The sequence below is a fragment of the Bradyrhizobium sp. NBAIM03 genome, assembly GCF_020194055.1.
Classification (GTDB): domain Bacteria; phylum Pseudomonadota; class Alphaproteobacteria; order Rhizobiales; family Xanthobacteraceae; genus Bradyrhizobium; species Bradyrhizobium yuanmingense.
Genome location: NZ_JADYVS010000019.1, coordinates 1 through 112,472 on the forward strand (window position 1 = coordinate 1; position 112,472 = coordinate 112,472).

General features: G+C 65.1%; 108 protein-coding genes, 1 tRNA gene and 1 pseudogene (1 of these 110 running past the window's edge). 53 read left to right on the top strand and 57 right to left on the bottom strand.

Features of this window, described 5'->3' with window-relative positions; translation table 11 throughout:
* Positions 1-190: 190 nt before the first annotated feature.
* The 3 genes from I6F21_RS25360 to I6F21_RS25370 form a co-directional block, all read right to left on the bottom strand.
* A complete protein-coding gene (locus I6F21_RS25360) occupies positions 191-1,543 on the bottom strand; it encodes a hemolysin family protein (protein ID WP_036014704.1) in 1,353 nt (450 codons plus the stop codon).
* Between the two features lie 67 nt (positions 1,544-1,610).
* The gene (aroB, locus tag I6F21_RS25365) at positions 1,611-2,753 is read right to left on the bottom strand and encodes a 3-dehydroquinate synthase (protein WP_036014703.1); all 1,143 of its coding nucleotides are present in this window, start codon (positions 2,751-2,753) and stop codon (positions 1,611-1,613) included.
* Positions 2,750-3,376 (bottom strand): shikimate kinase, encoded by a 627-nt coding sequence (locus tag I6F21_RS25370; protein WP_036042618.1) that lies wholly within the window; start codon positions 3,374-3,376, stop codon positions 2,750-2,752. The genes aroB and I6F21_RS25370 overlap by 4 nt, the downstream gene beginning before the upstream one ends.
* Positions 3,377-3,550: 174 nt before the next feature.
* Between I6F21_RS25370 and I6F21_RS25375 the strand changes: the two genes are divergently transcribed.
* From I6F21_RS25375 to I6F21_RS25390, 4 genes are all read left to right on the top strand, one after another.
* Entirely contained in the window at positions 3,551-3,697 is a 147-nt protein-coding gene (locus I6F21_RS25375; RefSeq protein WP_036014698.1) for a hypothetical protein, read from the top strand.
* 17 nt (positions 3,698-3,714) lie between these two features.
* Complete coding sequence (gene xerD / locus I6F21_RS25380; protein WP_225113633.1) at positions 3,715-4,671, top strand: site-specific tyrosine recombinase XerD; 957 nt, start codon at positions 3,715-3,717, stop codon at positions 4,669-4,671.
* 271 nt (positions 4,672-4,942) lie between these two features.
* Entirely contained in the window at positions 4,943-5,905 is a 963-nt protein-coding gene (locus I6F21_RS25385; RefSeq protein ID WP_036014693.1) for an acetyl-CoA carboxylase carboxyltransferase subunit alpha, read from the top strand.
* 490 nt (positions 5,906-6,395) lie between these two features.
* Entirely contained in the window at positions 6,396-7,931 is a 1,536-nt protein-coding gene (locus I6F21_RS25390) for a murein L,D-transpeptidase family protein (RefSeq protein ID WP_051057179.1), read from the top strand.
* A gap of 20 nt (positions 7,932-7,951) precedes the next feature.
* On the opposite strand, the gene ligD is transcribed toward I6F21_RS25390, so the two are convergent.
* From ligD to I6F21_RS25435, 9 genes are all read right to left on the bottom strand, one after another.
* A complete protein-coding gene (gene ligD / locus I6F21_RS25395) occupies positions 7,952-9,769 on the bottom strand; it encodes a DNA ligase D (protein ID WP_225183585.1) in 1,818 nt (605 codons plus the stop codon).
* A gap of 110 nt (positions 9,770-9,879) precedes the next feature.
* Positions 9,880-10,575: an ABC transporter ATP-binding protein gene (locus tag I6F21_RS25400; protein WP_036014686.1), complete on the bottom strand. Its 696-nt coding sequence runs from the start codon at positions 10,573-10,575 to the stop codon at positions 9,880-9,882.
* The gene (locus I6F21_RS25405; protein ID WP_036014683.1) at positions 10,568-11,299 is read right to left on the bottom strand and encodes an ABC transporter ATP-binding protein; all 732 of its coding nucleotides are present in this window, start codon (positions 11,297-11,299) and stop codon (positions 10,568-10,570) included. The genes I6F21_RS25400 and I6F21_RS25405 overlap by 8 nt, the downstream gene beginning before the upstream one ends.
* Complete coding sequence (locus I6F21_RS25410) at positions 11,289-12,392, bottom strand: branched-chain amino acid ABC transporter permease (RefSeq protein ID WP_225137549.1); 1,104 nt, start codon at positions 12,390-12,392, stop codon at positions 11,289-11,291. Before I6F21_RS25410 ends, I6F21_RS25405 begins: the two co-directional genes overlap by 11 nt.
* Positions 12,393-12,471: 79 nt before the next feature.
* Positions 12,472-13,689 carry a substrate-binding protein gene (locus I6F21_RS25415; RefSeq protein WP_036014678.1) on the bottom strand — a complete coding sequence of 406 codons (1,218 nt, stop codon included), beginning with the start codon at positions 13,687-13,689 and terminating at the stop codon, positions 12,472-12,474.
* Positions 13,690-13,693: 4 nt separating this feature from the next.
* Positions 13,694-14,551 carry a branched-chain amino acid ABC transporter permease gene (locus I6F21_RS25420; protein WP_225113637.1) on the bottom strand — a complete coding sequence of 286 codons (858 nt, stop codon included), beginning with the start codon at positions 14,549-14,551 and terminating at the stop codon, positions 13,694-13,696.
* A gap of 36 nt (positions 14,552-14,587) precedes the next feature.
* Positions 14,588-16,102, bottom strand: coding sequence for an amidase (locus tag I6F21_RS25425; RefSeq protein WP_225183586.1), 1,515 nt, complete (start codon positions 16,100-16,102; stop codon positions 14,588-14,590).
* A 151-nt stretch (positions 16,103-16,253) separates the two neighbouring features.
* Positions 16,254-17,438: a substrate-binding domain-containing protein gene (locus I6F21_RS25430; RefSeq protein WP_036026234.1), complete on the bottom strand. Its 1,185-nt coding sequence runs from the start codon at positions 17,436-17,438 to the stop codon at positions 16,254-16,256.
* Entirely contained in the window at positions 17,326-17,580 is a 255-nt protein-coding gene (locus I6F21_RS25435) for a hypothetical protein (protein ID WP_162131185.1), read from the bottom strand. Before I6F21_RS25435 ends, I6F21_RS25430 begins: the two co-directional genes overlap by 113 nt.
* Before the next feature lie 37 nt (positions 17,581-17,617).
* On the opposite strand from I6F21_RS25435, the gene I6F21_RS25440 reads away from it, so the two are divergent.
* The gene (locus I6F21_RS25440; RefSeq protein ID WP_025032676.1) at positions 17,618-18,061 is read left to right on the top strand and encodes a MarR family transcriptional regulator; all 444 of its coding nucleotides are present in this window, start codon (positions 17,618-17,620) and stop codon (positions 18,059-18,061) included.
* Positions 18,062-18,146: 85 nt separating this feature from the next.
* Here the strand turns inward: I6F21_RS25440 and I6F21_RS25445 are convergent, their stop codons facing one another.
* Both I6F21_RS25445 and secA read right to left on the bottom strand, forming a co-directional pair.
* Positions 18,147-18,551 (bottom strand): DUF6006 family protein, encoded by a 405-nt coding sequence (locus I6F21_RS25445; protein ID WP_074448072.1) that lies wholly within the window; start codon positions 18,549-18,551, stop codon positions 18,147-18,149.
* A 475-nt stretch (positions 18,552-19,026) separates the two neighbouring features.
* Positions 19,027-21,867, bottom strand: a complete 2,841-nt coding sequence (secA, locus tag I6F21_RS25450) for a preprotein translocase subunit SecA (RefSeq protein WP_225183587.1) — start codon at positions 21,865-21,867, stop codon at positions 19,027-19,029.
* Between the two features lie 352 nt (positions 21,868-22,219).
* On the opposite strand from secA, the gene I6F21_RS25455 reads away from it, so the two are divergent.
* Together I6F21_RS25455 and argJ are read left to right on the top strand one after the other, a co-directional pair.
* On the top strand, positions 22,220-23,134 hold the full coding sequence (locus I6F21_RS25455) for a peptidylprolyl isomerase (protein WP_109141737.1): 915 nt from the start codon (positions 22,220-22,222) through the stop codon (positions 23,132-23,134).
* A gap of 100 nt (positions 23,135-23,234) precedes the next feature.
* Positions 23,235-24,476, top strand: a complete 1,242-nt coding sequence (gene argJ, locus I6F21_RS25460; protein WP_057030150.1) for a bifunctional glutamate N-acetyltransferase/amino-acid acetyltransferase ArgJ — start codon at positions 23,235-23,237, stop codon at positions 24,474-24,476.
* Positions 24,477-24,516: 40 nt separating this feature from the next.
* Here argJ and I6F21_RS25465 read toward each other — a convergent pair whose 3' ends face one another.
* A complete protein-coding gene (locus I6F21_RS25465) occupies positions 24,517-25,842 on the bottom strand; it encodes a TadE/TadG family type IV pilus assembly protein (protein ID WP_225150726.1) in 1,326 nt (441 codons plus the stop codon).
* Positions 25,843-25,978: 136 nt separating this feature from the next.
* Between I6F21_RS25465 and I6F21_RS25470 the strand changes: the two genes are divergently transcribed.
* Entirely contained in the window at positions 25,979-26,389 is a 411-nt protein-coding gene (locus I6F21_RS25470; RefSeq protein WP_036042579.1) for a (deoxy)nucleoside triphosphate pyrophosphohydrolase, read from the top strand.
* Between the two features lie 120 nt (positions 26,390-26,509).
* Here the strand turns inward: I6F21_RS25470 and I6F21_RS25475 are convergent, their stop codons facing one another.
* Entirely contained in the window at positions 26,510-27,358 is an 849-nt protein-coding gene (locus I6F21_RS25475) for a methyltransferase domain-containing protein (protein ID WP_109141735.1), read from the bottom strand.
* 64 nt (positions 27,359-27,422) lie between these two features.
* Between I6F21_RS25475 and I6F21_RS25480 the strand changes: the two genes are divergently transcribed.
* Genes I6F21_RS25480 through I6F21_RS25495 form a run of 4 tightly spaced genes read left to right on the top strand, consistent with a single transcriptional unit; the run spans position 27,423 to position 29,896 of the window.
* Positions 27,423-28,232 carry a ComF family protein gene (locus I6F21_RS25480; protein WP_225150728.1) on the top strand — a complete coding sequence of 270 codons (810 nt, stop codon included), beginning with the start codon at positions 27,423-27,425 and terminating at the stop codon, positions 28,230-28,232.
* Between the two features lie 34 nt (positions 28,233-28,266).
* The gene (grxC, locus tag I6F21_RS25485; RefSeq protein WP_036026245.1) at positions 28,267-28,542 is read left to right on the top strand and encodes a glutaredoxin 3; all 276 of its coding nucleotides are present in this window, start codon (positions 28,267-28,269) and stop codon (positions 28,540-28,542) included.
* Complete coding sequence (locus I6F21_RS25490; protein WP_036014649.1) at positions 28,539-29,417, top strand: carbon-nitrogen hydrolase family protein; 879 nt, start codon at positions 28,539-28,541, stop codon at positions 29,415-29,417. The genes grxC and I6F21_RS25490 overlap by 4 nt, the downstream gene beginning before the upstream one ends.
* The gene (locus I6F21_RS25495; protein ID WP_036014648.1) at positions 29,414-29,896 is read left to right on the top strand and encodes a DUF1178 family protein; all 483 of its coding nucleotides are present in this window, start codon (positions 29,414-29,416) and stop codon (positions 29,894-29,896) included. Before I6F21_RS25490 ends, I6F21_RS25495 begins: the two co-directional genes overlap by 4 nt.
* Here the strand turns inward: I6F21_RS25495 and I6F21_RS25500 are convergent.
* Together I6F21_RS25500 and I6F21_RS25505 are read right to left on the bottom strand one after the other, a co-directional pair.
* Positions 29,893-30,792: an EamA family transporter gene (locus I6F21_RS25500; RefSeq protein WP_225183588.1), complete on the bottom strand. Its 900-nt coding sequence runs from the start codon at positions 30,790-30,792 to the stop codon at positions 29,893-29,895. The two genes, I6F21_RS25495 and I6F21_RS25500, sit on opposite strands and share 4 nt — an antisense overlap.
* Positions 30,793-30,932: 140 nt before the next feature.
* Complete coding sequence (locus tag I6F21_RS25505) at positions 30,933-31,586, bottom strand: DedA family protein (protein WP_036026250.1); 654 nt, start codon at positions 31,584-31,586, stop codon at positions 30,933-30,935.
* A gap of 294 nt (positions 31,587-31,880) precedes the next feature.
* Here I6F21_RS25505 and cobS point away from each other — a divergent pair, with 294 nt between their 5' ends.
* The 9 genes from cobS to I6F21_RS25550 all read left to right on the top strand — a co-directional run bounded on the left by cobS (position 31,881) and on the right by I6F21_RS25550 (position 45,010).
* Positions 31,881-32,879: a cobaltochelatase subunit CobS gene (cobS, locus tag I6F21_RS25510; RefSeq protein WP_036014642.1), complete on the top strand. Its 999-nt coding sequence runs from the start codon at positions 31,881-31,883 to the stop codon at positions 32,877-32,879.
* A gap of 141 nt (positions 32,880-33,020) precedes the next feature.
* Positions 33,021-34,922, top strand: coding sequence for a cobaltochelatase subunit CobT (gene cobT, locus I6F21_RS25515; RefSeq protein ID WP_036014640.1), 1,902 nt, complete (start codon positions 33,021-33,023; stop codon positions 34,920-34,922).
* Complete coding sequence (locus tag I6F21_RS25520) at positions 34,919-36,022, top strand: esterase-like activity of phytase family protein (protein ID WP_225183589.1); 1,104 nt, start codon at positions 34,919-34,921, stop codon at positions 36,020-36,022. Before cobT ends, I6F21_RS25520 begins: the two co-directional genes overlap by 4 nt.
* A 54-nt stretch (positions 36,023-36,076) precedes the next feature.
* Positions 36,077-37,045: a tripartite tricarboxylate transporter substrate-binding protein gene (locus tag I6F21_RS25525; protein WP_225145200.1), complete on the top strand. Its 969-nt coding sequence runs from the start codon at positions 36,077-36,079 to the stop codon at positions 37,043-37,045.
* Between the two features lie 205 nt (positions 37,046-37,250).
* On the top strand, positions 37,251-38,363 hold the full coding sequence (locus tag I6F21_RS25530; RefSeq protein WP_225183590.1) for an NADH:flavin oxidoreductase/NADH oxidase: 1,113 nt from the start codon (positions 37,251-37,253) through the stop codon (positions 38,361-38,363).
* A gap of 115 nt (positions 38,364-38,478) precedes the next feature.
* Complete coding sequence (locus I6F21_RS25535; RefSeq protein ID WP_036026263.1) at positions 38,479-38,886, top strand: hypothetical protein; 408 nt, start codon at positions 38,479-38,481, stop codon at positions 38,884-38,886.
* A gap of 286 nt (positions 38,887-39,172) precedes the next feature.
* Positions 39,173-40,372, top strand: coding sequence for an efflux RND transporter periplasmic adaptor subunit (locus tag I6F21_RS25540; RefSeq protein WP_225157210.1), 1,200 nt, complete (start codon positions 39,173-39,175; stop codon positions 40,370-40,372).
* Positions 40,369-43,533: a multidrug efflux RND transporter permease subunit gene (locus I6F21_RS25545; protein ID WP_225183591.1), complete on the top strand. Its 3,165-nt coding sequence runs from the start codon at positions 40,369-40,371 to the stop codon at positions 43,531-43,533. Before I6F21_RS25540 ends, I6F21_RS25545 begins: the two co-directional genes overlap by 4 nt.
* 286 nt (positions 43,534-43,819) lie before the next feature.
* A complete protein-coding gene (locus I6F21_RS25550; RefSeq protein WP_036014626.1) occupies positions 43,820-45,010 on the top strand; it encodes an ABC transporter substrate-binding protein in 1,191 nt (396 codons plus the stop codon).
* Positions 45,011-45,223: 213 nt separating this feature from the next.
* Here I6F21_RS25550 and I6F21_RS25555 read toward each other — a convergent pair whose 3' ends face one another.
* Genes I6F21_RS25555 through I6F21_RS25570 form a run of 4 tightly spaced genes read right to left on the bottom strand, consistent with a single transcriptional unit; the run spans position 45,224 to position 49,822 of the window.
* Complete coding sequence (locus I6F21_RS25555) at positions 45,224-45,610, bottom strand: MAPEG family protein (RefSeq protein ID WP_225183648.1); 387 nt, start codon at positions 45,608-45,610, stop codon at positions 45,224-45,226.
* A 27-nt stretch (positions 45,611-45,637) separates the two neighbouring features.
* The gene (locus I6F21_RS25560) at positions 45,638-46,720 is read right to left on the bottom strand and encodes a lipocalin-like domain-containing protein (protein ID WP_109141729.1); all 1,083 of its coding nucleotides are present in this window, start codon (positions 46,718-46,720) and stop codon (positions 45,638-45,640) included.
* Positions 46,710-49,172: an FtsX-like permease family protein gene (locus I6F21_RS25565; protein ID WP_225183592.1), complete on the bottom strand. Its 2,463-nt coding sequence runs from the start codon at positions 49,170-49,172 to the stop codon at positions 46,710-46,712. Before I6F21_RS25565 ends, I6F21_RS25560 begins: the two co-directional genes overlap by 11 nt.
* Complete coding sequence (locus tag I6F21_RS25570) at positions 49,169-49,822, bottom strand: ABC transporter ATP-binding protein (protein ID WP_036014611.1); 654 nt, start codon at positions 49,820-49,822, stop codon at positions 49,169-49,171. The genes I6F21_RS25565 and I6F21_RS25570 overlap by 4 nt, the downstream gene beginning before the upstream one ends.
* A gap of 144 nt (positions 49,823-49,966) precedes the next feature.
* Between I6F21_RS25570 and I6F21_RS25575 the strand changes: the two genes are divergently transcribed.
* Entirely contained in the window at positions 49,967-51,292 is a 1,326-nt protein-coding gene (locus I6F21_RS25575; protein ID WP_225183593.1) for an MFS transporter, read from the top strand.
* Between the two features lie 257 nt (positions 51,293-51,549).
* On the opposite strand, the gene I6F21_RS25580 is transcribed toward I6F21_RS25575, so the two are convergent.
* From I6F21_RS25580 to soxX, 9 genes are all read right to left on the bottom strand, one after another.
* Entirely contained in the window at positions 51,550-52,758 is a 1,209-nt protein-coding gene (locus tag I6F21_RS25580) for an MFS transporter (protein WP_225183594.1), read from the bottom strand.
* Positions 52,759-52,893: 135 nt separating this feature from the next.
* A complete protein-coding gene (locus I6F21_RS25585) occupies positions 52,894-53,067 on the bottom strand; it encodes a hypothetical protein (protein ID WP_225183595.1) in 174 nt (57 codons plus the stop codon).
* An 86-nt stretch (positions 53,068-53,153) separates the two neighbouring features.
* Positions 53,154-54,191 (bottom strand): MBL fold metallo-hydrolase, encoded by a 1,038-nt coding sequence (locus tag I6F21_RS25590; protein ID WP_225127113.1) that lies wholly within the window; start codon positions 54,189-54,191, stop codon positions 53,154-53,156.
* A gap of 131 nt (positions 54,192-54,322) precedes the next feature.
* Positions 54,323-56,074: a thiosulfohydrolase SoxB gene (gene soxB / locus I6F21_RS25595; protein ID WP_225183596.1), complete on the bottom strand. Its 1,752-nt coding sequence runs from the start codon at positions 56,072-56,074 to the stop codon at positions 54,323-54,325.
* A 50-nt stretch (positions 56,075-56,124) separates the two neighbouring features.
* Positions 56,125-56,430, bottom strand: a complete 306-nt coding sequence (locus I6F21_RS25600; protein ID WP_036014604.1) for a hypothetical protein — start codon at positions 56,428-56,430, stop codon at positions 56,125-56,127.
* Positions 56,427-57,290, bottom strand: coding sequence for a sulfur oxidation c-type cytochrome SoxA (gene soxA, locus I6F21_RS25605; RefSeq protein WP_036014603.1), 864 nt, complete (start codon positions 57,288-57,290; stop codon positions 56,427-56,429). The genes I6F21_RS25600 and soxA overlap by 4 nt, the downstream gene beginning before the upstream one ends.
* Positions 57,290-57,601, bottom strand: a complete 312-nt coding sequence (soxZ, locus tag I6F21_RS25610) for a thiosulfate oxidation carrier complex protein SoxZ (protein ID WP_225137686.1) — start codon at positions 57,599-57,601, stop codon at positions 57,290-57,292. The genes soxA and soxZ overlap by 1 nt, the downstream gene beginning before the upstream one ends.
* A gap of 15 nt (positions 57,602-57,616) precedes the next feature.
* A complete protein-coding gene (soxY, locus tag I6F21_RS25615) occupies positions 57,617-58,114 on the bottom strand; it encodes a thiosulfate oxidation carrier protein SoxY (protein WP_036014597.1) in 498 nt (165 codons plus the stop codon).
* Between the two features lie 27 nt (positions 58,115-58,141).
* Positions 58,142-58,435: a sulfur oxidation c-type cytochrome SoxX gene (gene soxX / locus I6F21_RS25620; protein WP_225113698.1), complete on the bottom strand. Its 294-nt coding sequence runs from the start codon at positions 58,433-58,435 to the stop codon at positions 58,142-58,144.
* Positions 58,436-58,719: 284 nt separating this feature from the next.
* On the opposite strand from soxX, the gene I6F21_RS25625 reads away from it, so the two are divergent.
* A complete protein-coding gene (locus tag I6F21_RS25625; protein WP_225157215.1) occupies positions 58,720-59,394 on the top strand; it encodes a DUF938 domain-containing protein in 675 nt (224 codons plus the stop codon).
* A 117-nt stretch (positions 59,395-59,511) separates the two neighbouring features.
* Here the strand turns inward: I6F21_RS25625 and I6F21_RS25630 are convergent, their stop codons facing one another.
* The gene (locus I6F21_RS25630; protein ID WP_225183597.1) at positions 59,512-61,578 is read right to left on the bottom strand and encodes a prolyl oligopeptidase family serine peptidase; all 2,067 of its coding nucleotides are present in this window, start codon (positions 61,576-61,578) and stop codon (positions 59,512-59,514) included.
* A 187-nt stretch (positions 61,579-61,765) separates the two neighbouring features.
* Between I6F21_RS25630 and I6F21_RS25635 the strand changes: the two genes are divergently transcribed.
* Positions 61,766-63,013, top strand: coding sequence for an MFS transporter (locus tag I6F21_RS25635; RefSeq protein WP_225141062.1), 1,248 nt, complete (start codon positions 61,766-61,768; stop codon positions 63,011-63,013).
* A 186-nt stretch (positions 63,014-63,199) separates the two neighbouring features.
* Positions 63,200-64,444 carry an MFS transporter gene (locus I6F21_RS25640; protein ID WP_036014586.1) on the top strand — a complete coding sequence of 415 codons (1,245 nt, stop codon included), beginning with the start codon at positions 63,200-63,202 and terminating at the stop codon, positions 64,442-64,444.
* Positions 64,445-64,549: 105 nt separating this feature from the next.
* Here I6F21_RS25640 and I6F21_RS25645 read toward each other — a convergent pair whose 3' ends face one another.
* Positions 64,550-65,941 (bottom strand): M48 family metalloprotease, encoded by a 1,392-nt coding sequence (locus tag I6F21_RS25645; RefSeq protein ID WP_074448070.1) that lies wholly within the window; start codon positions 65,939-65,941, stop codon positions 64,550-64,552.
* A 134-nt stretch (positions 65,942-66,075) separates the two neighbouring features.
* Positions 66,076-66,846, bottom strand: a complete 771-nt coding sequence (locus tag I6F21_RS25650; RefSeq protein ID WP_225113658.1) for a thermonuclease family protein — start codon at positions 66,844-66,846, stop codon at positions 66,076-66,078.
* Between the two features lie 399 nt (positions 66,847-67,245).
* On the opposite strand from I6F21_RS25650, the gene I6F21_RS25655 reads away from it, so the two are divergent.
* The 3 genes from I6F21_RS25655 to I6F21_RS25665 all read left to right on the top strand — a co-directional run bounded on the left by I6F21_RS25655 (position 67,246) and on the right by I6F21_RS25665 (position 70,183).
* The gene (locus I6F21_RS25655) at positions 67,246-68,451 is read left to right on the top strand and encodes an ABC transporter substrate-binding protein (RefSeq protein WP_225183598.1); all 1,206 of its coding nucleotides are present in this window, start codon (positions 67,246-67,248) and stop codon (positions 68,449-68,451) included.
* A 194-nt stretch (positions 68,452-68,645) separates the two neighbouring features.
* Complete coding sequence (locus I6F21_RS25660) at positions 68,646-69,434, top strand: enoyl-CoA hydratase (protein ID WP_109141720.1); 789 nt, start codon at positions 68,646-68,648, stop codon at positions 69,432-69,434.
* 2 nt (positions 69,435-69,436) lie between these two features.
* On the top strand, positions 69,437-70,183 hold the full coding sequence (locus I6F21_RS25665; protein ID WP_036026313.1) for a hypothetical protein: 747 nt from the start codon (positions 69,437-69,439) through the stop codon (positions 70,181-70,183).
* A gap of 186 nt (positions 70,184-70,369) precedes the next feature.
* Here I6F21_RS25665 and I6F21_RS25670 read toward each other — a convergent pair whose 3' ends face one another.
* The 3 genes from I6F21_RS25670 to I6F21_RS25680 are packed head-to-tail and all read right to left on the bottom strand — an operon-like array spanning position 70,370 to position 73,442.
* Positions 70,370-71,182 carry an enoyl-CoA hydratase/isomerase family protein gene (locus tag I6F21_RS25670; RefSeq protein ID WP_225141058.1) on the bottom strand — a complete coding sequence of 271 codons (813 nt, stop codon included), beginning with the start codon at positions 71,180-71,182 and terminating at the stop codon, positions 70,370-70,372.
* Between the two features lie 17 nt (positions 71,183-71,199).
* Positions 71,200-72,360: an acyl-CoA dehydrogenase family protein gene (locus I6F21_RS25675; RefSeq protein ID WP_057027444.1), complete on the bottom strand. Its 1,161-nt coding sequence runs from the start codon at positions 72,358-72,360 to the stop codon at positions 71,200-71,202.
* A 17-nt stretch (positions 72,361-72,377) separates the two neighbouring features.
* On the bottom strand, positions 72,378-73,442 hold the full coding sequence (locus I6F21_RS25680; RefSeq protein ID WP_225150749.1) for an acyl-CoA dehydrogenase family protein: 1,065 nt from the start codon (positions 73,440-73,442) through the stop codon (positions 72,378-72,380).
* Positions 73,443-73,688: 246 nt separating this feature from the next.
* Between I6F21_RS25680 and I6F21_RS25685 the strand changes: the two genes are divergently transcribed.
* Positions 73,689-74,474, top strand: coding sequence for an SDR family oxidoreductase (locus I6F21_RS25685; RefSeq protein ID WP_225150750.1), 786 nt, complete (start codon positions 73,689-73,691; stop codon positions 74,472-74,474).
* 147 nt (positions 74,475-74,621) lie between these two features.
* On the opposite strand, the gene I6F21_RS25690 is transcribed toward I6F21_RS25685, so the two are convergent.
* Positions 74,622-74,888, bottom strand: a complete 267-nt coding sequence (locus I6F21_RS25690) for a GlsB/YeaQ/YmgE family stress response membrane protein (protein ID WP_036014563.1) — start codon at positions 74,886-74,888, stop codon at positions 74,622-74,624.
* A gap of 33 nt (positions 74,889-74,921) precedes the next feature.
* Positions 74,922-75,488 carry a YidB family protein gene (locus I6F21_RS25695; protein WP_036014559.1) on the bottom strand — a complete coding sequence of 189 codons (567 nt, stop codon included), beginning with the start codon at positions 75,486-75,488 and terminating at the stop codon, positions 74,922-74,924.
* A 161-nt stretch (positions 75,489-75,649) separates the two neighbouring features.
* Here I6F21_RS25695 and I6F21_RS25700 point away from each other — a divergent pair, with 161 nt between their 5' ends.
* Both I6F21_RS25700 and I6F21_RS25705 read left to right on the top strand, forming a co-directional pair.
* Positions 75,650-76,651 carry a 2-dehydropantoate 2-reductase gene (locus tag I6F21_RS25700; protein WP_225183599.1) on the top strand — a complete coding sequence of 334 codons (1,002 nt, stop codon included), beginning with the start codon at positions 75,650-75,652 and terminating at the stop codon, positions 76,649-76,651.
* A gap of 20 nt (positions 76,652-76,671) precedes the next feature.
* Entirely contained in the window at positions 76,672-76,887 is a 216-nt protein-coding gene (locus I6F21_RS25705) for a hypothetical protein (RefSeq protein ID WP_074448068.1), read from the top strand.
* A 163-nt stretch (positions 76,888-77,050) separates the two neighbouring features.
* Here the strand turns inward: I6F21_RS25705 and I6F21_RS25710 are convergent, their stop codons facing one another.
* Positions 77,051-77,674, bottom strand: coding sequence for a hypothetical protein (locus I6F21_RS25710; protein WP_057027447.1), 624 nt, complete (start codon positions 77,672-77,674; stop codon positions 77,051-77,053).
* Between the two features lie 231 nt (positions 77,675-77,905).
* Between I6F21_RS25710 and I6F21_RS25715 the strand changes: the two genes are divergently transcribed.
* From I6F21_RS25715 to I6F21_RS25730, 4 genes are read left to right on the top strand one after another with little or no spacing between them, the layout of a single operon-like run.
* Entirely contained in the window at positions 77,906-79,423 is a 1,518-nt protein-coding gene (locus tag I6F21_RS25715; protein WP_109141715.1) for an AMP-binding protein, read from the top strand.
* 21 nt (positions 79,424-79,444) lie between these two features.
* Positions 79,445-80,083, top strand: coding sequence for an RraA family protein (locus I6F21_RS25720; protein ID WP_036026331.1), 639 nt, complete (start codon positions 79,445-79,447; stop codon positions 80,081-80,083).
* 26 nt (positions 80,084-80,109) lie between these two features.
* Entirely contained in the window at positions 80,110-80,481 is a 372-nt protein-coding gene (locus I6F21_RS25725) for a dimethylsulfonioproprionate lyase family protein (RefSeq protein WP_036014542.1), read from the top strand.
* A gap of 47 nt (positions 80,482-80,528) precedes the next feature.
* On the top strand, positions 80,529-81,485 hold the full coding sequence (locus I6F21_RS25730; RefSeq protein WP_074448067.1) for a tripartite tricarboxylate transporter substrate-binding protein: 957 nt from the start codon (positions 80,529-80,531) through the stop codon (positions 81,483-81,485).
* A 7-nt stretch (positions 81,486-81,492) separates the two neighbouring features.
* On the opposite strand, the gene I6F21_RS25735 is transcribed toward I6F21_RS25730, so the two are convergent.
* Positions 81,493-81,852 (bottom strand): VOC family protein, encoded by a 360-nt coding sequence (locus I6F21_RS25735; RefSeq protein ID WP_036014526.1) that lies wholly within the window; start codon positions 81,850-81,852, stop codon positions 81,493-81,495.
* A gap of 137 nt (positions 81,853-81,989) precedes the next feature.
* Between I6F21_RS25735 and I6F21_RS25740 the strand changes: the two genes are divergently transcribed.
* From I6F21_RS25740 to I6F21_RS25750, 3 genes are all read left to right on the top strand, one after another.
* Positions 81,990-82,066: transfer RNA gene (locus I6F21_RS25740), tRNA-Arg, on the top strand.
* 119 nt (positions 82,067-82,185) lie between these two features.
* Positions 82,186-82,908: a DUF2569 family protein gene (locus I6F21_RS25745; RefSeq protein ID WP_225113667.1), complete on the top strand. Its 723-nt coding sequence runs from the start codon at positions 82,186-82,188 to the stop codon at positions 82,906-82,908.
* Positions 82,909-83,061: 153 nt separating this feature from the next.
* On the top strand, positions 83,062-84,201 hold the full coding sequence (locus I6F21_RS25750) for an amidohydrolase/deacetylase family metallohydrolase (protein ID WP_225127105.1): 1,140 nt from the start codon (positions 83,062-83,064) through the stop codon (positions 84,199-84,201).
* Positions 84,202-84,245: 44 nt separating this feature from the next.
* On the opposite strand, the gene I6F21_RS25755 is transcribed toward I6F21_RS25750, so the two are convergent.
* Entirely contained in the window at positions 84,246-84,971 is a 726-nt protein-coding gene (locus I6F21_RS25755; RefSeq protein WP_225183600.1) for an alpha/beta hydrolase, read from the bottom strand.
* A gap of 120 nt (positions 84,972-85,091) precedes the next feature.
* Between I6F21_RS25755 and I6F21_RS25760 the strand changes: the two genes are divergently transcribed.
* Positions 85,092-86,072 carry a helix-turn-helix domain-containing protein gene (locus I6F21_RS25760; protein ID WP_225183601.1) on the top strand — a complete coding sequence of 327 codons (981 nt, stop codon included), beginning with the start codon at positions 85,092-85,094 and terminating at the stop codon, positions 86,070-86,072.
* 153 nt (positions 86,073-86,225) lie between these two features.
* On the opposite strand, the gene I6F21_RS25765 is transcribed toward I6F21_RS25760, so the two are convergent.
* The 5 genes from I6F21_RS25765 to I6F21_RS25785 are packed head-to-tail and all read right to left on the bottom strand — an operon-like array spanning position 86,226 to position 90,285.
* Positions 86,226-87,371, bottom strand: coding sequence for an acyl-CoA dehydrogenase family protein (locus I6F21_RS25765; protein WP_225183602.1), 1,146 nt, complete (start codon positions 87,369-87,371; stop codon positions 86,226-86,228).
* A gap of 13 nt (positions 87,372-87,384) precedes the next feature.
* Positions 87,385-88,212: an SDR family oxidoreductase gene (locus tag I6F21_RS25770; RefSeq protein ID WP_225137656.1), complete on the bottom strand. Its 828-nt coding sequence runs from the start codon at positions 88,210-88,212 to the stop codon at positions 87,385-87,387.
* 20 nt (positions 88,213-88,232) lie between these two features.
* Positions 88,233-88,643: a MaoC family dehydratase gene (locus tag I6F21_RS25775; protein WP_036042459.1), complete on the bottom strand. Its 411-nt coding sequence runs from the start codon at positions 88,641-88,643 to the stop codon at positions 88,233-88,235.
* On the bottom strand, positions 88,640-89,095 hold the full coding sequence (locus I6F21_RS25780; RefSeq protein WP_225157224.1) for a MaoC family dehydratase N-terminal domain-containing protein: 456 nt from the start codon (positions 89,093-89,095) through the stop codon (positions 88,640-88,642). Before I6F21_RS25780 ends, I6F21_RS25775 begins: the two co-directional genes overlap by 4 nt.
* Positions 89,096-89,103: 8 nt before the next feature.
* Positions 89,104-90,285, bottom strand: a complete 1,182-nt coding sequence (locus I6F21_RS25785; protein WP_225137650.1) for a lipid-transfer protein — start codon at positions 90,283-90,285, stop codon at positions 89,104-89,106.
* Between the two features lie 88 nt (positions 90,286-90,373).
* On the opposite strand from I6F21_RS25785, the gene I6F21_RS25790 reads away from it, so the two are divergent.
* Entirely contained in the window at positions 90,374-91,111 is a 738-nt protein-coding gene (locus I6F21_RS25790) for a TetR/AcrR family transcriptional regulator (RefSeq protein ID WP_225150764.1), read from the top strand.
* On the top strand, positions 91,108-92,664 hold the full coding sequence (locus I6F21_RS25795) for a long-chain fatty acid--CoA ligase (RefSeq protein ID WP_225183603.1): 1,557 nt from the start codon (positions 91,108-91,110) through the stop codon (positions 92,662-92,664). Before I6F21_RS25790 ends, I6F21_RS25795 begins: the two co-directional genes overlap by 4 nt.
* A 122-nt stretch (positions 92,665-92,786) precedes the next feature.
* On the opposite strand, the gene I6F21_RS25800 is transcribed toward I6F21_RS25795, so the two are convergent.
* Positions 92,787-93,728: an SDR family oxidoreductase gene (locus I6F21_RS25800; protein WP_225183604.1), complete on the bottom strand. Its 942-nt coding sequence runs from the start codon at positions 93,726-93,728 to the stop codon at positions 92,787-92,789.
* 72 nt (positions 93,729-93,800) lie between these two features.
* On the opposite strand from I6F21_RS25800, the gene I6F21_RS25805 reads away from it, so the two are divergent.
* Together I6F21_RS25805 and I6F21_RS25810 are read left to right on the top strand one after the other, a co-directional pair.
* Positions 93,801-94,457, top strand: a complete 657-nt coding sequence (locus I6F21_RS25805; protein WP_225183605.1) for a TetR/AcrR family transcriptional regulator — start codon at positions 93,801-93,803, stop codon at positions 94,455-94,457.
* Between the two features lie 126 nt (positions 94,458-94,583).
* Entirely contained in the window at positions 94,584-95,261 is a 678-nt protein-coding gene (locus I6F21_RS25810) for an alpha/beta family hydrolase (protein WP_225183606.1), read from the top strand.
* A gap of 3 nt (positions 95,262-95,264) precedes the next feature.
* Here I6F21_RS25810 and I6F21_RS25815 read toward each other — a convergent pair whose 3' ends face one another.
* A complete protein-coding gene (locus tag I6F21_RS25815; protein ID WP_225113680.1) occupies positions 95,265-96,239 on the bottom strand; it encodes a ketopantoate reductase family protein in 975 nt (324 codons plus the stop codon).
* A 151-nt stretch (positions 96,240-96,390) separates the two neighbouring features.
* Here I6F21_RS25815 and I6F21_RS25820 point away from each other — a divergent pair, with 151 nt between their 5' ends.
* Complete coding sequence (locus tag I6F21_RS25820; RefSeq protein WP_225183607.1) at positions 96,391-97,194, top strand: enoyl-CoA hydratase-related protein; 804 nt, start codon at positions 96,391-96,393, stop codon at positions 97,192-97,194.
* A 3-nt stretch (positions 97,195-97,197) separates the two neighbouring features.
* On the opposite strand, the gene I6F21_RS25825 is transcribed toward I6F21_RS25820, so the two are convergent.
* Entirely contained in the window at positions 97,198-97,470 is a 273-nt protein-coding gene (locus tag I6F21_RS25825) for a hypothetical protein (protein ID WP_225183608.1), read from the bottom strand.
* A gap of 112 nt (positions 97,471-97,582) precedes the next feature.
* On the opposite strand from I6F21_RS25825, the gene I6F21_RS25830 reads away from it, so the two are divergent.
* From I6F21_RS25830 to I6F21_RS25845, 4 genes are all read left to right on the top strand, one after another.
* Positions 97,583-98,950 carry an FAD-dependent oxidoreductase gene (locus tag I6F21_RS25830; RefSeq protein ID WP_225183609.1) on the top strand — a complete coding sequence of 456 codons (1,368 nt, stop codon included), beginning with the start codon at positions 97,583-97,585 and terminating at the stop codon, positions 98,948-98,950.
* Positions 98,951-98,980: 30 nt separating this feature from the next.
* Complete coding sequence (locus tag I6F21_RS25835; protein ID WP_225183610.1) at positions 98,981-99,985, top strand: ABC transporter substrate-binding protein; 1,005 nt, start codon at positions 98,981-98,983, stop codon at positions 99,983-99,985.
* Positions 99,986-100,093: 108 nt separating this feature from the next.
* Positions 100,094-100,867, top strand: a complete 774-nt coding sequence (locus I6F21_RS25840; RefSeq protein ID WP_225183611.1) for an ABC transporter ATP-binding protein — start codon at positions 100,094-100,096, stop codon at positions 100,865-100,867.
* The gene (locus I6F21_RS25845) at positions 100,860-101,681 is read left to right on the top strand and encodes an ABC transporter permease (protein WP_225183612.1); all 822 of its coding nucleotides are present in this window, start codon (positions 100,860-100,862) and stop codon (positions 101,679-101,681) included. The genes I6F21_RS25840 and I6F21_RS25845 overlap by 8 nt, the downstream gene beginning before the upstream one ends.
* Positions 101,682-101,801: 120 nt before the next feature.
* Here the strand turns inward: I6F21_RS25845 and gtdA are convergent, their stop codons facing one another.
* Entirely contained in the window at positions 101,802-102,842 is a 1,041-nt protein-coding gene (gene gtdA / locus I6F21_RS25850) for a gentisate 1,2-dioxygenase (protein ID WP_225183613.1), read from the bottom strand.
* A gap of 213 nt (positions 102,843-103,055) precedes the next feature.
* Between gtdA and maiA the strand changes: the two genes are divergently transcribed.
* Positions 103,056-103,688: a maleylacetoacetate isomerase gene (gene maiA, locus I6F21_RS25855; protein ID WP_225183614.1), complete on the top strand. Its 633-nt coding sequence runs from the start codon at positions 103,056-103,058 to the stop codon at positions 103,686-103,688.
* Complete coding sequence (locus I6F21_RS25860) at positions 103,678-104,190, top strand: MarR family transcriptional regulator (RefSeq protein ID WP_225183615.1); 513 nt, start codon at positions 103,678-103,680, stop codon at positions 104,188-104,190. Before maiA ends, I6F21_RS25860 begins: the two co-directional genes overlap by 11 nt.
* A gap of 153 nt (positions 104,191-104,343) precedes the next feature.
* On the opposite strand, the gene I6F21_RS25865 is transcribed toward I6F21_RS25860, so the two are convergent.
* The 5 genes from I6F21_RS25865 to I6F21_RS25885 form a co-directional block, all read right to left on the bottom strand.
* Complete coding sequence (locus I6F21_RS25865; RefSeq protein ID WP_225183616.1) at positions 104,344-105,957, bottom strand: benzoate-CoA ligase family protein; 1,614 nt, start codon at positions 105,955-105,957, stop codon at positions 104,344-104,346.
* Positions 105,954-107,117, bottom strand: coding sequence for an FAD-dependent monooxygenase (locus I6F21_RS25870; protein ID WP_225183617.1), 1,164 nt, complete (start codon positions 107,115-107,117; stop codon positions 105,954-105,956). The genes I6F21_RS25865 and I6F21_RS25870 overlap by 4 nt, the downstream gene beginning before the upstream one ends.
* 187 nt (positions 107,118-107,304) lie before the next feature.
* Positions 107,305-107,520, bottom strand: a complete 216-nt coding sequence (locus I6F21_RS25875; RefSeq protein WP_036026389.1) for a hypothetical protein — start codon at positions 107,518-107,520, stop codon at positions 107,305-107,307.
* A 133-nt stretch (positions 107,521-107,653) separates the two neighbouring features.
* Complete coding sequence (locus I6F21_RS25880; protein ID WP_225183618.1) at positions 107,654-108,487, bottom strand: cysteine rich repeat-containing protein; 834 nt, start codon at positions 108,485-108,487, stop codon at positions 107,654-107,656.
* Positions 108,488-108,637: 150 nt separating this feature from the next.
* Positions 108,638-109,645, bottom strand: coding sequence for an NADP-dependent oxidoreductase (locus tag I6F21_RS25885; RefSeq protein ID WP_225183619.1), 1,008 nt, complete (start codon positions 109,643-109,645; stop codon positions 108,638-108,640).
* A gap of 177 nt (positions 109,646-109,822) precedes the next feature.
* On the opposite strand from I6F21_RS25885, the pseudogene I6F21_RS25890 reads away from it, so the two are divergent.
* Positions 109,823-109,936, top strand: a pseudogene (locus I6F21_RS25890) (amino acid ABC transporter substrate-binding protein); the annotation flags it as partial.
* 177 nt (positions 109,937-110,113) lie between these two features.
* Here I6F21_RS25890 and I6F21_RS25895 read toward each other — a convergent pair.
* Complete coding sequence (locus tag I6F21_RS25895; RefSeq protein ID WP_225183620.1) at positions 110,114-110,914, bottom strand: RimK-like protein; 801 nt, start codon at positions 110,912-110,914, stop codon at positions 110,114-110,116.
* Between the two features lie 372 nt (positions 110,915-111,286).
* Here I6F21_RS25895 and I6F21_RS25900 point away from each other — a divergent pair, with 372 nt between their 5' ends.
* Together I6F21_RS25900 and I6F21_RS25905 are read left to right on the top strand one after the other, a co-directional pair.
* A complete protein-coding gene (locus I6F21_RS25900) occupies positions 111,287-112,060 on the top strand; it encodes a ferredoxin--NADP reductase (protein ID WP_036014229.1) in 774 nt (257 codons plus the stop codon).
* 304 nt (positions 112,061-112,364) lie between these two features.
* Positions 112,365-112,472, top strand: partial view of an FMN-binding glutamate synthase family protein gene (locus tag I6F21_RS25905; protein WP_225183621.1) — the start only. Its footprint extends 1,590 nt past the window's final position; only the first 108 of its 1,698 coding nucleotides appear in the window; it begins with the start codon at positions 112,365-112,367; its stop codon lies off the right edge, out of view.

A 112,472-nucleotide genomic window follows, 5' to 3' on the forward strand; every position in this document is an offset into this window, starting at 1 on the left:
CCCGTGGGTCGCTACGCATGAAGAGCAGCGCAATGCGTAGCGGGGTGGGGTGATCTCTCCACTCGGGTACTGTTGGACGTGGGAAGACCGTCACCCCACCCCGCTACGCATTGCGCTGCTCTTCATGCGTAGCGACCCACGGGCGAGCTACGCTCGTCCCGGACCCCTCCATGGGAGGGTAAGGGAAAAATTAGAACGACGTCCCGGCCCGTCTCGGCTTTGCCTCTTCGAGCTCGGCCTCGCGCGTCACCGGTGAAATACGGAGCGCGGTGATGCGGTTGCGCTCGCGGCGGAGGACGCGGAAGCGGAAACCGTGGAAGGTGAAGCTCTGGCCGCGGTCGGGGATCGAGCGCGCCTCGTGAATGACGAGGCCGGCGACCGTGGTTGCCTCTTCATCGGGCAGATGCCAGTCCATGGCGCGGTTGAGATCGCGGATCGGCACCGACCCGTCGACCACGACGGAGCCATCCGGCTGACGGCGCACGCCGGCCACCACCACGTCATGCTCGTCGGAGATGTCGCCGACGATCTCCTCCAGAATGTCTTCCAGCGTCACGAGGCCTTCGACCTCACCATACTCGTCGACGACGAGTGCGAAATGGGTCTTGCGGCGGCGGAACGCCTTGAGCTGCTGGGATATCGGCCGCATCTCCGGCACGAACCAGGGCGGCAGCATGATGGTGGTGACGTCGATGCGCGACGTGTCGCCTTCCGATGCGCGGATCGCACGCAACAGATCCTTGGCGTGCAGAATGCCGATGATGTTCTCCGACTTGTCCCGCCACAGCGGAATGCGGGTGTATTCGGTGGCCAGCACCTCCCGCACCAGCTCCTCCGGCGGCAGGTCGGCGTTGATCATCACCATAGCCGTGCGGTGGACCATCACGTCAGACACCGTCAGCTCGCCGAGACGGAAGACGTTGTGAATGTACTCGGCCTCGCCGCTCTCGATCTTGCCGTGCACGGCCGATTCCTCGACCAGGCCCTCGATCTCCGAATCCGTCAGGATTTCGTGTTGCGAGAACTCCTGCACCCCCATCAGGCGCAGGATCGCGCTCGACGCTGTGTTGAGGCACCAGCTCAGCGGGTAGAACAGGAGGTAGGAAAAATGCAGCGGATAGGCAATCCACTGCGACACCGGCATCGGCTCCCGGATCGCAAGCGTCTTCGGCACCTGCTCGCCGATGACGATGTGCAGCGAAGAGAAGACCAGAAAACCCGCCACGAACGAGGTGAAGTGCAGCGTGGCCTCCGACATTCCGAGCGGGCTGAGGACGGGGCTCAGCAGCGCAGACACGGTCGGCTCACCGATCCAGCCGAGACCGAGCGAGGCCATGGTGATGCCGAGCTGGCAGCAGGCGAGATAGGATTCGATGTTTCCCATCATCGTCTGCAGCAGGCGCGCACCGAAGCGGTTCTGCTCGACCATGGCCTTGACGCGGAAGCCGCGGCTCTTCACCAGCGCAAATTCCGCCGCCACGTAAAACGCGTTGGCGGCGAGCAGGAGGGCCGCAAGCAGCAGATTGATCGAGATCGAACTCATGTTTGCCTCGCGACCGCCCCGGCATTCCCCGCCGTTTCGCGGGCGGCCGATCTGAACGGTCCCGTTATCACTGCGCGAGCTTCTCTTTCAGGAAGTCGCGCACCGGCGCCGGCTCGACGTCCTTTGCGATCACCGCGCGGCCCACGGCCTCCAGTAGGATGAAGGTGAGCTTGCCGCGCTTGACCTTCTTGTCCTGCGCCATCAGCGCCATCAGCGCGTCGGCATCGGCGAGCCCTTCCTGCGCAAAGCCGGCGATGTCCTGCAGGCGCGTCGGCAGGCCTGCCTCGATCAGGTGGCGCTCGATGCGCGCCGCCTCACGCTCGCCGATCATGCCGAGCTTCGCGGAGAACTGCGCTGCCAGCGTCATGCCGATGGCGACGCCCTCGCCGTGGAACAGGCGGTCGGAGAAGCCGGTCACAGCCTCCAGCGCGTGGCCGAAGGTGTGGCCGAGATTGAGCAGCGCGCGCTCGCCGGTCTCGCGCTCGTCGCGCGCGACGATTGCGGCCTTGGCCCGGCAGGAGGTCGCGATCGCATGCTCGCGGGCCGATCCGCCCCTCGAGATGTCGGCATGGTTCTTCTCCAGCCAGCTAAAGAAGGCCTCGTCGCCCAGCACGCCGTATTTGGCGACCTCGGCATAGCCGGCCCGGAACTGGCGCGGCGACAGCGTGTCGAGCACGGCGGTGTCGGCGATGACGAGCACCGGCTGGTGGAAGGCCCCGAGCAGATTCTTGCCCTGCGGCGAGTTGATGCCGGTCTTGCCGCCGACGCTGGAATCGACCTGCGCGAGAAGCGAGGTCGGCACCTGCACGAAATCGACGCCGCGGCGCAGGATCGCCGCGGCAAAGCCGGCGAGATCGCCGACCACGCCGCCGCCGAGCGCGATGACGAGATCGTTGCGCTCGATCTTCGCTGCGATCAGGGCCTCGCTGACCTTTTCGAGCCCGGCATAGGTTTTCGAGATCTCGCCTTCCTCGACGACGATGCGCGAGGTCGGAATACCGCTGGCTGCGAGCGACGCCTCAGTGGGCTCGAGCCAGTATTTCGCGACGGTGCGGTCGGTCACGATGGCCGTGCGCACGCCGGGACGCAGAGCGGCGACACGCTCGCCGAGCGAGGCCAGCACGCCGCGGCCGATGACGATGTCATAGGCGCGGTCACCGAGTGCGACGTCGACCTTGATGGGATCGGAATGTTTCAACGGCGCAGTCATCTTGACGCACTCGCAATGTCGGCAGGCGGTTGGGCTGGCTCTCCGCCGCAGAGACGGGCGTGCAGCGCCTCGATGCATTCCTCGACGATTCTGTCGTGCGGCACGTCGCGCGAGGCGATGGTGAGGTCGGCATTGGCATAGATCGGCTCGCGCTGGGCGAGAAGGCGCGTCACGGTTCCTTCGGGATCGGCGGTCTGAAGCAGCGGACGGTCGGCACGGCGCCGCACGCGGCGCATGATGACGTCATGGTCCGCCCTCAGCCAGATCGAGATGGCCTTCGCCGCGATGCGTGCGCGCGTCTCCTCGCGCATGAAAGCGCCGCCACCGGTCGCCAGCACGATCGGCCCGCCCTCGAGCAGCCGTGCGATCACACGGGCCTCGCCGTCGCGGAAATAGGGCTCGCCATGGGCCGCAAAGATCTCCGGGATGGTCATGCCGGCATGGGCCACCTCGATTTCGGTGTCGGCATCGATGAAGGGCAGCCTGAGCCGGGCCGCGAGGCGGCGGCCGATGGTGGATTTGCCCACCCCCATCATGCCGACGAGCACGATCGAGCGCGCCCCGAGCGCCGACAGGATGTCGGCCTCGGGCGAAGCAGGAAGCGGCAACGCGGCGTCGGACATCGTCTCGCTCGACTGGATCTCGCTCGAACTGCCGCCAGATGCGGCATGGCTTTGGCCACCTATACGACCCCATGGGGGCCCTCGCCAGAGGACTCTTGCCACGAAACGGCGAACATGTTGGATGATTTCATTGGTTAATTTGGCTGCCGCGCCCCGACCCGAGACCCCAGAACGATGCCGAGCCTGTTCCGCTTCCTGACGGTCGTCGCCGTGATCGGCGGCATCGTCTATGGCGCGCTCTTCGCGCTGGCGAACTTCGTCGACCCGAAGCCGCGCGAGATGACGGTGACGATCCCGCCGGACAAGTTTCTCAAGAAATAGGAGCTAGCCTCCCGGGCATGCCCGCCAAACCCTCAGACACCAGGCTCATCGGCCTGTTCCTCGACATGCTCGCCGCGGAACAGGGCGCCGGCCCCAACACGCTCGATGCCTACCGCCGCGACCTCAGCGATTTCTCGGAATTTCTGGGCCGCGTCGGCCATACATTCGTGGATGCCGAGACCCAGACGCTGCGCGACTATCTCGTCGATCTCGACACCCGCGGCTTCAAATCCACCAGTGTGGCCCGCCGGCTGTCCGCGATGCGGCACCTCTACCGTTTCCTGCTGAACGAGCGCATCCGCGGTGACGATCCCGCCGCGATCCTGTCAGGTCCGAAGCGCGGCCGCGGCCTGCCGAAAGTGTTGTCGATCGCCGACGTCGACCGCATGCTCCGCCGCGCCAGGGAATTGAGCGAGGCGGAAGATGCCTCGCCGTCGAAACGGCTGCGTGCCTTGCGGCTCTATTGCCTGCTCGAGGTGCTCTACGCCACGGGCCTGCGCGTCTCCGAGCTGGTGGCGCTGCCGCGCTCGGCGGCCAAGCGCGACGCCCGCATGATCGTGGTGCGCGGCAAGGGCAACAAGGAACGGCTGGTACCGCTCAACGACGCCTCGCGGCAGGCGATGGCGGACTATCTCGCCGCCACGGAAGCGGCAAAGGCCGACAGGAAGAACAGCGTGGCCGCGTCGAAATGGCTGTTCCCCTCGTTCGGCGAGAGCGGACATCTGACGCGCCAGCATTTTGCCCGCGACCTCAAGGAGCTCGCGGTTGCGTCCGGCTTGCAGGCCCGCCTGGTCTCCCCGCACGTGCTGCGCCACGCCTTTGCCAGCCATCTGCTGCACAACGGCGCGGACCTGCGCATCGTGCAGACCCTGCTCGGTCACACCGACATCTCGACCACCCAGATCTATACCCATGTGGTCGAGGAGCGGCTGAAGAGCTTGGTGCGCGACCTGCACCCGCTGGCGGAGAAGTAGTTGCTGCTGGTAGCCCGGATGGAGCGACGCGTAATCCGGGGCCGCCTCCTCGCGGCCAGACCTTCCCGGATTGCGCTGCGCTCCATCCGGGCTACGGGTAAAGGGTGAAACCGCCTTGACTTCGGCCACATCTCCGCGGAAAGAGCCGGGGCCTCACGGCTGATTTGGCCGACTGCACCAGCACACAAGCCAAACCATTGAAGACGCTACACTTCTTTCCGCCGCCCCAACTTGCTTCGCTTCTCGCGCCCCGTCCCCCTATATTGAGTTGATGCTAGACCAGATGCGCAGCTATCTCGACTTCGAAAAGCCCGTCGCCGAGCTCGACTCCAAGGTCGACGAATTGCGCGCGCTCGCCGCCACCGGCACCGACATCAGCGACGAGGTCGGGCGGATCGAGGACAAGGCGGCGCAGGCGCTGGCCGACCTCTATGCGAACCTGACGCCGTGGCAGAAGACGCTTGTGGCGCGGCATCCGCAGCGGCCGCATTTCAACGACTTCATCAAGGGCCTGATCACCGAATTCACCCCGCTCGCCGGCGACCGCAAGTTCGGCGAGGACGAGGCGCTGGTCGCCGGCTTCGGCCGCTTCCGCGGTGAGCCGATCTGCGTGATGGGCCAGGAAAAGGGCGATTCCACCGAGAGCCGCATCCGGCACAATTTCGGCATGGCGCGGCCGGAAGGGTATCGCAAATGCGTGCGGCTGATGGAGATGGCCGAGCGGTTCGGCCTGCCGGTGCTGTCGCTCGCCGATTCGGCCGGCGCCTATCCCGGCATCGGCGCGGAGGAGCGCGGCCAGGCGGAAGCCATCGCGCGCTCGACCGATGCGTGCCTGGCGCTGACCGTGCCCAACGTCGCGATCATCACCGGCGAGGGCATGTCGGGCGGCGCCATCGCCATCACCACCGCCAACAAGGTCCTGATGCTCGAGCACGCGATCTACAGCGTGATCTCGCCGGAGGCGGCGTCCTCGATCCTCTGGCGCGACGGCACCAAGGCGCAGGAAGCCGCCAACAACATGAAGATCACCGCCCAGGACATGCTCCGCTTCGGCGTGATCGACGCCATCCTGAAGGAGCCGGTCGGCGGCGCCCACCGCGACCCCGCCGCCATGATCGCCACCACGGGCGAGGCCATCGCCAAGGCGTTCGACGAGCTCCGGAACTTTGATGGGGATGCCATCCGCAAGCAGCGGCGGCAGAAATTCCTCGATATCGGCCGCAAACTGGGCTGATTCGCCTCGATTCCGCTCTCGTAGGGTGGGCAAAGCGAAGCGTGCCCACCAATCCCGGCTGTACGAACGGCTCGTGGGCACGGCGCTTCGCGCCTTTGCCCACCCTACCAGGCCTTTCGAGCAGCCCCCGGTAACCCCGCCTTAACCCTTTTTTTGCCCAAATCGGCGATCTGAGTCCCCTCGGCCCGAAAGCCCAAGTTCCGTCCCAAGTCGCGTCCATTTAGTCTTCGTTGACCATGCCACTGGGCCAACGCCCTCGTGATCCCCGCTCGGGTTGCGACCACATGACCCAGAGGTTAGAATTTTAATCAATGGCTTCAGGGCATAAGCGCTGGAGCGGGGTCTGACCGGGCCCGTCTCGGCGGGTCGGTTTACCGGTCGGATTGCGCTTCGGAACAATTGGGGTTCGCGCTTCAATGCCCGGCACGGTGTGGGGTCCATCTTGATTTCTCGTTCGCTTGCTCGCGCGCTCTTGGTTTCGGTTGCGCTGATGACGGCCGGCGGTCTGCTCGCCGGCTGCAACACCGATCAGGTCTCGCTTGCGACCAACGCCAAGGCCAATCAGCCGGTGCCGCCGAAGCTGATCGCCGCGATGGCCGAGAAGGACATGGACCTGCAATCGCCGATCCTGGTCCGCCTGTTCAAGCAGGAGGCCGAGCTCGAGGTCTGGAAGCAGACCCGCTCGGGCCAGTTCGCGCTGCTCAAGACCTATCCGATCTGCCGCTGGTCGGGCGATCTCGGCCCCAAGGTGCGCGAAGGCGACCGCCAGGCGCCGGAAGGATTCTACTCGATCAATCCGAGCCAGATGAATCCGCAATCGTCCTATTACCTCTCGTTCAACACCGGCTACCCGAACGCGTTCGACAAGGCGCTGGGCCGCACCGGCTCGCAGCTGATGGTGCATGGCGATTGTTCGTCGCGCGGCTGCTACGCGATGACGGACGAGCAGATCGCGGAGATTTATTCGCTCGGCCGCGAGTCCTTCTTCGGCGGCCAGAAGGCGTTCCAGCTGCAGGCCTATCCGTTCAAGATGACGCCGGTGAACATGGCCAGGCACCGGAACAATCCGAACATGCCGTTCTGGAAGATGATCAAAGAAGGCTATGATCATTTCGAGGTGACGCGGCAGGAGCCGAAGGTCGATTTCTGCGAGAAGAGATACGTGTTCGACGCCGCCAAGCCGGCGGACGCCAAGCGCGATCTGGTGTTCGACGCCTCCGCCAGATGTCCGGCCTATGTGATCCCCGAAGAGATCGCCAGCGCGGTCCGCGAGAAGCAGGCCAAGGACGAGACGGAATATGCAAGGCTCGTCGCCAAGGGCACGCCGGTGGCGCGGATGAACACCGGCATTGACGGCGGCATGCACAAGGTGTTCGCCGCCAAAATTCCGGAAGGCTCGACCGGCCTGTCCGAGAGTGCCGAAGGCACCACGCTGCAGATGCTGGCCATGGCGAAGGCGCCGGGCACGATCCCCGGCCACGTCAACCCGCCGAAGCCGAACCTCGATGCGGTGGCAAGTGCGCCGGCGCCGCGGGAAGAGCCGGTGGTCGCCGTCAGCGCGCCTGCCGCGAGCACCCGCGTTGCCGCGGCGTCGCCCGCTGCGAAATCTGAAAGCGGCGGCTTCTTCTCCAATCTCGGCCGCAAGATGGGGCTCGGCACCGCCGACACCACCGCGACCGCGACGCCTGCGCCGCAAGCCACCGCGTCCGTGGCCCCGGCCGCCCAGACGTCCACGACGCCGGCCACGGCCGCCTCGCGACTCAAGGCCGCCGTGACCCGCTTCGTGCCGGGACATGACAAGTCCAAGGATTCAGTCAAGGAGGCGGCGAAGGATACGCCGAAGCCGGCCGTAGCAGCCGCCAAGCCGGCCGAGCCGCCGAAGCCCGATACCCGCCTTGCCGCAACGCGTCCGGCGCTGAAGCCATCGGTGAGCGACGGCGCGGGCGATAGCACCCCGATGATATCAGGCGCCGCGCCGGTGGTGCAGTCGAACTCGTTCGACAGCCGCTTCTCGGCGGTGAAGTAGGCTAGCGCCCGAGCGCGCAATTATCGCTCTTTCCTCCGCACCGCACGGTAGGGACTGTGAATCGTGAACGCGTCCGGCACGATGCCGCTTTCGATCCGCTTCCATGTCACCTGTGCAGCAATGGGAAAGTTCTCGCGTGCCCGCGGCGAGAAGGTGCCGATCGCGGTGGTACCGCGGCCGTTGCGCAAATAGTCGAAAAAAATGCGGCCGCTGCGCCTGGCCTGGGCCGCGAGGACGTAGCGGTCCGGCCGACGCAATGCGAAATCGGCCACGAGACTGCGCGCCACGCGATGCGCCTGATCGTGCAGCATTGCCACCTCAAGCGGCGCCGTCAGATGAATGCCCTGGCCACCGGTCAACTTGGGCCAAGTCGCAAACCCCTCACGGCTCATTAGCGCGCGAAGTTCCAGGGCGGTCTCGATCACAGCATCCCATTCGACGCCCTCGCCGGGATCAAGGTCGATCACGATGCGATCGGCGTGCTCGAAATCCTCAACAGTCGAATTCCAGGGATGCAATTCGACTGCGCCGATCTCGACGAGTCCCAGGAAACCGTCAAGGCTGTCCACCCAAAGCCGCGTGCCTTCGCCGCCTTCGCGCTTTCGGATGCGTAGCTGGTGCACCGCTTGCGGAATGTCCTTCGGCAGCGGCCCCTTGTGATAGAACGTCGTGCCGTGCACGTGCCGCACCAGCTTGAGCGGTCGATGTCCTAGATGCAGCAGCGCCTTCTTCCAGACGCGCTTCCAGTAACGCGCGAGCTCTTCCTTGGACGGCACGATCGCATCGGGCAGCAGCTGCAGGATATTCTCTTTGGGAACGCCGAGCTTCGGCCGTCTGACCGATGAAGGCACCAACCGGGGCGCCCTGACCTTCCGCGGCGCAAGATCGTCGCGCAGGCCCTTGAATACGGCTTCACGCAGCAGGCCATCGTCGGTCAGGGCGCCATATTCCACCTCGGCATTCACCACGGGCTCAACCCACGTAGCCTTGGGCTTCTTTACCGGCAGATCGAGCGGAGAAACGCGCCGGATCAGTGGGTCAAGCCGTTCACGCAATTCACGCGCGGTCGCCTCGGTGTATCCGGTGCGGACCTTGCCGGCATAAAGCAGGCGCCCATCCTCGTGATGCCCGACGTAAAGCGAAGCCACCTTGCGCGGGTACGCGCCCAGCTTTTCGACGAATGCGACGATCGGAAACGTCTCGCTCTTCTTGCATTTCAGCTTGAGCCAGGCTTTCTGCCGTCCGGAGCGATAAGGTGCGTCCGCGCGCTTGGCGAGCAGCCCTTCGAGGCCAAGCCTGCAAGCATGGCGAAGGATTTGCTCGCCGTCGGCTTCGACGTGCTCGACGTAGATGAAAGTCTCGGGCGCTTCTTTCAGGAGCCGCTGCAGCAGCTGCTTGCGCTCGACAAAGCCGACGCCGCGCAAATCGTATCCGTCAAGATACAATAGATCGAACGCGTGATAGCGAATGCGGCGGCTCTGCTTGGCGCCGAGCTCGCGCCGCAGCTGCTGGAAGTCCGGCAGGCTATTACTGCCGTAGACGACGGCCTCGCCATCAATGATCGCACTCTCGGCTCTGAGCTTTCGCGCGCTGGCTGCAATTGACGAGAACTGCTCGGTCCAATTGTATCCGGCGCGCGAATAGACCGTCGCCGCGCCCGCCTGCAGGTGAAGTTGCGCGCGATAGCCGTCGGCTTTTATCTCGAACACCCAGCCGCTGCCTTGCGGCGGGTTCTCGCGTAGCGTGGGATCGCATGGCACGATGTATGATGGAATCGGAATCTTCCGCGCGCCGGCTAGGCGCGATAGTCCCGACTGACGCAACGCAACGGCACACATGCGGGATTCAACGCGGCCCGACAGATTCGTTCCGATCTGAAATAAAATCGATGGAATGCCGCGAAGCTCTTGAACAACCCGAATATTTTGCAGTGCGGGCGCGCCGCGCGCTAAGGCGCCAGATACCGCATCAGCTCCGGACTGCCTTTCACCTCGCCGGCGTCGCCCTGCAGCGCGACGCGGCCGCGGTCGAGCACATAGGCGTAGTCGGCGACTCGCAAAGCGAGGTCGAGGTGCTGCTCGACGATGATGACGGCGATGCTCTTGGCAAGCTCGATCAGGCGCTCGGTGATCTCCTCGATGACGCCGATCCAGACGCCCTCGGTGGGCTCATCCAGCAGCAGCAGTTTTGGATCCCCGAGCATGGCGCGGCCGATCGCGAGCATCTTGCGCTCGCCGCCGGAAAGCGTGCCGGCGGGCTGGTCGAGGCGCTGGCCGAGCTTTGGGAAGATCGCCAGCACGCGGTCGATGGCGGAGGAATCCTTCTTAGCCAGCGAGCCGACGGCGAGATTGTCGCGCACCGACAGGCGCGCGAACACCGAATGCTCCTGCGGCACATAGCCGATGCCGGCGCGGACGCGCTCCTGGGTGGCGCGGCGACTGATGTCGCGGCCGTCGAAGGCGACCTCGCCCTTCCATGCCGGCAGCTCGCCGACGATGGTCTTCATCAGCGTGGTCTTGCCGGCGCCGTTGCGGCCGAGCACGGCAACACCGCCGCGCCAGGGAATGCCGAGGCTGACGTCGAACAGGACCTGGCTGCGGCCATAGCCGGCGTCGAGATGCTTGATGTCCAAAAATTCAGGCACGGCGCAGATAGATCTCCTGGACGGATGTGTTGGCCTGGATCTCGGACACCGTGCCTGTTGCCAGCACCTTGCCCTGGTCGAGCACGGTGAGGCGATCGCAGATGTCGCGAATGAAATCGAGGTCGTGCTCGACGATGACCAGCGAGCAATGTTTTTTGATCGGCTGCAGCAGCTCGCCGGTGACGCGGCGCTCTTCCAGGCTCATGCCGCCGGTGGGCTCGTCGAGCAATAGGAGCTTCGGCTTGCCGGCGAGCGCCATCGCGATCTCCAGCCATTGCTGCTGGCCGTGCGACAGCGCAGCGGCCGCATCGAAGGCACGGTCGGCGAGACGGAACTGCGTCAGCATGGACATGACCTGGTCGTGCAACGCACCGCGCGTGCGCGAGAACACGAGGTCGAACAGCGAGGACTGCGCCTGCAGCGCGAGCAGGATGTTGTCGTAGAGCGTGAGCGACGGCAGCACGGATGTGATCTGGAATTTCAGGCTCATGCCGGCGCGCGCACGTTCGGTCGGCGTGAACGCGGTGATGTCGGTGTTGACGAAGGAGACCTTGCCTTGGGTCGGCACTTCGGCGCCGGCGATGCACTTCATCAGCGTGCTCTTGCCCGAGCCGTTCGGGCCGATCAGGCCGTGAAACTCATTCTCGCCGACCGTGAGGGCTGCGCCGTCGAGCGCGGTGAGCTTGCCGAAGACCTTCTTGATGCCGGCCGCTTCAAGGAGCATTGCGCCTCTCCTTTTGCTTGGCACCAAAGCTGCCGACGCGTTCGCGCTCGCCGAGCACAAAACTGATCAGGCCGAGCGGCCGGAACAGGATCACGAGCAGGAGCAGCAGGCCGAGGATGATCGGCCAGATCTCGCGGTAATTGTCCGAAAGCCAGAAGCTGACGCCCTCGACGATGACAGCGCCGACGACGGCACCGATCAGCGTGCCGGAGCCGCCGAACAGCACATAGAGCACGACCTGGGTCGAAACCACGACGCCCACCATGTTGGGCCAGACGAAGCCTTCGTGGAAGGCATAGAGGCTGCCGGCGAGACCTGCGACGGCGCCGCCGATGGTGAAGATGATGGCTTTGAGATGCTGCGCCTTGTAGCCGAAGAAGGCGATGCGCTGCTCGTTCTCGCGCAGGCCTGCGAGCGCAAGGCCGAATTGCGAGCGCACCAGGAAGCGGCAGAGCAGATAGACCACGACGAGGATGCCGAGCACGAGATAATAGAACGCTGGGCCTTCCGTGAAGTCGTATGACCCAAGCGACATCGGCGCGATCGAGGGGATGCCGTTCTGGCCGCCGAGATAGTACCAGCCGCGCGCGAGCCGATCGGCGGCGTAGGAGCCGGTCAGCGTGCCGAGCGAGACGAAGATCACGCTGGAGGGATGCCGTCCCAGCAGCAGGAAGCCGCCGAGCAGCAGCGCGAAGGTGAGGCCGATCAGCGTGCCTGCCGGCAACACCAGGAAGATGTTGGTGATGTCGAGGTCGCGCGCGAGCAGGGCGACGCCGTAACCGGCCGAGCCGAAGAACAGCGCCTGGCCGAAGCTCATGATGCCGGCATAGCCCCAGACCAGGTCGAAGGACAGCGCAAACAGCGCGAGGATGATCACGCGCGTCGCGAAGACCGTGAGATAGTCCTGCAGCACCAGCGGCGCGAGTAGCGCCGCGAGGAGCACGAGGCCCTCGATGATGGGCAGGATTTTTCGTCCTGCCTTGTCCCGGTCATTGGCCCGTTCCGCCGCTGCGCCCTCAGCCATCGCACCGTCCATTTCGTCGTCCACGTCGGCGACGATGGCCTCTCTTACCACACTCATCGGCTTCAGCATTCCGAGTTCAACATCGTCAGAGGCAGCCGTGTCAATCACGGCGGGATTCACCTCTCCCCAAGAGGGGAGAGGCGAAGAATCAGCATTCCTTGGGATCGACGAGGCCGTTGCTGCGCCCGACGATCTCGTAATTTCCGCTCTTGGCGACGGCGGTGTACATCTTCATCTTGCAGTGCCGCTTGCCCGGCACCATCTCGGCGGGTCCGCCCGGACCTTCGGCGATCTTGGCATGGTCGAGCGCGGCGGCCACGGACTCGCGGTCGATCTTGCCGGCTTCCTTGACCGCGGCTTCCCACAGCTTGAGGCCGCGATAGGTGCCTGTGGCAGCGCTGCCGGCGGCGAACAGGAAGTTGCCCGGGAAATCCTTTTCATAGGCCGCCTGGATCTTGGCGTCGAACGGGTTCTCCTTGGTCAGCACCTTGAAATAGTCGAGGCAGCTGGCGAGGCCTTCGATCTCGGCGGCCTGGTTGATGTTGAGCGTGTTCTCGTCGTAGTAGACGCAGGCCAGGCGCCCGCCGTTCTTGAGGAAGCCTGCTTCATAGAGCTGCTTGAAGAACGGGCCGACGCCGGGCGGGATGACGGTGTTGAAGACGACGTCGACCTTGTTGGAGATGATGCGGTTGACGGTCGCGGAGAAGTCGACCTGGTCGAGCGGGTAATATTCCTCGAACACGACCTCGCCGCCATTGGATTCGATCACCTTGCGGGCGTAGACGTTGAGCGTGTGCGGCCAGACATAATTGGCGCTGGGCAGCGCGAACTTCTTGCCGCCGTTCTTGATCAGCCAGGGAATGAACTCGTCGCATTGCTGCGCCGGCGTCGGGCCGGTGCAGAACAAATAGGGCGTGCACTCCTTGCCCTCGTAGAGCTGCGGATAGATGTAGAGGGTCTTGCCGCGCGCGACGATCGGGTCCTTGATCGCGTTGCGCATCGACGAGGTGATACCGCCGAGCACCATGTCGACCTTGTCGCGCTGGATCAGCTTGCGCACGTTGCCGACGGCGACGGATTCGTTGGAGGCGGTGTCTTCGATGTAGAGCTCGAGCGGACGGCCGAGCAGGCCGCCGGCCGCGTTGATCTCCTTGATCACCATTTTCGCGACGTTGGCGTCGGCGTTGCCGGCATAGGCGATCGGGCCGGTGAGGTCGGTGGCGATGCCGACCTTGATCGGCGCCTCGGCCGCATTGGCCCAGGGCGCCGGAATCACCCAGCTGCCGACGCCGGTTGCGACCGCGCCGGATGCAAAGGCGAAATTGGACAGGAAACGACGTCGCGTGAGCTGAGTACGATCGAGCATGTGATTAAACCCCTTTTCCAGCGATGAGACCTTGCGGACGGAATTTGATGAAGACGATGGCGAGCACGAAGACGAGCACGTCGGCGACGACGGGTGCCATTACCCAGGGCAGCGCCGCGCTCAGCGTGCCGATGACGCCGGCGCCCGCGACCGGGCCGATGAAGGAGCCGACCCCGCCGACCATGACCGCGACAAAACCCTGGATCAGGAAGCGCAGGCCGAGATCGGCAAACAGGCTGAACACCGGCACGATCAGCGCGCCAGCAAGGCCCGCGAGCGCCGCACCGAAGGCGAACGTCGCGCCGTAGATCAGCGGCGTCGAAATGCCCGACGCACGCGCCAGCGACGGGTTCTCCAGCGTCGCCCGCACGCGCAGGCCGAAACTCGTCCGCGACAGCAAGAGATAGCAGAGGCCCATCACCAGCAGCGTGATGATGATGATGGTGAAGCGCCACGCCGAGATGTGCATGGCGCCGATGTCGATCGAGCCGCCGATCGGCTCCGGCACGGTGAGGTAGAAGCCGCCGATCAGCCCGCGAACGGCCTCGCGGATGATCAGGCCGAGCGCATAGGTGCCGAGCATGGCAACGATCGGCGCGGCGTAGAATCGTCGGATGATCAGCGCCTCCAGCACGAAGCCGAGCGCACCGACCACGAAAGGCGCCGCAACCATGCCGGCCCAGATCGGCAGGCCCTTGGCATAAGCGAGATAGGTGATGTAGGCGCCGAGCAGGACGAACTCGCCCTGCGCGAAGTTGAAGATGCCCATCATGCTGGCGATGATCCCGAGCCCCAGCACGATCAGGACGATGATCGCGCCGAAGCTCAGGATCTCGAACGCCGCGACGAACGCGTTAGCCATGTGGTGGTGTTCCGCTCGCCTGCATCGATACTTGGCTCACATCTTCTTCCAGTCGCCGATCTGCTCGAAGGCATGGGCGGCGCGGTAGATGGTGGATTCCTCGAACATGCGGCCGACCAGCATCAGGCCGACCGGCAGGCCGTCGACCATGCCGCAGGGCAGCGACATCGCGGGATGGTGCGTGATGTCGAACGGCGCGGTGTTGGAGATCATCTCAAGCGCGCGGGCGACGTACTCCTCGCGGCTGGCATTGGGTTCCGGCAGCTTGGTCGCCTTCATCGGCGTGGTCGGCAGAAGGAGTAGATCGTAATCCGCAAAGGCCTTGTCGTAGGCCGCAGTCAGCCGGCGCGAGATGTTGAGCGCCTTGCCGTAGAAGCGCGGGCCGAAATTGTTGTTGATGTAGGTGCCGAGCAGCATGAACAGTTTCGTGGTCTCGGACAGCGAGTCGGCCTGCCGGCGCCAGCCGCGGTGGAAATCCATCAGCGAGGTCGAATAGAGATCGCCGCGGCTGAGGCCGTAGCCGTCGCCGAACATCATGGTCTGGGTCAGGCCTTCCGTGCCGATCGGCGTCCAGATCGCCCCGCCCATCAGATGCATCGGGATCGAGACGGTCTCGACCGTGGCGCCCAGGTCTTTGAAGCGCTTTGCGGCCTCGCGCACGCTTTCATTCACCGCAGACTCGGCGGTCGGCTGTTCGAAACCCTCCTTGAGGATGCCGATCTTCATGCCCTTGACGCCCTGGCCGAGCGCCTTGGTGTATTCCTCCACTTTGGGGGCCTTGATGCGCGGATCATAGCCGTCGTCGCCGGCGAGCACTTCGAGCAGCAGCGCATTGTCGGCGACGGTCGCGGTCATCGGGCCGGTGTGGTCGACGTAGATCTCGATCGGCATGATGCCGGTGTAGGGCACGAGGCCCCAGGTCGGCTTCATGCCGTAGATGCCGCAGAACGACGACGGCATCCGGATCGAGCCGCCCTGGTCGCCACCAATGGCCATGTCGACCTCGCCGAGCGCGACCACGACGCCCGAACCCGACGACGAGCCGCCGGCCGAGTAACCCATCTTGTGCGGATTATGCACCGGCCCGTAGGAGCCGGTGTGGCTGCCGCCGGACAGGCAGAAATGCTCGCAATGCACCTTGCCCTTGATCTCGGCGCCGGCATCCAACATGCGCGTGACGATGGTGGCGTCGAAATCGGGCACATAGCCTTCCAGCGTCGACGAGCCGTTGGTCATGGGCACGCCGGCCAGCATGATGTTGTCCTTCAGCGCGATGGTCTTGCCCTTGAGCTTGCCGCTGGCGGCGCCCTGCACGGTCGACTTGCGATACCAGGCATTGCGCGGGTTCTCCTCCGCCGAGGGCCGGTAGCCCGGCGTGCGCGGATATTTCACTTCGGGCAGTTCGTCCGGCATCGCGGCAACGAGATTGTAGGCTTCGATCGAGCCCTGCATGAGACCGCGGAACGAGGCGACGTCCTCGTCGGTGAGCGAAAGGCCGCACTGCTCGGCGACACTGCGAAGTTGGGCTGGCGTGGGAAGGGCAACGGTCACGGCGCTCTCCTTGAAGTTCTTTGCAACGTTGGGCGTGGCCGCCCCGGCGCGACGCACGCACCCGCGGCCTCGCCGAAACATTCAAAACGGAAATATTTTCCTTTTCAAGTATTATTTTGCAAATGCGCCGGCCGGTCTAGTCGCGAGGCGGTCAGAGCGGCTTGATCAGCTTGAAATCGAGACCGTCGGCCTCGGCGAGATGCATCGGCATCCGCACGTGCCCGTTGCAAACGGTAACCCGACCGCGGGCGCCGCTGTAGACGATGTTGCGGCCGGCCGCGAGCAGCGGCCGCATCGCCAGCGAACCAGCCTTGTTCGCAACGGCTTCGAGGAAGCGCAGGCCTTCGTAACTCGATTGCCCCACCGAGCCGATCGGCGGCGCATTCGGCCCGAACATCGCGTGATAACGGCTCTGGAAGTCGTCATTGGCGCGCGCGCCGGTGCCGGTGAAGTAGCCGGAAGCGCAGAACATGTTCTCGCTGTTGTCGGCGCCGATGCCGAGTAGCACGGTATCGTCCATCGCGCCCGCGAGCCGCAGCGTCGTGGCGCCTAGCCCACATTCGCCGAAGGCCCGGTTGAAGGTGATGCTGTCGGTACCGATCAGCGAGATCAACACGACATCGGGCTTGGCGGCGCGGATCCGCGCCAGATGCGGCCCGTGATTGTCTTCGCCGAGCGGGACGAACTCTTCGCCGACGACGCGGCCGCCGGTTTCCTTGATGTAGTTCTTCACCGCGCGATGCGATTGCCAGGGCCAAACGTAGTCGCTGCCGATCAGGTACCAGCGTTTGGCCTTCTTGACGTCCGCGAGCCAATGGATGGCGGGGCGGCTCTGCCAGCGCGGCGTCTCGCCGATCGCCATCACGCCGGGCGTGCGCTCGCCGCCCTCGTAGACCGGCGTGTAGATATAGGGAATGCGGTGGCGTGTGGTGACGTCGCGGAGGCCCACGCGAACCGCGCTGGTGTGCAATCCGACGATCAGATCGACCTCGTCGAATGCGATTGCCTGCTCGGCGCGGTCCAGAACCTCATCCAGCGGCCCGCCGGCATCGTAGATCGACAGCTCGAGCTCGCGGCCGAGAATGCCGCCGCGCTTGTTGATCTCGGCGACGGCAAGCTGCGCGCTGTTCGTGGCACACGGGCCCCACACGCCAGGCGAGCCGGTGCAGCAGATGAAGCCGCCGACGCGCAGCTTGTTGACGCCGCGGCGCTTGAACAAGGCGTCACCGTGCGGCGACAAGGCACCGCCAGCTGCCGAAGACGACAGATTCCTGAACAGCAAGGACGGCGGTAACGCCGAGCCGCCGTGAGCCGGGAAGTTCACCGTCGCGCGCACGCCAACTCCTGTCTGAGGCCAGACCTGAAAGCACATTGAGCAGGCGGCCGCGGCTTCCGCCCTTTTGTTGGGCAATGATCTTATTTTGAAAATATTGAATATTCAAGAATTGAAGTGCATATAGATGCAGCATCGATTGCAAGACATTCACTCATTTGGGTCAAGGCGAAGTCTCAGCCGTGGCAAAACCGCCGAAACAAAATTCCCCAATCACCGAACACCTCGCTTACCTGCTCGCGCAAGCCAACCGGGAAATCAACCGGCAGCTCGAACTGAGGTTGAGCAAGGAGGGCGTGCCGGTCGAGCAATGGCGCATCCTGAAAGTGCTGTCGGACGGCGAGGGCCATTCGATGGGCGAACTCGCGGACGCCGTGCTGCTCAACCATCCGACGCTCACGAAGATGATCGACCGCATGGTCTCCGACACGCTGGTCTACCGCGTGCAGGACCCGAACGACCGCCGCAAGGTGCTGATGTTCATCTCCGACCGCGGCAAGGTGCTGTGCAAGAAGCTCAACTCGCTCGCGGTCGACCAGGAGGAGCACATCCTGGAGAGCTACGGCGACAAGTCGACGAGCGAGCTCAAGCGGCTGCTGGAGAGCTTGATCGACAGCTCGAATTAGACCTCGTGAAGTGGAGCGTGGCGCCTTGCGAAGCGCACACCTCATCCGCCGTTTCAACGCATGGCGAGGGGAAAGCACTCGCGCATCATCGCCAGCACGAGAGGCGATAGCGTTGGCCATTCCATGTCGTCCAGCCCACGGCCTTGTTGCTGACCGGCTTGGCTAGATACCATTTGTTGCCGTCGGCATGGTTGAAGTACACGCCGCCCTGGGTTCCGGTGCGTGGATTTGTCAACTTCACCCATCGCGAGCCATTATCTGAGAAGCGGCCTGACCAGCGTGCTCCCGAAGTGCTGGTGCAAGTGTTGCCGTTGCAGGTTGTCTGACTGTCATCGACGGCGGCCCATTTCATCCGGGCCGGGCGGCCGTCGATGTTGCACGACCATGTTCCGCCCCACCATCCGCCCACTTGGCTCGCAGGGGCGGAACCGCAGGCGTAAAAACTCAGGGCAAGGACACAAAAGGCGGTTGGCAGCGCGCGTTTGGACATTGTCTGGCTCCCAATTTTCAGGCCACGTCTCGTGATTCAATCAAACCACGGATTGAGCTCTGTAGCGGTGATCCAGATCACAATGAGCAGTGGTAAAAAATTGGATGGTCTACCCGAGGGCGTTCGCCGAGACGCGATGCCGCGCTTTGACCATTGGCTCTCCGGGTGAAGAGTTCTTCAGCGACGCAGCCGCGCGAGCGAGTGGCCGCCGGCCATCTGCAGAAGCAGCAGCACTCCGGAGTGATCACAGGAACAGGCGCTGAGGCGGGTTGCCAGATGACTGAAGCGTGCTCAGCCGCGCGTGACGGAAAGGACCGTCTGACAATTGTGCGCCAGCCATCCTCAATGGCGTGCGCCTACCATTCGTGATGCAACGGAAGACCAGCAGGCAGCATATGGATCGGGAGCATTCGACGCATGGCGAACTCGTGGGCCAAGCCAACACCGCGAGTTCGTTGGGTTTTGAGGTCATCGATCAAGCATACCGCCCGTGGCAGTGCTTGTACTTCTTGCCACTACCGCACGGGCAGTCCTCGTTGCGGCCGACCTTGCCCCAGCTCGTCGGGTTCTTCGGGTCGCGCAACGCCGCGTCGGTGGATTGGGCGCCGAGGGTGACGCTGGCGAGAGCCATCTCGTCCTCGCCGGTGTTCGGATCGAACTTGTGCGCCTCCATCGGCGGCAGGACGGGGGCCTCCTGCTCCGGCGGGACGATCTCGACGCGCATCAGCTGCGCCGTGACGGCCTCGCGCAGGTGAGCGCTCATCTCCTGGAAGAGATTGAAGGCTTCGGTCTTGTACTCCTGCAGGGGATCGCGCTGGCCGTAGCCGCGCAGACCGATGACCTGGCGCAGATGGTCGAGCATGATCAGGTGCTCGCGCCAGAGATGGTCGAGCGTCTGCAAGAGGATGGTCTTCTCGACGTAACGCATCACGTCGGGACCCCATTGCGCGACCTTGGCCGCCATGTGTTCGTCGGCCTTGGTCTCGATGCGAGTCAGCAGCTCCTCGTCGGCGATGCCCTCTTCCTTGGCCCATTCGTCGACCGGCAGGTCGAGATCGAGCACGCGCTTCAATTCGTCCTTGAGCCCGGCGACGTCCCACTGCTCGGCATAGGCATGCTCGGGCACGTGCTTGGCGACGAGGTCGTCGATGAAGGCGTGGCGCATGTCGGCGACGGTCTCGGCGACGCTCTCGTCCTCCATCAGCTCGACGCGCTGGTCGAAGATCACCTTGCGCTGGTCGTTCTGGACGTTGTCGAACTTGAGCAGGTTCTTGCGGATGTCGAAGTTGCGCGCCTCGACCTTCTGCTGCGCCTTCTCCAGCGCCTTGTTGATCCAGGGATGGATGATGGCCTCGCCCTCTTGCAGGCCGAGACGCTGCAGCATGCTGTCGAGACGGTCCGAGCCGAAGATGCGCATCAGGTCGTCTTCCAGCGACAGGAAGAACTTCGAGCGGCCGGGATCGCCCTGACGGCCGGAACGGCCGCGCAGCTGGTTGTCGATGCGGCGGGATTCGTGGCGCTCGGAGCCGATGATGTAGAGGCCGCCGGGCTTCTTCACGGTCTTGGCAGGCTTGCTTCCCTTGGCCGGCTCGACCTCGACGGTCTCCTCGGCCTTCAGCACGATGTCGCGGAAGTGCTCGATATCGGCCTTGATCTGCTCGATCTTCTTGGCCTTCTCGGCCTCGTCGGTGATATCAGCAGTCTCCTGCTGGATGCGCATCTCCAGCGAGCCGCCGAGCTTGATGTCGGTGCCGCGGCCGGCCATGTTAGTGGCGATCGTGATCGCGCCCGGCACGCCGGCTTCGGCGACGATGTAGGCTTCCTGCTCGTGGAAGCGCGCGTTCAGCACCGCGAACAGTTTCGCCGGCTTGCCGGCGCGGGCGGCGGCATAGAGCTTGTCGAGCGCGCCCTCCTTGCCGAAATCGATCTGCTTGTAGCCGTTCTTCTTGAGGAATTCGGCGAGCACCTCCGACTTCTCGATCGAGGCGGTACCGACCAGCACCGGCTGCAGGCGCGCATTGGCGCGCTCGATCTCGGCGAGGATGGCCTGATATTTTTCCTTCTGGGTCCGATAGACCTCGTCGTCCTCGTCGAGGCGCGCGATCGACAGATTGGTCGGGATCTCCACGACCTCGAGCTTGTAGATGTCGAACAATTCGTCCGCTTCGGTCGCGGCGGTGCCGGTCATGCCCGCCAGCTTCTCGTACATGCGGAAGTAGTTCTGGAAGGTGATCGAGGCCAGCGTCTGGTTCTCGGGCTGGACCTGGACGTGCTCCTTGGCTTCCAGCGCCTGATGCAGGCCTTCCGAATAGCGGCGGCCCGGCATCATGCGGCCGGTGAACTCGTCGATGATGACGACTTCGCCGTCGCGGACGATGTAGTCCTTGTCGCGCGTGAACAGCGTGTGAGCGCGAAGGGCCTGGTTGATGTGGTGCACGACGGAGACGTTCTCGACGTCGTAGAGCGACTCGCCCTTGAGCTGGCCGGCATCGCGCAGCAGCGTCTCGATCTTCTCCATGCCGCCTTCGGTCAGCGTCACCGTGCGCTGCTTCTCGTCGACCTCGTAGTCGGTCTTGTCGAGCCTCGGCAGGAAGCCGTCGATGGTGTTGTAGAAGTCGGAGCGGTCGTCGAGCGGGCCGGAGATGATCAGCGGCGTGCGCGCTTCGTCGATCAGAATGGAGTCGACCTCGTCGACGATGGCGAAGAAGTGCGGCCGCTGGACCATGTCCTCGAGCCGGTACTTCATGTTGTCGCGGAGATAGTCGAAGCCGTATTCGTTGTTGGTGCCGTAGGTGATGTCGCAGGCATAGGCCGCCTTGCGCTCGGCATCGTCGAGGCCGTGCACGATCACGCCGGTGGTCATGCCGAGGAAGCCGTAGATCTGGCCCATCCAGCCGGAGTCGCGGCGGGCGAGGTAGTCGTTGACCGTGACGACGTGGACGCCTTTGCCGGCGAGCGCGTTCAGATACACCGCAAGCGTCGCGACCAGCGTCTTGCCTTCGCCGGTCTTCATCTCGGCGATGTCGCCCTCGTGCAGCACCATGCCGCCGATCAGCTGGACGTCGAAATGGCGCTGGCCGAGCGTGCGCTTGGCGGCCTCGCGCACGGTGGCGAAGGCCGGGACGAGGAGATCGTCCAGCGTCTTGCCGTTCGCGAGCTGCTGCTTGAATTCCGCGGTGCGGGCCTTGAGCGCCTCGTCGGAGAGCTTCGAGACCTCGGGCTCCAGCGCATTGATCGCGTTGACGCGGGACTGATATCCCTTCACCCGCCGGTCGTTGGCGGAGCCGAAAAACTTGCGGGCGAGCGCGCCGATCATGCCAGGTTCCTGTGTTCGCGATTCAACCGCGTTGGGCCTAAGAAGTTGTCACCCGCCCGCCTATCAACTCACCGTGACGCTTCGCGGCATCAGAGCCCGGACTGCGGGGGACATCCGCCATATGGGTGGGAATTGGGCAAGTCTGGGTTCAACGGCCAAAAACGCAGCAAAATAAACGCCATCGCCATGGTCGCGACCGCGCAGAGATATGGCCCGGTCGGGGCCTTGTCAACGGCGGGCGCAGTGCGGCTAATTCATCATTTTGACAGACTTTTCGCGTTGCCAAGCCCCCCTGATTGGGCGAGTGTCCGCCCCGCTCGAGCAGCCCCCTGCTTCAACATAAGGATTTTCCATGACCACCTCGTTCCCGGCAACCCAGCGCTTCCGCTCCGCGTCCGCCCTGGCTGGCAGCCTCGCTCTGGCGCTGTCCCTGGCGTTTGCGGGCCCGCTCCGGGCCGCCGATGATCCGGTGCTGGCGAAGGTCAATGGCGCGGAAATCAAGAAGAGCGACGTCACCATGGCCGAGGAGGAACTCGGGCCGAGCCTCGCCCAGATGGACCCAGCGACCAAGGACGAGAACGTCCTGTCGTTCCTGATCGACATGAAGATCGTCAGCAAGGCTGCCGAAGACAGGAAAATCGCCGACGGCGAGGAGTTCAAGAAGCGCCTGGCCTTCGCCCGCAACCGGCTTCTGATGGACAGCCTGCTCGCCAGCGAGGGCAAGGCCGCCACCACGCCGGACGCCATGAAGAAGGTCTATGAGGAGGCCGCCAAGCAGATCACCGGCGAGCAGGAGGTGCGCGCCCGCCACATCCTGGTCGAAACCGAGGACGAGGCCAAGGCGGTGAAGGCCGAGCTCGGGAAGGGGGCCGATTTCGCCGAGCTCGCCAAGAAGAAGTCCAAGGACCCCGGCTCCGCCGATGGCGGCGACCTCGGCTTCTTCACCAAGGAGCAGATGGTGCCGGAATTCTCGGCCGTGGCCTTCTCGCTGGAGCCCGGCAAGATCTCCGACCCCGTGAAGTCGCAGTTCGGCTGGCACATCATCAAGGTCGAGGAAAAGCGCAACCGCAAGGCGCCCGATTTCGAGCAGGTCAAGGCCCAGATCGAGCAGTACGTGACCCGCAAGGCCCAGGCCGAGTATGTCGCCAAGCTGCGTACCGAAGCCAAGGTCGAGCGGCTGGACCAGCCGGCGGCGGATGCGTCGAAGGACGCCAAGCCGGATGCGAAGCCGTCCGACAGCAAGATGGCGCCGCCGGCGAAGAAGTAAGAATTCGCTGTCACTTCGCGGACGCCAAGTATATCTAACGTCGCAATGGCCGGGGCTCCCCCGGCCATCTGCATGTCCAGACCCTACCAAGGCGCCCGCGATGTCCTCCTCCGTCTCTCCGCTCGCCCCCAAAACCGTCCCTGATATGCCCGTGATCGCGGGCATCCGTCTGGCGACGGCTGAAGCCGGCATCCGCTACAAGAACCGTACCGACGTGCTGCTCGCGGTGATGGACAAGGGCACTGCCGTCGCCGGCGTCTTCACCAGGTCAAAGTGTCCCTCGGCCCCGGTGGAATGGTGCCGCGCCAAGCTGAAGGGCGGCAAGGCGCGCGCGCTGGTGGTCAATTCCGGCAATGCCAACGCCTTCACCGGCAAGACCGGCCGCGCCTCCACCGCGCTGACGGCGAAGATCGCGGCCAAGGCGGTCGGCTGCAGCGAGAACGAGATCTTCCTGGCCTCGACCGGGGTGATCGGCGAGCCGCTGGATGCCACCAAGTTCGACGGCGTGCTCGGCCGCCTCGCCGAAGCCGCCGAGCCCGGCGATTACCTCGCCGCGGCCAAGGCGATCATGACCACCGACACCTTCCCGAAAGTGGCGACCGCGACAGTCAAGCTCGGCAAGGCCAAGGTCACCATCAACGGCATGGCCAAGGGCGCCGGCATGATCGCGCCCGACATGGCGACGATGCTGTCCTTCATCTTCACTGACGCGCCGATCGCGCCCGCCGCGCTGCAGGCTCTGCTCAAGAGCGGCGTCGAGGACACGTTCAACGCCGTGACCATCGACGGCGACACCTCGACCTCCGACACGCTGCTGGCGTTTGCGACCGGCGCCGCCGCCGAGCACGGCGCGCCGAAGATCAGCCGCGCCAGCGACCCGCGCCTGAAGGCCTTCGTCAAGGCGTTCAACCAGGTGCTCGCCAATCTCGCCGAGCAGGTCGCCCGCGACGGCGAAGGCGCGCGCAAGCTGGTCGAGATCACCGTCGAGGGCGCCAAGACCAAGGCCTCCGCCCGCAAGATCGCGATGTCGATCGCGAACTCACCGCTGGTGAAGACCGCGATCGCGGGCGAAGACGCAAATTGGGGCCGCGTGGTGATGGCGGTCGGCAAGGCCGGCGAGCCGGCCGATCGCGACAAGCTGTCGATCTCGTTCAACGGCATCCGCGTCGCCAAGCGCGGCGCGCGCGATCCCGATTATGACGAAGCGCAGGTGTCGGAAGCGATGAAGGCGCCGGAGATCGCGATTCTGGTCTCGCTCGGCCTTGGCAAAGGCCGCGACCGCGTCATGACCTGCGACCTCACCAAGGAATATGTGGCGATCAACGGGGACTACAGGTCGTAGGCCTTCCTCTCCCCGTTCTTACGGGGAGAGGTGAGCGCCATCATCCGGAGATCCGCGCGTCCGCGACCGCCTTCTTGAACAGCGCGTTCATGGCGTCCGCGATGCCTTGCGTCGGGCTGACCTCGAAATACAGGCCCGGCGAAGCGCAGCTCTGCATGTTCTGTGCGATCTGGCTGTTCGGCGACGGGCCATAGGGGCCAGCATTGAACGGATCGATCCACTTCATGTACCAGGGGTTGGTCGGCAGCGCGAGATACGTCGTATACAACACCGCGACCTTGACGCCGCGATCCTTCATCGTCTTGCAAAGCGCAGGGTTGAGCGGCGACTGGCACCGCGTGCTGCCCGAGAGCGGTTTAAGGCATCCGGTGTTGCTCTCATCGGCCACGCCGTCGGACACGAAGAACAGATACTTGAGCGGACTGGCCGACGTGCCGCTTCCGGGGGAGCTGATCTCGCCGTTGATCGCGGGAAAGACCGCGGTGAATGGGGTATCCTGATCGTTATTCTCGTTCTGGCCGTTCACCGACATCAAGTCGATCTTGCCGGCCGCCGACTTGGCGCTGGAGAGAGAGGCCGACAACGAAAACAGACTGCGCAGGCCGAGCGAACTTGCAGAGCCGCCGAAATCATAGATCGCCATTCTGAACTGGTTTGAATAGGTCTCGGTGGCGTTTGCCGTATCCATCAAGGACTCGGTGGCGCTCCGAAGCACGTCGATCCGGGTGGTCACGCCAAGCTTCTTGGCAAGGTCGTAATAGTTGTTCTTGTCCTTGAGATCGTGGCAGGCGAAAGCGCACTTGTCTGACGTGTTGTTGACCATCTTCTGCACGTCGGCCGGGGTCGCACCGACGCCCATCGACGGCGAATTGTCCAGCAGCAGGTAGAAATCGATATAGAGCGGCATGCTGGCCGTCGCCTTCGACGTGCCGCTCAACGTCAGCACCGACTTGCCGATCACGCCGAGGAACATGGTGTTCAAAGTTGCGGTGAACGAAACCGTCGCGGTGACGGTCGAGCCGGATTTGACCACGGTCGGTGTGAGGCCGGTCAGCGTGTAGCCGGACTGACTGGCGCGATTGGCATTGAAGATGTTCGTGGCGTCCGTGACGCCGACCGAAATCGAGCCGTCCGCAGTCATGTTGCCGGCGGCCTTGAAGGCGGGCGAAGCCTTGGCGATCGAGCCGACACTGGCGGCATCCGCCGCGGCCTGAAGCTTGGACCGGATCAGCGTCGCGCGCGAATAGTCGATGGCGCAGCCGACCGCACTGATCAGGGGAACGCAGGCGAGTGCGAAAATCACTGCGATATTGCCGCGCCGGTCGTCAACGAACCGGCGGAGGAGAGCCGAAAGCGCAGCGCGCATGGGTTGGCCTGGAGTGGTTTAAAGAGTTCCCACTCTAGGAACTGCGGATTAAATATGACTTATGGCGACTTTGGAAACTTGGACGGCAAGAGGTTAAGAAACCATTGCGGACGATCTCAGCGAGCGACAGACACGCATGGCCGATCTCAAAGTGACACTGGTGGTGGCCTGCGCGCTCGTCGACGCCGACAAACGCGTCCTGATCGCGCAGCGCCCGGAAGGAAAGGCCCTGGCCGGCCTGTGGGAATTCCCCGGCGGCAAGCTCGAGCCGGGCGAGCGGCCGGAGCAGAGCCTGATCCGGGAGCTTCATGAGGAGCTCGGCATCAACGTCGCCGAGCCGTGCCTCGCGCCGCTGACCTTCGCCAGCTACGGTTACGAGACCTTCCATCTGCTGATGCCGCTCTATATCTGCCGGCGCTGGGAGGGGTTGGTCACCGCACGCGAGGGCCAGAACCTTGCCTGGGTCCGCGCCAACAAGCTGCGCGATTACCCGATGCCGCCCGCGGACATTCCGCTGATCCCGCATCTGATCGATTTGTTGATGTGAGGTCGAAGGGTACCGCTCTCTGGCGTCATGCCCGGGCTTGTCCCGGGCATCCACGGCCTTCGTGCCAGCCTGAAAGACGTGGATGGCCGGGACAAGCCCGGCCATGACGGAAGAGAAAGATCACTCCTTCCCCGCCTTCTTCACCGCCTCCGCCAGGCTCGCTTTCGCCGACCCCGGCTTCAGCGGCTGCTGCTGGCTCGCATGCGGAGCCCAGCCCGAGAGCCAGACGATGTCGAAGGTCGCGCGGATGCGGCCGTCGGCATCGGCAAAACGCTCGGCGTAGATCTCGGCCATGCGCAGCAGCGTCGCGCGGCGCGTCGGTGTCCGCCGCCGCTCGATCAGCACGTTGGCCGCACCCATGCGGCGGAGATCCTGCATCAAGGCGAACGCATTGGCATAGCGCACCACGACACGGTCGACGTCGGTCACCGGCAGCGCAAAGCCCGCCCGCTGCAATAGCGCACCGATGTCGCGAAGGTCAGCGAACGGCGCCACGCGCGGCGACACACCGCCCTCGCATTCGGCTTCCGCCGCGGCAAAGGCCTGCCGCAGCTCGGTGAGGCTGTCGCCGCCGATCATGGCAGCAAGCAGCAGCCCGTCCGGCTTGAGTGCCCGGCGGATTTGCGCGAGCACGCCCGGCAGGTCGTTGACGTATTGCAGCGCCAGCGCCGAGACGACGAGATCGAGGCTCTCAGGCGCGAGGGGCAACTTCTCCGCGCCGGCCGCGTCGAGCGCGATGTGTTCGATGGAGGGAAGCCGCGTGCGCAACGCCGCCAGTCCCGCGCCGGGCGTCCAGAGGTCGGCGGGAGCGTGAAACTCCCGCATCACCGCTGCCAAGCGGTCGGACATGTCCTCGGCGACCCGCTCGAGCAGGAATGTGACCGCGCCTTGGGCCTGGGCGCGCTGCTGCCGCCTCTGCAGCAAGGCACGATCAAACAAGGCGGGCGGGATTTGAGCGGTCCGGACCATGCCGCTGGTTACGCCGATCTCCACAGTTCTGGCAATCCGCTGCGTGCAGCGTTAGCCTCCCCACATGGAAGCCGACGCTCCCCCCATCCGTTCCATCGCCGCACCGCTGCGGAGCGCGTGGACGGCCGGCCGCCACGTGCTGGCGCGGGCGGCGCGGCTCGCGCTCGACATCGCCCTGCCGACACAGTGCGTATCGTGCCGGGAGCCGGTTGATGGCGAGGGCGTTTGCGCTTCCTGCTGGGCGCGGCTGTCGTTCATCGAGCGGCCCTATTGCCCGCGGCTCGGCATTCCCTTCGTCTACGACCCCGGCCCCGAGATGCTGTCGATGGAGGCGATCGCGAGCCCGCCGGCTTACCAGCGCGCTCGCGCGGCGGTGCGCTACGACGACGTCGCGCGCACGCTGGTGCATGCGCTGAAGTATCAGGACCGTACCGATCTGGCGCCGGCCATGGGCCGCTGGATGGCGCGCGCGGGCGGCGAGTTGCTGACCGGCGCCGACATGCTGGTGCCCGTGCCCCTGCATTGGCGGCGGGCCTGGCGGCGCCGTTACAACCAGTCCGGCGCGCTCGCGCGCGTCATCGAGCGGCAGAGCGGGATCAAGGTGCGGGGCGACGTGCTGCGGCGGGTGCGCGCCACCGAGCAGCAGATCGGCCTGTCGCGGGCCCAGCGCGCCACCAATGTGCAAGGCGCATTCCAGGTATCTCCCCACCGTCAGGCCGAGATCCAGGGCCGCCGCGTTGTCCTGATCGACGATGTCCTGACGTCAGGGGCTACGCTCGACACCTGCGCGCGGGCCCTGCTCCGCGCCAAGGCGGCCCAGGTCGACGTGCTGGTCTTTGCCCGGGTTGTCGAGAGCGGGCCCCGTCCCATATAATTCAATGAATTCATGACATGAGAGCGCCAGACGAATGACTGCTGCTGTCGAGATCTACACCCGGCCGGGCTGCGGCTATTGTTCCGCCGCCAAGTCACTGCTGACCCGCAAGAAGGCGACCTTCACCGAATTCGACGTCGCCAAGAACCCGTCCTGGCGCCAGGAAATGTACGGCCGCGCCGGCCAGGGCTCGACCTTCCCGCAGATCTGGATCGGCGGCACCCATGTCGGCGGCTGTGACGACCTCTATGCGCTCGATCGCGAAGGCAAGCTCGATGGCATGCTCGAAAGCGTGAAGGCGGTATCATGAGCGAGAACCGCACGTTCACGGCCGCCATGGTGCAGATGCGCACCGGCCTGATGCCCGGGCCGAGCCTCGAGCAGGCTACGAAGCTGATCCGGCAGGCTGCGGCCGATGGCGCCGATTACGTGCAGACACCCGAAGTCAGCAACATGATGCAGCTGAACCGCAAGGCGCTGTTCGAGCATCTCCAGAGCGAAGAGGACGACGCCTCGCTGAAGGCCTACCGGGCGCTCGCGGCGGAGCTGAAGATTCACCTCCATGTCGGCTCGCTGGCGCTGCGCTTCTCGCCGGAGAAGGCGGTCAACCGCTCCTTCCTGATCGGGCCCGAGGGCAATGTGCTCGCGAGCTACGACAAGATCCACATGTTCGACATCGAGCTGCCGGACGGCGAGAGCTATCGCGAATCCGCCAATTACCAGCCGGGCGAGACCGCCGTGATCTCGGATCTGCCCTGGGGCCGCATCGGCTTGACGATCTGCTACGATGTGCGCTTCCCGGCGCTGTACCGTGCGCTCGCAGAAAGCGGCGCCTATTTCATCACCGTGCCGTCCGCCTTCACCCGCAAGACCGGTGAAGCGCATTGGCACGTGCTGCTGCGAGCCCGTGCGATCGAGACCGGCTGCTTCGTCTTCGCCGCGGCGCAGGCCGGCACCCACGAGAACAAGCGCGAGACCTACGGGCATTCGCTGATCGTCGATCCTTGGGGAGAGATCCTCGCCGAAGGCGATGTCGAGCCGGGCATCATCATGGCCAGGATCGACCCGGCCAAGGTCGAGACCGCGCGCCGGGCGATTCCCTCGCTCCAGCACGGCCGCCGCTTCGGCGTCTCCGATCCCAAGGCCGGGCCGGACCATTTGCACCTCGTGCGGGGCTCGGCATGATCCGCTACGCGCTCCACTGCGACCGCAATCACGCCTTCGAAAGTTGGTTCCAGAGCTCGTCGGCCTATGATTCGCAGGTGAAGCGCAAGCTCGTGACCTGCCCGATCTGCGGCTCAGCCAAGGTCGACAAGGCGATCATGGCGCCGCGCATCGTCGGCAAGAAGGGGCGCGGCCGCGCCACGCCGCCGCCGGAGCCCGTGGCCGCGACCACACCCGAGGCTGCGCCGTCAGGGCCGACCTCGCTGCTGATGGCGCAGGAGCGCGAGCTGCGCGCCAAGCTGAAAGAGCTGCGCGACCACATCGTTAAGAATGCCGACAATGTCGGCGAGCGCTTCGCCAACGAAGCCCGCGCCATGCATTACGGCGACAAGGAGCACCGCCCAATCTATGGCGAAGCCTCGCCCGAAGAGGCGAAGTCGCTGATCGACGAAGGCATCGAGGTCTCACCGCTACCGACGCTGCCGGAAGACCGGAATTAAGCTCCCACCAGCACAGCGACGCCCAGGACAATCAGCGCAATGCCTGCAAGCTCGCGCGGCGCGATCGGCTGCTTGAACGAGTAATACGCCACGGCTTGCGCGAACAGCACCTCGATCAAGGCGAGTGTGCGGACGTTGGCGGCCGCCGTCAGTGCAAAGGCGAGGAACCAGAATTGCGAAGCGAAGGCGCCGATGAAGCCCGCGAGCATCGACGGTCGCCATAACCTGAGGATTCCTCGGAGCACGTCCGGCGCGCGCCAGAGCAGGTAGATCGTCAGCACCAGCGTCTGCACGAACAGGCCGAGCGCCAGCGTAATTGACGCCGCGGTCACGAAGGACACGTCGGGCACATTGATGATGGCGCCGCGAAAGCCGACCGCTGACAGCGCGAAGGCCGCCGCGGCAACGAGGCCGGTGATGGTCGGCTTCAGCTCGGCAAAGCTCTTGTCGCCGCCGGGGCGGAGCGCGGTGATGACGACGCCGACGGTGGCGATCATGATCGCGAGCACCTTCAGCCAGGTCAGGTGATCGCCGAGGAAGACGAAGCCGAAGATCGCGGTCTGGATCGCCTCGGTCTTCAGGTAGGCCGTCGTCACGACAAACGAGCGGTCGTTCATCGCGAGCAGCATCAGGCCGGTGGCGACGATCTGGCTGAGCGCGCCCAGCAGCAGCCATGGCCAGAACACGGCTGGCGGCGCGCTGAGATGATCGCCGGTCGCGAGCAGCACCAGCCCCAGGAACAGCAGCGAGAACGGAAAGCCGAACAGGAAGCGGATATTGGTCGCGCCCCAGGTCCCCAGCGGCTTCGTCAACGACCGCTGCATCGCATTGCGCGCGACCTGCCCGAGCGCGGCAACGATGGTGAAGGGAATCCAGAGGCTGGCGATGGTGAACATGGGGTGGCGGGCGCGAGGATCGGGGCCAACGTGCCGCTAGCGGTGGAGCAGGTCAATCACACGGATGTCATGGGTGCGATGCTCTCGCACAAACTCGGTGCCTGCGAACGCAGGGACGACGGTTGTGATGTGGCGTCTGCCTAAACCTGCGGCTTGGCCGTCGCGCCGCCATACCGTCGGCGATAGATCCACATCCCCACGCCCAGCACGATCGCAACCCCTGCAACGGTCAGCATCCAGATGTGCTTGCCGACGTGCGCATGATGATGCAGCCCGGCATATTCATGCAGGGCCGACACGGCCAAGACGCCCGGCAGCACATGGGCGGGCGCCCAGGCCAGGATCGCCGGGATGTTCACGGCATAGAATTTCGTGGGCGCCATGCCCAGCGCGCCGGCGGTCACGGGCACGAAGGCGCGGATCGGCGGCACGAAGCGGGCGAAGAACACGGCCCAGGTGCCGAAGCGGTTGAAGAAGTTTTCGCTCTCCGCGACCACGCGTGGATAATTGGTCAGCGGCCAGGTGTTGAGGATCTCGCGCTGCCGCCTGTGCCCGATCCAATAGGCCGCCCCGTCGCCGAGTACGGCACCAGTTGCGGCCGCCAAGAGCACCCATGGCAGCTGCAATTCGCCGCCGGGGATCAGGGCGCTCAGCGCCAGGATGATGGTCGAGCCGGGGATCACCGATCCCACCACCGGAACGGCTTCGAGCAGCGCCGCCAGGAACAGGGTCAGATAGGCCAGCCACGCATGGGCGGAAACGAAGGCGATGAGGGGATCGAGAAAGGACGTCACGTCGTCTCTTGTAGGGCTGGAGCATGAGGGCTTCGGACCCTACATAAGTAACTGCATACGGCCAAAGTACCATTCGCAGGGATTGGGCGCGACCCGCCCGAATTTCGGCGTGATTCGCAAGGCAGCCCTCCAAAAACTGCGTTCCTTGCCTATCTAAATGAAAAGACAACGGAACTTTGATTGGTGGGCGGGCTTCTGCCGGCTCGTTGTCTCTGATAGGTTGATTTTCAGCACCCAGCCGCAGCCAACGTGCGAATAACCGGTTTCGGGACCGCCCGGGACCTCGGAGGATTGATGACGACCGCCGCCCTGTCCAAAGTTGAGGAAGTTTCCGGCCTGCCCGACATGAAGGTGTCGGTGCGCCAGGTGTTCGGGATCGACAGTGATCTCGAAGTCCCGGCCTATTCCGAAGTCGATCCTCATGTGCCCGAAGTGGATTCCGATTACCGCTTCGACCGCGCCACCACGCTGGCCATTCTCGCGGGCTTTGCCAGGAACCGCCGCGTGATGGTGACCGGCTATCACGGCACCGGCAAATCCACCCATATCGAGCAGGTCGCGGCACGTCTGAACTGGCCCTGCGTGCGCGTCAACCTCGACAGCCACATCAGCCGTATCGACCTCGTCGGCAAGGACTCGATCGTGGTCCGCGACGGCAAGCAGGTCACCGAATTCCGCGACGGCATCCTGCCCTGGGCGCTGCAGAACAACGTCGCGCTGGTGTTCGACGAATACGACGCCGGCCGCCCGGACGTCATGTTCGTGATCCAGCGCGTGCTGGAGGTTTCGGGCCGCCTGACGCTCTTGGACCAGAACAAGGTGATCAAGCCGCATCCGGCGTTCCGGCTGTTCGCCACCGCCAACACCGTCGGCCTCGGCGACACCTCGGGCCTCTATCACGGCACCCAGCAGATCAACCAGGGCCAGATGGACCGCTGGTCGATCGTCACCACGCTGAACTATCTCAGCCACGACGAGGAAGTCGAGATCGTGCTGGCCAAGGCCAAGCACTATCGCACCCAGGAGGGCCGCGACATCGTCAACAAAATGGTGCGCCTCGCCGACCTCACCCGCAACGCCTTCGCCAATGGCGATCTGTCGACGGTGATGAGCCCGCGCACGGTGATCACCTGGGCGGAAAACTCCGACATCTTCGGCGATATCGGCTTCGCCTTCCGCGTCACCTTCCTCAACAAATGCGACGAGCTCGAACGGCCCCTGGTCGCCGAGTTCTACCAGCGCTGCTTCAATGCGGAGCTGCCGGAATCGGCAATCAACGTCGCGCTGAGCTGATCTCTCACGGTGTGTCGTCCCGGCGAAGGCCGGGACCCATACCGCGTGATGTCTCGATTGAAGCGACGCTGATAGTTTCCTGACACAAGAGCGGCCGGTGGTTATGGTCCCGGCCTTCGCCGGGACGACAGATAGGGTCAGATGACCGCCTCCAACTCCAAATTCCGCAGCAACAAGGAAGCACCGACTGAGCCGTTCAAGCGCTCGGTCGCCTCCTGTCTGAAGGCGATCGCAAAGGCGCCCGAGCTCGACGTCTCCTTCGCAGCCGAGCGCCCGGGCCTTGCGCCCGGCAAGGCGCGGCTGCCTGAGCCCGCGCGCAAGATGACGAAGCGTGACGCCGCGATCGTGCGCGGCCATGCCGATTCCATCGCGCTCAAGCTCGCCTGTCACGATCCCAAGGTTCACCGCAAGCTGATGCCCGGCAATCCGCAGGCGCGCGGCGTGTTCGAGGCGGTGGAGCAGGCCCGCGTCGAGGCGATCGGCGCGCGCCGCATGGCGGGCGTTGCCAAGAACCTCACCGCGATGCTCGACGACCATTTCCACCGCGGCAAGTTCGACGAGATCACCGACCGCGCCGACGCGCCGCTGGCGGACGCGCTGGCGATGCTGGTGCGCGAGCGCCTCACCGGCATGGCGCCGCCGACGGCGGCCAAGAAGATGGTCGATCTCTGGCGACCGATCCTCGAAGACAAGATCGGCAAGCGGCTCGATCGGCTCGACGGCGTGCTCGAGGATCAGACCAAGTTCGGCGATGCCGTGCATGACCTGCTGTCGGCACTCGAGCTCGGCGACGAGCGCAACGCCGACAGCGAAGACAATGACGAGAACGAGGAGAACCAGGACGGCGACAACGACCAGTCCGGCGCCGAAGGCTCGCCCGATTCCGACGCCGCGCAGGAAATGAGCGCCGACCAGGCGCAGGCAACCAGCGAGGAGATGAGCGAGAGCGCGATGGAAAGCGCGCAGGCCTCCACCTCCGACACCTTCGACGATGGCGAGCTCGGTGATGACGAGACGCCGGGCGAGGCGACGCGCCCGAACCAGCACGGCAGGAACGAGCCGCGTGGGCCGGAGTATCACGCCTTCGCGCCCAAGTTCGATGAGGTCATCGCCGCCGAGGATCTCTGCGACCATGACGAGCTGGAGCGGCTGCGCGCCTATCTCGACAAGCAGCTCGCACATCTGCAGGGCATCGTCGCCCGTCTCGCCAACCGGCTGCAGCGCCGCCTGATGGCGCAGCAGAATCGCGCCTGGGAGTTCGATCTCGAGGAGGGCATCCTCGACCCTGCGCGGCTGTCGCGCGTCGTCACCGATCCCTATCACCCGCTGTCCTTCATGCACGAGAAGGAGGCGACGTTCCGCGACACCGTAGTGACGCTGCTGCTCGACAATTCCGGCTCCATGCGCGGCCGCCCGATCACGGTCGCCGCGACCTGTGCCGACATCCTCGCGCGCACGCTGGAGCGTTGCGGCGTCAAGGTCGAGATTCTCGGCTTCACCACGCGGGCCTGGAAGGGCGGGCAATCGCGCGAGGCATGGCTTGCCGCCGGCAAGCCGGCCAATCCTGGCCGCCTCAACGATCTCCGCCACATCATCTACAAGTCCGCGGACGCCCCGTGGCGTCGTGCGCGGAAAAACCTGGGCCTGATGATGCGCGAGGGCCTCTTGAAGGAGAACATCGACGGCGAGGCGCTGGACTGGGCGCACAAGCGCCTGCTCGGCCGGCCCGAGCAGCGCAAGATCTTGATGATGATCTCGGACGGCGCGCCGGTCGACGATTCCACGTTGTCGGTCAATCCGGGCAATTATCTCGAGCGGCATCTGCGCCACATCATCGAGGAGATCGAGACCCGCTCGCCGGTCGAGCTGATCGCGATCGGCATCGGCCATGACGTGACGCGCTATTATCGCCGCGCGGTAACGATCGTGGACGCGGAAGAACTCGGCGGCGCGATCACCGAAAAGCTTGCCGAGCTCTTCAGCGAGACCAACACGGCGCCAACGCAAGCGGCCGGTCGCCCGCGACGCAAATTGCATTCGTGAGCACGCATCCATCCCGCCGCAGCTTCGTCAGCCTCGCGGCGGCGGGATTTTCCACTCTCGCGTTGCCGCGCTTGGCGCAGGCGCAGCTGCAGCCCAAGACCGAGCCGCCGCCGCGCGCCCTCCAGCTCGAGCATGCCGTCACCGCGCCGGTCAGCGTCGACGTCAACGCGCGTAGCATTGCCAATTTCGAGCCGCGCGACCGCTCGCGCACGCGCTTCGGCTCGCTGGATTTTCGCAGCGGCCTGGTGCTGACCTCGCCCTATCGCGGCTTCGGCGGGCTGTCGGGCCTCCGCTTCCTCGACGGCAAGGGCGAGCGCTTTCTCGCGATCTCCGATCAGGGCGGCTGGTTCACCGGCAGCATCCGCTATTCCGGCCGCGAGATGATTGGGCTCGCCGACGTCGAGGCCGCGCCGGTGCTGGGCGCCGACGGGCGGCCGATCACCGAGAAGCGGCTCTGGTACGATACCGAGTCGCTCGCGCGCGACGGCAACCTCGTCTATGTCGGGCTCGAACGCGTCAACCAGATCCTGCGCTATGATTTCGCCAAGGGTGCTACCGGCGCCCGCGGCGAAGTGATCGCCGTCCCGCCGGCCTTGCGCAAGCTGCCCTACAACAAGGGGCTGGAGGCGATGGTCGTCGTGCCCAAAGCGCAGGGACCGGGCAAGAGCCAGGCCCAGCCGCTCGCGGGCACGCTGATCGCCTTTTCCGAGCGCGGGCTCGATGCCGACGGCAACCTCCTCGCTTTCCTGATCGGCGGCTCGACGCCCGGCCAGTTCAGCGTGCGCCGCTCGGAGAATTTCGACATCAGCGACGCGGTGCTGCTGCCCTCGGGCGATCTCCTCATCCTCGAACGCAAATTTTCCTGGTTCACCGGCGTCAACATCCGCATCCGCGCGATCCCCTTGAAATCGATCGCCCCTGGCGCGCTGGTCGACGGCCCCGCTTTGTTCGCCGCCGATCTCGGCCACGAGATCGACAACATGGAAGCCATCGACGCTCACGTCACGAGCGAGGGCGAGACCGTGCTGACGCTGATCTCCGACGACAATTTCTCGATGCTGCAGCGGACTTTGCTGCTGCAATTCACGCTGGCGGAGTAGAGATCGCGCCGGAACGGTTCTTGCAGCGATCGCGAGAGTCGACCGGAGATTTCGATGACCAGGTTCCTTCGCGTGTTTTGTCTATATGCGTCCTTCTGGATCGCCGCTGCAACACAAGTCCAGGCACAAGACTGGCCGGCGCGACTGATCAAGGCGACCATTCCGTTCGGTCCGGGCAGCGCGGCGGACGTGGTGCCGCGGCTGGTGTTCGAGCATCTCTCCGCCGAACTCGGTCAGCCGATCGTGATCGAAAACCGCGCCGGCGGCGGCGGTGTGGTCGGTTCGGCGGCGGTCGCGAAGTCCGATCCCGATGGTTACAGCCTGCTCGCCCAGTCGTCGGCGCTGACCATTGCGCCCCTGATGTTCCCGAATGCGAGCTTCGACCCCAGCCGCGATCTCGCCTCGGTGTTCATGATCGGATCCGGTGCCAATGTGATGATCGTGCCGAAGGAGCGCCCTTGGAGAACCATCCAGGACTTCATCGCCGCTGCCAAGGCAAAGCCCGGTTCGATCTCGTTCGGCTCGGTCGGCATCGGCAGCGCCGTGCACATCTCGAGCGAGAAGTTCCGCTACGCCGCCGGCATCGAGGCTATTCATGTGCCGTATCGCGCCGGCCCGGAAGTGATCGCCGACATTCTCGGTGGGCGCATCGATCTGTATTTCTGCCCGCTGGCGACCGCGTTGCCGCTGATCCGCGAGGGCCAAGTGCGCGCGCTGGTGGTCTCGACACCGAAGCGCGTTGCCGAGCTGCCCGATGTGCCGACGCCGGCCGAGATCGGCTTGAAGGACGCCGACAGCGAGATCTGGTTCGGCGTGTTCGTGCCGGCGAAGACCCCGCGCGAGGTCGTCGACAAGCTGCACGCGGCCGCCGAGAAAGTCCTGGCCACGCCGGCGACGCAGGTGAGCCTGACAAAGCTCGGGCTCGAACCGAGGCCGATGAAGCCCGCCGAGATGGACGACCTCGTCAAGCGCGAGCTGGCGGCCAATCAGGAGCTGATCAAGGCCGCCGGCATCAAGCCGTAGGGGCGGGTTACGCCCGCATTCCTCCATCGTCCCGGACAAGCGAAGCGCGGATCCGGGACAACAATAGGGAGACATGTTCGCCGCGGCATCTCCAGCGCAATGCATGCCGCTGCTGGTCGCCATGCTGCCCGTGCGGCTGGCAATTCGCCGCCCACCCACTAAACTTCATGCAATCGCTTCCATTTCTCCAGCCCCGGACCCTCGCATGAGCGCCCTGTTTTCTCCGATCAAGCTGCGCGGACTGACGTTGAAGAACCGCCTCGTGGTGTCGCCGATGTGCCAATATTCGGCCGATGACGGCGTCGCCACCGACTGGCACTTCACCCACATCAACAATCTCAGCCTGTCGGGCGCGGCGATGTTCTGCATCGAGGCGACGCATGTCGAGGCGATCGGCCGTATCACGCCGGGCTGCCTCGGGCTCTACAGCGACGCCTGCGAGGCCGCGCTGAAGCCGATCCTGCATTCGGTGCGCAAGCATTCCTCCACCGCGATCGCGATGCAACTCGCCCATGCCGGCCGCAAGGCCTCGAGCGCGCGCCCCTGGGACGGCGGCCAATTGATTCCGGAAGGGCAGGGCGGCTGGCAGACGGTCGGGCCGTCGGCGGTGCCGCACAAGGAGGGCGAGGCCGCCCCGCTGGCGCTGGATGCCGCGGGCTTGAAGCGCATCCGCGAGGCCTTCGTCGACAGCACAAAGCGCGCCGCGCGGCTCGGCATCGACGCCATCGAGGTGCATGGCGCGCATGGCTATCTCTTGCATCAATTCCTGTCGCCGATCTCGAACCGGCGCACCGACGAATATGGCGGTAGCCTCGCGAACCGCATGCGCTTTCCGCTGGAGGTGTTCGACGTGGTGCGCGCCGCGTTCCCCGCCGACAAGCCGGTCGGCATGCGGGTGTCGTCGACCGATTGGGTCGAGGGCGGCTGGGATCTGGCACAGACCATCGAATTCGCGAACGCGCTGAAGGCGCGCGGCGTCGACTGGATCGATGCATCGTCCGGCGGCGTCTCGCCGCTGCAGAAGATTCCGCTCGGCCCCGGCTATCAGGTGCAGTTTGCAGAGGCGATCAAGCGCGAAACCGGCCTGCCCACGATTGCCGTCGGCCTGATCACCGAGTCGAAGCACGCGGAGGAGATCGTCGCGTCGGGCAAGGCCGACATGGTCGCGCTCGCCCGCGGCCTGCTCTACGATCCGCGCTGGGGCTGGCACGCCGCCGCCGAGCTCGGCGGCGTGGTCGAGGCGCCGCCGCAATATTGGCGCTCGCAGCCGTCCACGCAAAAGGCGCTGTTCGGCAAGACCACGTTCGGGGCGAGGTGAGAGCGAGTGGGGTGCGCGCGCTGCCACCCCTCACGCATCCGTAAACCTCCTCACCTTCCATGCCCCCCAAAACTGGCCTAACCTCTGCATACTCAACGCCTCGCGGAGGCTGGCCATGCGCTTTCGTTTTCGTAAAACTGCCCATGTGTTCGAGCGCGTTGGCCTTGCCATGGCGGGGGCCGCGTGCGGATTGTTCGTCGGCGCCTATGTCGGCTCGGCGATCCCCACCCTCACCACGCAGGGCTTCCTGCTGCTGATGATGCTGCTCGGCGGCATCGGCTTCTATCTCGGCATCGACACGCCGCAGATGCCTTTCGACGATGCGCACAGCCAGATCGACGCCGCCGAGCTCATGAGCGCCGCCGGCACGCTCTCCGCTACGCTCACCGCCTTCGCCTCGGTCGCCGTGATCGTGCTCCGGCTCGATCCGCACATGGCCTGGACCTGGCTCGTCTTGGTCGGCTGGATTGCCGGCGTCACCATGCAGATCGTCGCCGGCGCCAAGGCCAGGCTGCGTAAGTAGCTCTCTTTGTCAGGATGGGCCCGCCTGAAGCGGGCGTCTCGAAGGACAGCCGCCGGGAAAAGCTCGCAATTCCGAGTGCCCGTCGTTCACGGCAGGGTTCGGCTTGCCGCAACTGCCTTGCCCGGCACCGTCTCTCTCTCTGTCAACCCGTCATCCGGTCAGGGCGCCGTTCGGAGCATTGCGCGCGCATTGGTCTTGAAGAGTTCATCTTTGCAACACATCTTGTGGCGCCCGCAGGTAGAGGCGTACCCTGCATCTTCTGCGGCTTTGATGCGAGGACCTGGGGATGAGCGGACCGGACGGAAGCAGGCAGTTGATCAAAAAGCACGATTTCGTTCAGGTCAGCGCAATTGCCGGGCTTCTCGCCGCCGCGTTCGCCCTGTCCGGCTGCGACAAGCCGGCATCGCAGGCTGCGGCTCCGCCGGCGCCGGCGGTGACGGTCGCCCAGCCGGTCAAGCGCACAGTCACCGATTGGGACGAGTTCACCGGCCGCTTCGAGGCGGTGGAGGAGGTCCAGGTGCGGCCGCGGGTCGGCGGCTTCGTCAACTCGGTCGAATTCCAGGACGGCGCCATCGTGCGTCGGGGTGACCTGCTCTACGTGATCGATCCGCGCCCGTTCGAGGCGGTGGCCACTCAGGCGGAGGGCCAGCTGTCAGACGCACGGGCGCGAGTGGAGCTCGCCAAGCGCGAGCTCGACCGTGGTCTCAGCCTCGTGCAGACCAGCGCGGTCTCCGAACAGGTCGTCGATCAGCGCCGCCAGGCCTTGCAGGCTGCGCACGCCGCCGAGATGCAGGCCGAGGGCGCGCTGAAGGCCGCCAAGCTCAACATCGAGTTCACGCATGTGGCAGCGCCCTTGACCGGCCGCGTCAGCCGCCATCTCGTCAGCCCCGGCAATCTCGTGCAGGGCAGCGACACCGGCACCTCGACGCTGCTGACTTCGATCGTCGCGCTCGATCCGATCTACATCTATTTCGACATGGATGAGGCGACGTTCATCAAATACAGCAAATTGTGGTTCGAAGGACGGCGGCCAAGTTCGCGCGATACCGCGAACCCGGTGCAAGTGACGCTGGCCGGCGAGACCAAGCCCTCGCGCGAGGGCACCGTCAATTTCCTCGACAATCGGCTGGACGTGTCGACCGGCACGCTGCGCAGCCGCGCGGTGGTGAAGAACACGGATCTTTCGATCCTGCCCGGCCAGTTCGGCCGCGTCCGCCTGATCGGCAGCGCGCCTTACGAGGCGCTGCTGATTCCGGACGCTGCGATCGCAACCGACCAGTCCCGCAAGATCGTGTTCGTGGTCAAGCCTGATGATACGGTCGAGGCACGCCCCGTCGTGCTCGGTCCGCTCGACGACGGCCTGCGCGTGATCCGTGAAGGGCTGAAGCCGGACGATCGCGTCATCGTCAACGGCATCCAGCGCGCCCGCGTCGGCGCCAAGGTCGCTCCCCAGACCGCGCAAGCGCCGGCCGGTGGCAAGTCATGAATCTTGGCCGCCTCTCCATCAACCAGCCCATTTTGGCGATGGTGCTGTCGATCGTGCTCCTGATCGTCGGTGCACTCGCCTACACCACGCTGCCGGTCTCCGAATATCCGCAAGTGGTGCCGCCGACCGTCGTCGTCACGACGCAATATCCCGGCGCCTCCGCCCAGACCGTGTCCGACACGGTCGCAGCTCCCATCGAGCAGGAGATCAACGGTGTCGAGGACATGCTGTATCTCTACAGCCAGGCGACCTCGAACGGCCAGCTCACCATCACCGTCACCTTCAAGCTCGGCACCGATCTCGACAAGGCCCAGGTGCTGGTGCAGAATCGCGTCGCCATCGCGCAGCCGCGCCTTCCAGAGGAAGTGCAGCGCAACGGCGTCACCACCCGCAAGAACTCGCCCGACATCCTGATGGTCGTGTTCATGCTGTCGCCGGACGACACGTTCGACCAGCTCTACATCTCCAATTATGCGCTGCTCCAGGTCCGCGACCAGCTCTTGCGCATCGACGGCGTCGGCGACATCCAGATCTTCGGCGCCCGCGACTATTCGATGCGGCTGTGGCTCGATCCTGACAGAATCGCCAATCTCGGCCTGACCTCGGCCGAGGTGCTCGCGGCCATCCGCGCCCAGAACGTGCAGATCGCCGGCGGCCAGATCGCCGAGCCGCCGATCACCGATCGGGCCTTCCAGCCCAATCTCACCTTCACCGGACGTTTGAAGGACCAGAAGCAGTTCGAGGATATCCTGATCAAGGCCGGCCCTGACGGCCGCACGGTGCGGCTGCGCGACGTCGCCCGCATCGAGCTCGGGGCGCTGGCCTACAGCACCAACAGCTTCCTGCTGCGCAAGTCGGCGGTCGCGATGCTGGTGACGCAGCGGCCGGGCTCGAACGCGCTCGCGACCGCAAAGAACATCTCCGACACCATGACGAGGCTCAAGGAGAGCTTTCCCAGGGGGCTCGACTTCAATATCGGCTACAACCCGACCGAGTTCATCGCCCAGTCGGTCCACGAGCTGATCAAGACCATCTACGAGGCCATGCTGCTCGTGGTCGTCGTCGTGCTGGTGTTCCTGCAGGGATGGCGGCCCGCGATCATTCCGATCATCGCGATTCCGGTCTCGCTGGTCGGCACGTTCGCGGTGATGGCGGCGCTCGGGTTCTCCATCAACAATCTCACCCTGTTCGGGCTCGTCCTCGCGGTCGGCATCGTGGTCGACGACGCCATCGTCGTGGTCGAGAATGTCGAACGCCATCTCGAACACGGTCTCAGTCGTCGCGATGCCGCGCTGAAGACGATGGAGGAGGTCGGCGGCGCACTGGTCTCGATCGCCCTGGTGCTATGCGCGGTGTTCGTCCCGACCGCGTTCCTCGGCGGCATCTCCGGGCAGTTCTTCCAGCAATTCGCCGTCACCATCGCCGTTGCGACGGCGATCTCCTGCTTCTGCTCGCTGACGCTCTCGCCCGCGCTGGCCTCGCAGATCCTCACGCCACACGAAGAAAAGCGGCCGCCGGCCACCTGGAACATCATCGCGCGCGGCTGGAATGCGTTCACCGGCGTGTTCAATCGCGTGTTCGACCGGCTGGCGCATGGCTATGCCGGCCTCGCCAATTTCGCGATTCGCCATTCGGTGGTGATGCTGCTGATCTACGTCGTGCTGATCGGCGGCGCCGGCTGGCTGATCGTGACCACGCCGCAGGGCTTCATCCCGGCGCAGGATCGCGGCTACGTCATCATATCCGTGCAATTGCCGGGCGCGGCGTCGCTGGCGCGCACCACCGAGGTTGTTCGCGAGATCGAGCGGATCTCGCTGGATACGCCGGGCATCGTTCGAGTCGCCGCCTTTGCCGGTTTCTCCGGCGCCACCCGCACGCAGGCCGGCAATGCGGCGGCGCTGTTCCCGGTGTTCGACGAGCCCGAGGCGCGGCTGAAGAAGGGCCTGTCCGCGAATGCCATCACGGCCGAGCTGCGCAAGCGCCTGTCCGCGATCCAGGGTGCCTTCATCATCGTGATTCCACCGCCGGCCGTGCCCGGCATCGGCACTGGCGGCGGCTTTGCCATCCGCATCCAGGATCGCCAGGGCCGCGGGCCTGAAATGCTCGCAGCCGCCACCGACGAGCTTGTCGCCGCCGCGCGCAAATCGCCCTCGCTGCTCGCCCCCTCGGTGTTCTCGCCGTTCACGGCCAACACGCCGCAGCTCTTCGTCGACATCGACCGCACCAAGGCGCAGAAGCTGGGCGTGCCCATCTCCAACATCAACGAGACGATCCAGACCTATTTCGGGTCAACCTATGTCAACGACTTCAACCTGTTCGGCCGCACCTACCACGTCACCGCGCAGGCCGACTTCCCGTTCCGGAAAGAACCGAGCGACCTTGCGCGCCTGCGCACGCGCAACGCTTCCGGCGACATGGTGATGCTCGGCAGCGTGGTCGAGTTCAAGGACGTCTCGGGACCCGACCGCGTCGCGCGCTACAATCTCTATGCGGCGTCCGAACTCCAGGGCGAGCCGGCGCCGGGCACGAGCTCGACCACCGCGCTCAACGCCATCAAGCAGCTCGCGAACGATACTTTACCGAGCGGCTTCACCTTCGAATGGACCGACCTGTCCTATCAGCAGGTCACCGGCGGCAATGCCGGTCTCTACGTATTTCCGATCTGCGTGCTGTTCGTCTATCTCGTCCTCGCCGCGCAATATGGCAGCTGGACGCTGCCGTTCGCGGTGATTCTGATCGTGCCGATGTGCCTGCTCGCCGCCACCATCGGCGTTCGCGTCATGGGCCAGGACGTCAACATTCTGACCCAGATTGGCTTCGTCGTGCTGGTGGGACTGGCGGCGAAGAACGCGATCCTAATCGTCGAATTCGCGCGCGATATCGAGAACGAAGGCAAGACGCGGCTGGAGGCCGTCATCGATGCCTGCCGCCTGCGCTTGCGGCCGATCCTGATGACCTCGTTCGCGTTCATCCTCGGCGTCTTGCCGCTGGTGATCTCGACCGGCTCTGGCTCGGAGATGCGCCAGGCCGTCGGCGTCGCCGTGTTCTTCGGCATGATCGGCGTCACCCTGTTCGGCCTTCTGTTCACGCCGATCTTCTACGTCGTGGTGCGGAACCTGGCGGAAGGGCGGCGCGACAAGAAGCCGGAGGCGATGGCCTGACGTCTGTCTCGATGGCCAAAGACTCCGCCACATCCTCCGCTGTCATCCTCGCGAACGCGGGGATCATAACCACAGGGAGGAGTTTAGCGCGACAGCGGCGAGTCTTCGCCAAACACCATCCTGTGGTTATGGGTCCCGGGCTCGCGCTGCGCACGCCCCGGGACGACGGTGGAGAATGTGGCACGCAGAATCCCATACTAACGACCAACATGAAATGGATGGGCGCAAGCGCGGTTCTTCACTACTATCCGCGCGATTTCACAGAAGAATGCCGGGAGTTAAACATATGAAATCAGCACTTTGGGCCGCAGCGGCCTCGGCCCTCTTGATTGCGGTTCCCGCCTCCGCGCAAGGCGTCAAGATCGGCATCCTCAACGACCAGTCCGGCGTCTATGCCGATTACGGCGGCAAATGGTCGGTCGAAGCGGCCAGGATGGCGATCGAGGATTTCGGCGGCGAAGTACTCGGCCAGAAGATCGAGCTCGTCACTGCAGACCACCAGAACAAGCCTGACCTCGCAAGCTCGATCGCGCGGCGCTGGTATGACGTCGAGAACGTCGACATGATCACGGAGCTGACGACCTCCTCGGTCGCGCTCGCGATCCACGAGCTCTCCAAGGAAAAGAAGAAGATCGACATCGTCGTCGGCGCCGCGACATCGCGCCTCACCGGCGATGCCTGCCAGCCCTACGGCTTCCACTGGGCTTACGACACCCGCGCGCTCGGCGTCGGCACCGGCGGCGCGCTGACCAAAGCCGGCGGCGACACCTGGTTCTTCCTCACCGCGGACTACGCCTTCGGCTACGCGCTGGAGAAGGACACCAGCGAGATCGTCACCGCCAATGGCGGCAAGGTGCTCGGCTCGGTGCGCGTTCCGCTCAATTCGTCGGACTTCTCCTCCTTCCTGCTGCAGGCGCAGAGCTCGAAGGCGAAGATCGTCGGCCTCGCCAACGCCGGCCTCGACACCACCAATTCGATCAAGCAGGCGTCCGAGTTCGGCATCGTCGCGAGTGGCCAGAAGCTCGCGGGCCTCCTGATGACGCTTGCCGAGGTGAACGGCCTCGGCTTGCAGGCCGCGCAAGGCCTGGTGCTGACCGAAGGTTATTACTGGGATCTCAACGACAGGACGCGCAATCTCGGCGAGCGCTTCCTCAAGCGCACCGGGCGGATGCCGAGCATGATCCACGCCGGTACCTATTCGGCGACGCTGAGCTATCTCAAGGCCGTCAAGGCTGCCGGCACCAAGGATCCGGATGCCGTCGCCAAGAAGCTGAAGGAGCTGCCGGTCGACGACGACTTCGCGCAAGGCGGCAAGGTGCTCGAGAATGGCCGCATGATCCACGACATGTATCTGTTCGAGGTCAAGAAGCCCTCGGAATCGAAGAAGCCCTGGGATTATTACAAGCTGCTCGCCACCGTCCCCGGCGACAAGGCCTTCTTCACCGCCAAGGAGAGCGGCTGTCCGCTGACGAAGTAGGGAAGTGGCACAGCGAGCGCCACACCCTCGCTGTCGTCCCGGACAAGCGCGCCTCAAGCGCGCGCCGATCATGGACCCATAACCACAGGCACGCGTGGTTACGGGGACTCGGAGTGATCAGCTCGCATCACGACATCTTCCTGCGGTTATGGGTCCCGGATCGGCGCTTACGCTTGTCCGGGACGGCAGCGGAATGTGTGGCGGCGGATTGCCTCACACCAACCGCAGCACCACCGCCCCGAGCGCCCCGACCCACAGCGCCATTGCTGCGAGCGCCTGGATCGCAAAGCCGGTGCCGCGCTTGGCCACGGCTCGCGAATAGCCGATGAAATAGACGATCCGGCCGATGATCCAGATCACGCCAATCGCCGCCGCGATGGCGTCGCTGATATAGATCGCGAACAGCCAAAGGGCTGGCAGGACGATCGGCATCCATTCCAACGTGTTCATCTGGATGCGGAAGGCCCGTTCGAAATCCGGATGCCCCGACATCGCAGGTACCTTGACGCCGGTCTTGGTGCGCGAGCGGGAGACGTTGATGGAGGTGAAGAAATAAAACGCGATCGCCAGCAGCGTGACGAGGGCGGTGAGATGATACATCGTCGGTTCCTTCATAGAAATCGCGCCTCAATAGCCGGTCAGCTCGAGATAGCCAATGCCGTCATGTGTGCCGGCAAAGCTGATCGGCCCTTCCCAGTACGAGAAGCCGGTCCCCATCCAGGCGTTCGGATTGAGCGGCTTGCAGAGGATCGAGAATGATCGCGCGGGGATCGCGATCTGCCATTGCACCGGCAACTTGCGTCCCGCAATCTCAGCCGTCGCCTTCGGCATCATCTGGATGTCGCTGCCTGCAATCATCTGCGTCTCGCCGGCCGCGCTGATCCAATTGCCGAACGGATAATTTCTGCCGTCCTTCTGCCGCAGCCGGTACAGCATCAGCTTGTCTCCGGATGACAGATGCAGCGACAGCCAGTCCCAGCCGGTCTGGTCGGCGTCGAGCGGCTGGCTGCTCCATTCCCGGTCCATCCAGGCCTGGCCCGAGACATCGACCGGCTTGTCCTCGATGCTGAGCGTGCCGCGCGCGCGGTAGAACGGCTGACTGTAGTAGTACGAGGCCTGCCCACGCTCCGACTTGCGGCTGAAGCCGCGATCGCCCTGCAGCACGACCGGCCGGTCGGCCTCGAGCGTCAGTGCGTAGCTGAAATCGGCGCCAGCTGCCTTCAGCGACAGCGGCGCCAAAGCGCGGTCATCGGTGCGGTCAAAACTCTTCATCTCCCAATCGTCAATCCAGGCATCGAACGGTTTTGCCGTCACGCCGGCTTGCCCGACGCCACCCCGTGAAAACGTTTCAGAGAAGCGGTGAGTGTCGGCGCGCGTCACCGCGGCATGCGCCATCCATACCTGTTGATTGGCCCAGCCCTCGCCTTGCGGACCTGGCTGCGCCGCCTGGCGGAACAGCGTCCATTGCAGGCCGCACGCCGCGCCGCGCGCGTCGACGAGGTTTGCCGTGAGATACCACCACTCGATACGAAACTGCGGATGCGGTCCGTGATCTTCGGGGAAGGTGAATGTCTTTCCCGGCGTTACCTTTGTAAACCCATCGGCGGTCTCGGCGAGTCCGGCATAGCCCTGCGCGCCGGCGCGGCGCGGGAGGGCGAGGGCGACGATGCCACCGGCGAAGGCGCGCCGCGTGATGGCTTTAGCGCTCATTGGCAAACACCTTGACGAGATTCGCCGGCTGCATCCGCGCCAGCCGCACCATCGGGAGCAGCGCCGCAAGCAGCGAGGCGAAGAGCGCCACCGCGACCAGCTCCACCAGATGCAACGGAAAGACGTGGAACGGCAGCCGCCAGCCGAAAGCTTTCACGTTCACGATTGCAATCAGGCACCACGCGACCAGCAGTCCGAGCGGCACGGCCAGCAGTGCCGTGAACAGCGCGACCGAGAGCGTCTTGGTCAGCTCGATTGTGGCAAGGCGTGGCCGGGTCAGGCCGATCGCCCACAGCGGCGCAAGCTGCGGCAGTCGGGAGTTCGCCAGGGTCAGCAGGCTCGTGAGCAATGCGATTCCGGCGACGCCGAGCGTGAAGGCGTTCAGCGCCGACGTCACCGCGAAGGTGCGGTTGAAGATGCGGATCGATTCCGCCTTCACCGTCGCCTGGTCGGCGATTCTGCGGTCGTCGAGCCCGAACTGCTTCTGCAAAGCCGCGATCAGGCCGGGGATATTCTCTCTCGCGACGATCAGGCCAATCCGCGTCTGCGGCGTCTGCGGAAACTGCCGGATCAATGCGGCGACGTTCACAGTGAGCTGCCCCTTGGGGTTGCCGTAATCGGCATAGATGCCGACGATGTCGAGCTCCCAGGTCCCGCCCGGCGCCGGCACCTCGACGACGTCGCCGATCTGCACGTTCAGCCGCCGGCTCAATTGCTCGCTGATGAAAGCGGCATTGCCCGGCACCAGCCGCGTCCAGGCCCGCGGCGCCGTGTCCAGCAGCGGCCAGCGTTCGCGATAGAGCGCGTGATCGGGCAGACCGAGCAACTCGACCGGCTGGCCCTGAACCTGCGCCTCCGCGCGCCCGCCGGGGAGGATCGCCTGAACATCGCTGCGATCCTTCAGCCAGTTGCGGATCGCCGTACCTTGCGCATTGTCGGAGGCGCTGATGTAGACGTCGGCCGCAAGGCGCCCGTCGAGCCAGCCGATGAAGGTGCGGCTGAAGGTCTCCACCATGGTGGAGACCCCGACGTTGACGGCAAGCGCGAGCAAAAGCGCCATCAGCGCCAGCGACAATCCGGAGAGCTGCTGCCGGCTGTCCGCCCAGAACCACAGCACGAGCGGGCCTCGCGCGAAGCGCTGGCCTACGAGCAGGATGATGTCGAGGAAGGCCGGCAGGATCAGTGCCGCACCGAACATCAGCGCGGCCAGCACGCCGAACCCTGCGATCAGTGATTGCCCGTAGTGGAGCAGCAGCAGCGCGACGGCGAACGCGCCGCAGGCCGCACAGCTCTGCAGGATCAGCCAGCGGCGTTGCCGCTGCTGCCAGGCGCCCGGCTGCGCCGTCGCCAGCACCGGCATCCTGATCGCCTTGATCAGGCTGGTCGCCGCCGCCACAAGCGCACCCGCCACGCTGATCCCGATGCCGGCGAGCCACCATTCGGGCCGCAGGCTGAGCTGCCCAGGGATCTGCGCGCCATAGAGTCCGCGCAGCGAGGCCGCGACATCGGGCAGCAGGGCGGCTGCGATGAAATAGCCGCACGCGAGCCCGATCAGGCCTGCGACCAGCGCCAGCGCCACCAGCTCGACCACCAGCACCGTATTGACTAGCCGCGCCGAGGCGCCACAGGCCCGCAAAGTGCGCAGCATTGGCAGCCGCTGCTCGAACGCAAGGCCGACGGCCGAATTGACGATGAACAGGCCGACGAAGAACGACAGCAGGCCGAAGGCGGTGAGGTTGAGATGAAAACTGTCGGTGAGACGCTCGAGCTCCGTCTCCGCATTGGGCTCGACTCGCTCTAACTGCTCGCCGACCACGCTCGCGAGCGGTGCGGGCTTGCCCCTCGGCTTGCCGATCAGCAGCCGCGAGACCTGGTCGGGCTTGCTCAGCAGCCGCTGTGCCACGCCGATATCGACCACGAGCACATCGGGTGCGAGCTGCGGCTGGACCCGCAGCGGCGGCAGCCTTGCGCCGCTGCTGATCGCCGGGGCCGTGCCCTCTGCTTGCTGCAAGCCCCTCAGCGTCTCCCGGGCCACCAACGTCTGGCCGGGCGGAGCAACGAAGCTGCTGAGATCCGTGGCACCCAGGCGTGGCGCGTTGCCGACATCGACCGGCAGCGTGACCGGCTCGATGCCGAGCAGCCGCACCGAATGCCCGTTGATCTGGACGCGTCCCTCCAGCACCGGCGACACCGGCCAGCCGGCGCGGCGGAGCTTTATGAACAGCTCCTGCGGGAAAGTCGCCGCGTTGGGAGCGACCAGCATCGCGGTGCGCACGCCGCCGAACGTCGCTGCAGCGCGGTCATAGGCATTGCGGGCCTGCTGATTGATGGCCTGCACCCCGCTCCACAGCGCGGTCGCCGCAATCAGGCCAATCAGGAGCGTCGCGAACTGCATCTTGTGGCGCCGCCAATGGCTGAGCAGCACGGCGAGAACCCAGAGCGCGCGCTTCATGAAATGCGCCCCGCATGCAACGTGAGATGACGGTCGAGCGTGGCGGCGAGATGCAGGCTGTGCGTCACCATCAGGAAGCCGCAGCCGGTGCGCGCGACGAGGTCGCGCGCCAGCGCCAGCACCTCCTCGGCGGTAGCTTCGTCGAGATTGCCGGTCGGCTCGTCCGCCAGCAGCAGCGCGGGCTTTGTCGCCAGCGCCCGGCCGATCGCGACCCGCTGCTGCTGGCCGCCTGATATTTGCTCTGGATACCGTTTGAGCAGGCTGCCGAGTCCGAGGCGCTCGACAAGCTCTTTCGTCCAGGCCGCATCATGCCGGCCGGCGATCCGCGCCTGGAAGGCGAGATTGTCCGCGACGGAGAGGCTCGGGATCAGGTTGAACTGCTGAAAGACCAGGCCAACGCGATTCCGCCGCAAGCTGGCGCGTCCGGCATCCGATAGCGTGGTGACCTCGGCGTCACCCAGCCGGATCGAGCCGCCATCGGCGGCGTCGAGGCCAGCGATCAGGTGCAGCAGGGTGCTCTTGCCGCTGCCGGATTCACCGGTCAGCGCGACGCGCTCGCCAGCCCCGAGGTCGAGGTCGACGCCGCGCAGAACATGGACGGGCTCGCCGGCCGAAGAGAAGGTCTTTGAGAGGTTTCGGATGCTCAGCACGATGACGGCGCCGGACGGAATCAACGGAATTGCTGCCTAGCACACCTGATGCGGAAATGCCGGGGTTGCGTTGGCCCTGAAGCCGCTGTTAGCTTCCAAGACGGCCAAATCAAATAGGTACCGAAAAGACATACGGGGAGAATGATGAGCGCTCAGGAAATGCCGAATGTGGCGGCTGGGACGACCAAAACGCCAAAGGGCGCCTGGACTGTTACATTTCTCCTCTTTCTTTTCATGGTGGTGAACTTCGCCGACAAGATCGTGGTCGGTCTCGCCGGCGTGCCGATCATGACCGACATGAAGCTCAGCGCCGAGCAGTTCGGCCTGCTCGGGTCCTCGTTCTTCTTCCTGTTCTCGATCTCGGCCATCGTGGTCGGCTTCATCGTCAACAAGGTGCCGACGCGCTGGGTGTTGTTGACGCTGGCGGTAATCTGGGCGGTGTCGCAGTTCCCGATGGTCGGCACAGTCTCCTTCACCACGCTCTTGATCTGCCGCATCGTGCTGGGGGCGGGCGAAGGGCCGGCCTTCTCGGTCGCCGCGCACGCCATCTACAAATGGTTCCCCGACGAGAAGCGCACGCTGCCGACTGCAATCCTGTCACAGGGCTCGGCCTTCGGCGTCATCCTGGCGGTGCCGGCGCTGAACTGGATCATCGTCAACCATTCCTGGCACTACGCCTTCGGCGCGCTCGGCGTCGTCGGCCTGATCTGGGTCGCAGCCTGGCTCGCGCTCGGCAAGGAAGGCCCGCTGGAGGATACCGAGGTCCTAGCCGTCACCGAGCCGAAGATTGCGTACGTGCAGCTGCTGACCTCACGCACCTTCCTCGGCTGCGTGATCGCGACCTTCGGCGCTTATTGGGCGCTGTCGCTCGGCCTCACCTGGTTCACGCCGTTCATCGTCAAGGGGCTCGGCTTCTCGCAGAGCCAGGCCGGCTTCATCTCGATCCTGCCCTGGGTGTTCGGCGCCACCATCGTTCTCCTCACCGGCTGGATCTCGCAGGTGATGATGGCCCGCGGCTACACCACGCGCGTCTCGCGCGGCGTGCTCGGCTCGGTGCCGCTCATCGTCGGCGGCCTGATCCTCACCGCGATGGCGCATGTCGAGGGCGCCGGCCTGCAGATCGCGCTGCTCGTCGTCGGCTCCGGACTCTGCGGCGCGATCTACGTGGTCTGCCCGCCGATGCTCGGCGAGTTCACGCCGGCCTCGCAGCGCGGTGCAGTGCTCGCGATCTACGGCGCGCTCTACACGCTTTCAGGCATCATCGCGCCGAGCGTGATGGGCACCGTGATCCAGCGCGCCAGCAGCATGCTCGACGGCTACCTGACGGGCTTCACCATCAACGCGGTGGTCATGATCGGCTCCGGCGTCATTGGCCTGCTGCTGTTGTGGCCGAACACGGAGAAAGCCAGGCTGACACGTGGTGCGGCGGCGCAGGGCACGGCGCTGAAGGGCGCAGTGTCGCCGACGTAAGTCGCGGCTCTCTCTTACCCTCCCCTGGAGGGGGAGGCTCGCTGCGCATGTAGCGAAGCGGAATGCGTAGCGGGGTGGGGTGACGGTGTTTCCCATCCGGCAGTGCCCGAGAGGAGAGATCACCCCACCCCGCTCGCGCTGCGCGCGATCGACCACGGGCGAGCTTCGCTCGTCCCGGACCCCTCCAGGGGAGGGTAAGCGGCTGCCTCGTTAGCCTTCGCAGGAACGACAGTTGAATTTGTGTCGATGCCGACGGCTCAATTTGCTTTCGCCGGCCGGCGCTCCGTGAACGGCGACAGCACCACCGTCGCCACCATGAAGATCACGGACGCGCCGAACACCCAGTGCGGCGCGCTTTGATCCATGATCCAGCCGAACAGCAGCGGTGAGACGATGCCACCGAGGTTGAAGCCGGTAGAGGCGATGCCGAAAGCGCGCCCCGCGGCACCCGGAGGCGCGGCATTGCGCACCAGCATGTCGCGCGAAGGCGCGATCACGCCGGAGAGGAAACCTGCGGTCGCCATCGTCGCCGTCAAGGCCCAGCCCGGCAGCGTCACCAGCGCGATCAGCAGCACGATGGCCGCATTCGCGGCGAAGCAGGCCGCCGCGACATAGCCGTGGCGCTCGGTGCGGTTGGCGAGGAAGCCGCCGGCGAGTACGCCCGCGGCGCTTGCGGCGAGAAACGCCGTCAGCGCGACATTGGCGATCGAATAGGACGTGCCGTAGCCGCTCATCAGCGCCACCACGCCGAAATTGTTGATGCCGGCCACCGACAGGCTGAGCAGCATGAACAGCGCAGTCAGCGTGATCAGCGCCGGCGTGATGATGGCCTGCTTTGGCGCGCTCTCGCTGCCGGGCTTCTTCTTGTGCGCACCGGCATCGGGTATGTTCATGATGATCAGCAGCAGCGCCACCGCAATGCCGATCGCGCCCGAGGCGATCAGCGCGCCGGTGCCGCCGGACAGCGTTACGAGCGCGGCCACGATCGCCGGTGCGACGGCGCCGCCGAGAAAGCCGGCAAAGGTATGGATCGAGAAGGCGCGGCCCATCCGCCCCTCGTCCATGTGCTCCGCAAGAATCGCGTAATCGGCGGGATGATAGACGCTGTTGGCAAGTCCCAGCAGCACTGCGCAGGCGATCAGCGAGGCGTAGCTGAGATGCAGACCGAGCAGGATCAGCGCGGCGCCGCCGAGCGCGAGCCCGGCCAAGAGAATGCGCCGCGGGCCAAAATGGTCGACGAGGTAGCCGGTCGGCGCCTGGGTTAACCCCGATACCACCGCGAACACGGTGAGGGCGAAGCCGAGCTCGACATAGCCGACGCCGAGCTTCTCCTTCAGGAACGGAAACAGCATCGGCAGGACCAGCAGATGGAAATGGCTGACCCAATGCGCGATCGAGATCCCCGTCAGCGTGCGCAGCGCACTGTCCGTCTTGCCTTGTTGCGGTGCGGCGAGAACGTCGACCATTGCAGTTCCGTTTCACTCCCGATGGACCGGCAAACTATCGGGGCTGGCGGTTATTTGTCCATGAACGCAGGCGCATGGCAGGTAGTGCGGGTAGGGCTCCATCCCGCTAGCGCGCGATCAAAATCAACGTCCCCCTCAGAACGGCTCGTCGTCCGGGCCATAGCGGTCGCGCTTCGGCGTTGCGATGTCGCCGTCTTCGTAATCGTCGTCATCGGTCTGGGGCCGGCGCGGGGCTCTCTTCGCCTTGTCGTCCGCGGGCTTGTTCTCGGTGGTCTTGGGCGGCTCGCTCGGCTTGCCGGTCTTGGCCATGGCTGGTCCCGGATGGTGATGCTGCATCCGAATGTACCTGCCAAATATGTGCGGTACCTGATTTATCTCAAGGGGCGACGAGGCCGTCAGTGCACCACCGGCCCGCCCGCCTTCTTCCAGGCATCGAGGCCGCCGGCGATATGTGCGGTGTTGAGAAGCCCCGCCTCCTTTGCAGCCGCAACGGCCATCGCCGAGCGTTCGCCGAAAGCGCAGAAGAACACCACGCGGCGGCCGCTAGCGGCCGCGACCTCGCGCAGCATGCCGCCGGGCTTCAGGCTCTCCTCGACGGAAGGGTAGGGCGTGTGCAGCGCGCCTTCGAGCATGCCGTGCTTCATCCGCTCATTGGTCTCGCGCAAGTCGACCAGCAGGATGTCGGGCCGGCCGAGGCTGCGGATCGCCTCGATCGCGCTGAGCGCGCGGCCTTCCTTCTCCAGCTCTTCCTGATGCAGGCCGACATGCATGTTGGCGGGGATCGCCACGTCCATCATCTTCGGATTGGGCAGCTTCAGATTGGCCATCAGCTCGACATATTCGTCGACCGAGCGCACCTGGAGCCGCGGATTGTAGCGTCTTTCCTCGCCGATGGTGGAGACGGTGTCGCCCTTGTAGTCGTGGGCCGGAAACACCATCGTCTCGTCCGGCAGCTTCAAGAGGCGGTTGAAGATCGAATCGTATTGCGCGCGCGCCGAGCCGTTCTGGAAATCGGTGCGGCCGGTGCCGCGGATCAGCAGCGTGTCACCGGTGAAGACGCGGTCGCCCATCAAATAAGAATAGGAATCGTCGGTGTGGCCCGGCGTGTACATCACGTCGAGCGACAGGCCCTCGATCGTCACCTTGTCGCCGTCGGCCACCCGCATGGCGACGACGTCGGCCTTGGTCTGGTCGCCCATCACGGTCATGCAATGGGTGCGATCGCGCAGCTCGCCGAGGCCGGTGACGTGGTCGGCATGCAGATGCGTGTCCACCGCCTTGACCAGCTTGAGGTCGAGCTCGCGCAGCAATTGGCAGTAGCGGTCGACCTTCTCCAGCACTGGGTCGAGAATCAGCGCCTCGCCGCCGGGGCGGCTGGCGAGGACGTAGCTGTAGGTGCCCGAAACGCTGTCGAAGAGCTGTCGGAAGATCATGGCAGGACCCGGCTTGGAACTGACTTCCAAGATTCTACTACAATACGGGTCGGAAAGAGAAGTAATTCACTGCATGAGCAGAAAAATTTAGAAGATTATTATTATGACCGCATGATCGCGGACAAAACACATCATCCCAGTCCTGCAATGCCTGGATTGCCTTCGACGCCTTTCAGCGTCACGCCGGAGCCGAGCCGTTCGGGCATCATCCGGCCCGAGCGCAGATATTTGCCGACCACGTCCCACACCGGCGCGCCCTGCTGGCCGTTGACTGAGGCCCAGCCCGCGACCTTATAGCGGTGGCTGGCGTTGAGCGCCTTGCCGCTGCCGAGCTTCAGCTCCGAGATGCGGCTGCCGATCGCAGCGTCCGGCGTGCAGGTGTAGCTGAGCCCGCCGGCACGGACCATGTCGCCGCCCTGCTGGTAGTAGGGATCGGCGTTGAAGAGGTTGTCGCAGACGTCCTCGAGCAGGTCCTTGATCTGGGCCCCCGTCATCTCCTGCACATAGGTCTCGGGATAGGTGATCGCGGTTTCCGCCAGCAGATCCTCCATGGTCATGGCCTGGCCGGACAGCACGGTGACGCCCCAGCGGAAGCCCGGCGACAGCGCGATTTCGGCATCGAGCTCGGTGCGCAGCGCGGTGCAGATCAGCTCGTCCATGGGGCCGGAGAAATTGCCGCGGCGATAAAGCAGCCGGTCGGGCGTCGCGATCTTTTCCGACCAGTCGGCCACGTGCGGTGCACGGACCCGGCCGATCAGCTCGGCCATCGCCGGATCGGGCTTCAGCAGCTCCGAATAGACCGGCAGCAGACGATATCTGGCATCGCTGACTTTGCCGCTGTCGAGCGCGAGATCGAGCACACCCAGAAATTTCCCGTTGGAGCCGGCATTGGTGACGAGGGTCGTACCACCTGCGTTCTTCACCGGCATGGGCTGCGGCACGGCATCATGGGAGTGGCCGCCGAGAATGACGTCGATGCCGGTGATCCGGCTGGCGAGCTTGAGATCCACGTCCATGCCGTTGTGCGACAGCAGCACGACGGCGTCGACCTTGTCGGTGCCGCGCAAGGCATCGACATGCTTCTGCAACTCCTCCTCGCGGATGCCGAAGCTCCAGTCCGGTGTGAACCTCCTGGGATGCGCGATCGGAGTGTAGGGGAAGGCCTGGCCGACGATCGCGATGCGATGCCCGCCGAGCTCCTTGATGACGGAAGGCTTGAACACGCGCCCAGTGGCCTTGTCGAAGGCCGGCGCGTCGTTGAACGCGGCCTCTTCGGTCAGGAACACGTTCTGCGCCAGGAACTCGCCCTTGAAACGCTCGAGATTGTCGCGCAGCGCCTGCTCGCCATAGGTGAATTCCCAATGGCCCGTCATCGCCTCGATGCCGAGCAGATTGGCGACCTCGACCATGTCGCGGCCCTGCATCAGGTTGGCCAGCCCCGTGCCCTGCCAGAGATCGCCGCCGTCGACGAGCAGCGAACGCCGCTCGCCGAAATCGGCGCGCAGGCGATCGACCAGCGTCTTCAGATGGGCAAAGCCCCCGAGCTTGCCGAAGCGGCCTGCGGACTTCTCGAACTCGAAGCAGGTGAAGGCATAGGCATCGGCGCTGTCGGAGCGGATGCCGAAGCGCTCGAGAAAGGCCCGGCCGACCAGATGCGGCGGCCGTCCCGCCATCTCGCCGATGCCGATATTGACGCTGGGCTCGCGGAAATAGACCGGATTGAGCTGCGCATGCGTGTCGGTGATGTGCAGGATGCGCGCATTGCCGAACCGTTCGAGGTCGTAGATGCTGGCGGCGTCAGCGCCGCGGGCGAGCCGCGGCAGGCCAATCGTTGCCGCGGCAAGGCCTGCACCTTTCAGGAAATCGCGGCGGCGGATCGCCATTCAAGAATTCTCCGCGCCTCTCGTGGGGGCTGCGTTCACCGCGGGGCAGTCTAGCGGATTTCCATCGCCTTCCAGGCTTCTTTTTCGGAAACAGCCTGGAAGATCGACGCCCTCGCCAGCGCTTCGGCTTCCCTGGCCGCGGCCACCGCACGGCCGAAATCGCCGCCATCGGCAGCCCTTTTCGCGGCCGCCAGCGCAGATACGGTCACCGTCCACTGGTTGCGCATGCCCGCCGCCTCCTTGGAGGCGGCTTCGGCGGCCGCATAGGCCGCCTTGTAGTCCGCCTCACTCGCCGCGCGCGCGGATGGCGCAAGGCTCAAGGCGAGCAGCATGGCCAAGCCAAGTGACAGCTTCATGGCCGTGCTCCCGGTCCCGAGATCGGCAGGCCGTTGGCGACGTAGGACAGGAAATATTCGACGTCGCGATATTCATCCGACTGCGGCTCCAGCGGAACCGCGCGGGTCTGGCTGTTGCAGGTGACGAAGCGGCGGCTGGTCGTGCCCATGCCGCTCCATTCGGAGCGGTAGATCGGCATCGCGTTGAGGATGCCGAGCGCTGGGGCGAGGGTCTCGGCGCGGATGCGCTCGCCTGGGCTCTGCACGTGGCAGCTCGCGCAGGAGAAATTCATCTGGCCGCGCCGCGTGTAGAAATAGCGCTTGCCGTTCTCGTACGCCGCCAGCGCGCGGGGATCGTCGGGGATCTTGATGTCCATCAGCTTGCCGCGCGAGGTGTAGGCCATGTAGGCGGTGAGCGAGGCCATCTCGTCCTTGACGTAGGAATAGGGCGCCTCGCCATTGGCCTCGCGGCAGCGGTTGAGCGCGAGCTCCAGCGTGATGACCTTGCCTTCGCCGCTGTCGAAGTACGGATAGTTCTGGCGGATGCCGATGCCGCCGTTCGGGAAGCAGTCGGCATAGGTCTTGCCGTTCTTGAACGGGGTCGAGAACATCTCCTTGCCGGCCTCGAGCGCGAACTCGTAAGGCGGGAATTCCTCCTTCTCCTGCCACTGCCGCTTCATGTCCTCGTTCATGGAATACGGACCGTTGACGAAATCCTCGTGCTTCACGTTCGGAAATTTCTGGAAGAAGAAGTTCTGGAACGCCTTGGCGTCGGCGACGGGATCGACCTTGTCGGCAGCGATCACGCGCGGCGCGGCAAGCGCGAACGCGACGAGCGCAGCGCTGAGCGAGCCAAGCAGGAGGTGGATGCGGGCCTTCATCACGCGATCTTCGCGGTGGTCGTATCCGAGCCGCCCTTGTTGTCGGTCCAGGAGATCTTGAGCTCGTCGCCCTTCTTGGCGCCCTTGAAGCTGAACTTGACGTAGGGGTCCTTGGAGACCGCTGTGCCCCAATCGGCGACGAACACGTCCTTGCCGTTACATTCGAACTTCAGCCGCTGGATGAAATGCGCCGGGATCAACTCGCCCTTGGAGTCCTTGACGAGGCCGGTGTCCATGGGGTGCTGGATCAGCGTCTGCACCTCGGTGATGTCGCCGGTCGATGTTGCGCGCACGCGAATGCTGGATGCCATGTCGAACTGCCTCGCTTAGCCGCCGCAACCGCCGACGGTGACCTTGACCTCCTTGGTCGCGCTGTAGAGCTTGCCGTCGGCCTCCACGATCGCGGTCAATTTGGTGGTCCTGGCCATCTTGAGCCGGTTGGCGACGGCAGGGATCGTGCCATCGGGAATCCTGTAGCTGGCCGCCAGCGCGCTCGGGTTCTCCGCCACGAAGAACGAGATCGAGGTGACCTTGTCCAGCGTCGTCGTCACCGAGATCGGCACGACGCCGCCGTTCTCGGCGATCTCCGGCGCATCCAGCTTGACCTTGTCCGACGGCTCGGCGGCCTTGCCGTAGAGCGCCTTGATCGCATCCGCCTCGCTCTTCTGCCTGAAGGCCTCTTCCGGATATTTGTCGTTCGCCGCGGCGCGCGCGGGCGCGAACGGCAGATTGCCGAGGCCGAGCAGCGCCACGGAGGCAGCGCCCTGAAGGATCAGGCGCCGCGTCGGATGAGGCCTCCAATGAGGCTTGGGGGTCGTGGTCATCTCAAGTCTCCTAGGGGCCGCCGGCGGTTACAGGGTCTGCAGGAAATCAACAATCGCGTTGATCTCCTGCTCGGTCAAAATCCGGTTCCGGCCGAACGGCGGCATCATGGTTTGCGGATTGCGCTTGGTCTCGTCGAAGATGATCGCGGTGAGCTCGTTGCGATCGGGGTATTTGGCCTTGATGTCCTTCAGCTCCGGTCCGATCGTCCCCGGCAGGTCGCCGCCTTTGATGACGTGGCAGGTGAGGCAATTGCCCTTGCCGCGGTCGAAGGCGAGCTTCTGGCCCTCCGTCACGGTGGATTGCGCCCCCGCCGGGGCCATTGCCGCGCCGGCGAGGAGGGCCAGCGCAGCAAGCAGAGCGGGCTTGCGAGGAAAGGCGGTCAAGGCATCGTCCCGGCGTTATCTCGATGATCTCGTTTGCGGAATTGTTCAAAAGCACAAAGGCCATCGCCTGACAATCAAGACTATGCACGCGGTGAAATGGAGTTAATATCCTGCGCATTGCAACTGACGAGATAGTTCGTTCATTCGGATGGGCGTGAACTAGCAGATTATTCTCGGACGTTTGGCCGCCTTTTCTGGTTCGCATTTTTTGGGGACGTCACTTGGCTGAATATGTGGTCGAATTTGGCAGGGATGGCGGACGGGTCGAGCCGGATGGCCGGCTCGATGCGCCTGCCTTCCATCGCAATCACGAACCGATCTGGGCAGCGCTGGAAAAGCATCTCGCGGATGCGACCGGCAACGTCGTGGAACTCGGCAGTGGAACCGGGCAGCACGTGGTGCATTTCGCCCGCCACACGCCGGGCCTGATCTGGTGGCCGAGCGATCTCAACCAGCGCCACCTCAAGAGCATCGAAGCCTGGCGCGTGCATGCCGGCCTGCCGAACATCCGTTCACCCCTGCGCATCGACCTCACCGATCCCGACTGGTGCCCGGAAATGAAAAGCGGGCAGGGGCCGACCAGCCTCGCGGCCGTGTTCTGCGCCAATGTCATTCACATCGCGCCCTGGGCCGTGGCCGAAGGCCTGTTCGCCGGCGCGGGCCGTTATCTGCGCCGCGACGGCAAGCTGTTCCTCTACGGCCCCTTCAAGCGCGACGGCAAGCATACCGCGCTCAGCAATGCGGTGTTCGACACCTCCTTGCGCGAGGGCAATCCCGAATGGGGCGTGCGCGACGTCGTCGACGTCGAGAAGCTGGCGAAGGCGGCAGGCCTCGGCCTCATCGACACGATCGAGATGCCCGCGAACAATCTGACGCTGGTGTTTGCAAGAGGCTAGGAGGTCATCATGCCCGGGCTTGTCCCGGGCATCCACGTTCTTCGGGCGGTAAGGCAAGGCGTGGATGGCGGGGCCAAGCCCGGCCATGACGATGTGGAGACGTCAGCGCACCCAACTCTAGCCTTCATCCCGCCACCCGATCTTCTCCTTCAAGAACCGATAGCCCAGCACCTCGAAACCGGCGCGCTCCTTGTTGTCCCTGCCGTAGCCGTGGCCGCCTGCGGGCGGCTCGTAGAACCAGGCCTCATAGCCCATGGCCTGCAGCTTTGCCGCCATCTTGCGGGCATGGCCGGGATGGACGCGGTCGTCGCGCCGCGTCGTTGCAATCAGGATCGGCAGATAGGACCGGCCGGCTTTCACATTGTGATAGGCCGAGTATGTCTGCAGCCATTCCCATTCCTCCGGCTTGTCGGGATCGCCATATTCCGCGATCCAGCTCGCGCCGGCGAGCAGCTTGGTGTAGCGGCGCATGTCGATCAGCGGGATGGTACAGAACAATGCGCCGAAACGCTCGGGATAGCGCACCAGCATGTTGGTGATGAGGATGCCGCCGTTCGATCCGCCCTGCGCGGCGATGCGTTTTGCGCTCGTCACACCGCGGCGGACGAGATCGGCCGCGACCGCGGCGAAATCGTCGTGTGAAAGCTTCTTGCCGGCAAGCCGTCCGGCATCGTGCCAGCGCGTGCCGAACTCGCCGCCGCCGCGCAGATTCGCCTGCACAATCGTGCCGCCGCGCTCCAGCCACAACTTGCCGAGCGAGGAATTGTAGTACGGCTTCACCGAGTGACCAAAGCCGCCATAGGCGCTCAGATAGACCGGCGCATCGCCGGTCTCGCCGGCAGGGCCCGTCTGCACATAGGGGATACGCTCGCCGTCAACGGAGATCGCCTCGTGCTGCGTCACCACGAGGCCATCGGCGGTGAACGTCTTCGGCGCCTGCTTCAGCACGATCGGGCTTGCGACGCCGCGCTCGATCAGCAGCAGCGCCGGCGGCGTCAGCGGGTCCTGCACATTGGCGAGCAGATCGCCATTGCTCTCCGATGCATGGCGGTCGAGCGGCCAGACATCGACGACGCCGATCTGCGGCAGGCCGCCAAGTGTCTCGCGGCTCCAGCTAGTGGCAGACGGTGTGCAGATCTCGAAGCGAGGTTTGAGCTCGTCGAGAATCGACATCACCAGCTTTCCTTCCGCCCAGAACAACCCTTGCAGCGCGCGCCGCGGTGCGGGCTCGAACAGGACGACAAAATCGCGGCTGCCGGCGAGGAAGGCCGAGAGCGAGATGCCGAGCACGGTGTCGGTGGCATAGGTCCGGCCATCGACCTGCCAGTCCTTGCGTAGCTTCATCGCGAACCAGTCGCCATGCGCCTGCATCCAAATCCCGGTCGGCAGATCGAGCTTCGTCGTCGTGCCGGCCGCATCGCGCAGCCAGATGGCGTGGTTGAAGAAGTCGATCTGGTCGACGATCCAGACCCGGGGCGCCGCTCCGGTGTCGTCGGCCATGCCATAGATCACCATGTGATCGGCGGTGGTCTCGATGACCATCTGTGCCTGATCGACCGGTTGGCCGCGCCGCCACAGGCGGACGGTGCGCGCATAGCCCGAGCTCGTCGCCATGTCCTCGCCATGCGCGCTTGACAGCAGCAGCGTGTCGGCATCGAGCCAGTCGACGCCGCCTTTCGCTTCCGGCAGCGCAAAGCCGTTCGCCACGAAACTTTTCGTGGCGAGGTCGAATTCCCGCAAGGTGACGGCATCGCTGCCGCCGCGCGACAGGCTCAAGATCGCCCGCGAGCTTCCCGGCATCGTGGCGATACCGCTAAGCAACCAGTCCTCGTCTTCGCTTCTCGCGAGCTGGTCGATGTCCAGCATGGTCTCCCATGCCGGATCGGCTTTGCGAAATTCCGCAAGCGAAGTCCGCCGCCACAGGCCGCGCGGGTTGGCGGCGTCTTTCCAGAGATTGTGCAGGTCGTTGCCGCGCCGGCTGACATAGGGAATGTTGTCAGGTCGGTCATAGATCGCCGCGAGGATGTCGCGATCGTGCTCGAAGGCCTTGCCGCCGAACGCGGCGAGCGTCAGGCTGTTCTGCCGCTCGACAAAATCGAGCGCCTGCCGGCCCTCGATCTCCTCCAGCCACAGCCAGGGATCGTCGTCGGGCGCTTGAAGCGTGGGCCTGTCGTCGACGGACATGAAGGTAACTCCCGGAAGATCGCGGCGGATAGGATTTGATCGAGCGCAAGCCGTCAAGGGTGCGCAGCGTTATCATTCCAGCGATTGCGTCAGGGGCATGGCCCGCGCCCGTTTGCGCCGGTTGCCGGCCCTCTCTCACCCCTCCATAGTGCCGCGAATCAACAGAGCCCTTTGGGCGGAAATGCCGATGCTGGACGTGACTGCAGCCCATGAGATCGCCGACGATGCCCGCGTGCGTGCCAACGTCGTGCGCCTTGCCGCCGCGCAGGCGTTGACCGGCGCGAATTCGGCGGTGATCTTCGCCACCGGCGCGATCGTCGGCGCCACGCTCGCGCCCGACATGTCGTTCGCGACCGTGCCGATCTCGATGTATGTGGTCGGGCTCGCCGCCGGGACGCTGCCGACCGGCGCGATCTCGCGCCGCTTCGGCCGCCGCGCCGCCTTCGTCATCGGCACGGGTCTCGGCACGCTCACCGGCCTGCTCGGCTCGCTCGCAATTCTGCGCGGCTCGTTCGCGCTGTTCTGCTTTGCTACCTTCCTCGGCGGTCTCTACGGCGCGGTGGCGCAATCCTATCGCTTCGCCGCCGCGGATGGCGCCAGTGCGGCCTACCGGCCGAAGGCCGTGTCCTGGGTGATGGCGGGCGGCGTGTTCGCCGGCGTGCTCGGTCCGCAGCTCGTGCAATGGACCATGGATGTCTGGCAGCCTTATCTGTTCGCCTTCAGCTTCCTGGTGCAGGCCGCCGTCGCGCTGATCGCGATGGGCATCGTCGCCGGCGTCGATATGCCGAAGCCCGCGCCGGCCGATCTGCACGGCGGCCGGCCGCTGCTCACGATCGTGTCCCAGCCGCGCTTCATCGCGGCAGCGCTGTGCGGCGTCATCTCCTATCCCATGATGAACCTGGTCATGACCTCGGCGCCGCTTGCGATGAAGCTGTGCGGCCTGTCCGTGTCCGATTCCAATTTCGGCCTGCAATGGCACATCGTTGCGATGTACGGGCCGAGCTTCTTCACGGGCACGCTGATCGCGCGCTTCGGCGCTCCGAAGATCGTCGCCGCCGGCCTGCTGCTGGAAGCGGGCGCCGCCATCATCGGTCTCTCCGGCCTTACGGCGATGCATTTCTGGGCGACGCTGATCGTGCTCGGCGTAGGCTGGAATTTCTCCTTCATCGGCGCCTCCGCGCTGGTGCTGGAGACGCATCGCCCGCAGGAGCGCAACAAGGTGCAGGCCTTCAACGATTTCCTGGTGTTCGGCATGATGGCGATCGGCTCGTTCTCATCGGGCCAGCTGCTCGCCAATTACGGCTGGTCCGCGGTGAACCTCGTGGTGTTCCCGCCGGTGGTGCTGGGCCTTGCGGTGCTCTCGCTGGTCTCCTGGGCGAAGCGCCGCAAGGCGCGGCTGGAGGCGGCCATGGGCGAATTCCCCGACGCCGTGTGAGTGGCGGGAGGTTGTCAGCAGCGTTGACACTTCGATCCAGGTCGAAGTGATTTTCTGAGGAAGGTTATTTAGATGTCGTCATGGCCGGGCTTGTCCCGGCCATCCACGTCTTTGCGAGGTCGGAAGAAGAACGTGGATGCCCGGAACAAGTCCGGGCATGACGGAGCAAAACAAACGGCAGATGAAATGCTCGACAATCCTCAGACCCCAGCGGCCCACGAATCCTCGCTCCGCTATGAAGGCTGGCGCATCGTCGCGGTCTGCTTCCTGCTCGCCACCTTCGGCTGGGGGCTCGGCTTCTACGGCCAGAGCGTCTATGTCGCCGAGCTGCAGCGCGCACGGGGCTGGCCGGCCTCGCTGATCTCCTCCGGCACCACGTTCTTCTATTTGTTCGGCGCGCTGCTGGTCGTCTTCGTCGGCGAGGCCGTGCGGAAATACGGTCCACGGCTCAGCCTGATCGCCGGGACGCTGGCGATGGCGTCCGCCGCGGTCGCGATCGGCGCGGTGCGCGAGCCCTGGCAGCTCTATCTCGCCAATGCCGTGCTCGCCTTCGGCTGGGCCGGCACCAGTCTCGGCATGATCACCAACACGATCAGCCTGTGGTTCGACCAGAAGCGCGGCATGGCGATCAGTCTCGCGCTCAACGGCGCCAGCTTCGGCGGCATCGCCGGCGTGCCGCTGCTGGTAGCATTGATCGGCCATATCGGCTTCGCCGGTGCGATGTACGCCGCCGCCGGCGCCATGCTGATCCTGCTCGTGCCGGTCATCCTCCTTCTCGTCGGCCGCCCGCCCGATCGCCACGGGTGGCAGGCGGCGGCGAAGGCGAAGCCGCAATCATCGACTGAGATCCGCGCCTGGGCGCTGCGGGACGCCGGCTTCCTCACGGTGACGATCGCCTTCGCCCTGGTGCTGTTCGCCCAGGTCGGCTTCATCGTGCATCTGATCTCGTTCCTCGATCCCGTGATCGGACGCGAGCGCGCCGCCGTGGCCGTCGCGGTGCTCACCGCGATGGCGGTGGTCGGCCGCGTGCTGTTCTCGCTGGTGATCGACCGCATCAATCAGCGCCTCGCGTCCGCGCTGTCGTTCCTCAGCCAGGCCGCCGCGCTTCTCGTCGTCGTCAACCTGCACAACGATTACGTGCTGATCGCGGCCTGCGCCGTGTTCGGCTTTTCGGTCGGCAACCTCATCACGCTGCCCTCGCTCATCGTGCAGCAGGAGTTCGACTCCGCCGCCTTCGGCGTGCTGATCAGCCTCAACACGGCGATCAACCAGGTGACCTACGCGTTCGGTCCCGGCGTGGTCGGTTTCCTGCGCGATCTCTCCGGCGGCTATACGCTGCCCTTCTATCTCTGCATCGTGCTGGAGGTGATGGCGGCGGCGCTGATCATGGTGCGGGGGAGGCCGCGTCTCTCTGGGATGACATCCGCTTAGCGCGGCGTCGGAGCATGGTCCGGAAAAGTGTGTAGCGGTTTTCCGAAAAGATCATGCTCAAAAGAATAACCTAAAGCGCGATGACGATCCCAATCGCATCGCGCTTTAGTCCGCCACGATCTTGACGCGGTCGCGCACCTTCACCTGCGCGGTGCGATCGAGGCCGTTCAGTACGCGGAAGCGCTCGGCGGGATGGTCGACGCCGGCCATGCGGTGGGAGAGCGACTCCACGGTATCGCCGGGCTGCACAGTGATGACCTTGATGCGCAGCGGGCGCGCGGCCTGGATTTCCTCCAGAGTCAGCCGGCGGAACGAGTTGACGGTCTCGCGCGCATTCCGCTCGCTCTCGGTCGATTTCTGCCGTGCCGCGAAGATGAAGCGATAGACGTCGCTGCCGAAGCGCAGCGCATAGACCTTGAACTGCCACTGGTCGCCCTTGGCGGTGGCGGACGCCGCTGGAAAACCGTTGACGGTGAGATCCTCGGTCGAAGCCTTCTCGACGCCTTCCATCCAGCCGGAATTGAGGTAGTCGCCGAGCGACTGTTCGGCCGGCACGCGCACGACGTCGAAGCGCATCGCCTGCGCGCCGCCCTCGCGGACGCCGATCACGGCCTGCGCGGTGTTGTCGAGCGTGAAATTGTCCGGCGCCTGGAAGGTGAAGCCGAGCTTCGGATGCAGGAAGCGCCGGCCGCGGACAAAACCTTCGCTCGGGTCTTCGCCATAGACGAGATTGTCGATCGCGGCGAGATAGCTTTCGCGATCGCGCTCGGCGCCTTCAGGCGCGGTGTATTGGCGGGCAATGTTCTGCGCGTTCTGGACGCGTTCCGGAGTTGCCGGATGCGACGAGGTGAAATCCTGCGCGCGCGGATCGAGCGAGCTCTTGCCGGCCTTCAGCTCGGCATTTCGCTCCATCGCGGACAGGAAGCGCGCCGCGCCGTACGGGTCGAAATGCGCCTTGGCGGAGATGCCGACGCCGATGCCGTCGGCCTCGAACTCCTGCTTGCGCGAGAAGCTCGCCATGGTGAGCTTGGTCTTGGCCAGCGCCAGCGCGGTGAGGTCGGGATCGTTGCTCATGTCGGTGACAACGCGGGTGACGATCGCGGCCTGGCGGGCCTGGTCCTCGCGCATCGCCGCGTGCTTGGACAGCACATGCGCCATCTCGTGGCTGAGCACGGAGGACAATTCGGAGGTGTCGCTGGCGAGCGCGAGCAGGCCGCGCGTGACATAGAGCTGGCCGTTGGGCAGCGCGAAGGCGTTCACCGCCCCGGAATTGAGGATGGTGACCTTGTAGCCCTGGTCGGGCCGCTCGGAGGCCGCGACCAGCCGGTCGACGGTCTTGCTGACGAGCGCCTCGAGCTTGGGATCGTCATAGGTCCCGCCATAGCTCGCCAGGATGCGCTCGTGCTCCTTCTCGGTGGCCGGGGTTTGGGCGACGGCGGGCTTCGGCTTCGGCATCGCGACGGCTGCCGGGGTCGCCGCAGTCTGGAACCGGCCCATATCGCCGCAGCCAGCGAGAAGTCCGCCCAGCGCAAGGCAAAGCGCGGCCGGCGCAGCCCGCAGGCGGCGGCAATCGCCCAGTCCGTGCCGTTCTAGCACCCCATTCACGTCGTTTAACCCGTGCCCGGCCTGTCTTAAGGCCTTACCCCTGTCGGCTCGTTTGCGCCCAGCAACTCGATCTGCCCCACGAGGCGTACATCGATGCGTGGCCCCGTATTCCCCTCAACCCAGCCCCGAACGCGAATACGCCGATTCTCCAGGGACTTAAGGGCCATACCAGCGCTTTCGAACGCCGCTAGCGTGCGCTTTGAAATAGTCACGGCAAAGCCGCGTGTCCAGTTTCGTCCGAAGTTGAGGTAGGTCGTTGCCCCAGCTTGCCGGACCGACAGGACTTTGCCTTCGACCACCGTAAAGCGCCCGATCTCCGCCAAAATATCGTCCGGACTTTCGGCGTTTTTTATGGCCGACGGGTCAGCCCAGCTGCCCATTTTTTGGCGCCGCGCCGCAGCTTCGGACGCCATCAGGGCGGCCGCGCAGTCCTTGTCCAGGATCTCGGCGGAGGCGATGGCATCGCCCCGAGCGAGCAGCATGGCCTGCACCGAGATGTCGCCTTCGCCGATGAAGACAAGCGCACTCTGGCGGCCGTAGCGATCAGGCGTGTCGTCAGCGCTCCGCAGCATCACGTCGTGGCCGGCGAGCAGCGAGGTCAGCGCCTGCTTCGTGGTCGCGGTCGGCGCGATGCCGCTGAGGCGGATCTCGCGCCCGTCATCGAGCCGCACGCTGCGCGCATCGACGATGGCAGCGACGCGGCCTTCGCCTTGGGACTCGAACTGGCAGGGGCCCGCGAATGCCGAGCTACTTGCGACGAGAAGACATGCGACGATGAAGCGAAGCCGTTGCGTCACGTGATCCGGAGAGGTTGCATTGCGGCCGGACTTTAACTCATGCGTGGTGAGACGCGAAGGGGCTTTCTCACACCCTTCATTGCGAGGAGCTCTTCGCGACGAAGCAATCCAGACTGTTTCCGCGGACGCATTTCTGTATTGCTTCGCGGAGCCTGTCATCGGGCCGCGCTTCGCGCGGACCCGTTGGCTCGCAATGACAATGCGGGGACAGCTTCCGTCCTCGCGGCATTCCGCTTTGCGGAAAGCGCGCATTGATCATTCATCTGCATCGCACCTGCGCTTGCTGCGCTCTTGCGCATGCGGCATGATTGCGGCAACAGCGAATAGCCAAGAGCAATAACCCAAGAGCAATAACCAAGCCGCCATCAGAGCACGGCGCGATAAGGGAGGTCGTTTTCGATGAAGACTATTTTGTCCGGCATTTTTGCCGCCGCGTTTGCCCTCAATGCGAGCGCCGCACAGGCTCAGGACAAGCCGCCGCTGAAGATCGGCGGCATCCTCGACATGTCGAGCCTTTATGCAGATATCACCGGCTCCGGCAGCGAGACTGCGGCGAAGATGGCGGTCGAGGATTTCGGCGGCGAGGTGCTGGGACGCAAGATCCAGGTGCTGGCGGCCGACCATCTCAACAAGGCCGATCTCTCCGCCAACATTGCCCGCGACATGCTCGACAATCAGGGCGTCGAGATGATCTACGACGTCGCGGCCTCCGCGACCGCGCTTGCCGCCGGCGAGATCGCGAAAGCGCGCAACAAGATCATCATGTTCAACGGGCCGGGCTCGATCCGTCTCAGCAACGAGGCCTGCGGCCCCTACACCATCCACTACGTGTTCGACACCTACGGCCAGGCCAACGTGACCGGTCTTGCGGCGGTGAAGTCGGGTCTCGACAGCTGGTTCTTCCTCACTGCCGACTACGCCTTCGGCCAGGATCTGGAGAAGGACACCAGCGCGGTCGTGACCAAGACCGGCGGCAAGGTGCTCGGCGCCGTCCGCCACCCGCTCAACACGTCGGATTTCTCGTCCTTCCTGCTCCAGGCTCAGGCCACCAAGGCCAAGGTGATCGGGCTCGCGAATGCCGGCGGCGACACCATCAACGCCATCAAGCAGGCGGCGGAGTTCGGCATCACCAAGGGCGGCCAGAAGGTCTCGCCGCTGCTCGCCTTCGTCACCGATATCGACTCGATCGGGCTCGAGACCGCGCAGGGCCTGCTGCTCGCGGAAGCGTTCTACTGGGATCTCAACGACGACACGCGGGCATTCTCGAAGCGCTTCATGGAGCGCACCAAGCGCGTGCCGACCTCGGCACAAGCCGGCGTCTATTCCTCCGTCACCCATTATCTGAAAGCTGTGAAGGCAGCCGGCACGACCGACGCGGCGGCGGTGATCAAGGTTATGAAGGAGACGCCGATCAACGACTTCTTCGCCAAGAACGGCAAGATCCGCGAGGACGGCCGCATGATCCACGACATGTACCTGTTCGAGGTGAAGAAGCCGTCGGAGTCCAAGGGGCGCTGGGACGATTACAAGCTGCTCGCCACCGTCCCCGGCAACGAGGCGTTCCAGTCATTGGAGCTGTCGCGCTGCCCGCTGGTGAAGAAGTGACGGCGTGACGTAAGGCACGCCGTCATCCCGGGGCGCGCCAAACAATAGGTCGTCATCCCGGGGCTCGCGAAAGCGAGAGCCCGGGATCCATTGGGCGGCATTGACGGTTGAGAGATGGATTCCGGGTTCGCGACTTCGTCGCGCCCCGGAATGACAAAGTGAGAGAGTGGCACCACAGAATGAGGCCAACATCCATGAACGACATGGTCTTGCAAAAGCTCGAAGGCGGGCTGCTCACCATCACGATGAACCGGCCGGAGCGGAAGAACGCGCTCAATCCCGAGATGGTCGCCGGGCTGGTCGAGGCGGCACGGCGCGCGGCTGATGATCCCGAGGTGCGGGCGGTGCTGTTCAAGGGCGCCGGCGGCTCGTTCTGCGTCGGCGGCGACGTCAAGTCGATGGCGCAGGGGCGCGCGCCGCTGCCGTTCGAGCAGAAGCTCGCAAATCTGCGCCGCGGCATGGAGGTCTCGCGCATCCTGCATCAGATGCCAAAGCCCGTGGTGGCCCAGCTCGATGGCGCGGCGGCTGGCGCCGGCCTGTCCATGGCGCTGTCCTGCGACCTGCGCATCGCCTCCGAATCCTGCAAGATCACCACCGCCTTCGCCAAGGTCGGGTTCTCCGGTGATTACGGCGGCACCTATTTCCTGACCCAGCTGCTCGGCAGTGCGCGGGCGCGCGAGCTCTATCTGATGTCGCCGGTGCTCACCGCGAAGGAGGCACATGCGATCGGCATGGTGACGAAGGTCGTGCCCGACGCCGAGATCGACGCGGCCGCGCACGAGCTCGCGCTGTCGCTGGCGCAAGGGCCGTCGATCGCGCTCGGCTTCATCAAGCGCAACATCAACAACGCCGAGCACCTGGCGCTGGAGGATTGCTTCGACGGCGAGGCGATCCATCACACCCGTTGCGGCGACACCGAGGATCACAAGGAGGCGGCCAAGGCCTTCGTCGAGAAGCGCAAGCCGACCTTTAGGGGCGCATGACCATGGCGCCCTATATCCGGCTGCGTCAGATCTGCCTGGTCGCGCCGCAGCTCGAGCCCGTCATCACGGATATCGGTCGGATCATGGGCCTCGCCGTCTGCTATCGCGACGGCAATGTCGCCAAATACGGCCTCGAGAACGCGCTGCTCCCGGTCGACACGATCCTGCTGGAGGTGGTCGCGCCGTTCAAGGACGGCACCACGGCCGGTCGCTTCATCGAGAAGACCGGCGGCCGCGGCGGTTACATGGCGATCTTCTGCTGCGACGACCCGGACGAGCGCGGCCGCAACGCCAATGCGCTCGGCGTGCGCACCGCCAATGTCATCGACCACGCGCCGTATCACGGCGTCCAGCTCCACCCCCGCGACTGCCGCGCCGCCTTCATCGAGTTCAATCACACCGAAGGCAGCGACGACATCCTCGGGCCGTATCCTCCGGCGGGACCGGACTGGCAGAAATTCATTCGCAAGGATGTGACCGAGGCGCTGACGGCGGTGGAGATGCAGAGCCCGGATCCGCAAGGGCTGGCCGAGCACTGGGGCAGGATCATCGGAATTGCGCCTGAAGGCGCCGAACTGAAGCTACCCAACGCGACCTTCCGCTTCGTCAAGGGCGCCAGCGAGATCATGAGTGCGCTGGAGTTTCGGGTGACTGACGTGGCGCAGGTGCTGCATACCGCCAAGGCAAAAGGGCTCGCGGTTGAGGGCAACGAGTTTCTGCTGGGCGGAGTGACGTTCCGCGTGAGTTGAGCGGGCAAACCCTCTCCCCCTGTGGGAGAGGGTGGCTCGCCGCGAGCGGCGAGACGGGTGAGGGGTCTCTCTCCGCGAGCGAATCACTTGCGTTTGAATGCGCTGAAGCAGCCCCTCATCCGGCGCTTCGCGCCACCTTCTCCCACAAGGGGAGAAGGAAGAAAGAAGCGATCGCTTTGTAATAAACTACCTTCCCTTGAAATTCGCCACCCGCCGCTCTTCCGTGGCCTTCACGCCTTCCTTGAAATCGTCCGTCGCGCGCAGCCGCGTCTGCTCGGCGAGTTCGTGATTGGTCGCGGCCATCACGCGGTCGGCGAGGCCATTGCGCATCGTGGCGCGGGTGGAGAGCAGGCCGAGCGGGGAGCATTCGGCGATCTCGCCGGCGAGCTTCATCGCGGCCGCCTTCACCTGGTCCTGCGGCACCAGCTCGTTGGCGAGGCCCCATTTGTAGGCTTCCTCGCCCGTGACGCGGCGGCTGGTATAGAACATCAGCTCGGCGTTGTTCTTGCCGATCAGCTCCGGCAGCGTCACGGTCAGGCCGAAGCCGGGGTGGAAGCCGAGCTTGGTGAAGTTTGCGGAGAAGCGCGCTTCGGGACAGGTGACGCGGAAATCGGCCGACACGGCAAGCCCGAGTCCGCCACCGATGGCCGCGCCCTGCACGGCGGCAACGATCGGCTTCTTGGCGCGGAAGATGCGCACGGCCTGGATGTAGAGATGGTTGATCGGGCCGAGACTGTCGGCCGGATCGCCCTTTTTCTCGGCCTCGCGCGCCTCCTGGGCCTGCCGCGCCGGATCGCCGAAATTGGCGCCGGCGCAGAACGCCTTGCCCTGCGCGGAGAGCACGGAGGCACGGATCTCGATGTCGCGGTCGAACTCGTCGAGCGCGTCCGCGATCTGGTTGATCAGCGAGATATCGAAGAAGTTGAGCGGCGGACGGCGGATCTCGATGGTGCCGACATGCCCGACCTTCTCGACGCCGATATCTTGATAGGTGCTCATGATGATCCTCGATTGACTTAACGCAGACCCAATCCGCGGGCGATGATACCGCGCAGCACCTCGGTGGTGCCGCCCTGGATGGTGAGTTTCGGCGCGGTCTTGATCGCGAAGTCGAGCTGCCGCTCCAAGGTCTCGCGGTTGCTCGCGGTCTCCTCGACGAAGGCGGCGAGATCGCGCACGCGATGCGGCAGCTGCTGCTCCCAGACCGTGCCGATGTCCTTGACAATGGACGCTTCGACCACCGGCTCCTTGCCGGCTTCGAGCATGCCGGCCACCGAGACCGACATCCGCCGCATGGTGTGGAGCTGCGCGACCAGGCGGCCGATGCCCTCGGCGCTGCGCGTATCGGGATTGGGACCGACAGCGCGGACCAGCTCGGTGAGGACGTAATACGTCTCGAGGAAACGCTCAGGGCCCGAGCGTTCATAGGCGAGCTCGCTCGTCGCCTGTTTCCAGGCGCCGTCGACCTCGCCGAGCACATGGTCATCGGGAATGAAGTGATCGGTGAAGACCACCTCGTTGAACTCGTATTGCCCAGTGATCTGGCCGATCGGATTCACCTTGATGCCCGGCTGCTTCATCTTGACCAGGAACTGGGTCAGGCCGTGGCGGCGGTTCTCCTTGGTCGGCGGCGAGGTCCGGAAGATCGCGATCATGTAGTCGGCGATATGCGCCGACGAGGTCCAGATCTTGGTGCCGTTAATGAGATAGCCGCCGTCGGTCTTGGTCGCGCGCGTCTTCGCCGCGAACAAATCGGAGCCCGAGTTCGGCTCGCTCATGCCGATGGCAAAGCAGATCTCGCCGCGGCAGATCCTCGGCAGGATCTCCATCTTGATGTGCTCGGGCGCGTATTTCAAAAGCACCGGCCCGCTCTGGCGGTCGGCGACGAAGAAGCGCCGCGTCGGCGCATTGGCGACGCGCATCTCCTCGGTCACCACGTAACGCTCGAGGAAGGAGCGTTCCTGGCCGCCATACTTTTTCGGCCAGGTCATGCCGAGCCAGCCCTTGGCGCCGACCCGGCGGGAAAATTCCGGCGCGTCGGTGTCCTCGCGATTGGGCTTGTGCGGATCGAAAGTGCCGGCGGCGATCTCCTCGGCGAGAAAGGCGCGGACTTCCTTGCGCAATTGCTCGCATTTCTCCGGCAGGCGGATCGGATCGAAACGGAGGGCAGCAGTCATTGTGTCTCTCTCCCGGATCAGCGCGATGCCACGAGCGGCCACAATTCGTCGGCGCCGCGGTTTGCGACGAGCTTGCCGAGCTCGACGGCCCAGTAGCTTTCCGAGCCGAAATCGTCGCGCCAGGCCAGCGCGCGCAGCGAATAGCGGTGCAGGATGTGCTCCATGGTGAAGCCGATCGCGCCATGGACCTGATGCGCGATGCCGCCGCCCTTCTCGGCAGCTTCCGCGCAGCGGATCTTTGCGGAGGCGGCTTCGAGATAGATCTCGTCGTTGAACGATCTTGCATTGGCGATGGCGTCGGCGGCGGACGTCGCCGCCGCGAGCGCCGCGGCGGATTCGCCGGCAAGGCGGGCGAGATTGTGCTGCACGGCCTGGAATTTCGAGATCTTCTTCTCGAAGGCGACACGCTCGTTGGAATAGCGCACGGAGATGTCGAGCATGGATTCCAGCGCGCCGGCGATCTGGAGGCTGCGCGCGACGCCGCCCATCAGCATCAGATGGGTCTGCTCAAAGCCGTTCGGCGCGGGCTTGATGGCGACGGGCTGGACCTTGTCAAGCGTGACGGTATCGCTGTGGTCGTAGCCGACATTGAGCCCGGCCTCGATCCGCGCCTTGGCCGCGTCGATCAGCGCAATGGAAGCACCGTCCTTGCCGTGTGCCAGCACCGCAAAATGCTTCGCTGCTTTTGCAAAGGGCACGCCGCGCGCGCGACCGGAGAGCGCACCGTCGGCATCGAGGGTGATACGGTCCTTCGGGGACGCCGGCACGATCGTCATCTCGCCTTCGGGGGAAGCGATCTTGGCCTGTGCCAGCAGCCATCCCGCCAGCATGGTCTCGGCCAGCGGCACCGCGACTGCGAAACGGCCGGCGGCGTTCAGCAGCGCAAAGCCGTCGGCGAGGCTCGCGCCCGAGCCGCCGAGATCGTCCGGCACCCAGGACAGCGGCAGGCCGGCTTCGCTCAGCGCCTGCCACAGCGGCGCCTGCCAGGAATTGTTCTTGTCGTTGTTGATGGTTTGCGGGTCGGCGAGATCGGCGAAGATCTTCTCCGCGGTCTCGACGACGATAATGTCACTCTCCGCCACAGCGTTCCCCGTATCTTGCCATTGGCGCGTCCGGTCAGATCGGCCAGTGCGCAGTCTCTTCTTGCGCCCGATGATCGGAAAAAGCCATGGCCCTGACAAGCGTTGATCGCAGGTCCATCTGCGGCGTGGGCATGGGGCCAGGCTTCAGGAAATGCTAATTCCGCTTAGCGGAGTTTGCTCGATTTGCAGGGCGCGGCAAACTCGCTAAACAGGACGCCACACCAGATACAGGGGAAGGAAATCCGGATGGCAAAAGACGGCTTGTGCGCAATCGTGACGGGGTCCGCATCCGGGCTGGGTGCAGCGACTGCGGAGATTCTCGCCCGCAGCGGGGCGCGGCTCGTCATCAACTATTCGTCGAGCCGGAAGGAAGCCGAGGCGACGGCCGAGACCTGCCGCAAGGCCGGCGCCGCGGAGGTTTTGGTCGCACAGGGCGACGTCTCCAAGGATGAGGATTGTCGCACGATCGTCGCGGCGGCGAGCGGCTGGGGCCGGCTCGACATCCTCGTCAACAATGCCGGCACCACCAAGCATGTGGCTCACGCCGATCTCGACGGTCTGTCGGCGGAAGATTTCCAGCGGGTCTATGGCGTCAACACCATCGGTCCGTTCCAGATGGTGCGCGCGGCGCGCAGCCTGCTCGAAGCCGCCGCCAAGGCTTCGGGGCGGCCATCTGCGGTCGTGAACGTCTCCTCGGTCGCCGGCATCAGCGGCGTCGGCTCGTCGATTGCGTACGCCGCGAGCAAGGGTGCGCTCAACACCATGACGCTGTCGCTGTCGCGCGCGCTGGCGCCGCTGATCCGCGTCAACACGGTCTGCCCTGGCTATATCGACACGCCCTGGTTCACCAAGGGCCGCGGCGAGGCGCAGGCCAAGCAGGTGCGCGACAGCGTCGTGGCGAAAGTGCCGCTGAAGGTCGCATCATCCGCGGAGGACATCGCCCAGCTCGTCTGCTTCCTGGCGACGCCGGCCTCCAGCAACATGACCGGCGAGGTCGTGCGCATGGATGCGGGGATGCATTTGATTACGTGAGACCCGATACGCCCTCTCCGCGTCATGGCCGGGCTTGACCCGGCCATCCACGTGAGGCCGCTCGGGTCGAAGGACGTGGATGCCCGGGTCAAGCCCGGGCATGACGATGAGGAGGTGGCGTGCTCTCGTCGTTACCGCTTCTAAGCGCTACCCCTTGATCACGCCGCTCGCTACCAGCCGATTCCAGATGAACAGCACCACCACCGCGCCGATGGTCGCGGTGATGAAGCCGGCGCCCTGGTCGGGGCTGTAATGGCCGATGGCCTGGCCGATCCAGGTGGCCAGAAACGCGCCGGCAATGCCGAGGATGGTGGTGAGGATGAAGCCGCTCGGATTGTTCGGCCCCGGCGACAGCCAGCGCGCGATGAGGCCGGCAATGAAGCCGACCAGGATGATCCAAAACAGGCCGCCCATGCTCATGACAGTGCTCCCCTCTCTTTGAACCGATCAGACCCGATCCGAGAGTTCATTCTCGGTCGGCAGCCGTCCGTCCGGCGTCAAATGGTCGACCACCTGCGGCAGATACTGGCTGAGGCCGGAGAGCAGCTCTTCGCGTGACAGGCCGCTCTGGGCGGACAAACTCTCGATCTGGTCGGCGCCGAGCGCGCTGGCGAGATCGCCCGGCGCGATTGGCTTGTTCTCGCCCTTGCCGACCCAGGAATTGGCGGCATCACCGTGTCCGCTCTGCTGGAGCTGGTTGAGGAGATCGCCAAGCCCGCCGCTCAGAATGCTGCCGGCCGCACCGCCGGCGAGCAGGCCGCCGAGGCCGCCCTTGAGCATGTCGTTCAGACCGCCGCCCCGACCTACGTTCACCGGCGGAGGCGCGGGTGTCGGCAACGGTTGGGGCGCTGAGCCGGACTGGTTGCCGGTGAAATGCTTGAATGCCTTCCAGGCGAGCAGGCCGAGCAGCGCCATGGTCATCGGCGACATGCCGCCGGAGGATTTCTCGGAGCTCGGTGTGCTCTGGCCGCGCGGGCCGTTCTGCATGCCGTTGAGGACGTCGAGTAGACCCATGGTGCTCTCCTTTGGCGTCTCGTTCGGCGAGCGCTCGCCGCTGACTGCCCCCGGGGCGAGAAGATATGGGGCGCTCATGACCGTTACAAGTCGGATGCGCCGCGATTGGTTGTCGGGCTCGGCTCTGCTATCGAAGGCCGGTCATTCAGGGAGTGAGCTCGGTGATTGCGGATCGACCGATCGTTGTGGCCGGCGCCGGCGCCATCGGCTGTTTCGTCGGCGGCATGCTGGCCGCCAGCGGCCGCCGCGTCGCGCTCCTGGTGCGGCCGCGGGTAAAGACCGAGATCGAGCGGTTCGGCTTGCTTCTGACTGATTTGGACGGCTCCGAGAACAAGCTCGGCGCGGGTCAACTGGCGCTGTCGGAGGATCCCTCGATCTTCCACAGCGCCGGCATCGTGCTGGTGACGGTGAAAAGCGCCGATACCGCTGCTGTCGCCGAGCAGATCGCGCAGCATGCGCCTGAGGATGCCGTCATCGTCTCGCTTCAGAACGGCGTCGGCAATGTCGCTGCGCTGCGCGAGCGGCTGGGCGGCCGCCGCGTGCTGGCCGGCATGGTGCCGTTCAACGTGATCGCGATGGGCGAGGGCCGCTTCCACCGCTCGACCTCCGGCGACATTCATGTTGGCGAGGATGCGGAGAACACGGCCGGGAAGCTCTCGGTCGCCGGCCTCACGATGCGCGCGAGCAGCGACATCACGGGCGTGCAATGGGGCAAGCTGATCATCAACCTGAACAACGCGCTCAGCGCGCTGTCGGACATGCCGCTTGCCGCGCAACTGGCCAGCCGCGACTGGCGCAGGCTGTTCGCCGACCAGATGGCCGAAGGGCTGGCCGTGCTGAAGGCCGCCCACATCGTGCCGGTGTCGTCGACGCCGATCCCGATGAGCTGGTCTCCAACCCTGCTGCGGCTGCCGGATGCGATCTTCGGTGCAATCCTGGGACGGACCATGAAGATCGATCCCGAGGCGCGCTCCTCGATGTGGCAGGATCTGAAGCAGGGCCGCAAGACCGAGATCGACTATCTGCAGGGCGCGGTGATCGCGCTCGCCGAGCGGAACCATGTCGCCGTGCCGCTGATGCGCCGCATTGTTGCGCTGATCAAGGAAGCCGAGGCGGCCGGCAACGGTCCGCTCCGTATGACGCCGCAGCAGATTCGGGGGTAGCGCCCGAAAGGAGGAGCGCGATGAAACGTGGTCTTGTGATCGGGCTCGCGCTGACCGCCTTCTGCGGCACATCGACGCTCGCCTATGCGAGGCCGCCGACGGTGATGAACTCACCTGGATATGACAGGCGATTGCAGGAGAGCCGGTCGCAGTTGGGTGCTTCGCCGATGGTGACGGAGCCGGCGACTGCGCCGTTGGCGAAACCGAAGCAGGGCAAGAAGAAGCGCACGAACTGAGGGTGGGAGCTGATCTCCATCCAACTCGTCATTGCGAGCCACCGGGTCGGCGCAAAGCGCCGCCCGATGACAGGCTCCGCGAAGCAATCCAGAATCCCACCGCGGAAAGACCCTGGATTGCTTCGTCGCAAGGGCTCCTCTCAATGACGGTTATGGATGCAACTCACCCCTTCTTCGCGGGCTTGCTCGGGGTCGGGTTGAACAGCTTCTTCAGGTCGTTCAAGCTCTCCGACAGCCGCGGCCATTCGCAGGAGAACGAGCCCTTGGCGCAAGGTGCAGCCTTCGGCTTCGCGCCCGCGGCTTGCTGCACCTTCGGCCGCTCGACCGGCACCGGCACGCGCGCGACTTCGGTCCGCAGCGCGACCTGCTGCAGCTGCTGCAACTGCTGCTCCTGCTGTTCGCGCTGCTGCCGGGCGATAGCCTGGGCCGCTTCGTTGCTGCGGCGCTGGTTGGCGAGATAGGCCGTATAGGCTTCGTCGATCTTCTTCTGCTCCTCCGGCGTCGGATTGGGACCGGCGATATCGAAGGTGCGATCCTGGAGGAAATCGTAATAGGAATAGCCGCCGCCCGGCTTGCGGCGGCCGGCGAACTTGGCGTTGCAATCGGCAAGGGCGGCCGTCTTCTCCGCTTTGGTTGCGGCCTTCTCGGCGGCGTCGGCGCATTCCTCGAAATCAACCGGAGCGCGCTTCCACCATTGCGCCTCGGCATGCCCGTGCGTCAGCAGGAACAAACCTGCTGTACCTACGGCGAGCAGCGCCGCACGACGCGATGTAACGACCGACGACATTCTACGAGAGCATTCCTTGCGCAACTCAACCCGAACTGAGTCGAGCCGGATTTTTGCCCCTTTCTTGCCGACTTGTCACCCATGGAACCCAGGAAATTCAGGGCTGCGATGCTGACATTTTGTGCTTGACGTGGCGCGAGAGTCACAGCGCCCTGACCGCAGGCTGGTACACTCGTGCCGCGAGCGCCTCACTCCTGCGGCGACGCCAAGAAGACGAAATGGAAACGCCTGATGTTGCTGCCGCTCTCAGATGTGCCGCGCTGGTACGCGGAACGCAAACCACACGGCACGATTGCGATCCGTCACGGGCAGGACACGCTGACCTGGGACGAGCTCGAGCGCGGCGCCAACCGCCGCGCGCGGGCATTCATGGCCAAGGGCGTCAAGCCCGGGGATTTCGTCGCGATCGGATTGCCGAACGGCAACGCGTTCTTCGAGACCTCCTTTGCGGTGTGGAAATGCGGCGCGACGCCGACCTCGCTGTCGTGGCGGCTGCCGCGCGGCGAAGCCGCCGCCGTGCTCGACATTCTCAAGCCTGCGCTGGTGGTCGGCGGCGAGGCCGACTGGAATGCGCCCAACCGGTTGGCCGCCGACTTCGTGCCGGAAGGATTCTCGGATGGGCCGCTGGCGCCGCCGGTGGCGCGATACTGGAAGGCGATGACCTCAGGCGGCTCGACCGGCCGTCCCAAGGTGATTCTCGATCATCAGCCGGCGGTGACCGATACCGCGGCTGCGCCGCCGCTCAATATTCCCTTCGGCGTATCGCTGCTCAATCCCGGTCCGCTTTACCACAACGCGCCGTTCATCGTGTCGCATTACGCGCTGTTCGTCGGCGGCAAGCTCACGGGGCTGACCAAGTTCGACGCCGAGGAGACGCTGCGGCAGATCGAACGCGAGCGCGTGCAATGGGTCAATTTCGTGCCGACCATGATGCACCGGATCTGGGCGCTGCCTGCGAGCGTGCGCAACTCTTACGATCTGTCGAGCCTGCAGACGGTCTTCCACATGGCTGCGCCGATGCCGCCGTGGCTAAAGGAGAACTGGATCGGCTGGCTCGGACCCGAGCGGATTTGGGAGCTCTATGGCGGCACCGAGCGGCAGGGCGCCTGCATCATCTCCGGCACTGAATGGCTGACGCACAAGGGCTCGGTTGGCAAGATCGGCGACATGGCGAAGCTTCGCATCGTCGGCGAGGACGGCAAGGACGTTGCGCCCGGCGAGACCGGCGAGATCTATTTCCTCAACAATGACGGCAAGGACGCCACCTACCATTATCTTGGCGCCGAGCCGAAGCGCCGCGCCGACGGCTGGGAATCGCTCGGCGATATCGGCCGGCTGGACGCCGAAGGTTATCTCTATCTCGGCGACCGCCTCGCGGACATGGTGCTGCGCGGCGGCGCCAACATCTATCCGGCCGAGGTCGAGGCCGCGGTGTCCGAGGCTCCCGGTGTGCGCTCCTGCGTCGTGGTGGGCCTGCCCGATCCGGAATTGGGCCAGCGTGTGCATGCCATCATCGAGCCGGAGCCCGATGCGGACGGGCAGGCCATTGCCGACGGCATGGCGGATTTCCTCAAGGACCGGCTCAGCCGCTATAAGCATCCCGAAAGCTTCGAATTCGTCAGCGCCCCGCCGCGCGACGATTCCGGAAAAGTTCGGCGCACCCTGTTGCGCGATGAGCGTGCGACGTGGATGAAGGAGGGGCGCGCGTTCCGGATCTTGCCTTCGAAGGCGCGGGCGCATGCCGAATGAGACAAGCAAGGAAGGACTGACATGACGATCACCATCGTAGCGAGCAGCGTGCCGAAGCCGCCGGCAAATATCATCGAAGGTTTCAGGGACGCGCCGACCTCGGTGATCTCGGACAATCTCGCCCGGCTGCCCGGCGCAGTGGGGCTGAGGCCCTATCACCGCGGCGGCAAGCTGGTGGGCACGGCCTTCACCGTGCGCACCCGTCCCGGCGACAATCTCGCGATCCACCGCGCGCTGGATCTGGTCGGGCCCGGCGACGTCATCGTGGTCGACGGCGGCGGCGACGAGACGCGCGCGCTGATCGGCGAGATCATGAAGAACATCGCGCAATGGCGCAAAGCCGAAGGCTACGTAATCGACGGCGCGATCCGCGACGTCGCAGCATTCGCGGCCGACGACTTCCCCTGCTACGCCCGCGCAGTGATCCATCGCGGTCCCTACAAGAACGGCCCCGGCGAGATCAACGTGCCGGTGACGATCGGCGGCAGCGTGATTGCGCCCGGCGACATCGTCGTCGGCGACGAGGACGGCGTGGTGTCGTTTCCCGCTGCCGGCGCGGCCGCCCTGTTGGAAGCGGTGCGTGTCCAGGTCGCGCGCGAGGAGGAGACGCTGAAGGCGATCCGCGAGGGCCGTTACCAGGGCGCCTACGGCAAGTCCTGATCAGAGGAGCGTGAAGGGAGGATGGCGTGAGCCAGAAGGAAGAATTTCACAATCTCGATGATGCCAGCGACGGACTCTTCCGCGAGCTTGCCGCCGGCGTGACCACGCGCATCTTCTCCGGCGAGCAGGCGATGCTGTCGGTGGTGACGCTGGCCCCGCATGCGCAAGGCACGCTGCATCATCACCCCGAGGAGCAGTGGGGCGTGCTGCTCGACGGCTCCGCCATCCGCGTCCAGGGCGAGGAGGAAATCCCGGTGAAGAAGGGCGATTTCTGGCGCACGCCCGGGAACGTGCCGCACACCATGCGCGCCGGGCCGGACGGCGCCCGCGTGCTGGACATCTTCAGTCCGCCTCGGCCAGAATACAGAAAAGCAGGATCAGGCTTCGGCACGACCTAGCGCTCAAAAGCAAAAAAGCAAAGCGCTACACATAAAGGGAGGGGACCATGACGATCACACGACGGGCGCTGCTGGCCGCGCCGGCTATTCTCGCATTGACGCCGGCGATGGCGCAGGCCGGCAAAATCACGCTGGTGGTGCCGTTCCCGCCGGGCGGATCGACCGACGCCATGGCGCGGCTGCTGCAGACGAACCTGCAGACCAAGCTTGGTCGCATCGTGGTGGTCGAGAACAAGTCGGGCGCGGCCGGTGCGCTCGGCGCTGCGCAGGTCGCCAAGAGTCCGGCCGACGGCTCGACCTTCCTGGTCACCTTCGATTCCCACGCGGTGATCCCGTCGATTCTCGACAAGCCGCCGGTCGATGTCGAGCGCGAGCTGATGCCGGTGCTGCTGATCGGCACCGCGCCTTACGTGATCGCGGCCGGCGCCGGCCGCCCCTACAAGAGCTTTGCCGACGTGGTCGCCGCCTGCAAGGCAAGCCCCGGCGCGGTGAAATACGCCTCGGTCGGCATCGGCACGCTCGGCCATCTCGCCATGACCGTGCTCGGCAGCAAGGCCGGTGTCGAGATCATGCACGTGCCTTATCGCGGCGGCGGGCCGGCCATGAACGACGTGCTCGGCGGCCACGTCGATCTCATCGCGGGATCGGCGGCGCTGGTCGCCGCCCAGCTCGGCACCAATATGCTGCGACCGATCCTGCAGCTCGGCCGCGAGCGGCTGCCGGCCCTGCCTGATACTCAGACCGCGATCGAGGCCGGCTTCCCGGACTTCGAGACGCTGGCCTGGTGGGGCATCTTCGCGCCCACGGGCACGCCGCCGGACGTCGTCGCGGCCTTCGCGGCGGCGTCCAAGGAGATCCTGAGCGAGCCCGCGACCGCCGCCCAGCTGAAGGAGACGCAACACATGACGCTGCTGCTCCAGGACGGCGCCGCCTTCAAGACCTTCTTCGACAAGCAGGTCGCCACCTGGGGCAAGGTCGTGAAGGACAACAATATCAAGGCGTGAGGCCCCGTCATGCCCGACGAAGGGGACGTGCGAAACTGAGCTCATGGCCATCGGGGTCGGTGAGATGGAAGTAGCGCTCGCCCCATTCGGCGTCGCGCGGCGTGGTTGACGGCTGCCATCCGGCGGCGCGCGCCTGCTCATAGGTTGCGTCGACATCGGCGACATGGAAGATGACGCGGCCCCACCAGGACCAGCGCTTGTCGTCCGGCTGTGCCGTCAGGTTGAGATAACCGGGGCCGACGCGAAAGCTCGTGAATGCGGCGGCTTCGCCACCATACAAGAGCTCGAACCCCAGCGACCGGTAGAAGTGCACGGCGCGCCCCATGTCATGCGTGCCGAGCGTGATGGCGCTGATGCTTTCGATCATGTGAGCTGCTCCGTTGGGAGGGGCCTGGAAGTATAGCCGCCCCGTTCAGGCTGACGATCGATCTCGCCCGCCTGACGGCTGGCGAACCGCATTTTGCTCTGCTATGAGGGGGCCGAGCCCGCACCCACGGGTTCCGCGGTCCCGTAGCTCAGCCGGATAGAGCGGCGGTTTCCTAAACCGTAGGTCGGAAGTTCGAGTCTTCCCGGGATCGCCACTTTTCCGCGCGTTTACGCCGCGCCTAGGGCACGCAACGCCGTTATTCCCCCCAAGCGTTATTCCATCGTGACGTGTGCCGACAGCCGGCTAAAATACGGCGGGTGCAGGGGGCCTTGCATGGCGGACTCATGGTACTACGCTGAGGGCGGGCAGCGGCGCGGCCCGTTCTCGATTTCTGAACTCCTCACGCTTCTCGCGGGTATCGCCGATCCTCGGCGCGTGCTGGTCTGGCGGCACGGCTTCGAGAATTGGAAGCCGGCCGGGGAGGTGCACGAGATCACGCAGCAGCTCCTTCAATCGCCGCCGCCAAGCCCAGCATCGCCGCCGGTTGAGGTCATTCGCGAGGCGGCCGCTCCCGCAGAAGACGGCGCTTCATTCAAGGACGTCCAGCCAGAGATGACCGGCATCAGCGGCTGGCTCGGGCTTCTGGCCTTCGGCCAAATGATCGGCATCGTGCGCCTAGTCGTCAATACCGCGCAATATGTGCAGTCGATCTCCAGCGAGACCTGGGTGCAATTCTCAATCGTATTTTGGGGCGAGATTGCGATGAACGTCGCGCTGATCGGTCTCGCAATCTGGACGGCGGTGCTCCTGTTCATGCATTCCCGTAGATTTCCAGCGTTCTTCATTGTGCAGATGATCTGTGCGGTACTGATCCCGTTGATCGATCTGGTTTGGGTTGCATCGATCTTTTCCATCGGCTTGAACCGTCCGTTCGGTGATTTTTTCACTATCGAACCTCTTCAAGTCGCACGAATGGTCGTCGGTGCGATCAGTGCCGCGATTTGGATAACCTATGTCCTTCGCTCCCGTAGAGTCGCGAATACGTTCACGGAGTAAGCCGTCATGCATCTGGCGGCCCGCAAGCCGAGCGGACAGGATGCCCGCTGATTTGCTCGGCTGGTGCAAAAATTGCTAACAGAAGGGGCCGGGCCGGAAGGGGCACCTTCCAGCCCGGTCCATGCCTGTCCGTTGCCATACCCGGAGACCATGATGCCTTTTGACTTGATCCTTCGCGGCGGAAGGGTCATTGACCCCTCGCAGAAGCTCGATGCCGTGACGGATGTCGCATTTTCGAACGGCAAGGTTGCCGCTGTTGGCACAGGGCTCAAGGCGGATCCGGGCACGGAGGTGCGTGACGTCTCCCGGTTCATCGTGACGCCGGGACTCATCGATCTCCACACCCATGTCTACTGGGGCGGCACCTCGCTCGGCATTGATGCCGAGGAGTTCTGCCGCCTCTCCGGCGTCACCACGGCGGTGGATACCGGCAGCGCTGGCCCCGGCAATTTCGCCGGCTTCCGCAAGCATGTGATCGAGCCGAGCCAGGTCCGCATCCTCGCCTATTTGCACGTCTCGCATGCCGGCATCTTCGGCTTCTCGCACCGGATTATGGTCGGCGAGAGCGAGGAGCTGCGCCTGATGAATCCGATCGAGGCGGCCGAAGTGGCCGATGCCAACCGCGATCTCATCGTCGGCATCAAGGTGCGCGTGGGCCTGCATTCGTCGGGCACGTCGGGCGCGGTGCCGCTCGACATCGCGCTCGAGGTCGCGAACGAGGTCGGCATGCCGCTGATGGCGCACATCGATCATCCGCCCCCGAGCTATGAGGACGTGTTGGCGAGGCTGCGTCCCGGCGACGTGCTGACCCACGCGTTCCGCCCCTTCCCGAACACGCCGGCGACGGCGCAAGGCACCGTGAAGAAGGCGGTGCTGGAAGCGCGCGAGCGCGGCGTGCTGTTCGATATCGGCCACGGCAAGGGTTCGTTCGCGTTCAAGACCGCGCGCGCCATGCTGGCCAATGGTTTCCATCCGGACACGATTTCCTCGGACATCCATCAGCTGTGCATCGACGGACCGGCCTATGACCAGGTGACGACCATGTCGAAGTTCCTGTGCATGGGCATGGAGCTGCCGGATGTGATCGCGGCATCGACGGTGAATGCGGCGATGGCGCTGCGGCGTCCTGAGCTCGGCAGCCTCAAGCCGGGCAGCGTCGGCGACGCCACGTTGATCTCGGTGCGGCAGGGCCAGTTCGACTATGAAGACGTCGTCGGCGAGCACCTGATCGGCGATCGCAAGATCGTGTCCGAAGGCGTCGTCATCGGCGGCCGCTGGTGGCATCCGAATTGAGCGGCGCGCGCGGATCGTGACCACGTGCTCGCATGACGCACTGATCAGTCGCGCCCCGCCTCCATGATCGCCTTGGCGAGCCGCGCCGGATCGGAGAAGCACAGCTCGTGGCTTCCCGGCACCTGCACCAGGCGGAACAGGCCGAGCTTCTCCGACAGGCGCGGATGCCAGCCATGGCTGTGCGGCATCGCGGTATCCTCGGTGCAGTTGATGTAGGATTTGGCCAGCGGCATCTCGGCCGGATTGCTCTTGAGCATGATCTTGTCGCTGAAGGTCGCCAGCGGATGCGGGTTGAGCACGTCATAAGCGCGCTGCGCCGTCTCCAGATCGGCATCGTTGATGAAGGCCTCGCGCCAGATCGGGAAGGGCAGCACCACCGAGCCGTCGCCGCGCTCGGCCGCGATGGCGTCGAACAGTCCGATATAATGCGGCGGCACCATGTCGTTGAGGCATTCGCCGTCATTGGGCACGAAGGCATTCCAGTAGACCAGGCGGCGGATGCGCTCCGGCGCGAGGTCGGCAACGCCAGTGATGACCATGCCGCCATAGGAATGGCCGAGCAGGATGACGTCCTTCAGATTATTCTCGGCCAGGTAGTCCGCGATCGATTGGATCGCTTCCTTCAACCCGGTCGTCTTGGCATCGCCCGGACGGTTGCCCTTGATGGTGGGGGTATGGACCTGATGGCCGGCGGCGCGGATCGGCGCGGCGACCGGCTCGAGCTCGGCGCCTGTATGCCAGGCGCCATGGACGAGAACGTAGGTCGACATATTGTGGCTCCTCCCGAGGGTGTGGTTAGATCGGCGCAGCGTCGCCGCACGGCAAGTGTGGACCGGCGACCGATTTGCCGCTTGGCTGGAAGTGAACCGTATTGGTCTCGGAGTGAACCGATGCAGCAGATCGAGCGCCCCGTCCCGTCGCGCCACTCGGCCTGGAATACGGTGGGTGTACGGCCTCACGAGCAATTCGCCTATTATCGCGAGGCAATCTGCCAGGCTTTCATGAATCTGACGCCGGAGCCGGCGGCGGCAAGCGGCTTTCCCGCCAGCGTCGAGCACGTCCGTCTCGGTGATGCCGCGATCAACCGCGTCAGCTTCCCTGAGCATTTGGTGCGCCGTTCCGCGGCCGATATTGCGGCGTCGGATCGCAGCTGCTTCTACCTCAACCTGAAGCTGGCCGGCCGCTGCCGCATCCAGCAGGACGGTCGCGAGATCAGCCTGTCGCCCGGACAGGTCGGCATCTTCGACAGCGACCGCCAGTTCGCGCTCCTGCACGATCGTGGCCCGCAGCTGCGCGTCGCCTCGTTCTGGGTGCCGGCAGAAGCCTTGCGTGAACGGCTGCCGGCTTCGTTCGACGTCGTTGCGGCACGCCTCTCGGACGATCCCGTCGTCGGCCACCTCATTGTCGAGACCGCGCGCACGCTCAGCGAGGGCGCGCTGCAGATGAGCGAGGACGAAGGTGTGCGGCTGTTCCGGGCGCTGATCGAATTGGTTGCCGTGAGCCTGTCGCGAAGCAGCCGCCTGCACGCAGCTGAAGCCGAGAGTCTCGCCGATGCAACCACGCTGGCGGTGAAACGTGCCATCCACCGGCGGCTCCGCCAGCCGGGACTTGCGGTCGCAGACGTCGCCGCCGCCGTCGGCATCAGCGAGCGCTACGTGCACAAGCTGCTGGCGCGATCGGGCTCAGGCTTCACCGACTACGTCATCGACCATCGTCTCGACGGCGCGGCCAGGGATCTCAGGAATCCCACGATGGCGGAGCACGCGATCGGCGCCATCGCGTTCGATTGGGGTTTTTCGGACCTCTCCCACTTCACCCGCCGCTTCAAGCAGCGCTTCGGCTGCCGGCCGCGCGACTGGCGCGCGCGGTGAGGGAAGTTTGCGTGCGGGCCGCTTATGGCAACGCCGTAGCCCCGATCTCCGCTCGTCGTCCCGGATCGGCGCTCCGCTCCGCTTCGCTTGTCCGGGACGACGAGTTGGGATTGCCGTGCAGGGGTGCGCGCCTCTCCCCGACAGCGACCTGATCTACAAGGATCTGGCGATCAAGAGCTTCATGATCTCGTTGGTGCCGCCATAGATCTTCTGGATGCGGGAATCGATGAAGATGCGCGAGATCGGGTATTCCTGCATGTAGCCGTAGCCGCCGAACAGCTGCAGGCATTCGTCGGCGGTCTCGACCTGCTTCTCCGAGCACCAATATTTCGCCATCGATGCCGTCACGGTATCGAGGTCCTTGGCGACCAGGCGCTCGATGCACCAATCGACGAAGACGCGCGCGATCATCGCCTCGGTCTTGCGCTCGGCCAGCGTGAAGGCGGTGTTTTGGAAATCCATCAGCGGCTTGCCGAACGCCTTCCGCTCCTTGGTGTAGTCGGTGGTGAGCTTGACCGCGCGCTCCATCGAGGCGACGGCGCCGACCGCGAGCGCAAGGCGTTCCTGCGGCAATTGCTGCATCAACTGGACAAAACCCTGGCCCTCCTCCTTGCCGAGCAGGTTTTCCGGCGGCACGGTCACGTTGTCGAAAAACAGCTCCGAGGTGTCGGAGGCGTGCAGGCCGATCTTGTCGAGGTTGCGCCCGCGCTTGTAGCCGTCCGCGCCCGCGGTCTCGACCACGATCAGCGAAATGCCTTTGGCGCCTAGCTCGCCGGTGCGCGCGACCACGATGACGAGGTCGGCGGCCTGGCCGTTGGTGATGAACGTCTTCTGGCCGTTGATGACGTAGGAATTGCCCTGCTTCTTCGCCGTAGTTTTCACGGCTTGCAGATCGGAGCCGGTGCCGGGCTCGGTCATGGCGATGGCGCCGACCATCTCGCCGGACGCCATCTTCGGCAGCCAGCGTTTCTTCTGCTCCTCCGAGCCGTAGTTGAGGATGTAATGCGCGACGATGGCGCTGTGCACGGAGACGCCGGTGGTCAGCTCCGGCACCGTGCTTTCGAGATCGGCGAGCACGGCGGCGTCATAGGCGAAGGTCGCGCCCAGGCCGCCATATTCCTCCGGCACGCTCGCCAGCAGCGCGCCCATCTCGCCGAGCCCGCGCCAGGCGAAGCGGTCGACCATCTTCTGCTCGCGCCATTTCTCGGCATGCGGCGCCAGGTCCTTGGCGAGATATTTGCGGAACTGGTCGCGGAAGACGTCGAGCTCTTCGGTCATCCAGGACGATCGATAATGCATCAGCGCCTCGCTCTCAGACAATCAGGCCGCCGCCGGCGACGACCACCTGACCACTGATATAATTGGATTCCGGACTGCAGAACAGATAGACGGCGTCGGCCGCCTCTTCCGGCGTACCGCCGCGGCCGAGCGGGATCATGCGCGACATGGCTTCCAGCATGTGCGGCTGCACGCCGACCTTGATGTCCCGGCCGGCGACGTCGATGGTCTTCTGCTGCGCCTCGATCGGCTGGGTCAGGCGGGTGTTGATGAGGCCGAAGGCGACGCAATTGACGTTGACCTTGTAGCGGCCCCACTCCTTACACATGGTTCGGGTCAAGCCGATTAGCGAGGCCTTGGCCGAGGAATAGCTGGCCTGCCCGGCATTGCCGTAGAGACCTGCGATGGAGGAGATGTTCACGACCTTGCGGAACACCTCGCGTCCCTCTTCGGCCTCCTTCTTGGAGAAGACGCGGATCGGCTCGGCGGCCGCGCGCAGGATCCGGAACGGCGCGACGAGGTGGACGTCGAGCATGGCCTGGAACTGCTCGTCGGTCATCTTCTGGATGGTGGAGTCCCAGGTATAGCCGGCATTGTTGACGATGATGTCGAGCCCGCCGAACTTGTCCAGCGCGGCGCCGACGAAGCGATCGGCGAAGCCCGCCTCGGCGACGCTGCCGTTCACGGCAGTGGCATTGCCGCCGAGTGCCTCGATCTCCGCGACCACGGCGTTGCCGGGCTCGGCATCGAGGTCGTTGACGACCACCCTAGCGCCTTCGCGCGCCAGCTTGAGCGCGATCGCGCGTCCGATGCCGCGGCCCGAGCCGGTGACGAGCGCGACCTTTCCCTGCAGTTTTGTCATTTGAATGAGTCCTCTTGCTGTCACAGCGCGACGACGGCGCTGCCTTCGAGCTTGACCTCGCCGCGATCGTCCTTGGTGGTGAGCGCGAGCCTTGCGCGACGCTCGCCGTCCTCGACGAAGAGCTCGGTCACGGTGCCTTCGCAAGTGAGCTTGGCGCCGAGCTGAGTGATCGAGACGAACCGGGTCGCAAAGCTGCGGAGCTTCGACGGCGGCACCACATCCGTCAGCGCCTGCCCAAGACAGGCCATCACCAGCATGCCGTGAGCGAACACATCGGGAAATCCGGCCGCCTTGGCGAAGTCGATGTCGACGTGGATCGGATTATGATCGCCCGATGCACCGCAATAGAGCGCGAGCGTGTGGCGGGTGATCGGCGGAAAGACCTTGTGGACGATGCGGTCGCCGGCCCTTATGTCTCCGGATGCCGTCATGACGCCGCCTCGTTGCGGACGACGATGGTGCGCGTGGTATCGGCGACGTGAACGCCGTCCTGGTTGGTCACCTCGCATCGGATGCCGATCAGCGTCATCGCGCCGCCCTTCTTGTCCACGACGCTGGTCACCTGCGGTCGAAACGTCAGGGTGTCGCCGACCAGAACCGGGGCGTGATAGGCGAAGCTTTGCTCACCATGCAGCACGCGGGACAGATTGATGCCGAGCGCGGCGAACATTTCGAAGGGGTCGTCGACGTCCATCATCTCGAGGCAGAACAGATAGGTCGGCGGCACCGGCATGGCGGTGAACCCGGCCGCCCGGGCAGCATCCGCATTGCGGTAGACCGGATTCTGTTCACCCAGCGTGTTGAGGAAGTAGCGGAGACGGCCGGGCTCCACGCGCGCGGTGACCGGCGTGAAGCTGCGCCCTACGGCGGACTGGTCGACCATGGCCGATATCAGTGCCGCTTGTAGAGCGTGACGACGCAGGCGCCGCCGAGGCCCAGATTGTGCTGGAGCGCGACCTTGGCACCCTCGACCTGCGTCGAGCCTGCGGTGCCGCGCAGCTGCCGCGTCAGCTCGTAGCACTGCGCAAGCCCGGTGGCGCCGAGCGGATGTCCCTTGGACAGCAATCCGCCGGACGGATTGGTCACGATCCGGCCGCCATAGGTATTGTCGCCGTCATTGATGAACTTGCCGGCTTCACCCTCGCCGCAGAGGCCGAGCGCCTCGTAGGTGATGAGCTCGTTATGGGCAAAGCAGTCGTGCAGCTCCACCACGTCGAGATCACCGGGGCCGATGCCGGCGCTCTCATAAACCCGGCTGGCCGCCTCTTTTGCCATGTCGTAGCCGACCAGCTGCATCATGTCGCCGGCCTTGAAGGTCGAGGGCGTATCGGTGGTCATGGCCTGCGCTGCGATGCGTACTTCTTTGCCGATGCCATGCTTGTCCGCAAAGCGCTCGGAGACCAGCACGGCGGCGGCGCCGCCGCAGGTCGGCGGGCACGCCATCAGGCGCGTCATCACGCCCGGCCAGATCACCTGGTCGTTCATCACGTCGTCCGCTGTGACTTCCTTGCGGAAAAGCGCGAGCGGATTGTTCTTCGCATGTCGGCTCGCCTTGGCGCGCACCTTGGCGAAGGCGTCGAGCGGCGTGCCGTATTTCTTCATGTGGCTGAGCCCGGCGCCGCCGAAATAGCGCAGCGCCAGCGGAATGCCGGGGGCGTCGATCAGCTGGTCCGCAGCCGCGTCGAACTCCTCGAACGCGCTCGGGCGATCGGTGTAGACGCTGCCGAGCGCGCCGGGTTTCATCTGCTCGAAGCCGACCGCCAGCACGCAATCCAGTGCCCCGCTTGCGATCATCTGCCGCGCCATGAACAGCGCGGTCGATCCGGTCGAGCAATTGTTGTTGACGTTGACGATGGGGATGCCGGTCATCCCGACGGGGTAGAGCGCGCGCTGCCCGCAGGTGGAATCGCCATAGACGTATCCGACATAGGCCTGCTCGATCTTCTCATAGCCGAGGCCGGCATCGGCGAGCGCGAGCTTGACGGCTTCCGTTCCCATCTCGTGATAGGGGGCGCTGGCGCCCGGCTTGGCGAACGGAATCATGCCGACCCCGGCGACGACCACGTCAGACATCGCTTCCTCCCAATAAATTACCCGTTGGACTTTTTCTTACCCATGGGTAACATATCGTCCGATCTCCACCAGAGTCAACCGACCGACCATGGATTCAGCGCCGCCCGCTCCGCCGTCATCGCCTTCGCCCTGGCTGCCGTTCGAGAGCCGGCGCCGCGCCCGCGACGAGAAGCGCGAGGCGGTGCTGCGCGCCGCCGTGCAGCTGTTCCTGGAGCAGGGCTATCATCGCGCAACGCTGAACGAGGTTGCGGACCGGCTGAACATCACCAAGCCCGCGCTGTACAATTACTTCCGCGGCAAGGACGAGATCCTGTTCGAATGCTGGTCGATGGGCGCCGAACTCGTCGACGGCGTGATCACGGAGATCAACGCCGGCGGCGGTTCGGGTCTCGCCAAGCTGCGCAAGCTGGTGCACGCCTATGCCGAACTGATGGCGACCGATTTCGGCGCGAGCCTGGTGCGTTTCGATTTGCGCGATCTGGCCGAGCGGAACGCCGGTGTCGCACGCGCCGCCAAGAGGCGGATCGACGCCACCTTCCGGCGATACATTACTGCAGGCATTGCTGACGGTTCGATCAGGCCTTGCGATCCAAAGCTTGCAGCCTTCGCGATCGCGGGTTCGCTCAATTGGATCGGCCATTGGTATCGACGGGAGGGCAAGCTGTCGCCGACCGCGATCGCCGACGAGTTCACGGTGCGGCTGACGGACGGCCTGGCGGCCGAGGTTCGGCTGCAAATGACAAAGAAGACGCCGAGGGCGCCGCAAGGGCGCAACTCAGGACGCAAAGCAACAGGGAAGAAACGCACGGGAGGAGGAACGGGATGAACATCGCGCACGGCCTGCGCAGGGCGCTGCAGATCAATCCGAATGGGCTGGCGACCGTTTATGGCCAGCGGCGGCGCAGCTGGGGCGAACTCGGCGAGCGCGTTACACGGCTGGCCGGCGGCCTGCGCACGCGCGGCGTCGGGAACGGCGACCGTGTTGCGGTGCTGTCCTTCAACTCGGACCGCTATCTCGAGCTCTATCTGGCGACCGGCTGGGCGGGAGGCGTGATCGTGCCGCTCAACATCCGCTGGAGCGCGCTGGAGAACGAGGATGCGCTGCGCGACTGCCGCGCGTCCGTTCTGCTGGTCGACAAGGCCTTTGCGCAGGTCGGCGCGCAGCTCGCCGGCGCCATTCCGGGGCTGAAGCTGATCTATGCCGACGATGGCGAGGCGCCGGCGGGGATGGAGAGCTATGAGGCTTTGGTTGCGGGCAGCGCTCGGGTGCCCGACGCCATGCGCAAAAGCGACGATCTCGCCGGCATCTTTTACACCGGCGGCACCACCGGCCGTTCCAAAGGCGTGATGCTCAGTCACCAGAATCTGATGGCCAATGCGCTCAACGCACTCGGCGAAGGCCTGTTTCCGGCAAGCGCGATCTATCTGCATGCGGCTCCGATGTTTCACCTTGCCAACGGGGCGGCGATGTATTCGCTGCTGCTCTCCGGCGGCTCGAACGTGATCGTTCAGGGCTTCACGCCCGAAGGCGTGATGGCTGCGATGCAGAACGAGCGCGTCACCGACGTGCTGCTGGTGCCCACGATGATCCAGATGTTCGTCGATCACCCCGCGATCGGCAAATACGACCTCTCGTCCCTGAAGAACATCATCTACGGGGCCTCGCCGATCAGCGAGGCGGTGCTCGACCGTGCCGCGCGCGCACTGCCGCATGTCCGTTTCACGCAGGCCTACGGCATGACAGAATTGTCGCCGATCGCGACGCTGCTGCATCCCGACGAGCACATCGGGGAGGGGCGCGGGAAGGGGCGCCATCGCGGTGCCGGCCGTGCCACGCTCGGTTGCGAGGTGCGGATCGTCGACGAGAACGACCAGCCGCTGCCGGCGGGCGCCGTCGGCGAGATCGTGGTGCGCGGCGACACCGTGATGATGGGCTATTGGGAGCGGCCGGAGGAGACCGCGCGCGCCGTCGTCGACGGCTGGATGCACACGGGCGATGGCGGCTACATGGACAAAGATGGGTTCATCTATGTCGTCGACCGCGTCAAGGACATGATCATCTCGGGCGGGGAGAATGTGTACTCGGTCGAGGTCGAGAACGCGCTGGCGCAGCATCCGTCGGTGCTGCAATGCGCCGTGATCGGAATTCCCAATGAGCAATGGGGAGAGCAGGTCCATGCCGTCGTGGTCAAACGCAGCGGCGTAGAGGTTTCGACCGGCGAGCTGATCGAGTTCACGAAGACGTTGATTGCCGGCTACAAATGTCCGCGCAGCATCGAGATCACCGAGACGCCGCTGCCGTTGTCCGGTGCCGGCAAGGTGCTGAAGCGCGAGCTGCGCAGGCCGTTCTGGGAGGGGCGGGAACGGCGGGTCAGCTGACGGCTCCCGCGCGTTACGGCCTGCGCGCCGAGGACGCGCGAAGATTGATGTTTTCCAGATCGTGGTCGCGCGGATACGCCCACCGGGATCGCCATGAACTGTGTTTTCAGGCTGCGTCCGATCTAGCCATGAGCCGTCTTGCCGCCGTCGATCACGAACTGGCCGCCGGTCGTGTAGGGATGATCGTCGGAGGCCAGCACCAGCGCAAAAGCCGCGATCTCCTCAGGCGCTGCCACGCGCTGTAACCCCGGGACGTTGGATTTGGCCCATTGCGCGATGCCGATATGCCAGGCCGCATCGGGCAGGCCCTCCATGCCGGCGAGCCGGCGGATCATCGGGGTGTCCGTGGTGCCGGGGATCAAGGTGTTGATGCGGATGCCATGCTTTGCGTAGTCGAGTGCCGCGGCCTGCACCAGGCCGACCAGTCCCCGCTTGGCAGCCGAATAGGCCGAGCGCTTGGCCGACGTCGCAATGGCGTTCGACGAGGAGGTGACGACGATCGATCCGCCTTTCTCCAGCATGTGCGGGATTTGATATTTCATCGACAGGAACACGCCGCGCAGATCCGTGCCGATCACGTCGTCGAATTCGGCCGCGCTGAATTCATGCAGCGGCTTCTCGATTGAGATGCCGGCATTGTTGAAGGCGACGTCGAGCCGTCCGTAGCGCGCGATGGTCGTATCGACCAGCGCCTTCACCTCGGATTCGTGGCGCAGGTCGGCGCGAATGAAGACGGCCTCGCCGCCGGACTCGCGCACCTCGGTCTCCACCTGCTTGCCACGGTCGGCATTGCGCCCGCAAAAGGCGACGCGGCCGCCCTCGGCGGCGAACATCAGCGTTGCGGCCCGCCCAATTCCGGAGGTGCCGCCCGTGACGATGACGACCTTGCCCGCGAACCTTTGCTTGCCGCTCGGCTTTTGCTGCGGCAGCGCCGCGCCCTGGCCGAGCGCCACGCCGCCGGCGAGGCCGCCGACGGCACCTGCGAGCATGCCGAGGGCCGCGCCCCCGACCAGATGACGCCGCTTTACGGGATGGCTCGCGGTGATATTCTGCATTTCGGTCATTTCGAACTCCGGTCCGCTCAATCTGAACAGTGTTAAGATAGATATGCTGCAATCTGAACAGTGTCAAGTTACATGAAGAAACGGCCCCCCGCCGCCAAGCGCAGCACCGCTCCGACCCGGCCAAAGCCGGAGGTCGGATACCATCACGGCGAATTGCAGGAGGCGCTGATCGCCGCGAGCGAAGCCATTCTCGCCGAGCAGGGTGCGGAAGCCTTCACGCTGCGCGAAGCCGCACGCCGCGCCGGCGTTTCGCCGGCCGCGCCGTCGCATCATTTCGGCAACGCCCAGGGCCTTCTCACCGAAGTGGCGATCCGCGGCTACGACGCGCTTGCCGGCGCCTTGCGCGAGGCGGCCTCCGGCAAGCAGGGCACCCGCGACAAGCTCCATGCCCAGGGGCTTGCTTATGTCGATTATGCGTTGAGGCATCCCGGCCGTTTCCAGATGATGTTTGCCAACAAGCGGCTGGTTGCCGACGATGCGCGCCTGAAGCAGGCGAGCAGGGCCGCCGGCCATGCGTTCGAGGTCGTCGTCGCCGAGCTGACCGGCGGCACCGCGAAGGAGGCGAAGACGGCGGCTGCGGCGGCCTGGTCCACCGTTCACGGCTTTGCCAAGCTTGCGCTCGAGGAGAAATTCGGCTCTGTGAACAACGAGGTCGGACGCCGCGAGATCATGATGACGCTCGATCAGGTCCTGAACTATCTCTGGCCCGCGAGCGGCACGCGCCGCTAGAGCATGATCCGGAAAAGTGCGAAGCGGTTTTCCGGAAGGATCATGCGCAGACAACAACCCAAAGCGCGATGACGATTCATCCAGATCTCATCGCGCTTTAGATACAAATCGAGGTTTGCGTAGGTCATGACGGGCAAGACGACAGAGCTCAAGTTCGACATCGAGCGCATCGGCACGGTCTCGGCGATCCTGACGCAGCCGACCCACGCGCGCGCCTGCTACGTCCTGGCGCACGGCGCCGGCGCAGACATGCGGCATTCCTTCATGGAGAATGTTGCAGCCGGCCTTGCCGAACGCGGCATTGCGACGTTCCGCTTCAATTTTCCCTACATGGAAGCGAAGAAGGGACGTCCTGACCCGCCCGCAATCGCACACGCGAGCGTGCGCGCCGCGGTCGCGGAGGCGGGGCGGCTCTGCCCCGGGCTGAAGCTCGTTGCCGGTGGAAAATCATTCGGCGGCCGCATGACCTCGCAGGCGCAGTCGAAGTCGCCGCTCCCCGATGTCAAAGGGCTGGCCTTCCTCGGCTTTCCCCTCCATGCTGCCAAGAAGCCGTCGAGCGAGCGCGCCGAGCACCTCGCTGCAATCGCGATTCCCATGCTGTTCCTGCAAGGCACACGCGATGAGCTTGCCGATCTTGCCCATCTCGAGCCCGTCATCGAGCGGCTCGGGCGTAAGGCGACGCTGCATGAGGTCGCAGGCGGCGACCATTCCTTTGCGGTGCTCAAGAAATCCGGCCGTAGCAATGACGAGGCGCTCAACGAGGTGCTGGACACGCTCGCGGCCTGGATCGATGCGCTCGCCTGAGGCTCACGCGGAATAAAGCCCCTTGTCGCGCGCCTTCTGGATCGCGAGCGCGGCGATCAGGTCGAGCGTCGGCGTGGACAGGCCGGCGGTGCGCGCGAAGGCCTGGGGCGCCTTCACCAGCACGTCGATTTCCATGGCGCGGCCGAGCTCGTAATCCTGCAGCAGCGACGGCTTGTGGTTGGGGGCGGGGCCGCTGCGGCTGGCACGCTTGACCTCGGGAATGAAGTATTGGGCGATTTCGTTGGCCTCGTTCAGCATGCGCGGAATCACCTCCGTGAAGGCGGGGTCGTCGCGCACGCCGCGCGCGGTCTGGCCGGTGAGCAGGCACAGCACCGACAGCGACATGTTGGTCAGCAGCTTTGACCAGATCGCCTCGCGGATCTCGGCGACCGGCGGCGATTCCAGCCGCGCATCGTTGAAGACGCCGCGCAGTTTCGTGATCCGCTCGCAATTGCGGTCGTCGCATTCGCCGATCAGGAGGCGGTTGCGGTCCGGCGTCAGGTTCTGCACCACGCCGGGCGCGATCACCTCGTTGGAGGAGAAGATCACGCCGCCGATGATCCGCTCCTTTGGGATGCAGGCGCGCAGGCGCCCGCCGGGATCGAGGAATGAAATGTCGGGCGGTGTCGGGTGCCGCGGCGGCAGGCCGATACCGTACCACCAGGGAATGCCGTTCTGCGCGAACACGATCGCGGTGTCGTCCTGGAGCAGCGGCTTGATGCTGGAAACCAGTCCCTGAAGCGCCGTCGCCTTCAAGGTCGAGATCACGACGTCCTGCGGGCCGAGCTGGGCCGGGTCGCCTGACGCGTTCACCTTGGCGCCGACCTCGGAATCGCCGACGCGCAGCTTGAGCCCACCCGCGCGGGCCGCCTCCAGATGCGCGCCCCGCATCACGCAGCTGACCTCATGGCCGGCGCGCGCCAGCCGTACCGCAATGTGGCTGCCGACGGCGCCTGCGCCGAAAATGCAGATGCGCATGTTGATATCCCGTGTCCATCCCGTGGTGTCGCCCGGCGCCAGCATGACACAAGCCGCCATGCGATGGACGCGGCCACCCTACGCCGGAAAGATATGGATCAGGGCAGGCGCGCTCAGCCATAGTGTGCGGCAAACAACCGGAGGACCGCCGATGAGTACCAGCCCCGTCCTGTGGAGCCTCGATGAACGCGGGGTTGCGACCGTCACGTTGAACCGGCCGGAGGTCAACAACGCGTATGACGGCGCGCTGATCTCAGGCGTGCTCGCGGCCATGGACGACCTCGGCAGCAAGCTCAATTTGCGCGTCGTCGTGCTCCGGGGCAACGGCAAGCACTTCCAGGCCGGCGCCGACCTCAAATGGATCAACAGTGTGCGTCCGCAATCGCGCGAGGCGAACGAGGCGGCCTCGCGGGCGACGTTCGAAGCCGTGCAGCGGCTCAACACGTTGCCGATCCCCACCGTTGCGCTGGTGCAGGGCGGCTGTTTCGGGGGCGGTACCGGCGTCATCGCGGCTTGCGATGTCGTGATTGCCGCCGACAACGCCCTGTTCTCGATCGCCGAGGTGCGCTGGGGCCTGACCGCCGCGATCATCATCCCGCAGCTCTGCGATGCCATTAGTGTACGGCAAGTCCGCCGCTACGCGCTGACCGGCGAGCGCTTCGGCGCCGAAGACGCCCGCCGCATCGGCCTCGTCCACGAGGTGGTGCCGCTCGCCGATCTCGAGGCCGCAGGCGCCAAGGTGGTCGAGCAGCTGCTCGCCAACGGACCGGAGGCCATGGCCGAAACCAAGCGGCTCGCGCTGGAGAGCTCGTTCGGCGGCATGGCCGTGGACGATGGCGCTTACACCCGGCTCGTGCAGCTGCATTCGCTCAAGCGCCAGAGCGCGGAGGCGGCGGAGGGACTGACCTCCTTCGCCGAGAAGCGGGCGGCGAATTGGGGCAGTGGCAAAGGTTAGACGTCAGCAGCCGCGGCAGATGTTGTTGATGCTGCGATAGACCGCGTCGTCGTCCTGCCGCAACTGGCGCAGCGTGTCGAGCGTCGTGCTCTCAACCGCCGGCGTGGCCGGCTTGCGCTTAGCCGACAGGTCTTCCTCCTGCCGCTTGTAGCAGGCCTCGCGATCGGGCTTGGCGGGGATGAAGCGGCAGTTTTGCTCCACGGCCGAGGCGGGAACGGCCGAGATCGCGAGGGCGATAGAAGCGGCGAAGCAGTATCTGACGATGATCGAATCCATGCCTGCACTTGTCTCAGGTCCACCGTTAGCGAGCAACCGCGATCTTGCGGGCATGAGGACCGCCGGCTAAGCCGTGATCCAGTTCGAACCAGATTCCGGGAAGGAACGCGCCATGTGGGCCACGACGATCGACGAACCAGCGCGCAAAGTACCGCTCTATGGCGAATATGAAGTCGTCGTGCTCGGCGGCGGGCCGGCCGGCATCGTGGCGGCAGCCGCAGCGGCGCGCGCGGGGCGGAAGACGCTGCTGATCGAACGTTACGGCTTTCTCGGCGGCATGGGCACAGCGGCCGGCGTCACCAATTTCTGCGGCCTGCACGGCAATGTCCATGGCGAGCACCGGCGGCTGGTGCAGGGGCTGGCCTCGGAGCTGCTGGCGCGGATCGATCGCTTGAACGGCCTTAACGCGCCGCATCTGATCCTCGGCAAGGTTTTTGCCCAGGCCTATGACACCGCCGCCTACAAGATCGCGGCCGACCAGCTGCTCGCCAGCCATAAGGTGAATATGCTCTTCCACGCCCTCGGCGCCGGCGTCGTGATGGCCGATGAGCGCCGCATCGACGCGATGCTGATCGAGACCAAGGCTGGCCGGCAGGCGGTGCGCGCGGAAATCTTCATCGACTGCTCCGGTGACGGCGATCTCGCCGTGTGGGCCGGCGCGCCGTTCGAGATCGGCGACGAGCACGGCCATCCGCTCTACCCCTCGATGATGCTCCGTCTCAACGGCATCGATCCCGCCAGGGCCGGCGAGGCCTGGCGCACCATTCCGCAATTGATGGAAAAGGCCGTCGCGGCCGGCACCCACACATTCCCGCGCAAGAGCGCCATTGTACGGCCGCAGAAATCCGGGATCGAATGGCGGGTGAACTTCACCCAGGTGGCGCGCGAGGACGGTCATGCCATCAACGGCATCGAGCCCGACGATCTCACCCGCGGCGAGATCGAGGGCCGCAAGCAGGCGCTCGCCGCCTACGAATTCCTGCGCAGCGCGGTGCCCGGGTTTGAGAAGTCCTACATCGTCGATCTGCCGCCACAGCTCGGCATCCGCGAGACCCGCCGCATCGAGGGCGGCTACCAGCTCAGCGGCGAGGACGTGCTCGGCTGTGCCTCGTTCGCGGACTCCATCGGCGTCAACGGCTGGCCGATCGAGGCCCATGTGCCCGGCGACGTCGTCTTCACCTTCCCGCCCATCCCGGAATCGCGCGGCTACAACGAGCTGCCTTACCGGATGCTGGTCCCTGAAGGCGTCGACAATCTCCTGGTCGCGGGCCGCTGTGCCTCGATGACCCACGAGGGCCAGTCGGCGGCGCGGGTCTCGGGGGCCTGCTTTGCGATGGGTGAAGCCGCCGGTTCCGCCGCCGCGCTGGCGCTGTCCGGAAACCGGATTCCACGCGAAATCCCCATTGAAAAGTTGCAGGAAACGTTGAAACAACAGGGCGCCTTCATCGGACGGGATCAGGCGGTGCCCGAAGGCCTGTAACGCACTGCAAGACAAAGCGGAGGAAACGGGATGATCGGGATTGCGCGGCTCGCGGTAGGGGGCCTGATGGCGATCATGGCAATGGGCACGGCACGGGCCGAGGATGTGCTGAAAGCCAGGATCGGCGTGCTCCGCCTGTCTTCATCGGCGCCGGTCTTCATCGCGCTGGACAAGGGCTATTTCCGTGAGGCCGGGTTGGAGGTCGAGCTGAAGTTCTTCGACGCAGCGCAGCCGATTGCGGTTGCCACCACCTCGGGCGACGTCGATTTCGGCGTCACCGCCTTCACCGCCGGGCTCTACAATCTCGGCGGCAAGGGGGTACTGAAGGTGATCGGCGGCATGAGCCGCGAGAAGCCCGGCTATCCCCTGATCGGCTATTTCGCCAGCAACAACGCCTATGCGAGCGGCCTGAAGACGCCGAAGGACCTCGCGGGCAAGCGCGTTGCGATGACGCAGGTCGGCTCGAGCTTCCATTATTCGCTCGGCCTGCTCGCCGACAAATACGGCTTCAAGCTCGCGGACGTGAAGATCGTGCCGCTGCAATCGCTGTCGAATGCCGCCGCTGCGCTCAAGGGCGAGACCGTCGATGCCGCCTTGCTCCCGATCTCGACGGCGCGAAAGCTGATGGACGAGGGCGGCGCGAAATTCCTGGGCTGGGTCGGCGACGAGACGCCGTGGCAGCTGGGGGCGGTATTCGCCGCGCCGAAGACGCTGGCCAACAAGGCGATGGTGACGAAATTCCTCGGCGTGCTTGCAAAGGCCGACCGCGAATATCACGACGTCATTCTGGCTTCGATGAAGGATGGCGTTGCCCCCATCAACGAACGGACAAAACCGCTGCTGGAGATCATCGCAAAGTACACCAACCTGCCGGTCGAGCAGGTGGTCGGCAACTGCGCCTATATCGATCCCGACGGCAAGCTCGACGTGAAGAACGTCGACAACCAGATCAAATGGCTGCAGGAGCAGGGCTTCGTCGACAAGGGCTTTGATGCGGAAGCGATCATCGCGAAGGAATTCGTAAAGGCGGATTGATGTTTGCTGTCCTTCCGGGGCGATGCGAAGCATCGAACCCGGAATCTCGAGGTTCCGGGTCTGGTCGGTCGGGCCATCCCGGAATGACGCAGGGATAGACGAGATCGCATGGACCTGATCGCCAGCCACATCACCCATCGCTTCGGCGATCTCGCCGTGCTCGACGACGTCTCTTTCACCGTCGGTGCCGGCGAGGTGGTGGCGATCGTCGGGCCCTCCGGCTGCGGCAAGAGCACGCTGCTGTCGATCCTCGGCGGGCTCTTGCAGCCGACCTCCGGCGCGCCGGAGCTGCGCGGCGCGCCGCCGGCGGACAGTCTCAATCCGCTGACTTTCGTGTTCCAGGACTTTGCGCTGCTGCCCTGGGCGACGGTCGAAGAGAACGTCGAATTCCCCCTGCTGCACACCCAGCTCTCGGCGGCGCAGCGCCGCGCGTTGGTCGAGGATGCGCTGCGCCGCACCGGCCTCACCGATTTTCGCTGGACCTATCCCAAGCAGCTCTCGGGCGGCATGCGCCAGCGCGTCGGCATCTCGCGCGCGCTGGCGGTGAGGCCCGCGATCCTCTTGATGGACGAGCCGCTCTCGGCGCTGGATTCGCAGACTCGCGAGCTCTTGATGGAGGATTTCATCCGCCTGCTCGCAGATGGCGGCATGGGCGCGGTCTACGTGACCCACAATCTCGAAGAGGCCGTGCGGCTTGCCGACCGCATCATGGTGCTGTCGCGGCGTCCCGGCCGCATCCGCGAGGTCGTCATCGTGCCTATGACGCGGGCGGCCCGCGGCGAAGCGGCGGCGCGCGAAAAGCTGCTGGCGCTGCAGAATCAGATCTGGTCGCTGATCCGCAACGAGGCGATCGATGCCGAGCGCGAGGTCCAGCATGCTTGACCGCGCGGCAGCGGACACGGCCAAGAACGAAGCGACGCGGCCCGTCCACTTTCGTGGCGCGGGCTTCGTGCCCGCGTCGAGCAGGTATGGCGGCTGGATCGCGCTCGCTTTGGTGATCGCGATCTGGCAGGCGGCGGGCAGCGCCGGCCTTGTTAATGCGCTGTTTCTGCCGACCCCTTCCGCGATTGTCCGCGCGATTTACCAGCTCGCTGTTTCCGGCGCACTCTGGCAGCATGTTTCAGCCTCGCTGCTGCGGATCGGCGTCGGCTGGCTGTTGGGAACGGCGGCCGGCATCGCCGTCGGCTTCGCCATCGGCCTGTCCAGGCTCGCGCGCAGCGTCGGCATCACCTTCATCTCGGCGCTGTTTCCGATCCCGAAGATCGCGCTGCTGCCGCTGCTCATTCTCTGGCTTGGTATCGGCGAAGAGCCGAAGATCGCGACCATTGCGCTCGGGGTATTCTTCTCGACCGCGATCTCGGTCTATAGCGGCGTCGATGCCGTGCCGCGCAACCTGATCCGCATGGCGCAGAGCTTCAACGTTCCGTTCGCCACCATCGTGCGCAAGGTGATCTGGCCGGGCGCGCTGCCGGCGATCCTTGCCGGCTTCCGCATCACCGCCTCCGTCGCGCTGCTGCTGGTCGTCAGCGCCGAAATGATCGGCGCGCAATACGGCGTCGGCGCCTTCGTGCTGCAGGCCGGCAACCTGATGCAGACCGATCAGCTGCTCGCCGGCGTCGTGATCCTGTCGGCCTTTGGGCTGGCGGTCGGGAAGGTGATCGGCTGGCTGGAGATGCGGCTGTTGCACTGGCGCTAGATACGATCACCGGCGCCGTAGGGTGGGCAAAGCGAAGCGTGCCCACCATTCCTTCATGAGCCGCGAAGACGTGGGCACGGCGCAAGGGCGCCTTTGCCCACCCTACGAGACCGGCGACCGTCACGCGTTCCCGCGGTCTTCCCTGAACAGATCCAGCTTCTGCTGCACCGGCCGATCCGAGAAGCTGAACAGCACGGCGTCCTCATCCGCCTCGTGCGTCACCCAATGCCAGCTCGGCACCACGAACAGGTCGCGCGGGCCCCATTCGAACATTGTATCGCCGACGCGGCTCCGACCCTTACCCTCGATCGGGCAGAACACCGTCGCATCGGTCGAACGATAGCGCGCGGTGTTGAAACCCTTCGGCAGCAGCTGGATGAAGGTGCCAATCGTCGGCATCGCGAAATCGCCGGTCTCGGGGTTGCTGAACTTCAGCTTGAGGCCGTGGCAGGCGTCCCATTCCTGGCTCGTCCTGGCCTTCTCCAGCGCCTCGCGGGTGTAGGCATAGGGATAGCTGAAGATCGGCGAAGTCTTCGAGCTCCGCTTCACATCAACGGGCAGGAGGTTGTGGCCGTAGCGGGCAAAGCTGTCGCCCGCGGGCTTGGTGATCTTCTGCTGGTCTTCCTTCGCGCCTTCGGCAAAGGAGCAGTCGAAGAATTGCACCAGTGGAATGTCGAGGCCGTCGAGCCAGAACATCGGCTGATCGGTCTCGTTGGAATGATCGTGCCAGGTCATCGACGGCGTGATGATGAAGTCCCCGGGCTCCATCGCGGTGCGCTCGCCGTCCACCGCGGTGTGGGCGCCTTTGCCTTCGAGCACGAAGCGCAGCGCCGACTGGCTGTGCCGGTGCGCAGGCGCGACGTCGCCGGGCACCACCATCTGCACGCCGGCATAGAGCGAAGTCGTGATCTTGGATTGCCCGCGCAGCCCCGGGTTCTCCAGCACCAGCACGCGCCGCTCGGCTTCCTTGGCGGTGATCAGCTTGCCGGCCTCCGTCATGTAGTCTCGGATGACGTCGAACTTCCAGACGTGTGGCCGGCAGGCGCTCTTCGGCTCCGGCGTGATCAGGTTGCTCATCACCGTCCACAGCGCGGTGAGATTCTCGCCGTCGATCTTCCGGTAGAACGCCTCGCGTTCCGGCGTCTTGGTCACGGCTTCCATGGTTGCTGCTCCCGATCGTTTGTTGATTGACAGTATACTGAGGATCTAGGTAGCGTCAACGTGACGGATGACATACAAGGTTGTCATTCCGGGGCGAAGGGCCGCGCAACGCGTGGCCCGGCGAGCCCGGAATCCATAACCACGATCGGGAGTATGGATTCCGGGCTCGACGCTGGCGCGTCGCCCCGGAATGACAAAAGCAGGGAGGTCTCAATGAAGCTGCACGGCTATTTCCGCTCCAGCGCCGCCTACCGCGTGCGGATCGCGCTGAACCTCAAGGGGCTCGGCGCCGAGCATCTGCCGCATCATCTGCGCAAGGGCGAGCAATGCGCCCCCAGCTATCTCGCCATCAACCCGCAGGGCCTGGTGCCGGCGCTGGAGGACGATGCGGGCGGAGTGCTGACGCAATCGGTGGCCATCATCGAATGGCTCGACGAGACCCATCCCAATCCGCTGCTGCTGCCGAAGGATCCGCTGCGCCGCGCCAAGGTGCGAGCGTTTGCGCTGGCGATCGCCTGCGACACCCATCCGGTGCAGAACCTGAAAGTGCTGGCGCGGCTGCGTGAGCTCGGCCTGCCCGAGGAGAAGGTCCAGGATTGGGCCGCCTGGGTCAACCGCGAGGGCCTGTCGGCCTGCGAGACGCTGATCAAGGACGAGAAGGGCCCATTCTGCTTCGGCAATGCGCCGACGGTGGCCGATCTCTGCCTCGTGCCGCAGCTCGGCAATGCGCGCCGCTTCGGCGTCGACGTCTCCGCCTATCCGCGCCTGCTCCAGGCCGAGGCCGCCGCCAAGGCGCTGCCGGCGTTTGCCGATGCGGCGCCGGAGAAGCAGCCCGATGCCGAGTAAGCCGCTTGCTCCGATCACGATGGACGCGGTCTATGCCGCGCCGGGTTATCTGTTCCGGCGCATGCAGCAGATCGCCGTCTCCATCTTCATGGAGGAGTGCAAGGCGTTCGATCTCACGCCGGTGCAATATGCCGCGCTGATCGCGATCCACACCCATCCCGGCATCGACGCGACGCGGCTGTCGGCGGTGATCGCCTTCGACCGCTCGACGCTCGGCAGCGTGATCGAACGTCTGCAGGCCAAGGCCTATATCGAGCGCAAGCCGGCACCCGAGGACAAGCGCATCAAGCTGCTCTATCTGACCAAGTCGGGCGCTGCGATCCTGCGCGAGATCATCCCCGCCGTCGAGCGCGCGCAAGGGCGGATGCTGGAGCCGCTCGAGCCCGCCGACCGCAAGGCGCTGATGGGCCTGCTGGCGCAGCTGGTCGATCTCAACAACGAAGCCTCCCGCGTGCCGCTGCGCGCGGAGGACGCGCTGGAGCATCTTGGGAAGGCTGGGTGAGGGGCTCCAGTTGTAGAGCGACACTGTCGCCCTCAATCTCGACTGTCATTCCCCGCGCAGGCGGGGAATCCAGTACCCCGCGGCGTCTCGATTCAACCGCTACCGTCTCGGAGTACTGGATCGCCCGGTCAAGCCCGGCGATGACAGCACGCCTCACATCCGCAGCAACGCCTGCCGATCGATCTTCCCCGTGCCGGTCTTCGGCAGCTCGTCGATGAAGATCACCTCGCGCGGATATTTGTAGGGCAGCAGCCTGGCCTTGACATAGTCCTGCAGCCTGCGCGTCGCCTCACTCTGGTCGACCGCTCGGCTGTTCATCACCACCACCGCCTTCAGCGTCATGCGACGGTCCGGCAGCTCGGCGGCGAACACCGCGCATTCGCGGATGTCGGGGTGATCGGCGAGGCACAGCTCGACCTCGAGCGGGTAGACCCACTGGCCGGAGATCTTGATGAGATCGTCGGCGCGGCCACGGAAGAAGTGGAAGCCGTCGGCATCCCGCACGAAGCGATCACCGGTGTAGATCCAGCCGCCCTCGCGGATGGTCTCGGCGGATTTGTCCGGCCGGTTCCAGTACAGCGGCGTGTTGGAATCGCCGCGCACCCACAGGATCCCTTCCTCTTTGTCGCCGACCTCGCGCCCGTCCTTGTCGCGCAGCGCGACCTCGTAGCCGGGAACGCGCAGGCCCGCAGCACCGAGCTTCTTCTGCTCGGGCCGGTTGGAGAGATAGATGTGCAGCACCTCGGTCGAGCCGAGGCCTTCGACGATTTCGAGCCCCGTGAGCGTCTTCCAGCCGTTGAAGACCTCGGCCGAAAGCACCTCGGCGGCGGAGAGTGCCATGCGCAGCGACGAGAAGTCCGTCTTGTCCGCGCCCTCGGCCTTGGTTAGCGCGGTGTACAGCGTCGGAAGGCCGAAGAAGATTGTCGGCTTGTACTGCTCGATCGCCGCGAAGATCGCTGCCGGCTTCGGCTGGCCCGGCAGCAGCAATGTTGCGGCGCCGGCCGAGAATGGGAAGGTGACGGAATTGCCAAAACCATAGGCGAAGAAGATTTTTGGCACCGAGAAGCAGATGTCGTCAGGCGTCAGCTTCAGTACGTTCCGCGCAAAGGCGGCATCCGTGTAGGCCATGTCGTGCTGCAGGTGCACTATGCCTTTGGGCCGTCCGGTCGAGCCGGAGGAGTACATCCAGAACGCCATTTCGTCGCGCCGCGTCGGCGCTTCCGCCAGCTCAGCAGAAAATTGCGCGAGCCAGCTCGCCGCCGCGAGCGCCCGCGGCGCCGCGTGCTCGCCGGCCGCGCCGTTGGCGACGATCAGCGTATGCAGCTTCGTCTCCTTGCAGGCCTCGGCATTGAAGCGGGCTACGAATTCTGCATCCGCCACCGCGACGGTCGCGCCGGAATCGGCGAGGTAGAATTGCAAGAGGTCCGGCGGCGTCAACGTATTGATCAGCAGCGGCACGAAGCCGGCGCGCACGGCGCCGAAGAAGGCGGCGGGGTAGGCCGGCGTGTCGTCGAGAAACAACAGCACGCGATCGCCGCGCTTCAGGCCAAGCGAGGCGAAACCGTTGCCCCAGCGGCAGGCCTCCGCGCAGAGCTCGGCATAAGTGCGCGTGCCTGCTGGCCCCAGGAGCGCGAGCTTGTCGCCGCGGCCCTTACCGAGATTGTCGAACAGCACGCGGCCGGCATTGTAGATGTCGGGAACGGCAAAGCCGATCTCGCGCGCGCCATCGCTGTCCGCTGGCACCTGGTCACGGATGTCATGGCTCATGCCGCATCTCCGCCCTTGTCTTCGGCGCCGTCTCCGGCGTTCCTGGCCGCCTCGTAGCGGGCCATGAAGGCCGGCGACATCGCGCGCAGCCGCGAATCGTCGATGCGGCCGGAGCGGGTGATGTAGCTGTAGGCGAAGTCCATCAGGGGAAGCTTCATGTGCTCGGCGAAATGTTCGTACCAGAACGCACTGGTGCGCGCCGCGTTGACGAGCTTCTGCACGATGGGCTTGCGCGCGGCCTGATAGCGATGCAGCGCGGTCGCAAGATGCGCATCCGACTCCAGCGCCTTGACGAGGGCGATGGCGTCCTCGATCGCGAGCCGCGTGCCCGAGCCGATCGAGAAATGTGCCGAATGCAGGGCGTCGCCGAGCAGCACCATGTTCTTGAACGACCAGTGCTCGTTCCATATCCAGGGAAAATTGCGCCAGACCGATTTGTTGGAGATGAGGCAATGGCCGCCGAGCGTGTCGGCGAACACCTCCTCGCAGACGCCCTTGGACTGCTCGACGTCCTTGTAGGCGAACCCATAGGCCTGCCAGGTGGCGTAATCGCATTCGACCAGGAAGGTGCTCATGGTCGGGGAATAGCGGTAGTGATGGGCGTTGAAGGCGCCGCGCTCGGTCTTGACGAAGGTCTGCGACAGCGTGTCGAAGCGTTTCGAGGTGCCGTACCAGACGAACTTGTTGGATGAGTAGGACAGCGACGTCCCGAAATCGCCCTCATAGGCGCGGCGCACCAGCGAGTTCAGCCCGTCGGCGGCGACGATCAGATCGTGGCCGTTGAGCTGGTCGATCGCCTGGATCTGCGTGTCGAAGCGCGGGGTCACGCCGACATCGAGCGCGCGCTGCTGCAGGAATCTGAGCAGATCCAGTCGCCCGATCGATGAGAAGCCGACGCCGTCGATGGCGACGCTGTCGCCATGCAGGTGCAGCGTGATGTTCTCCCAGCTCTCCATGTGCGGGGCGATCGCATCGACCGTATCGGGGTCGTCCGTGCGCAGGAACTCCAGCGCCTGGTCGGAGAACACGACGCCAAAGCCCCAGGTCGCGTCGGCCGGGTTCTGTTCGAACAGGTCGACCTGATCCTCGGGGTGACGCTTCTTCCAGAGATAGGCGAAGTAGAGCCCACCGGGCCCCCCGCCAATCACGGCGATCCGCAACGTCTGCCTCCCTAATTGACAGTATACTTACTATCTAGGGGTAGACTAATGTGCTCCGGTGTCCGGCGCCAGCGGAATTATTGCCAGCGCGCGGCACGCCAAAGCACATGTCCGGACACGCTCGTGCGCGTCCGAAACTGTCAGGTGCGAATCATAGCCAAACCGGGGCGGATTGGCCACCGGAGCGTCAGACGCAGCGCTTCACATAGACCCCGTTCACAAGAACCCTGGTGCAGCGGACCGCCGGCACCGGCTTGCGGACGACCACGGCTGCATTCGGGCCGGCGCAGCCGGCGCGAACGACGCCGCGCGCGCATACCACCGCGTTGGCGTCGGTGGTCTCGAAGGTCATGGTGGCGGCGAAAGCCAGAAGCGCAGAAGCAACGAGCAGCAATGAACGCATGTTGTCCTCCCGGGGCTTGTCGTGGTCGTAGCGGCCTTTCAAACAAGGATCGGTTAGTTTACGCCTCAGCACGCGAAAACCTTTGCGTCACGCACCGCAATTCATGCCGCGGACGAATTAAGCTCGCTCGGTCTCATCGCGCCGCGAAAGGCGCGAGCACCTCCTTGCAGGCCGGCGAGAGCGATGCCGCTCGGTTGGAAATGCATTGGATGATCCGGCCGCCGCCGGGCGCCACGCCGGCGCAGAGCGTGCGGATATCGGCGCCGCAAGCTGACCGCACGATGAACAGCTCTTCGCGTGGCAGCAATGGCCGCAGCACGATGGCGGCCGGAGCCGCGGCAGGCGCCGCCTCTGCGGCCGGTGCAGCAGCGGAAGCAGGCGCGGCCGGTCCGCCACCGAAAGCCGCGTTCACCGCCTTGGCGCAACCGGCCGACACCTTCGCCTTGTTCTTCTCCAGGCATTCGAGCGCGGGCGCGCCGCCGGGCGGCACGCTGGCGCAGACCTTGGGATAATCGCCGCGGCAGGCGCTCTTGATCGCGGAAACCTGCGCGGGGCTCGGCTGCTTTGCTGCTGCTGCCTTCGGCGCCGCCGCCGCTCCCGGCTTGGAAGCTGGCGCGGCGGCCGGCGCCGCTTCCGTTTTGGCCGGTTCAGACTTGGCCGGTTCAGATTTGGCCGGTTCAGATTTGGCGGGCGCTGCTTCGGTCTTCGGCGCGGCGGCCGGTTCGACCGCGCGAACCGCAGCTTGGCAGCCCGACGACAGGCTCGACATGTTCTTGGCGAGGCATTGATACGCCTCCACTCCGCCAGGCGTCACGCTCGAGCAATGCGCCATGAAGTCCGAGCGGCATGCGGACCGGATGGCGCTTTTCTGGGCCTCGGTCTGCGCGAACGCTCCTGTTGCAGTTGCGAAGAGTGCTGTCCCCAGCAACGCCGTGCGCGTCGATGCATGCTTCAACGTTTTGAACATTTGAATGAATTCCTGCCCGATCGGGAACGCCGACCATTCTGAAAAAGATATGCAAGCGCAATCGTCGCGAGGGTCAGCTCGCGAGCGACATCTTTGGCCGCTTCGGCCTCTACCGCAAGTCAATTATGCCGACGCAATTGGGGCGCGCGACTACGTCGTCAGTCTTACCATGCGCTTGCCGCGGTTCTCGCCTGCAAGCAATCCAATCAGCGCTTTCGGCGTGGTCTCAAGTCCATCGAGAATGTCCTCCTGCACCTTGAGCTTGCCGGATTTCACCCAAGCCTGGAGATCGGCGAGCGCGCGCTCGCTGTCCTTCATGTAGTCCATCACGATGAAGCCCTGCATGGTCAGCCGCTTCACCACGACCAGGCCGGGCACGCCGCGCGGGCCATGTGCGGCAGGCGCGCCGTCATATTGCGAGATCGCGCCACAACAGGCGATGCGGCCGTAGTTGTTCATCTGCGGCAGGCAGGCTTCGAGGATGTCGCCGCCGACATTGTCGAAATAGACGTCGATGCCTTTCGGGGCCGCTGCGCGCAGCGCCTTGAACACCGCGCCGTCCTTGTAGTCCACGGCGGCATCGAAGCCGAGCTCGGAGGTCAGCCAGTTGCACTTGTCGGCGCCGCCGGCGATGCCGACGACGCGGCATCCCCTGATCTTGGCGATCTGTCCGACGATCGAGCCGACCGAGCCTGCGGCTGCGGAGACCACGACCGTCTCGCCCTCTCTCGGCTTGCCGATCTCAAGCAGGCCGAAATAAGCGGTGAGGCCCGCGATGCCGAACACGCTGAGCAGGTGCGTCATCGGCTCGAGCTTCGGCATCTTGGTCAGATGCTTCGCCGGCACGGCGGCAAATTCCTGCCAGCCGGTGTCGCCGAATACGATATCGCCGGGCGCAAGCCCCGCTGCCTTCGAGTTGACGACCTCGGCGATGGCGCCGCCGGCCATGACACTGTTGGCTTCGACGGCGGAACGATAGGTCGCGCCGTGCATCCAGGCGCGGTTGGCCGCGTCGAGCGAGATGTAGCGTACGCGCAGCAAGGCCTCGCCATCCTTCGGCTCCGGCATCGCGCCCTCGACCATCTTGAAATGTTCGGGACCGAGCTTGCCGCTGGGCTTCTCCACCAGCAGGATCTGGCGATTGATGTTGCCGCTCATGGCGTTTCCCTTTTCATTTGCTTGACGATCATTGATGCAGCCGCCGCAAGGAAAGCGTGCAAGCCGCATGCGTCGTGCGCTGCATGAAGGCTAGATCGCCGCTTTCCATTTCACAACGGGAACATCCCGACAACGCGGCCGCACGCAAGGCGTGTTGCGTCGAGCGCGCCTTCCACAAACAAATGGTTCACCGCGCGACTGCCCACAGGCGAGCGCCTGAACGTGCCGATCTCGCTGCAGTTGGAGGAGGCGTTCAAGGCGATGGACGATTCCCCAGGCGCGAAGAATTAGCGCTTACTTCCCTTCTCCCCTTGTGGGAGAAGGTGGCGCGAAGCGCCGGATGAGAGGTTGCATCCGCGAGTCCTGTTGCGAGAGGCTCGCGCGCGGAGAGAGACCCCTCACCCGTCTCACCGCTACGCGGTGAGCCACCCTCTCCCACAAGGGGAGAGGGTGCAGTGTGCTTCGCAGCTAATTGTTATCAAACACCCGGTCGAGCGCCGCGTCATACGCCGCCTGCACCAGCTCCGGATGCAGCTTGCCCAGCGCCTCCATCATCACGCCGGAATTGATCTCGAGCACCTTCCATTCGCCGTTCACGCGAACCACGTCGATCGAAGCAAAGACGATGCTGATGGCGCACGCGGCATCGATCGCGAGCTTTGCGCAGGCCGCGCGGACTTCGCCGTCCTCCAGCAACACCGGCTTTGCGCCGGCATCGAGATTGTGCCGCCAATCCGAGCCGCGCTGCTTGCTGTAGACGACGAGCGGAGCATCATCGAGCAGCACCACGCGGACCTCCTCCTCGATCGCGATATAGGGCGAGATCACGAGCCCCGTACTCATCGAAAAGACCTCGCTGGCCGCCCGGTCGAGCTCCGCCTCCGTCGTCACCTTGAACACCGATCGCCCTGATGTCCCCTCGTTCGGCTTCACCACCACGCCCTGCGGATTTTCGGCGAGCTGCGCCAGCATCCCCTCGCGCCAATCGGCGCCGGCGACATGCACGCCCAGCTTCGGGTTGAGGAACAGCCGATGCGGAACGCAGGGCACCTCCGCCAGCGTCAGCGCCTCGGCGGTGGCCGATTTGTCATTGGCGAGGCGATGGGCGATGGCGCTGTTGAGGCCGATGTCGTAGCCGAAGGCGAAACGGCGCCGCGGCCCCCGGCGCATTGCGATCAGCCAGCCGTCGGAGCGGACATCGACCGCGATGCCCCTCTCGGCGCAATACCGCCTGATCGCCTGAACGAAGATCCGCTCGCCGCTTGCCATGGTGTTTCGTCATTCCTGTCGCCAAAAGCCGCAAAAATGCGGGCATCGGCGCCAAACCGGCTGAAAATCAGAGCTATTCTTAATGAAATTCTTGCGAGCGCGCCGGAAATTAAGTGCTGCAATGAAGGCCGGGAGGGAAAAGATATTATCCTCCACGCGCGCCAGGCAGCGGATTTCTTAATGATGTGACCAGTTCTGCCGCAAATGCCGGTTTGACCGGCAACAATTGCATCCGAAACGAGGTTGATTATTGGTCTCAATGGCGTAGATCACACACGCGAAATCCTCCGCCATGGCAAATGGTGCCGCCCCGATTTCAGGGCCGGGCAACGCTTTTGCCCTATAACCGCAGTATTCGGAATATCGAAAATCATGAGCGCGTTTTACCGAGAGAAGGTTCTTTCCGTCCACCACTGGACCGACACGCTGTTCAGCTTCCGCGCCACCCGCGATACCGGCTTCCGGTTCCAGAACGGCCAGTTCGCCATGATCGGCCTCGAGGTCGATGGCCGGCCGCTGCTGCGGGCCTACAGCATGGCGAGCGCCAACCACGAGGAAGAACTCGAGTTCTTCTCGATCAAGGTGCAGGACGGTCCGTTGACCTCGCGCCTGCAGAAGATCAAGGAAGGCGACACCATCCTGGTCGGCCGCAAGGCGACCGGCACGCTGATCACCGACAACCTGCTTCCCGGCAAGCGGCTGATGCTGCTCTCGACCGGCACCGGCCTTGCGCCCTTCGCCAGCCTGATCAAGGACCCCGAGGTCTACGACCAGTTCGAGTCCATCGTGCTGGTGCATGGCTGCCGTCAGGTCTCCGAGCTCGCCTATGGCGAGAAGCTGGTCGCGACCCTGCGCGAGGATGAGCTGTTCGGCGAGCTGCTCGCGGATAAGCTCGTCTATTATCCGACCGTGACCCGCGAGCCGTTCCGGAATCGCGGCCGCATCACCGACCTCATCAGCTCCGAGCAGATCTTCAACGACATCGGGCAGGGCCCGCTCGACATCGCAACCGACCGCATCATGATGTGCGGCAGCCCGGCGATGCTGGAAGAGCTGAAGCAGATGTTCGAGAGCCGCGACTTCGTCGAAGGAAGCGGCAACAAGCCCGGCCATTTCGTGATCGAGAAGGCCTTCGTCGAGCGCTAAGCACCACGCTCTCGTGTCCCGGACGCAGCGCCCCTTCGCCGGTGCGCTGCAGAGCCGGGGTCCATCTCGCCGCATCGTATGCTGTTGCATTCTGGGTCCCGGGTCTGAGCTTGCGCTTGCCCGGGACACTGCATGGCTTGCGCCGCCTCCAGCCTGACCCCATCCGACCCCTCTGCTGCACCGCAAAATCCGTCCATCCGGCCGATTGATTTGTCTCGGCCGAATTCGCTAGCCTGAAACAAGGGCCGCGTCATATCCGTATGACAGGCGAGGACGTATCGTACCGCCTCATGCTGGCGAGAGGATGGGAATCGTGGCCGACGACAACAAGACGCAGCAAGCCCCCAAACGCCTGCCGCTGGCGGAGGAGGGGATCATGGAAACCCTGCTGCTGCCCTTCTCGCCGCGCTTC

Coding starts and splice junctions, on each gene's coding strand:
- I6F21_RS25360 (WP_036014704.1), bottom strand. CDS start 1,543: ATGAGTTCGATCTCGATCAATCTGCTGCTTGCGGCCCTCCTGCTCGCC.
- aroB (WP_036014703.1), bottom strand. CDS start 2,753: ATGACTGCGCCGTTGAAACATTCCGATCCCATCAAGGTCGACGTCGCA.
- I6F21_RS25370 (WP_036042618.1), bottom strand. CDS start 3,376: ATGTCCGACGCCGCGTTGCCGCTTCCTGCTTCGCCCGAGGCCGACATC.
- I6F21_RS25375 (WP_036014698.1), top strand. CDS start 3,551: ATGCCGAGCCTGTTCCGCTTCCTGACGGTCGTCGCCGTGATCGGCGGC.
- xerD (WP_225113633.1), top strand. CDS start 3,715: ATGCCCGCCAAACCCTCAGACACCAGGCTCATCGGCCTGTTCCTCGAC.
- I6F21_RS25385 (WP_036014693.1), top strand. CDS start 4,943: ATGCTAGACCAGATGCGCAGCTATCTCGACTTCGAAAAGCCCGTCGCC.
- I6F21_RS25390 (WP_051057179.1), top strand. CDS start 6,396: ATGACGGCCGGCGGTCTGCTCGCCGGCTGCAACACCGATCAGGTCTCG.
- ligD (WP_225183585.1), bottom strand. CDS start 9,769: ATGTGTGCCGTTGCGTTGCGTCAGTCGGGACTATCGCGCCTAGCCGGC.
- I6F21_RS25405 (WP_036014683.1), bottom strand. CDS start 11,299: ATGCTCCTTGAAGCGGCCGGCATCAAGAAGGTCTTCGGCAAGCTCACC.
- I6F21_RS25410 (WP_225137549.1), bottom strand. CDS start 12,392: ATGCTGAAGCCGATGAGTGTGGTAAGAGAGGCCATCGTCGCCGACGTG.
- I6F21_RS25415 (WP_036014678.1), bottom strand. CDS start 13,689: ATGCTCGATCGTACTCAGCTCACGCGACGTCGTTTCCTGTCCAATTTC.
- I6F21_RS25420 (WP_225113637.1), bottom strand. CDS start 14,551: ATGGCTAACGCGTTCGTCGCGGCGTTCGAGATCCTGAGCTTCGGCGCG.
- I6F21_RS25445 (WP_074448072.1), bottom strand. CDS start 18,551: ATGTCCAAACGCGCGCTGCCAACCGCCTTTTGTGTCCTTGCCCTGAGT.
- secA (WP_225183587.1), bottom strand. CDS start 21,867: ATGATCGGCGCGCTCGCCCGCAAGTTTTTCGGCTCCGCCAACGACCGG.
- I6F21_RS25455 (WP_109141737.1), top strand. CDS start 22,220: ATGACCACCTCGTTCCCGGCAACCCAGCGCTTCCGCTCCGCGTCCGCC.
- argJ (WP_057030150.1), top strand. CDS start 23,235: ATGTCCTCCTCCGTCTCTCCGCTCGCCCCCAAAACCGTCCCTGATATG.
- I6F21_RS25465 (WP_225150726.1), bottom strand. CDS start 25,842: ATGCGCGCTGCGCTTTCGGCTCTCCTCCGCCGGTTCGTTGACGACCGG.
- I6F21_RS25470 (WP_036042579.1), top strand. CDS start 25,979: ATGGCCGATCTCAAAGTGACACTGGTGGTGGCCTGCGCGCTCGTCGAC.
- I6F21_RS25475 (WP_109141735.1), bottom strand. CDS start 27,358: ATGGTCCGGACCGCTCAAATCCCGCCCGCCTTGTTTGATCGTGCCTTG.
- I6F21_RS25480 (WP_225150728.1), top strand. CDS start 27,423: ATGGAAGCCGACGCTCCCCCCATCCGTTCCATCGCCGCACCGCTGCGG.
- grxC (WP_036026245.1), top strand. CDS start 28,267: ATGACTGCTGCTGTCGAGATCTACACCCGGCCGGGCTGCGGCTATTGT.
- I6F21_RS25490 (WP_036014649.1), top strand. CDS start 28,539: ATGAGCGAGAACCGCACGTTCACGGCCGCCATGGTGCAGATGCGCACC.
- I6F21_RS25495 (WP_036014648.1), top strand. CDS start 29,414: ATGATCCGCTACGCGCTCCACTGCGACCGCAATCACGCCTTCGAAAGT.
- I6F21_RS25500 (WP_225183588.1), bottom strand. CDS start 30,792: ATGTTCACCATCGCCAGCCTCTGGATTCCCTTCACCATCGTTGCCGCG.
- cobS (WP_036014642.1), top strand. CDS start 31,881: ATGACGACCGCCGCCCTGTCCAAAGTTGAGGAAGTTTCCGGCCTGCCC.
- cobT (WP_036014640.1), top strand. CDS start 33,021: ATGACCGCCTCCAACTCCAAATTCCGCAGCAACAAGGAAGCACCGACT.
- I6F21_RS25525 (WP_225145200.1), top strand. CDS start 36,077: ATGACCAGGTTCCTTCGCGTGTTTTGTCTATATGCGTCCTTCTGGATC.
- I6F21_RS25530 (WP_225183590.1), top strand. CDS start 37,251: ATGAGCGCCCTGTTTTCTCCGATCAAGCTGCGCGGACTGACGTTGAAG.
- I6F21_RS25535 (WP_036026263.1), top strand. CDS start 38,479: ATGCGCTTTCGTTTTCGTAAAACTGCCCATGTGTTCGAGCGCGTTGGC.
- I6F21_RS25540 (WP_225157210.1), top strand. CDS start 39,173: ATGAGCGGACCGGACGGAAGCAGGCAGTTGATCAAAAAGCACGATTTC.
- I6F21_RS25545 (WP_225183591.1), top strand. CDS start 40,369: ATGAATCTTGGCCGCCTCTCCATCAACCAGCCCATTTTGGCGATGGTG.
- I6F21_RS25550 (WP_036014626.1), top strand. CDS start 43,820: ATGAAATCAGCACTTTGGGCCGCAGCGGCCTCGGCCCTCTTGATTGCG.
- I6F21_RS25555 (WP_225183648.1), bottom strand. CDS start 45,610: ATGTATCATCTCACCGCCCTCGTCACGCTGCTGGCGATCGCGTTTTAT.
- I6F21_RS25560 (WP_109141729.1), bottom strand. CDS start 46,720: ATGAGCGCTAAAGCCATCACGCGGCGCGCCTTCGCCGGTGGCATCGTC.
- I6F21_RS25565 (WP_225183592.1), bottom strand. CDS start 49,172: ATGAAGCGCGCGCTCTGGGTTCTCGCCGTGCTGCTCAGCCATTGGCGG.
- I6F21_RS25575 (WP_225183593.1), top strand. CDS start 49,967: ATGAGCGCTCAGGAAATGCCGAATGTGGCGGCTGGGACGACCAAAACG.
- I6F21_RS25580 (WP_225183594.1), bottom strand. CDS start 52,758: ATGGTCGACGTTCTCGCCGCACCGCAACAAGGCAAGACGGACAGTGCG.
- I6F21_RS25585 (WP_225183595.1), bottom strand. CDS start 53,067: ATGGCCAAGACCGGCAAGCCGAGCGAGCCGCCCAAGACCACCGAGAAC.
- I6F21_RS25590 (WP_225127113.1), bottom strand. CDS start 54,191: ATGATCTTCCGACAGCTCTTCGACAGCGTTTCGGGCACCTACAGCTAC.
- soxB (WP_225183596.1), bottom strand. CDS start 56,074: ATGGCGATCCGCCGCCGCGATTTCCTGAAAGGTGCAGGCCTTGCCGCG.
- I6F21_RS25600 (WP_036014604.1), bottom strand. CDS start 56,430: ATGAAGCTGTCACTTGGCTTGGCCATGCTGCTCGCCTTGAGCCTTGCG.
- soxA (WP_036014603.1), bottom strand. CDS start 57,290: ATGAAGGCCCGCATCCACCTCCTGCTTGGCTCGCTCAGCGCTGCGCTC.
- soxZ (WP_225137686.1), bottom strand. CDS start 57,601: ATGGCATCCAGCATTCGCGTGCGCGCAACATCGACCGGCGACATCACC.
- soxY (WP_036014597.1), bottom strand. CDS start 58,114: ATGACCACGACCCCCAAGCCTCATTGGAGGCCTCATCCGACGCGGCGC.
- soxX (WP_225113698.1), bottom strand. CDS start 58,435: ATGGCCCCGGCGGGGGCGCAATCCACCGTGACGGAGGGCCAGAAGCTC.
- I6F21_RS25630 (WP_225183597.1), bottom strand. CDS start 61,578: ATGTCCGTCGACGACAGGCCCACGCTTCAAGCGCCCGACGACGATCCC.
- I6F21_RS25635 (WP_225141062.1), top strand. CDS start 61,766: ATGCTGGACGTGACTGCAGCCCATGAGATCGCCGACGATGCCCGCGTG.
- I6F21_RS25640 (WP_036014586.1), top strand. CDS start 63,200: ATGCTCGACAATCCTCAGACCCCAGCGGCCCACGAATCCTCGCTCCGC.
- I6F21_RS25645 (WP_074448070.1), bottom strand. CDS start 65,941: ATGGGCCGGTTCCAGACTGCGGCGACCCCGGCAGCCGTCGCGATGCCG.
- I6F21_RS25655 (WP_225183598.1), top strand. CDS start 67,246: ATGAAGACTATTTTGTCCGGCATTTTTGCCGCCGCGTTTGCCCTCAAT.
- I6F21_RS25660 (WP_109141720.1), top strand. CDS start 68,646: ATGAACGACATGGTCTTGCAAAAGCTCGAAGGCGGGCTGCTCACCATC.
- I6F21_RS25665 (WP_036026313.1), top strand. CDS start 69,437: ATGGCGCCCTATATCCGGCTGCGTCAGATCTGCCTGGTCGCGCCGCAG.
- I6F21_RS25670 (WP_225141058.1), bottom strand. CDS start 71,182: ATGAGCACCTATCAAGATATCGGCGTCGAGAAGGTCGGGCATGTCGGC.
- I6F21_RS25675 (WP_057027444.1), bottom strand. CDS start 72,360: ATGACTGCTGCCCTCCGTTTCGATCCGATCCGCCTGCCGGAGAAATGC.
- I6F21_RS25685 (WP_225150750.1), top strand. CDS start 73,689: ATGGCAAAAGACGGCTTGTGCGCAATCGTGACGGGGTCCGCATCCGGG.
- I6F21_RS25690 (WP_036014563.1), bottom strand. CDS start 74,888: ATGGGCGGCCTGTTTTGGATCATCCTGGTCGGCTTCATTGCCGGCCTC.
- I6F21_RS25695 (WP_036014559.1), bottom strand. CDS start 75,488: ATGGGTCTACTCGACGTCCTCAACGGCATGCAGAACGGCCCGCGCGGC.
- I6F21_RS25705 (WP_074448068.1), top strand. CDS start 76,672: ATGAAACGTGGTCTTGTGATCGGGCTCGCGCTGACCGCCTTCTGCGGC.
- I6F21_RS25710 (WP_057027447.1), bottom strand. CDS start 77,674: ATGTCGTCGGTCGTTACATCGCGTCGTGCGGCGCTGCTCGCCGTAGGT.
- I6F21_RS25715 (WP_109141715.1), top strand. CDS start 77,906: ATGTTGCTGCCGCTCTCAGATGTGCCGCGCTGGTACGCGGAACGCAAA.
- I6F21_RS25720 (WP_036026331.1), top strand. CDS start 79,445: ATGACGATCACCATCGTAGCGAGCAGCGTGCCGAAGCCGCCGGCAAAT.
- I6F21_RS25730 (WP_074448067.1), top strand. CDS start 80,529: ATGACGATCACACGACGGGCGCTGCTGGCCGCGCCGGCTATTCTCGCA.
- I6F21_RS25735 (WP_036014526.1), bottom strand. CDS start 81,852: ATGATCGAAAGCATCAGCGCCATCACGCTCGGCACGCATGACATGGGG.
- I6F21_RS25745 (WP_225113667.1), top strand. CDS start 82,186: ATGGCGGACTCATGGTACTACGCTGAGGGCGGGCAGCGGCGCGGCCCG.
- I6F21_RS25750 (WP_225127105.1), top strand. CDS start 83,062: ATGCCTTTTGACTTGATCCTTCGCGGCGGAAGGGTCATTGACCCCTCG.
- I6F21_RS25755 (WP_225183600.1), bottom strand. CDS start 84,971: ATGTCGACCTACGTTCTCGTCCATGGCGCCTGGCATACAGGCGCCGAG.
- I6F21_RS25760 (WP_225183601.1), top strand. CDS start 85,092: ATGCAGCAGATCGAGCGCCCCGTCCCGTCGCGCCACTCGGCCTGGAAT.
- I6F21_RS25765 (WP_225183602.1), bottom strand. CDS start 87,371: ATGCATTATCGATCGTCCTGGATGACCGAAGAGCTCGACGTCTTCCGC.
- I6F21_RS25770 (WP_225137656.1), bottom strand. CDS start 88,212: ATGACAAAACTGCAGGGAAAGGTCGCGCTCGTCACCGGCTCGGGCCGC.
- I6F21_RS25775 (WP_036042459.1), bottom strand. CDS start 88,643: ATGACGGCATCCGGAGACATAAGGGCCGGCGACCGCATCGTCCACAAG.
- I6F21_RS25780 (WP_225157224.1), bottom strand. CDS start 89,095: ATGGTCGACCAGTCCGCCGTAGGGCGCAGCTTCACGCCGGTCACCGCG.
- I6F21_RS25785 (WP_225137650.1), bottom strand. CDS start 90,285: ATGTCTGACGTGGTCGTCGCCGGGGTCGGCATGATTCCGTTCGCCAAG.
- I6F21_RS25790 (WP_225150764.1), top strand. CDS start 90,374: ATGGATTCAGCGCCGCCCGCTCCGCCGTCATCGCCTTCGCCCTGGCTG.
- I6F21_RS25795 (WP_225183603.1), top strand. CDS start 91,108: ATGAACATCGCGCACGGCCTGCGCAGGGCGCTGCAGATCAATCCGAAT.
- I6F21_RS25800 (WP_225183604.1), bottom strand. CDS start 93,728: ATGACCGAAATGCAGAATATCACCGCGAGCCATCCCGTAAAGCGGCGT.
- I6F21_RS25805 (WP_225183605.1), top strand. CDS start 93,801: ATGAAGAAACGGCCCCCCGCCGCCAAGCGCAGCACCGCTCCGACCCGG.
- I6F21_RS25810 (WP_225183606.1), top strand. CDS start 94,584: ATGACGGGCAAGACGACAGAGCTCAAGTTCGACATCGAGCGCATCGGC.
- I6F21_RS25815 (WP_225113680.1), bottom strand. CDS start 96,239: ATGCGCATCTGCATTTTCGGCGCAGGCGCCGTCGGCAGCCACATTGCG.
- I6F21_RS25820 (WP_225183607.1), top strand. CDS start 96,391: ATGAGTACCAGCCCCGTCCTGTGGAGCCTCGATGAACGCGGGGTTGCG.
- I6F21_RS25825 (WP_225183608.1), bottom strand. CDS start 97,470: ATGGATTCGATCATCGTCAGATACTGCTTCGCCGCTTCTATCGCCCTC.
- I6F21_RS25830 (WP_225183609.1), top strand. CDS start 97,583: ATGTGGGCCACGACGATCGACGAACCAGCGCGCAAAGTACCGCTCTAT.
- I6F21_RS25835 (WP_225183610.1), top strand. CDS start 98,981: ATGATCGGGATTGCGCGGCTCGCGGTAGGGGGCCTGATGGCGATCATG.
- I6F21_RS25840 (WP_225183611.1), top strand. CDS start 100,094: ATGGACCTGATCGCCAGCCACATCACCCATCGCTTCGGCGATCTCGCC.
- I6F21_RS25845 (WP_225183612.1), top strand. CDS start 100,860: ATGCTTGACCGCGCGGCAGCGGACACGGCCAAGAACGAAGCGACGCGG.
- gtdA (WP_225183613.1), bottom strand. CDS start 102,842: ATGGAAGCCGTGACCAAGACGCCGGAACGCGAGGCGTTCTACCGGAAG.
- maiA (WP_225183614.1), top strand. CDS start 103,056: ATGAAGCTGCACGGCTATTTCCGCTCCAGCGCCGCCTACCGCGTGCGG.
- I6F21_RS25860 (WP_225183615.1), top strand. CDS start 103,678: ATGCCGAGTAAGCCGCTTGCTCCGATCACGATGGACGCGGTCTATGCC.
- I6F21_RS25865 (WP_225183616.1), bottom strand. CDS start 105,957: ATGAGCCATGACATCCGTGACCAGGTGCCAGCGGACAGCGATGGCGCG.
- I6F21_RS25875 (WP_036026389.1), bottom strand. CDS start 107,520: ATGCGTTCATTGCTGCTCGTTGCTTCTGCGCTTCTGGCTTTCGCCGCC.
- I6F21_RS25880 (WP_225183618.1), bottom strand. CDS start 108,487: ATGTTCAAAACGTTGAAGCATGCATCGACGCGCACGGCGTTGCTGGGG.
- I6F21_RS25885 (WP_225183619.1), bottom strand. CDS start 109,645: ATGAGCGGCAACATCAATCGCCAGATCCTGCTGGTGGAGAAGCCCAGC.
- I6F21_RS25895 (WP_225183620.1), bottom strand. CDS start 110,914: ATGGCAAGCGGCGAGCGGATCTTCGTTCAGGCGATCAGGCGGTATTGC.
- I6F21_RS25900 (WP_036014229.1), top strand. CDS start 111,287: ATGAGCGCGTTTTACCGAGAGAAGGTTCTTTCCGTCCACCACTGGACC.